The 109,452-nt window shown below is 62.5% G+C and carries 118 protein-coding genes and 1 riboswitch (2 of these 119 running past the window's edge); of the genes, 71 read left to right on the forward strand and 47 right to left on the reverse strand.

The features are described from left to right. The 6 genes from KJJ24_RS03485 to KJJ24_RS03510 all read right to left on the reverse strand — a co-directional run. Positions 1 to 100, reverse strand: partial view of a Rho termination factor N-terminal domain-containing protein gene (locus KJJ24_RS03485; RefSeq protein ID WP_250544893.1) — the 5' end (the start) only. Its footprint begins 233 nt before the window's first position; only the first 100 of its 333 coding nucleotides appear in the window; it begins with the start codon at positions 98 to 100; the stop codon falls past the left edge of the window. A 56-nt stretch (positions 101 to 156) separates the two neighbouring features. Next, complete coding sequence (locus tag KJJ24_RS03490; protein WP_214341135.1) at positions 157 to 345, reverse strand: hypothetical protein; 189 nt, start codon at positions 343 to 345, stop codon at positions 157 to 159. A 10-nt stretch (positions 346 to 355) separates the two neighbouring features. Next, positions 356 to 649 (reverse strand): hypothetical protein, encoded by a 294-nt coding sequence (locus tag KJJ24_RS03495; protein ID WP_250544894.1) that lies wholly within the window; start codon positions 647 to 649, stop codon positions 356 to 358. Beyond that, the gene (gene msrA, locus KJJ24_RS03500; protein WP_214343240.1) at positions 646 to 1,401 is read right to left on the reverse strand and encodes a peptide-methionine (S)-S-oxide reductase MsrA; all 756 of its coding nucleotides are present in this window, start codon (positions 1,399 to 1,401) and stop codon (positions 646 to 648) included. Before msrA ends, KJJ24_RS03495 begins: the two co-directional genes overlap by 4 nt. Before the next feature lie 29 nt (positions 1,402 to 1,430). After that, on the reverse strand, positions 1,431 to 1,694 hold the full coding sequence (locus KJJ24_RS03505) for a hypothetical protein (RefSeq protein WP_214343244.1): 264 nt from the start codon (positions 1,692 to 1,694) through the stop codon (positions 1,431 to 1,433). Between the two features lie 85 nt (positions 1,695 to 1,779). Beyond that, positions 1,780 to 3,546, reverse strand: a complete 1,767-nt coding sequence (locus KJJ24_RS03510) for an ABC transporter ATP-binding protein (protein WP_214341138.1) — start codon at positions 3,544 to 3,546, stop codon at positions 1,780 to 1,782. A gap of 52 nt (positions 3,547 to 3,598) precedes the next feature. Here KJJ24_RS03510 and KJJ24_RS03515 point away from each other — a divergent pair, with 52 nt between their 5' ends. The 9 genes from KJJ24_RS03515 (at position 3,599) to KJJ24_RS03555 (ending at position 14,027) form a co-directional block, all read left to right on the forward strand. Beyond that, complete coding sequence (locus tag KJJ24_RS03515) at positions 3,599 to 3,922, forward strand: DUF3288 family protein (protein WP_214341140.1); 324 nt, start codon at positions 3,599 to 3,601, stop codon at positions 3,920 to 3,922. Positions 3,923 to 3,963: 41 nt separating this feature from the next. Continuing rightward, a complete protein-coding gene (trpD, locus tag KJJ24_RS03520) occupies positions 3,964 to 5,004 on the forward strand; it encodes an anthranilate phosphoribosyltransferase (RefSeq protein WP_214341142.1) in 1,041 nt (346 codons plus the stop codon). A gap of 24 nt (positions 5,005 to 5,028) precedes the next feature. Further along, positions 5,029 to 6,171, forward strand: a complete 1,143-nt coding sequence (gene carA / locus KJJ24_RS03525; protein ID WP_214341144.1) for a glutamine-hydrolyzing carbamoyl-phosphate synthase small subunit — start codon at positions 5,029 to 5,031, stop codon at positions 6,169 to 6,171. Between the two features lie 104 nt (positions 6,172 to 6,275). Next, positions 6,276 to 6,623, forward strand: a complete 348-nt coding sequence (locus tag KJJ24_RS03530; protein ID WP_214341145.1) for an STAS domain-containing protein — start codon at positions 6,276 to 6,278, stop codon at positions 6,621 to 6,623. A 28-nt stretch (positions 6,624 to 6,651) separates the two neighbouring features. After that, positions 6,652 to 7,041, forward strand: coding sequence for a ribonuclease III domain-containing protein (locus KJJ24_RS03535; protein ID WP_214341147.1), 390 nt, complete (start codon positions 6,652 to 6,654; stop codon positions 7,039 to 7,041). Next, entirely contained in the window at positions 7,042 to 8,643 is a 1,602-nt protein-coding gene (gene rlmB / locus KJJ24_RS03540) for a 23S rRNA (guanosine(2251)-2'-O)-methyltransferase RlmB (RefSeq protein WP_214341149.1), read from the forward strand. 53 nt (positions 8,644 to 8,696) lie between these two features. Further along, entirely contained in the window at positions 8,697 to 8,939 is a 243-nt protein-coding gene (locus KJJ24_RS03545; RefSeq protein ID WP_214343245.1) for a DUF1816 domain-containing protein, read from the forward strand. Between the two features lie 32 nt (positions 8,940 to 8,971). Beyond that, positions 8,972 to 10,432, forward strand: a complete 1,461-nt coding sequence (gene gatA, locus KJJ24_RS03550) for an Asp-tRNA(Asn)/Glu-tRNA(Gln) amidotransferase subunit GatA (protein WP_214341151.1) — start codon at positions 8,972 to 8,974, stop codon at positions 10,430 to 10,432. A 61-nt stretch (positions 10,433 to 10,493) separates the two neighbouring features. Next, positions 10,494 to 14,027: a DNA polymerase III subunit alpha gene (locus tag KJJ24_RS03555; protein WP_214341154.1), complete on the forward strand. Its 3,534-nt coding sequence runs from the start codon at positions 10,494 to 10,496 to the stop codon at positions 14,025 to 14,027. Here KJJ24_RS03555 and KJJ24_RS03560 read toward each other — a convergent pair. The 3 genes from KJJ24_RS03560 to ruvA are packed head-to-tail and all read right to left on the reverse strand — an operon-like array spanning position 14,002 to position 15,402. Then, positions 14,002 to 14,409 (reverse strand): PAM68 family protein, encoded by a 408-nt coding sequence (locus KJJ24_RS03560; protein WP_214341157.1) that lies wholly within the window; start codon positions 14,407 to 14,409, stop codon positions 14,002 to 14,004. The two genes, KJJ24_RS03555 and KJJ24_RS03560, sit on opposite strands and share 26 nt — an antisense overlap. A gap of 2 nt (positions 14,410 to 14,411) precedes the next feature. Next, positions 14,412 to 14,681: a 30S ribosomal protein S15 gene (gene rpsO / locus KJJ24_RS03565; RefSeq protein ID WP_214341160.1), complete on the reverse strand. Its 270-nt coding sequence runs from the start codon at positions 14,679 to 14,681 to the stop codon at positions 14,412 to 14,414. A 58-nt stretch (positions 14,682 to 14,739) separates the two neighbouring features. Continuing rightward, complete coding sequence (gene ruvA / locus KJJ24_RS03570; protein WP_214341163.1) at positions 14,740 to 15,402, reverse strand: Holliday junction branch migration protein RuvA; 663 nt, start codon at positions 15,400 to 15,402, stop codon at positions 14,740 to 14,742. Between the two features lie 22 nt (positions 15,403 to 15,424). On the opposite strand from ruvA, the gene KJJ24_RS03575 reads away from it, so the two are divergent. After that, entirely contained in the window at positions 15,425 to 15,892 is a 468-nt protein-coding gene (locus tag KJJ24_RS03575; protein ID WP_250544895.1) for a hypothetical protein, read from the forward strand. Here the strand turns inward: KJJ24_RS03575 and KJJ24_RS03580 are convergent. Then, on the reverse strand, positions 15,873 to 16,736 hold the full coding sequence (locus KJJ24_RS03580; RefSeq protein WP_214341170.1) for a DMT family transporter: 864 nt from the start codon (positions 16,734 to 16,736) through the stop codon (positions 15,873 to 15,875). The genes KJJ24_RS03575 and KJJ24_RS03580 overlap by 20 nt on opposite strands. 46 nt (positions 16,737 to 16,782) lie before the next feature. Here KJJ24_RS03580 and dnaG point away from each other — a divergent pair, with 46 nt between their 5' ends. Further along, positions 16,783 to 18,891 (forward strand): DNA primase, encoded by a 2,109-nt coding sequence (gene dnaG / locus KJJ24_RS03585; RefSeq protein ID WP_214341173.1) that lies wholly within the window; start codon positions 16,783 to 16,785, stop codon positions 18,889 to 18,891. Positions 18,892 to 19,051: 160 nt separating this feature from the next. Further along, the gene (locus KJJ24_RS03590; RefSeq protein WP_250544896.1) at positions 19,052 to 19,210 is read left to right on the forward strand and encodes a hypothetical protein; all 159 of its coding nucleotides are present in this window, start codon (positions 19,052 to 19,054) and stop codon (positions 19,208 to 19,210) included. 3 nt (positions 19,211 to 19,213) lie between these two features. Here KJJ24_RS03590 and KJJ24_RS03595 read toward each other — a convergent pair whose 3' ends face one another. Next, on the reverse strand, positions 19,214 to 20,491 hold the full coding sequence (locus KJJ24_RS03595) for a Y-family DNA polymerase (protein WP_214343246.1): 1,278 nt from the start codon (positions 20,489 to 20,491) through the stop codon (positions 19,214 to 19,216). Next, positions 20,484 to 20,924, reverse strand: coding sequence for a LexA family transcriptional regulator (locus tag KJJ24_RS03600; RefSeq protein ID WP_214341177.1), 441 nt, complete (start codon positions 20,922 to 20,924; stop codon positions 20,484 to 20,486). Before KJJ24_RS03600 ends, KJJ24_RS03595 begins: the two co-directional genes overlap by 8 nt. A 106-nt stretch (positions 20,925 to 21,030) precedes the next feature. Between KJJ24_RS03600 and KJJ24_RS03605 the strand changes: the two genes are divergently transcribed. Next, positions 21,031 to 22,179 carry a choloylglycine hydrolase family protein gene (locus tag KJJ24_RS03605; RefSeq protein WP_214341178.1) on the forward strand — a complete coding sequence of 383 codons (1,149 nt, stop codon included), beginning with the start codon at positions 21,031 to 21,033 and terminating at the stop codon, positions 22,177 to 22,179. Between the two features lie 9 nt (positions 22,180 to 22,188). Here the strand turns inward: KJJ24_RS03605 and KJJ24_RS03610 are convergent, their stop codons facing one another. After that, the gene (locus tag KJJ24_RS03610) at positions 22,189 to 22,608 is read right to left on the reverse strand and encodes a hypothetical protein (RefSeq protein WP_214341180.1); all 420 of its coding nucleotides are present in this window, start codon (positions 22,606 to 22,608) and stop codon (positions 22,189 to 22,191) included. A gap of 12 nt (positions 22,609 to 22,620) precedes the next feature. Next, a complete protein-coding gene (locus KJJ24_RS03615; protein ID WP_214341182.1) occupies positions 22,621 to 23,127 on the reverse strand; it encodes a pentapeptide repeat-containing protein in 507 nt (168 codons plus the stop codon). Between the two features lie 141 nt (positions 23,128 to 23,268). Here KJJ24_RS03615 and KJJ24_RS03620 point away from each other — a divergent pair, with 141 nt between their 5' ends. Further along, positions 23,269 to 23,499: a hypothetical protein gene (locus KJJ24_RS03620; protein WP_214341183.1), complete on the forward strand. Its 231-nt coding sequence runs from the start codon at positions 23,269 to 23,271 to the stop codon at positions 23,497 to 23,499. Between the two features lie 45 nt (positions 23,500 to 23,544). Next, a complete protein-coding gene (locus tag KJJ24_RS03625) occupies positions 23,545 to 23,910 on the forward strand; it encodes a YraN family protein (protein WP_214341185.1) in 366 nt (121 codons plus the stop codon). On the opposite strand, the gene KJJ24_RS03630 is transcribed toward KJJ24_RS03625, so the two are convergent. Continuing rightward, a complete protein-coding gene (locus KJJ24_RS03630; RefSeq protein WP_214341188.1) occupies positions 23,873 to 24,133 on the reverse strand; it encodes a hypothetical protein in 261 nt (86 codons plus the stop codon). The two genes, KJJ24_RS03625 and KJJ24_RS03630, sit on opposite strands and share 38 nt — an antisense overlap. Positions 24,134 to 24,256: 123 nt before the next feature. Here KJJ24_RS03630 and rsmA point away from each other — a divergent pair, with 123 nt between their 5' ends. The 7 genes from rsmA to KJJ24_RS03665 all read left to right on the forward strand — a co-directional run bounded on the left by rsmA (position 24,257) and on the right by KJJ24_RS03665 (position 30,248). Then, complete coding sequence (rsmA, locus tag KJJ24_RS03635; protein ID WP_214341190.1) at positions 24,257 to 25,069, forward strand: 16S rRNA (adenine(1518)-N(6)/adenine(1519)-N(6))-dimethyltransferase RsmA; 813 nt, start codon at positions 24,257 to 24,259, stop codon at positions 25,067 to 25,069. A 9-nt stretch (positions 25,070 to 25,078) separates the two neighbouring features. Next, complete coding sequence (ispE, locus tag KJJ24_RS03640; protein ID WP_214341192.1) at positions 25,079 to 26,011, forward strand: 4-(cytidine 5'-diphospho)-2-C-methyl-D-erythritol kinase; 933 nt, start codon at positions 25,079 to 25,081, stop codon at positions 26,009 to 26,011. A gap of 19 nt (positions 26,012 to 26,030) precedes the next feature. Further along, positions 26,031 to 26,378: a DUF3082 domain-containing protein gene (locus tag KJJ24_RS03645; RefSeq protein WP_250544897.1), complete on the forward strand. Its 348-nt coding sequence runs from the start codon at positions 26,031 to 26,033 to the stop codon at positions 26,376 to 26,378. Between the two features lie 169 nt (positions 26,379 to 26,547). Then, on the forward strand, positions 26,548 to 27,531 hold the full coding sequence (locus KJJ24_RS03650; protein ID WP_214341195.1) for a pyruvate dehydrogenase complex E1 component subunit beta: 984 nt from the start codon (positions 26,548 to 26,550) through the stop codon (positions 27,529 to 27,531). A 40-nt stretch (positions 27,532 to 27,571) separates the two neighbouring features. Continuing rightward, a complete protein-coding gene (gene secD / locus KJJ24_RS03655; protein ID WP_214341197.1) occupies positions 27,572 to 29,053 on the forward strand; it encodes a protein translocase subunit SecD in 1,482 nt (493 codons plus the stop codon). Next, positions 29,053 to 30,045, forward strand: coding sequence for a protein translocase subunit SecF (gene secF, locus KJJ24_RS03660; protein WP_214341199.1), 993 nt, complete (start codon positions 29,053 to 29,055; stop codon positions 30,043 to 30,045). Before secD ends, secF begins: the two co-directional genes overlap by 1 nt. After that, on the forward strand, positions 30,042 to 30,248 hold the full coding sequence (locus KJJ24_RS03665; RefSeq protein ID WP_214341202.1) for a hypothetical protein: 207 nt from the start codon (positions 30,042 to 30,044) through the stop codon (positions 30,246 to 30,248). Before secF ends, KJJ24_RS03665 begins: the two co-directional genes overlap by 4 nt. Before the next feature lie 3 nt (positions 30,249 to 30,251). Here KJJ24_RS03665 and KJJ24_RS03670 read toward each other — a convergent pair whose 3' ends face one another. From KJJ24_RS03670 to mnmH, 4 genes are read right to left on the reverse strand one after another with little or no spacing between them, the layout of a single operon-like run. Continuing rightward, positions 30,252 to 31,253, reverse strand: a complete 1,002-nt coding sequence (locus KJJ24_RS03670) for an AI-2E family transporter (protein WP_214341204.1) — start codon at positions 31,251 to 31,253, stop codon at positions 30,252 to 30,254. Beyond that, positions 31,250 to 32,305, reverse strand: a complete 1,056-nt coding sequence (locus KJJ24_RS03675) for an AI-2E family transporter (protein ID WP_214341210.1) — start codon at positions 32,303 to 32,305, stop codon at positions 31,250 to 31,252. The genes KJJ24_RS03670 and KJJ24_RS03675 overlap by 4 nt, the downstream gene beginning before the upstream one ends. Continuing rightward, positions 32,302 to 32,670 (reverse strand): photosystem II reaction center protein Psb28, encoded by a 369-nt coding sequence (gene psb28, locus KJJ24_RS03680; RefSeq protein WP_214341213.1) that lies wholly within the window; start codon positions 32,668 to 32,670, stop codon positions 32,302 to 32,304. The genes KJJ24_RS03675 and psb28 overlap by 4 nt, the downstream gene beginning before the upstream one ends. A gap of 24 nt (positions 32,671 to 32,694) precedes the next feature. Beyond that, positions 32,695 to 33,708, reverse strand: a complete 1,014-nt coding sequence (mnmH, locus tag KJJ24_RS03685) for a tRNA 2-selenouridine(34) synthase MnmH (RefSeq protein ID WP_371811769.1) — start codon at positions 33,706 to 33,708, stop codon at positions 32,695 to 32,697. A gap of 138 nt (positions 33,709 to 33,846) precedes the next feature. On the opposite strand from mnmH, the gene KJJ24_RS03690 reads away from it, so the two are divergent. Further along, complete coding sequence (locus tag KJJ24_RS03690; protein WP_214341216.1) at positions 33,847 to 34,569, forward strand: GUN4 domain-containing protein; 723 nt, start codon at positions 33,847 to 33,849, stop codon at positions 34,567 to 34,569. A gap of 34 nt (positions 34,570 to 34,603) precedes the next feature. Next, positions 34,604 to 35,020, forward strand: a complete 417-nt coding sequence (locus KJJ24_RS03695) for an ATP-binding protein (protein ID WP_250544898.1) — start codon at positions 34,604 to 34,606, stop codon at positions 35,018 to 35,020. On the opposite strand, the gene KJJ24_RS03700 is transcribed toward KJJ24_RS03695, so the two are convergent. Beyond that, on the reverse strand, positions 35,017 to 35,304 hold the full coding sequence (locus tag KJJ24_RS03700) for a DUF6439 family protein (RefSeq protein WP_250544899.1): 288 nt from the start codon (positions 35,302 to 35,304) through the stop codon (positions 35,017 to 35,019). The two genes, KJJ24_RS03695 and KJJ24_RS03700, sit on opposite strands and share 4 nt — an antisense overlap. Positions 35,305 to 35,340: 36 nt before the next feature. On the opposite strand from KJJ24_RS03700, the gene KJJ24_RS03705 reads away from it, so the two are divergent. Beyond that, positions 35,341 to 35,613, forward strand: coding sequence for a hypothetical protein (locus KJJ24_RS03705; protein ID WP_214341220.1), 273 nt, complete (start codon positions 35,341 to 35,343; stop codon positions 35,611 to 35,613). Positions 35,614 to 35,620: 7 nt separating this feature from the next. On the opposite strand, the gene KJJ24_RS03710 is transcribed toward KJJ24_RS03705, so the two are convergent. Both KJJ24_RS03710 and KJJ24_RS03715 read right to left on the reverse strand, forming a co-directional pair. Beyond that, positions 35,621 to 35,929, reverse strand: coding sequence for a copper-binding protein (locus KJJ24_RS03710; protein WP_214341222.1), 309 nt, complete (start codon positions 35,927 to 35,929; stop codon positions 35,621 to 35,623). Positions 35,930 to 35,985: 56 nt separating this feature from the next. Continuing rightward, positions 35,986 to 37,041 (reverse strand): class I SAM-dependent methyltransferase, encoded by a 1,056-nt coding sequence (locus tag KJJ24_RS03715; protein ID WP_214341224.1) that lies wholly within the window; start codon positions 37,039 to 37,041, stop codon positions 35,986 to 35,988. Positions 37,042 to 37,221: 180 nt separating this feature from the next. Between KJJ24_RS03715 and KJJ24_RS03720 the strand changes: the two genes are divergently transcribed. Continuing rightward, a complete protein-coding gene (locus tag KJJ24_RS03720) occupies positions 37,222 to 37,452 on the forward strand; it encodes a hypothetical protein (protein WP_214341225.1) in 231 nt (76 codons plus the stop codon). Between the two features lie 79 nt (positions 37,453 to 37,531). On the opposite strand, the gene glnA is transcribed toward KJJ24_RS03720, so the two are convergent. Next, positions 37,532 to 38,950 carry a type I glutamate--ammonia ligase gene (gene glnA, locus KJJ24_RS03725; protein ID WP_214341227.1) on the reverse strand — a complete coding sequence of 473 codons (1,419 nt, stop codon included), beginning with the start codon at positions 38,948 to 38,950 and terminating at the stop codon, positions 37,532 to 37,534. A gap of 230 nt (positions 38,951 to 39,180) precedes the next feature. On the opposite strand from glnA, the gene KJJ24_RS03730 reads away from it, so the two are divergent. After that, positions 39,181 to 39,711 (forward strand): allophycocyanin subunit beta, encoded by a 531-nt coding sequence (locus tag KJJ24_RS03730; RefSeq protein WP_214343250.1) that lies wholly within the window; start codon positions 39,181 to 39,183, stop codon positions 39,709 to 39,711. A 50-nt stretch (positions 39,712 to 39,761) separates the two neighbouring features. Further along, on the forward strand, positions 39,762 to 40,952 hold the full coding sequence (locus KJJ24_RS03735) for an alanine--glyoxylate aminotransferase family protein (RefSeq protein WP_214341229.1): 1,191 nt from the start codon (positions 39,762 to 39,764) through the stop codon (positions 40,950 to 40,952). Here the strand turns inward: KJJ24_RS03735 and KJJ24_RS03740 are convergent. Then, positions 40,882 to 41,367, reverse strand: coding sequence for a nucleoside deaminase (locus KJJ24_RS03740; protein ID WP_214343251.1), 486 nt, complete (start codon positions 41,365 to 41,367; stop codon positions 40,882 to 40,884). The genes KJJ24_RS03735 and KJJ24_RS03740 overlap by 71 nt on opposite strands. An 87-nt stretch (positions 41,368 to 41,454) precedes the next feature. Here KJJ24_RS03740 and KJJ24_RS03745 point away from each other — a divergent pair, with 87 nt between their 5' ends. Then, positions 41,455 to 42,894 carry an aminotransferase class V-fold PLP-dependent enzyme gene (locus KJJ24_RS03745; RefSeq protein WP_214341231.1) on the forward strand — a complete coding sequence of 480 codons (1,440 nt, stop codon included), beginning with the start codon at positions 41,455 to 41,457 and terminating at the stop codon, positions 42,892 to 42,894. 164 nt (positions 42,895 to 43,058) lie between these two features. On the opposite strand, the gene KJJ24_RS03750 is transcribed toward KJJ24_RS03745, so the two are convergent. From KJJ24_RS03750 to KJJ24_RS03765, 4 genes are read right to left on the reverse strand one after another with little or no spacing between them, the layout of a single operon-like run. Further along, entirely contained in the window at positions 43,059 to 44,636 is a 1,578-nt protein-coding gene (locus KJJ24_RS03750) for a YcjF family protein (protein WP_371811770.1), read from the reverse strand. 11 nt (positions 44,637 to 44,647) lie between these two features. Next, positions 44,648 to 46,768: a transglycosylase domain-containing protein gene (locus KJJ24_RS03755; protein ID WP_214341233.1), complete on the reverse strand. Its 2,121-nt coding sequence runs from the start codon at positions 46,766 to 46,768 to the stop codon at positions 44,648 to 44,650. Further along, positions 46,765 to 47,214, reverse strand: a complete 450-nt coding sequence (lspA, locus tag KJJ24_RS03760; RefSeq protein WP_214341236.1) for a signal peptidase II — start codon at positions 47,212 to 47,214, stop codon at positions 46,765 to 46,767. Before lspA ends, KJJ24_RS03755 begins: the two co-directional genes overlap by 4 nt. Continuing rightward, positions 47,211 to 47,807, reverse strand: coding sequence for a biotin transporter BioY (locus KJJ24_RS03765; RefSeq protein WP_250544901.1), 597 nt, complete (start codon positions 47,805 to 47,807; stop codon positions 47,211 to 47,213). Before KJJ24_RS03765 ends, lspA begins: the two co-directional genes overlap by 4 nt. A 41-nt stretch (positions 47,808 to 47,848) precedes the next feature. Between KJJ24_RS03765 and KJJ24_RS03770 the strand changes: the two genes are divergently transcribed. Next, complete coding sequence (locus tag KJJ24_RS03770; RefSeq protein ID WP_214341239.1) at positions 47,849 to 48,100, forward strand: NAD(P)H dehydrogenase assembly family protein; 252 nt, start codon at positions 47,849 to 47,851, stop codon at positions 48,098 to 48,100. On the opposite strand, the gene KJJ24_RS03775 is transcribed toward KJJ24_RS03770, so the two are convergent. After that, positions 48,090 to 49,373, reverse strand: a complete 1,284-nt coding sequence (locus KJJ24_RS03775; protein WP_214341242.1) for a pitrilysin family protein — start codon at positions 49,371 to 49,373, stop codon at positions 48,090 to 48,092. The genes KJJ24_RS03770 and KJJ24_RS03775 overlap by 11 nt on opposite strands. After that, positions 49,370 to 50,704 carry a pitrilysin family protein gene (locus KJJ24_RS03780; protein WP_214341245.1) on the reverse strand — a complete coding sequence of 445 codons (1,335 nt, stop codon included), beginning with the start codon at positions 50,702 to 50,704 and terminating at the stop codon, positions 49,370 to 49,372. Before KJJ24_RS03780 ends, KJJ24_RS03775 begins: the two co-directional genes overlap by 4 nt. Between KJJ24_RS03780 and KJJ24_RS03785 the strand changes: the two genes are divergently transcribed. The 11 genes from KJJ24_RS03785 to KJJ24_RS03835 all read left to right on the forward strand — a co-directional run bounded on the left by KJJ24_RS03785 (position 50,703) and on the right by KJJ24_RS03835 (position 61,436). Beyond that, positions 50,703 to 51,434, forward strand: coding sequence for a phycocyanobilin:ferredoxin oxidoreductase (locus KJJ24_RS03785; protein WP_214341248.1), 732 nt, complete (start codon positions 50,703 to 50,705; stop codon positions 51,432 to 51,434). The genes KJJ24_RS03780 and KJJ24_RS03785 overlap by 2 nt on opposite strands. Further along, positions 51,434 to 52,333 (forward strand): HlyD family efflux transporter periplasmic adaptor subunit, encoded by a 900-nt coding sequence (locus KJJ24_RS03790; RefSeq protein ID WP_250544903.1) that lies wholly within the window; start codon positions 51,434 to 51,436, stop codon positions 52,331 to 52,333. The genes KJJ24_RS03785 and KJJ24_RS03790 overlap by 1 nt, the downstream gene beginning before the upstream one ends. Then, the gene (gene devC / locus KJJ24_RS03795; protein ID WP_214341251.1) at positions 52,333 to 53,517 is read left to right on the forward strand and encodes an ABC transporter permease DevC; all 1,185 of its coding nucleotides are present in this window, start codon (positions 52,333 to 52,335) and stop codon (positions 53,515 to 53,517) included. The genes KJJ24_RS03790 and devC overlap by 1 nt, the downstream gene beginning before the upstream one ends. 5 nt (positions 53,518 to 53,522) lie before the next feature. Then, positions 53,523 to 54,230, forward strand: a complete 708-nt coding sequence (locus KJJ24_RS03800) for a DevA family ABC transporter ATP-binding protein (protein ID WP_214341254.1) — start codon at positions 53,523 to 53,525, stop codon at positions 54,228 to 54,230. 47 nt (positions 54,231 to 54,277) lie between these two features. Beyond that, entirely contained in the window at positions 54,278 to 54,433 is a 156-nt protein-coding gene (locus KJJ24_RS03805) for a hypothetical protein (RefSeq protein WP_006171625.1), read from the forward strand. A gap of 81 nt (positions 54,434 to 54,514) precedes the next feature. Beyond that, entirely contained in the window at positions 54,515 to 55,447 is a 933-nt protein-coding gene (locus tag KJJ24_RS03810) for a glycosyltransferase family 2 protein (RefSeq protein WP_214341257.1), read from the forward strand. A gap of 136 nt (positions 55,448 to 55,583) precedes the next feature. Continuing rightward, entirely contained in the window at positions 55,584 to 56,306 is a 723-nt protein-coding gene (gene rpsB, locus KJJ24_RS03815) for a 30S ribosomal protein S2 (RefSeq protein WP_214341259.1), read from the forward strand. A gap of 135 nt (positions 56,307 to 56,441) precedes the next feature. Beyond that, complete coding sequence (gene tsf / locus KJJ24_RS03820) at positions 56,442 to 57,098, forward strand: translation elongation factor Ts (RefSeq protein ID WP_214341261.1); 657 nt, start codon at positions 56,442 to 56,444, stop codon at positions 57,096 to 57,098. Further along, positions 57,098 to 58,270, forward strand: coding sequence for a hypothetical protein (locus KJJ24_RS03825; protein WP_214341263.1), 1,173 nt, complete (start codon positions 57,098 to 57,100; stop codon positions 58,268 to 58,270). Before tsf ends, KJJ24_RS03825 begins: the two co-directional genes overlap by 1 nt. A gap of 14 nt (positions 58,271 to 58,284) precedes the next feature. After that, positions 58,285 to 60,717 carry an ATP-dependent DNA helicase RecG gene (recG, locus tag KJJ24_RS03830; protein WP_214343257.1) on the forward strand — a complete coding sequence of 811 codons (2,433 nt, stop codon included), beginning with the start codon at positions 58,285 to 58,287 and terminating at the stop codon, positions 60,715 to 60,717. A 5-nt stretch (positions 60,718 to 60,722) separates the two neighbouring features. Beyond that, on the forward strand, positions 60,723 to 61,436 hold the full coding sequence (locus KJJ24_RS03835; protein WP_214341265.1) for a M15 family metallopeptidase: 714 nt from the start codon (positions 60,723 to 60,725) through the stop codon (positions 61,434 to 61,436). Here KJJ24_RS03835 and sir read toward each other — a convergent pair. Beyond that, entirely contained in the window at positions 61,425 to 63,155 is a 1,731-nt protein-coding gene (sir, locus tag KJJ24_RS03840; protein ID WP_214343259.1) for a sulfite reductase, ferredoxin dependent, read from the reverse strand. The genes KJJ24_RS03835 and sir overlap by 12 nt on opposite strands. 171 nt (positions 63,156 to 63,326) lie before the next feature. Between sir and glyS the strand changes: the two genes are divergently transcribed. Both glyS and KJJ24_RS03850 read left to right on the forward strand, forming a co-directional pair. Continuing rightward, positions 63,327 to 65,492 carry a glycine--tRNA ligase subunit beta gene (gene glyS / locus KJJ24_RS03845; protein ID WP_214341275.1) on the forward strand — a complete coding sequence of 722 codons (2,166 nt, stop codon included), beginning with the start codon at positions 63,327 to 63,329 and terminating at the stop codon, positions 65,490 to 65,492. Positions 65,493 to 65,553: 61 nt separating this feature from the next. Next, positions 65,554 to 66,675: a fatty acid desaturase gene (locus KJJ24_RS03850; RefSeq protein ID WP_250544904.1), complete on the forward strand. Its 1,122-nt coding sequence runs from the start codon at positions 65,554 to 65,556 to the stop codon at positions 66,673 to 66,675. A 90-nt stretch (positions 66,676 to 66,765) separates the two neighbouring features. Here the strand turns inward: KJJ24_RS03850 and chlP are convergent, their stop codons facing one another. Further along, the gene (gene chlP, locus KJJ24_RS03855) at positions 66,766 to 68,148 is read right to left on the reverse strand and encodes a geranylgeranyl reductase (RefSeq protein WP_214341278.1); all 1,383 of its coding nucleotides are present in this window, start codon (positions 68,146 to 68,148) and stop codon (positions 66,766 to 66,768) included. A gap of 122 nt (positions 68,149 to 68,270) precedes the next feature. Here chlP and KJJ24_RS03860 point away from each other — a divergent pair, with 122 nt between their 5' ends. The 8 genes from KJJ24_RS03860 (at position 68,271) to ccsB (ending at position 77,536) form a co-directional block, all read left to right on the forward strand. After that, on the forward strand, positions 68,271 to 69,029 hold the full coding sequence (locus KJJ24_RS03860) for a D-alanyl-D-alanine carboxypeptidase family protein (RefSeq protein WP_214341281.1): 759 nt from the start codon (positions 68,271 to 68,273) through the stop codon (positions 69,027 to 69,029). Further along, on the forward strand, positions 69,029 to 71,560 hold the full coding sequence (locus KJJ24_RS03865; protein ID WP_214341283.1) for a U32 family peptidase: 2,532 nt from the start codon (positions 69,029 to 69,031) through the stop codon (positions 71,558 to 71,560). Before KJJ24_RS03860 ends, KJJ24_RS03865 begins: the two co-directional genes overlap by 1 nt. A gap of 210 nt (positions 71,561 to 71,770) precedes the next feature. Further along, positions 71,771 to 73,579, forward strand: a complete 1,809-nt coding sequence (gene typA / locus KJJ24_RS03870) for a translational GTPase TypA (RefSeq protein ID WP_214341285.1) — start codon at positions 71,771 to 71,773, stop codon at positions 73,577 to 73,579. Between the two features lie 42 nt (positions 73,580 to 73,621). After that, positions 73,622 to 73,981 (forward strand): DUF309 domain-containing protein, encoded by a 360-nt coding sequence (locus tag KJJ24_RS03875; protein ID WP_214341288.1) that lies wholly within the window; start codon positions 73,622 to 73,624, stop codon positions 73,979 to 73,981. 298 nt (positions 73,982 to 74,279) lie between these two features. Beyond that, positions 74,280 to 74,621: a hypothetical protein gene (locus tag KJJ24_RS03880; protein WP_371811771.1), complete on the forward strand. Its 342-nt coding sequence runs from the start codon at positions 74,280 to 74,282 to the stop codon at positions 74,619 to 74,621. Further along, positions 74,618 to 75,346: an LPS export ABC transporter ATP-binding protein gene (gene lptB / locus KJJ24_RS03885; protein WP_214341295.1), complete on the forward strand. Its 729-nt coding sequence runs from the start codon at positions 74,618 to 74,620 to the stop codon at positions 75,344 to 75,346. Before KJJ24_RS03880 ends, lptB begins: the two co-directional genes overlap by 4 nt. 77 nt (positions 75,347 to 75,423) lie before the next feature. Further along, a complete protein-coding gene (locus KJJ24_RS03890; protein ID WP_214343269.1) occupies positions 75,424 to 76,551 on the forward strand; it encodes an LptF/LptG family permease in 1,128 nt (375 codons plus the stop codon). Positions 76,552 to 76,615: 64 nt separating this feature from the next. After that, positions 76,616 to 77,536, forward strand: a complete 921-nt coding sequence (ccsB, locus tag KJJ24_RS03895) for a c-type cytochrome biogenesis protein CcsB (protein ID WP_214343271.1) — start codon at positions 76,616 to 76,618, stop codon at positions 77,534 to 77,536. Positions 77,537 to 77,636: 100 nt separating this feature from the next. Here ccsB and rpe read toward each other — a convergent pair whose 3' ends face one another. Continuing rightward, positions 77,637 to 78,320, reverse strand: a complete 684-nt coding sequence (gene rpe, locus KJJ24_RS03900) for a ribulose-phosphate 3-epimerase (RefSeq protein WP_214341298.1) — start codon at positions 78,318 to 78,320, stop codon at positions 77,637 to 77,639. Positions 78,321 to 78,549: 229 nt separating this feature from the next. On the opposite strand from rpe, the gene glpX reads away from it, so the two are divergent. The 7 genes from glpX to KJJ24_RS03935 all read left to right on the forward strand — a co-directional run bounded on the left by glpX (position 78,550) and on the right by KJJ24_RS03935 (position 85,605). Then, complete coding sequence (gene glpX, locus KJJ24_RS03905) at positions 78,550 to 79,554, forward strand: class II fructose-bisphosphatase (RefSeq protein ID WP_214341313.1); 1,005 nt, start codon at positions 78,550 to 78,552, stop codon at positions 79,552 to 79,554. A gap of 81 nt (positions 79,555 to 79,635) precedes the next feature. After that, positions 79,636 to 80,940, forward strand: coding sequence for a glutamyl-tRNA reductase (locus tag KJJ24_RS03910; RefSeq protein WP_214341316.1), 1,305 nt, complete (start codon positions 79,636 to 79,638; stop codon positions 80,938 to 80,940). A 118-nt stretch (positions 80,941 to 81,058) separates the two neighbouring features. Beyond that, positions 81,059 to 82,354, forward strand: a complete 1,296-nt coding sequence (locus KJJ24_RS03915; protein WP_214341320.1) for a glucose-1-phosphate adenylyltransferase — start codon at positions 81,059 to 81,061, stop codon at positions 82,352 to 82,354. A gap of 90 nt (positions 82,355 to 82,444) precedes the next feature. Further along, entirely contained in the window at positions 82,445 to 83,860 is a 1,416-nt protein-coding gene (gene gndA / locus KJJ24_RS03920) for an NADP-dependent phosphogluconate dehydrogenase (RefSeq protein ID WP_214341323.1), read from the forward strand. A gap of 14 nt (positions 83,861 to 83,874) precedes the next feature. Then, complete coding sequence (gene pgl, locus KJJ24_RS03925; protein WP_214341326.1) at positions 83,875 to 84,600, forward strand: 6-phosphogluconolactonase; 726 nt, start codon at positions 83,875 to 83,877, stop codon at positions 84,598 to 84,600. Then, positions 84,600 to 85,151 carry a CIA30 family protein gene (locus KJJ24_RS03930; protein ID WP_214341327.1) on the forward strand — a complete coding sequence of 184 codons (552 nt, stop codon included), beginning with the start codon at positions 84,600 to 84,602 and terminating at the stop codon, positions 85,149 to 85,151. Before pgl ends, KJJ24_RS03930 begins: the two co-directional genes overlap by 1 nt. Positions 85,152 to 85,164: 13 nt before the next feature. Continuing rightward, positions 85,165 to 85,605 carry a hypothetical protein gene (locus KJJ24_RS03935; RefSeq protein WP_214341330.1) on the forward strand — a complete coding sequence of 147 codons (441 nt, stop codon included), beginning with the start codon at positions 85,165 to 85,167 and terminating at the stop codon, positions 85,603 to 85,605. On the opposite strand, the gene ilvD is transcribed toward KJJ24_RS03935, so the two are convergent. Genes ilvD through upp form a run of 3 tightly spaced genes read right to left on the reverse strand, consistent with a single transcriptional unit; the run spans position 85,589 to position 88,293 of the window. Beyond that, entirely contained in the window at positions 85,589 to 87,277 is a 1,689-nt protein-coding gene (gene ilvD, locus KJJ24_RS03940; RefSeq protein WP_214341333.1) for a dihydroxy-acid dehydratase, read from the reverse strand. The two genes, KJJ24_RS03935 and ilvD, sit on opposite strands and share 17 nt — an antisense overlap. 42 nt (positions 87,278 to 87,319) lie before the next feature. After that, entirely contained in the window at positions 87,320 to 87,616 is a 297-nt protein-coding gene (locus KJJ24_RS03945; RefSeq protein WP_214341336.1) for a hypothetical protein, read from the reverse strand. Between the two features lie 23 nt (positions 87,617 to 87,639). Further along, positions 87,640 to 88,293, reverse strand: a complete 654-nt coding sequence (gene upp / locus KJJ24_RS03950) for a uracil phosphoribosyltransferase (RefSeq protein ID WP_214341338.1) — start codon at positions 88,291 to 88,293, stop codon at positions 87,640 to 87,642. A gap of 101 nt (positions 88,294 to 88,394) precedes the next feature. On the opposite strand from upp, the gene KJJ24_RS03955 reads away from it, so the two are divergent. The 3 genes from KJJ24_RS03955 to cobW all read left to right on the forward strand — a co-directional run bounded on the left by KJJ24_RS03955 (position 88,395) and on the right by cobW (position 90,733). After that, positions 88,395 to 88,874 (forward strand): pentapeptide repeat-containing protein, encoded by a 480-nt coding sequence (locus KJJ24_RS03955; RefSeq protein ID WP_214343273.1) that lies wholly within the window; start codon positions 88,395 to 88,397, stop codon positions 88,872 to 88,874. 18 nt (positions 88,875 to 88,892) lie between these two features. Then, positions 88,893 to 89,047: riboswitch (cobalamin riboswitch) on the forward strand. Positions 89,048 to 89,070: 23 nt separating this feature from the next. Further along, positions 89,071 to 89,661, forward strand: coding sequence for a HupE/UreJ family protein (locus tag KJJ24_RS03960; RefSeq protein WP_214341341.1), 591 nt, complete (start codon positions 89,071 to 89,073; stop codon positions 89,659 to 89,661). Position 89,662: 1 nt separating this feature from the next. Beyond that, complete coding sequence (cobW, locus tag KJJ24_RS03965; RefSeq protein WP_214341355.1) at positions 89,663 to 90,733, forward strand: cobalamin biosynthesis protein CobW; 1,071 nt, start codon at positions 89,663 to 89,665, stop codon at positions 90,731 to 90,733. Between the two features lie 3 nt (positions 90,734 to 90,736). On the opposite strand, the gene KJJ24_RS03970 is transcribed toward cobW, so the two are convergent. Continuing rightward, a complete protein-coding gene (locus KJJ24_RS03970) occupies positions 90,737 to 91,072 on the reverse strand; it encodes a hypothetical protein (protein WP_214341358.1) in 336 nt (111 codons plus the stop codon). 94 nt (positions 91,073 to 91,166) lie between these two features. Between KJJ24_RS03970 and purS the strand changes: the two genes are divergently transcribed. Genes purS through KJJ24_RS03985 form a run of 3 tightly spaced genes read left to right on the forward strand, consistent with a single transcriptional unit; the run spans position 91,167 to position 93,059 of the window. Further along, entirely contained in the window at positions 91,167 to 91,436 is a 270-nt protein-coding gene (gene purS, locus KJJ24_RS03975; protein WP_214341361.1) for a phosphoribosylformylglycinamidine synthase subunit PurS, read from the forward strand. Between the two features lie 2 nt (positions 91,437 to 91,438). Further along, positions 91,439 to 92,092 carry a phosphoribosylformylglycinamidine synthase subunit PurQ gene (gene purQ, locus KJJ24_RS03980; protein WP_214341363.1) on the forward strand — a complete coding sequence of 218 codons (654 nt, stop codon included), beginning with the start codon at positions 91,439 to 91,441 and terminating at the stop codon, positions 92,090 to 92,092. Positions 92,093 to 92,117: 25 nt separating this feature from the next. Then, positions 92,118 to 93,059, forward strand: a complete 942-nt coding sequence (locus KJJ24_RS03985) for an LD-carboxypeptidase (RefSeq protein WP_371811772.1) — start codon at positions 92,118 to 92,120, stop codon at positions 93,057 to 93,059. Between the two features lie 62 nt (positions 93,060 to 93,121). Here the strand turns inward: KJJ24_RS03985 and KJJ24_RS03990 are convergent, their stop codons facing one another. Continuing rightward, positions 93,122 to 93,712, reverse strand: coding sequence for a peroxiredoxin (locus KJJ24_RS03990; RefSeq protein WP_214341367.1), 591 nt, complete (start codon positions 93,710 to 93,712; stop codon positions 93,122 to 93,124). A 154-nt stretch (positions 93,713 to 93,866) separates the two neighbouring features. Between KJJ24_RS03990 and KJJ24_RS03995 the strand changes: the two genes are divergently transcribed. Beyond that, positions 93,867 to 94,124: a hypothetical protein gene (locus KJJ24_RS03995; protein ID WP_214341369.1), complete on the forward strand. Its 258-nt coding sequence runs from the start codon at positions 93,867 to 93,869 to the stop codon at positions 94,122 to 94,124. Positions 94,125 to 94,129: 5 nt separating this feature from the next. Here KJJ24_RS03995 and KJJ24_RS04000 read toward each other — a convergent pair whose 3' ends face one another. Together KJJ24_RS04000 and KJJ24_RS04005 are read right to left on the reverse strand one after the other, a co-directional pair. Next, complete coding sequence (locus tag KJJ24_RS04000) at positions 94,130 to 94,408, reverse strand: DUF427 domain-containing protein (protein WP_214341371.1); 279 nt, start codon at positions 94,406 to 94,408, stop codon at positions 94,130 to 94,132. Between the two features lie 34 nt (positions 94,409 to 94,442). Continuing rightward, positions 94,443 to 94,874, reverse strand: coding sequence for a hypothetical protein (locus KJJ24_RS04005; protein ID WP_214341374.1), 432 nt, complete (start codon positions 94,872 to 94,874; stop codon positions 94,443 to 94,445). Between the two features lie 347 nt (positions 94,875 to 95,221). Between KJJ24_RS04005 and KJJ24_RS04010 the strand changes: the two genes are divergently transcribed. Further along, complete coding sequence (locus tag KJJ24_RS04010) at positions 95,222 to 95,425, forward strand: hypothetical protein (RefSeq protein ID WP_214341377.1); 204 nt, start codon at positions 95,222 to 95,224, stop codon at positions 95,423 to 95,425. Positions 95,426 to 95,441: 16 nt separating this feature from the next. Here the strand turns inward: KJJ24_RS04010 and KJJ24_RS04015 are convergent, their stop codons facing one another. The 4 genes from KJJ24_RS04015 to KJJ24_RS04030 form a co-directional block, all read right to left on the reverse strand. Next, complete coding sequence (locus KJJ24_RS04015) at positions 95,442 to 97,610, reverse strand: glutamine synthetase III (protein ID WP_214341379.1); 2,169 nt, start codon at positions 97,608 to 97,610, stop codon at positions 95,442 to 95,444. A gap of 347 nt (positions 97,611 to 97,957) precedes the next feature. After that, positions 97,958 to 98,569: a DoxX family protein gene (locus KJJ24_RS04020; protein ID WP_214341381.1), complete on the reverse strand. Its 612-nt coding sequence runs from the start codon at positions 98,567 to 98,569 to the stop codon at positions 97,958 to 97,960. Between the two features lie 81 nt (positions 98,570 to 98,650). Continuing rightward, positions 98,651 to 99,811, reverse strand: coding sequence for a fatty acid desaturase (locus tag KJJ24_RS04025; protein WP_214341382.1), 1,161 nt, complete (start codon positions 99,809 to 99,811; stop codon positions 98,651 to 98,653). 723 nt (positions 99,812 to 100,534) lie between these two features. Beyond that, positions 100,535 to 100,783: a hypothetical protein gene (locus KJJ24_RS04030; protein WP_214341384.1), complete on the reverse strand. Its 249-nt coding sequence runs from the start codon at positions 100,781 to 100,783 to the stop codon at positions 100,535 to 100,537. A gap of 304 nt (positions 100,784 to 101,087) precedes the next feature. Here KJJ24_RS04030 and KJJ24_RS04035 point away from each other — a divergent pair, with 304 nt between their 5' ends. Both KJJ24_RS04035 and KJJ24_RS14895 read left to right on the forward strand, forming a co-directional pair. Further along, positions 101,088 to 101,429 (forward strand): hypothetical protein, encoded by a 342-nt coding sequence (locus KJJ24_RS04035; protein ID WP_214341386.1) that lies wholly within the window; start codon positions 101,088 to 101,090, stop codon positions 101,427 to 101,429. A gap of 416 nt (positions 101,430 to 101,845) precedes the next feature. Further along, complete coding sequence (locus tag KJJ24_RS14895) at positions 101,846 to 102,046, forward strand: DUF2811 domain-containing protein (protein WP_371811794.1); 201 nt, start codon at positions 101,846 to 101,848, stop codon at positions 102,044 to 102,046. A gap of 101 nt (positions 102,047 to 102,147) precedes the next feature. Here the strand turns inward: KJJ24_RS14895 and KJJ24_RS04045 are convergent, their stop codons facing one another. Then, a complete protein-coding gene (locus KJJ24_RS04045) occupies positions 102,148 to 102,432 on the reverse strand; it encodes a hypothetical protein (RefSeq protein WP_250544905.1) in 285 nt (94 codons plus the stop codon). Between the two features lie 1,107 nt (positions 102,433 to 103,539). On the opposite strand from KJJ24_RS04045, the gene KJJ24_RS04050 reads away from it, so the two are divergent. Further along, complete coding sequence (locus KJJ24_RS04050) at positions 103,540 to 105,114, forward strand: iron uptake porin (RefSeq protein WP_214341388.1); 1,575 nt, start codon at positions 103,540 to 103,542, stop codon at positions 105,112 to 105,114. 55 nt (positions 105,115 to 105,169) lie between these two features. Next, positions 105,170 to 106,483: an aromatic ring-hydroxylating dioxygenase subunit alpha gene (locus KJJ24_RS04055; protein ID WP_214341390.1), complete on the forward strand. Its 1,314-nt coding sequence runs from the start codon at positions 105,170 to 105,172 to the stop codon at positions 106,481 to 106,483. On the opposite strand, the gene KJJ24_RS04060 is transcribed toward KJJ24_RS04055, so the two are convergent. Both KJJ24_RS04060 and KJJ24_RS04065 read right to left on the reverse strand, forming a co-directional pair. Further along, positions 106,463 to 106,816, reverse strand: coding sequence for a multidrug efflux SMR transporter (locus KJJ24_RS04060; RefSeq protein WP_214341392.1), 354 nt, complete (start codon positions 106,814 to 106,816; stop codon positions 106,463 to 106,465). The genes KJJ24_RS04055 and KJJ24_RS04060 overlap by 21 nt on opposite strands. Continuing rightward, positions 106,816 to 107,187, reverse strand: coding sequence for a multidrug efflux SMR transporter (locus tag KJJ24_RS04065; RefSeq protein ID WP_214341394.1), 372 nt, complete (start codon positions 107,185 to 107,187; stop codon positions 106,816 to 106,818). Before KJJ24_RS04065 ends, KJJ24_RS04060 begins: the two co-directional genes overlap by 1 nt. 568 nt (positions 107,188 to 107,755) lie before the next feature. Here KJJ24_RS04065 and KJJ24_RS04070 point away from each other — a divergent pair. Further along, positions 107,756 to 109,452: the 5' portion of a glycosyl hydrolase family 18 protein gene (locus KJJ24_RS04070; protein ID WP_214343279.1), read on the forward strand. The gene runs 1,354 nt beyond the window's last position; the window shows 1,697 of its 3,051 coding nt (coding positions 1-1,697); it begins with the start codon at positions 107,756 to 107,758; the stop codon falls past the right edge of the window.

The following is a 109,452-nucleotide window of genomic DNA, read 5'->3' on the forward strand; positions in this document are numbered from 1 at the left end:
TCCACTCGGGCACGAGCACAAACAGCACCGCCAGCAGGCCATAGAGCTCCACCAGCCCCCGAGGCAGCGGATGCAGCTGGCGCTGGGGCTTGGGATTCACGCTGAACGAGAAAGGAGGCGAAGGCCGATCGGCCGAGTGGGCATTGTCCCCCAGATTCAGATCAGAGGACTGCCGCTCTGGTTGCTTGGGGCGGATTGGATAGGAGTGGTCGGGGCTGAGTCGCGCCACTGGAGGGCTGGCGCGGTGTCGGGCGCTAACCGCACAAACCAAAACACCAGCGCAAACACCAGGCCCAGGGTGATGAGCATCCCGAGGATCATGGTGCGGTCGGGGAGTGGATTCATGGCTGGGTGATCACGCTTGATCGGTGCGGGTGCACTGCAGTTTGCGGCGACCCTGCTCGAGGGTGAGGTTGTCGCCCCAAAGGATCAGCTCCATCCCGTCGGTCGCGAAGCGCAGGCCAGGTTGGCTGCTGGCAACGCGGAAGAGGGTGAAACGGCTGCGCCCACTGATCAGCGATGCCTGGGCGTCGTTGCGTTCCACCACCACGCTCCCTTGATCACCGCAGAGGAATCGATCACGGGTGTCGTAGTCCTCCCACCAGGGGCTGCTAACAGCGAGGAGCGATAGCAGCAGATGGCCAATCACAAGCGAATCGGGGTGTTGTCACCCCGCAGCACGCAGTGGTCGATCGACCAGTCGAAGTGGCTCCACACCGAGGCGGGCAGCTTGTAGTGGGAGCCTTCGAAGCCATCGAGCAGCACGCCACTGGGACGAGCTGAGCAGTAAGGGCGGCTGCCGGGGCGGGCCAAATACTGCTGGTGGTAGGTCTCTGCAAAGAAGAACGGCTTGTTGGTAGCGATCTCGGTGGTGATGGTGCTCTTGCCAGAGGCGTTGAGGAGTTGCTGGTAGCGATCACGGGAGGCCTGGGCAACCATCAGCAGCCCAGGCTCGTTCACATAGATCGCGGAGCGGTATTGGGTGCCGGTGTCGTTGCCCTGGCCCATGCCCTGGGTGGGGTCGTGGCATTCCCAGAACAGCTTGAGCAGATCACTGAAATCAATCGCGTTCACGTCCCACACCACGCGCACTGCTTCGGTGTGGCCGGTGCGGCCGGAGCACACCTCTTCGTAGGTGGGGTTGGGGGTGAAGCCGCCGGCGTAGCCGACGGCTGTGCTGATCACGCCGGGCAGGCGCCAAAAACCCTTCTCAGCACCCCAGAAGCAACCGCAGCCAAACAGAGTTTCCTGTTGGCTCGTGCTCAGCGGGGCCTTCAGCGCGGTCCCGAGCACCACGTGCCTCTCGGCCGTGGCGATGGGATCGGGGCGGCCGGCTAGGGCGGCGTCTGGTGCAACGAGCTGGCTCTTTGATCCGCCCAGTCCTTCAAACAGTCCAAACACTGTTGCCGCAGCCTTAGTCAAGCTTCAGCCTACGGCGCTGAACCTTGCGTTGTGCCTGGATCCAACGCGATGTGGTTCAGGAGTGTGGTGGTGAACGCGAACAGCAGGAACGGCAGCGAGAGCACCAGAATCAGCCCAACACCCACCAGGGCGAATAAGGGTTTGCTGGCACCCATCAGGGCCAGTCCTGCCGCCAGGCTCACGACCATCACCAGCATCCAAATCAAGATCTGGCCGTAGATGTCTCCGAAGGTGAGCGTGCAGCGGAGGCGGTAGGGCACACCGGTGGTCATGGCAGCGGCGCGGAGCGTCAGCACCAGCTAAGCCACGCCGGAGTGGCTTGTCTGCCGCCAGGTACAGAACTTGACGAGCGTGGCGCTATGCCGCCTGGCTTAGCTGTTGTTCGGCCTGCTCTCGCTCCCAAAGGCGGCGGTAGGTGCCGCTCTGCTGCACCAGTTCGTTGTGGTGGCCTTCCTGCACGAGGCGGCCACTGTCCATCACCAGGATCCGGTCGCAGGCGGCTGCGGCGGAAAGCTGGTGGCTGATCATCAAGATGGTGCGGTCCTGTTGGCTGCGCACCGACTGCAGGATGTCGGCAGCGGTGTTGTTGTCCACGCTGGCCAGGGCATCGTCGAGCACCAGCAGAGGCGCCTGCACCAGCAGGGCCCTGCCCAGGGCCGTTCGTTGGCGCTGGCCGCCGCTGAGCGTGATGCCGCGCTCACCCACGAGGGTGCCATAGCCATCGGGGAAGCCGCGAATGTCGCCTTCAAGCCGTGCCTGAACGGCCGCCTGCTCCACCTCCTCCAGCGCTGCGCTGGGTTCGCCGTAGCGCAGGTTGTCCGCCAGGCTGGCCGTGAACAGATAGCCCTCCTGCGGCACCAGCGCTACCTGGCGGCGCAGGTCCTCAAGATCCACCGCGGTGATGTCGGTGCCATTGAGATAGAGGGCATCGCTGGGAACCTCCACCATGCGGCCAAGGGCGCGCGCCAGGGTGGTTTTGCCACAGCCAACCGGCCCCACCACGGCCACCAGTTCACCGGGCTCAAGCCGGAAGCTCACATGCTCAAGGGCCAACCGTTCGGCATCGGGGTAGCGAACGCTGAGGTTGCGTGCTTCCACCGCTGCGGCACGGCGGCCAGGTCGCAGCGGTGCGGCGATGGGTTGGGGTTTGGCCGGTGAGGTGACCCTGGGCTTACGGCGCAGGAGCTCCTCCACCCGCTCCAGGCTCACCTGACCGGTCTGGAATGTGTTGAGCGTGAACCCCAGCAGAGCTGTGGGGAAGACCAGACGCTCCACATAAAGGATCAGGGCCACCAGATCACCGATGCTCAGCCTGCCCGTTGCCAGTTGGCCGCTTCCCAGCGCCAGCAGCAGCAGCAGGCTCACTGAGGAGATGCCCTCGAGCAGAGGGAACAGGGTGCTGCGGGTGCGGGCCAGCTGCAGAGCGTCGTCGCGGTAGCGGCGATTGCGTTCGGCGAAGGCCTGACGTTCTGTGGCCTCCTGGCCGTAAATCTTGATGGCGTTGATGCCGGAGAGGTCTTCTTGGATCAGGTCGCTGAGCTGGGCCAGGGCCTCTTGTTGCCGCCGCTGCTGGCGCATCATTCGACCACCAAATAGGCGAACGGTGACCAACATCAACGGGTACAGCCCCACAGCCGCCAGGCTCAGCAGCGGATCGATCGCCAGCATTGCTGGCAGGGTGAGCGTGTAGGCCAGCAGCGTGTTGGTGAGGCTGAGCACGGCGAAGCCCAGCAGGCGTCGCACGTTTTCCACGTCACTGGTGGCGCGGCTGATCACTTCCCCGCTGCCAGTGCTCTGCACCCAGCCCGGTTCCTGGCGCAGCGTTTGATCAAAGATCTGCTGCTTGAGGGAGGCCTCGACTTGACGGCCCACACCGAACACCAGCATCCGGGACCACAGCCGCATTCCCCCCATCAGCGTGGCTAGGACAATGATCAGCGCGGCCTGCTGCAGCACGTCGCTGAACGTGAATCCGTCTTGCAGGTCGTCGATCACGCGCCGCACCAGCAACGGAAGCGTGACGCTCAGCAGGTTCACCACGACCAGAGCGGCCATGCCCACCAGCACCGTGCGGCGATAGGGCCGCAGGTAGCGCCCGATCAACCCGAACCGGATGGCTGCCATGACGCTCCACAAGAAGCTGCCAACCTAAGGAGCCAAACCCCTAGCGAGTGTTGTGCCCACGAGCGACCAGCCTGAGCAGCAGCATCCTCTTTATGGCTCCGATCGCGAGCTCGTGGATGCGCTGCTGGCCACCCAACAGCCCCAAGACGCGCAGCTGGTGGACCTCGGCCGCCTGTTGATGCGCTACGCCGGCTTTCCCGGTGCTCTTGATCTTCAAGATGACCTGGAGAAAACCTTGCGTCTGTGGGGCCTAAGCCACCAGGAGCTCAATCAGCGCTGCCGCGCTATCTGGTCTGGCGGTTATCGCCCAGGCGCTGAAGCCCAGGAGCAAGCCGTGGGCTCCGGCTTCGATACCGCTGATCAAGACAGCCCCTGATCCGCTTTTTCTGCTACATCAGGCCCAATTGACCTGCTCCCATGGCTGCAGCCCCGTCCTGGCCCGCCCTGCTGGAGCAGTTGCTGCAGGGACGATCCCTCCAGAACGAGCAGGCCACTGCTCTGATGCAGGCCTGGCTGGCTGAAGAGTTGGAGCCGGTGCTGACGGGAGCCCTACTGGCGGCCTTGCGGGCCAAGGGCGTGAACGGTGAGGAATTGGCTGGCATGGCCCATGTGCTTCGCCAGGCCTGCCCGCTGCCCGGCCCCAGGCCGGCTCTGCGCCTGGTGGATACCTGTGGCACCGGCGGCGATGGTGCCAACACCTTCAACATCTCTACAGCTGTGGCATTTGTGGCTGCCGCCTGCGGCGCCCATGTGGCCAAGCACGGAAACCGCAGCGCCAGCGGCAAGGTGGGCTCGGCTGATGTGCTCGAAGCGGCCGGCCTCAACCTCAAAGCGCCTGCGGCCCAAGTGGTGGCTGCGCTGGAGCCGACTGGTGTCAGCTTTTTGTTTGCGCCGGCCTGGCATCCAGCTCTGGTGGGCCTCGCACCTTTGCGCCGTGCCCTCGGCGTGCGCACTGTGTTCAACCTGTTGGGCCCCTTGGTGAATCCTCTCCGACCCGATGCGCAGGTGCTGGGGGTAGGGGCGGCTGATCTTCTCGATCCGATGGCTGATGCCCTTGTTCGCCTCGGATTGCAGCGCGCCGTGGTGGTGCATGGCCATGGGGGCTTGGATGAAGCTTCCCTGTCGGGCCCGAGCCAACTGCGGTTGATCGAAGGGGGGCAGGTGCGCTCCGAAACGTTGATCCCTGAGGCGGTAGGCCTCGCGGCGGCACCGATGCAAGCGCTGGTGGGCGGCGACCTCGCCGACAACCAAGCGATCCTTGAGGCGGTGCTACAGGGTCGTGCCACCGTCCCCCAGCGGCATGTGGTGGCCCTCAACACCGCGCTGGTGCTCTGGGCTTCGGGTCTAGCGGAATCCGTGCAGGTTGCTGTGCCGAGAGCGCTGGAGGCCATGGGCAGCGGAGCGGCCTGGCAGCGGTTTGAGCAACTGCGTTCGGCCTTGGATGTGACAGCCAGCTGAACCGCTGAAGGGGATGATGGGCTGATGACCACAGCTCCTTCCTCCTCCCCCGCTTTGCTGGTGCTGGCCGATGGCCTGGTGCTGCGCGGTGAAGCGTTTGGTGCCACCGGGACAGCGGTTGGCGAGGTGGTGTTCAACACCGGCATGAGCGGTTATCAGGAGGTGATGACCGACCCCAGCTATTCCGGCCAGTTGGTGACCTTCACCTATCCGGAGCTGGGCAACACCGGGGTGAATAGCGCTGATCAGGAGGCTGATGCCCCCCACGTGCGTGGGGTGATCGCCAGGGAACTGGCACCCGTTCCCAGCAACTGGCGCAGTGAATCCAGCCTGGATTCCTGGCTCAACCGCCATCAAGTGGTGGGTATCCGTGGCATCGACACCCGCGCCTTGGTGCGTCACCTCCGCGAAGGCGGTGCGATGAATGGCGCGATCAGCACCGATGGCACCACACCCCAGGTGCTGCTGGAACAGGTTCGCTCTGCTCCTTCGATGGCTGGCCTCAACCTGGCGCAGCGGGTGACGACCGACCGTGTTTACAACTGGGATGCGCTCTGTTCCGCCCGCTTCGATCAGCGCCTGCAGAGCATCCCGGCTGAGCCCTACCGGGTGGTGGCGATTGATTTCGGCATCAAACGGGCAATCCTGGAGCGCCTGGCAGCGCACGGCTGCGCCGTGACGGTGCTGCCGGCGGATACCACGCTCGATCAGGTGCTAGCCCACAACCCCGAGGGTGTGTTCCTCTCCAACGGTCCTGGTGATCCTGCCGCCGTGACCAGCGGCATTGAGCTGGCTCGTGCATTGCTGCAACAGAGCGATCTGCCACTGTTTGGCATCTGCCTCGGTCACCAGATCTTGGGGCTGGCGATGGGCGGGAGCACCTACAAGCTCGGCTACGGCCACCGCGGCCTCAACCATCCCTGCGGCAGTCCCGGTGTGGTGGAGATCACCAGCCAAAACCACGGCTTTGCCATCGACGCCACATCGCTGCCATCCGATGCGGTGGAGGTCACCCACTTCAACCTCAATGACCGCACCGTGGCGGCCCTGGCGCACCGCCAAAAGCCTGTGTTCGGGGTGCAATACCACCCAGAAGCGAGCCCAGGTCCCCACGACGCCGACCACCACTTCGGACGCTTTGCTGTGCTCATGGCCGAACGCCGCTAGTCATCCATTCCGGTTTGTTTCGGTCCTGTCGGTTCCGAAAACCGTCACTACACTGCAAGCGCCCCAAACGTCAGAGGTCAGGAGCCATCACTGATCTGCAGCGATTGACCGTGTCTCTGCGCGGTGGCTATCAGCAGCAGGACGGCTGTCTGCTGTTCAGCTTCACCGGCCAGCTGGATGCCTATTCCGAGAAGCAGTTTCTCGCCTTCATCACCGATCACCTCACCAGCACACCTCAGCCGCTGGTGGTTGATCTCAGCAAGATCGATTTCATCGACTCCTCCGGCCTCGGAGCTTTGGTGCATATGGCCAAGCTCTGCAACGACCAGGCCATGCAATTTGTGGTTGTGGGGAATGCCCGCGTTGTTCAGACGGTGAAACTGGTGAGGCTTGAGCAGTTTCTCCATCTCCAGCCCGACCTCGATACAGCCCTCGGAGCCATCGCCGCCTGAGTGGCTTCTGGCCGTTCCGGCCAGCCCCATGCACGCTGAGCTAGGTCCCCTGCAGTTGGCCTGGCTTGGCGACGCTGTGTGGGAGCTCCATCAGCGCCTACGCCACTGCCGCAGCCCTGGCCGCAGCGCTGATCTGCACCGGGCTGTGGTGGCTGCGGTGCGCGCTGATGCACAGGCGGCGGCCCTGGCTGTGCTGCAACGTGATGGCCTGCTCACGCAGGAGGAGCTAGAGCTGGTACGGAAAGGCCGCAACCGTGCCGGCCGTGGACCCCGCAAAGGCGAGGCCGGCATTTATGGCCGGGCAACGGGGTTTGAGACAATGGTTGGCTGGCTCTTTCTTCAAGACCCCAGCCGCCTTGCCCAGCTGCTGGCACACCTCGAGAACGCCGACCCGATAACCCCTTTGCCCGCTGACTGAATGAGCCCCCGTTTTGATCGCCGCAGGGACCAGGGCCAGGGCTCGGGGCCGGCGGGATCGCGCCCCGGTCGCCCTGGTCGACCCGATTCACGCGGCGGCTCCCGTCGTCCATTTGCCCCTCGCGGCGAATGGCGGCCCGACCGTACGGCAGGTGGTGAGCGCAGCGAGCGTGCCGATCGTCCCTCCTTCAGCCGGCGGCCGGAGCGTGGAGATCGCCCTCGCCCGGAGCGTTACGGCGAGCGCTCCCGCCCCGAACGCCGTTTCGATACACCCCGCTACGGCGGTGATGAGACAGTCCGCTCGGATCGTCCTCCCTCGGATCGTCCCCGCTTCGATCGTCCTCGCTTTGATAGCCCCCGCGGCAGTGGTAGCCGCAGCGGTAGTGAGCGGCGTCCGGGCCGTCCTAATGGCCAGGGCCGTCCCACTGGCCGCCCCAATGGCCGGTCCTCCTTCCAGGACCGCCGCTTTGATCGCCGCCCCCTGAGCGGTGATCGCGATCAGGCCCCGCCCAGCCGGCCGCTGATCGTTGACGCCCCCAGTGGCGAATCAGACCGCTTCAACGCTGGCCCTGCTGATGATCTGATCTGGGGGCGCCATGCCGCTCAGGCTGCCTTGGAGAGCGATCGGCCCATCCATCGGATCTGGTGCACGCCCGAGATGCGCTTCCAGCCCCGCTTCATGCAGCTGCTGCGCGAAGCCAAGGCCGGCGGCGTTTTGGTGGAAGAAGTCACCTGGTCGCGTCTCGGCCAGCTCACCGATGGTGCGGTGCACCAGGGCATCGTGCTTCAGGCCGCCGCAGCCGATACGCTCGACCTCGGCAGCCTGATCGACGGCTGCCGCAGCCTCGGCGAACCGCCGCTGCTGATGGCCCTCGATGGCATCACCGATCCCCATAACCTCGGCGCCATCGTGCGCAGTGCGGAAGCCCTCGGTGCACACGGTTTGGTCTTGCCGCAGCGCCGTAGTGCCGGGCTAACCGGTTCGGTGGCCAAGGTGGCCGCCGGAGCCCTTGAACATCTGCCTGTGGCCCGGGTGGTGAACCTCAATCGCTCCCTGGAAACCTTGAAGGAGGAGGGGTACCGCGTGGTCGGCCTGGCTGGTGAGGCCGGCGTGGCTCTGAGCGAGGCCGATCTAGACGGCCCGCTGGTGATTGTCACCGGCTCCGAAGGCTCCGGCCTCTCGATGCTCACCCGCAAACATTGCGATCAGCTCGTGCGCATTCCCCTGCGCGGTGCCACCCCCAGCCTCAATGCCTCTGTAGCTACCGCGATGGTGCTCTACGAGGTGGCCCGTCGCGGCTGGATGAAGCAGATCACCGGCTCAGCTCCCGCCCCACGCATCGTGCGGCCCCAGATCGCTTCAGCGCCGATTGCCGCACCGGAGGCTGTCAACCCGGTACCGGAACCGGAAACAGAAGCGAATCCGGTACCCAACCCGGAACAAGAACAGCAACCTGAGCTTGAGCCCATGCTCCAGCTTCATCAGGAGGCACCAGCCTTCACCGCTGAGCAGAGCGCAGCGGCCCAGCAGCTGGTGGATGAGGTGGTGCTCAGCCTGGCCCCCAAGGGTCCGGAGAGCTTCTCGGGCGACATCAAGCTCTGAATGCTGCGTCTGGCGGTTTCCCCGCCACAATGAGTCCACTGTTCACCACACCGATGACCACCCTGTTCCAGCCCCTGCGCAGCGTTGCCAACGGGCTTGGTCTGGCCTGGTGGGCCCGGGTGGAGTCCCGCCAGCCGGATGTCACCTACTGGTTTGGCCCTTACGTCCGTCGCAGCAGCCTGGAGGAGGCCCTCCCTCCTTTCCTGGCAGATCTTCGCAGTGAAGGTGCCGCTGAGGTGAACCACAGCCTGCTGCGCACGCGCCGGGGTGAACCTCTCACCATCAGTGCCGACTGATAGCGTCGACCCCTGGATCTGCAAGTGGGTTGATGGGTATCGCCGAGTGGCGCGAGCAGCTCAAGCGCGGTGACGTGTCCGCCCGCGAGCTCACCGACCACCACCTCAGCCGCATCGAGGCGGTTGAGCCCATCATCAATGCCTACACGGAGGTCACCGCCGAGCGGGCCCGGGCAGACGCCGATCGTATCGATGCGGCCCGTTCTGCCGGCGAGGCTCTGCCGCCCCTTGCCGGTGTCCCCCTGGCGATCAAGGACAACCTCTGCACCCGGGGTGTTCGCACCAGCTGCTCCAGCCGCATGCTGGAGACCTTTGTTCCCCCCTACGAATCCACCGTGACCTCCCGCCTCTGGGGCGCCGGTGCTGTGCTCTTGGGTAAGACCAATCTCGATGAGTTCGCCATGGGCAGCTCCACCGAGACGTCTGTGTTCGGCCCCAGCCGTAATCCCTGGAATACAGACAAGGTCCCTGGAGGAAGTTCCGGGGGGAGCGCCGCCGCTGTGGCTGCTGGTGAATGCGTGGGATCGCTCGGCTCGGATACCGGCGGTTCCATTCGCCAGCCTGCTGCTTTCTGCGGCGTGGTGGGACTGAAGCCCACCTACGGCCGGGTGAGCCGCTACGGCCTGGTGGCCTTCGCCAGCTCCCTCGATCAAGTGGGCCCGATTGCCACCAATGTGGCTGATGCCGCCGAACTGCTCCAGGTGATTGCAGGTGAAGATCCTCGTGATTCCACCTGCCTCAAGGCCCCTGTCCCCAATTACACAGCTGCGCTGCAGCAGCCGGTGGCAGGTCTGAAGGTGGGGATCGTGCGCGAATGCTTTGAAGCCGAAGGCCTCGACCCTGAGGTCAAGTCCTCGGTGATGGCGGCTGCCAATCAGCTCGAGGCTCTCGGTTGCGAGCTGGTGGATCTGAGTTGCCCGCGCTTTAACGACGGCATCGCCACTTATTACGTGATCGCCCCTTCGGAGGCCTCAGCCAATCTGGCTCGCTACGACGGTGTGAAATACGGCTATCGCGCCCAAGACGCCGCCAGTCTTGCGGAGATGACCGCCAGCAGCCGCGCCGAAGGTTTTGGTGATGAGGTGAAGCGCCGCATCTTGATCGGCACCTATGCACTCTCGGCGGGCTATGTCGACGCCTACTACAAGAAGGCTCAGCAGGTGCGCACCCTGATTCGCCGTGATTTCGATCGCGCCTTCCAATCAGTGGATGTGCTGCTCACCCCCACATCTCCCACCACGGCCTTCGGTTTCGGGGCTCACAGCGAAGATCCGCTGGCGATGTACCTCGCCGACTTGCTCACCATCCCTGCCAACATGGCCGGGATGCCTGCCATCAGCTTGCCCTGCGGTTTCGATGGTGCCGGCTTGCCGATCGGGTTGCAGTTGATCACTGGTGTGCTGCAGGAGGAGCGTCTGCTGCAGGTGGCCTGGCATTACGAGCAGGCAGCTCGGGTGATGCAACAGCGTCCTACTGCTGCTCTGGTGCCCTGAAAGCACTACATCTGGTGGTCTGCCCTTAGCCTGGAACCAGCACCACCCCGCGCTGCCGCCGTTGGCCTTCGTTCCGCTTCATAACCACAGCGACTACAGCCTCCTGGATGGAGCCAGTCAGCTGCCGTCGATGGTGAAGCGGGCCGAAGAGCTGGGGATGCCGGCCCTGGCGCTCACCGACCACGGTGTGATGTACGGCGCCATCGAGCTGCTCAAGCTCTGCAAGGGCACCTCGGTGAAGCCGATCATCGGCAATGAGATGTATGTCATCAATGGCTCCCTTGATGACCCCAATCCACCGAAGAAAGAGCGCCGCTACCACCTGGTGGTGTTGGCCAAGAATGCGGTGGGCTACCGCAACCTGGTGAAGCTCACCAGCATCAGCCATCTGCGCGGCATGCGCGGGCGCGGCATCTTCTCTCGCGCCTGCATCGACAAGCCCACGCTCGAGCAATACAGCGAAGGCCTGATCGTGGCAACCGCCTGCCTGGGCGGCGAGCTTTCACAGGCGATTCTGCGCAACCGTCCCGACGTGGCCCGCGAGGTCGCTGCTTGGTACAAGAGCGTGTTCGGTGACGACTTCTACCTCGAGATCCAGGACCACGGCTCGCCGGAAGACCGAATTGTGAATGTGGAGATGGTGCGCATCTCCCGTGAGCTGGGCATTCCTCTGGTCGCCACCAACGACGCCCACTACCTCACCAGCAACGACGCCGAAGCGCACGACGCGCTGCTCTGCATCCTCACTGGCAAGCTTGTCTCCGACGAGAAACGCCTGCGCTATACCGGCACCGAATACATCAAGGGTGAGCAGGAGATGCTCGCTCTGTTCTCCGATCATCTCGAGCCGGATGTTGTGGCGGAAGCCGTTGCCAATACGGCCCGGGTGGCGGAGAAGGTTGAGGACTACGACATCCTTGGCCGCTATCAGATGCCCCGCTTCCCGATTCCGGAGGGGCACACGCCGGTGAGCTACTTGCGCGAGGTCAGCGAACAGGGCCTGCGTGCCCGGCTCAACCTGCCCGAGGCAGAAGCCTTCACCCCTGACTACGGCGAACGGCTCACCTTTGAGCTGCAGGTGATGGAGCAGATGGGCTTTCCTACCTACTTCCTGGTGGTGTGGGACTACATCCGCTTCGCCCGCGATCACGGCATTCCGGTGGGCCCCGGCCGTGGTTCAGCCGCCGGCTCGTTGGTGGCCTACGCCCTGGGGATCACCAACATCGATCCGGTCACCAACGGGCTGCTGTTTGAGCGTTTCCTCAATCCCGAGCGCAAGTCGATGCCTGATATCGACACCGACTTCTGCATCGAGCGCCGCGGCGAGGTGATCGACTACGTGACCCGCCGCTATGGCGAAGAGAAAGTTGCGCAGATCATCACCTTCAACCGGATGACGTCCAAGGCGGTGCTCAAAGACGTGGCTCGTGTGCTCGACATCCCCTATGGCGATGCTGATCGCCTGGCCAAGCTGATTCCAGTGGTGCGGGGTAAGCCCGCCAAGCTCAAGGAGATGATCGGCGACGAATCACCGGCGCCCGAATTCCGCGAGAAATATCAGAACGATCCCCAGGTGAAACGCTGGGTGGATATGGCGATGCGGATCGAAGGCACCAACAAAACCTTCGGTGTACACGCCGCTGGTGTGGTGATTGCCGCTGATCCCCTCGATGAAGTGGTGCCATTGCAGCGCAACAACGACGGCCAGGTGATCACCCAGTACTTCATGGAAGACGTGGAGTCGATGGGGCTGCTGAAGATGGATTTCCTTGGCCTCAAGAACCTCACCATGATCGACAAGACCATCGATCTGGTTGAGCAGAGCACCGGCGAGAAGCTCGATCCCGATGCCCTCCCCCTGAATGATCCAGGCACCTACGGCCTGCTGGCGCGCGGTGACCTCGAAGGCATCTTCCAGCTGGAATCGAGCGGCATGCGTCAGATCGTGCGTGACCTCAAACCCTCATCACTGGAAGATATTTCCTCGATTCTTGCTCTCTATCGACCCGGACCACTTGATGCCGGACTGATTCCCAAGTTCATCAACCGCAAGCACGGCCGCGAGGCGATTGATTTCGCTCACGCCAAACTGGAGCCGATCCTGCAGGAGACCTACGGGATCATGGTGTATCAGGAGCAGATCATGCGCATCGCGCAGGATCTAGCTGGCTACTCGCTTGGTGAGGCTGACCTGCTGCGCCGAGCGATGGGTAAGAAGAAGAAGAGCGAGATGGAGAAGCATCAGAGCCTCTTTGTCAACGGTGCGACCGAGCGCGGCGTGGATCCCAAGATCGCGGAGGCGCTGTTTGAGCAGATGGTGCTCTTCGCTGAATACTGCTTCAACAAGAGCCACTCCACCGCCTATGGCGCGGTGACGTATCAAACCGCCTACCTCAAAGCCCACTACCCAGTGGCTTACATGGCGGCGCTGCTCACGGTGAATGCCGGCACCACCGACAAGGTGCAGCGCTACATCTCCAATTGCAACGCCATGGGCATCGAGGTGATGCCGCCGGATGTGAATGCCTCAGGGATCGACTTCACCCCCGTTGGCGATCGCATCCTGTTTGGCCTCTCGGCCGTGCGCAACCTGGGCGACGGCGCCATCCGCGCTCTGCTGGAAGCTCGCAGCGGCGATGGCCCCTTCCGTTCGCTGGCGGATCTATGCGATCGCATCCCCGGCACCACGCTCAACCGCCGTTCCTTGGAGTCACTGATCCACTGCGGTGCTCTCGACGCTCTGGAGCCCGAGGCCAATCGTGCCCAGCTGATGGCCGATCTCGATCTGATGGTCGATTGGGCTGCTTCGCGTGCTCGCGACCGTGCCAGCGGCCAGGGCAACCTGTTCGACCTCCTGGGTGGTGGTAGCGATGCTGCTGCGTCAGCCGACGGCGGTGGTGATCTCAGCACGGCCCCGAAGGCGGCGCCGGTACCCGACTACCCGCCCACTGAAAAGCTGCGGCTGGAGAAAGAGCTGGTGGGCTTCTACCTCTCCGATCATCCGCTCAAGCAGCTCACTCGGCCTGTCCAGCTGCTCTCACCAGTGGGTCTTGGCAGCCTTGAGGAGCAAGCCGATAAAACGCGCGTGAGTGTGGTGGGGATGGTGGCTGCGTTGCGCCCGGTGACCACCCGCAAGGGTGACCGGATGGCTGTGCTGCAGGTGGAGGATCTCAGCGGCAGCTGCGAGGCGGTGGTCTTTCCCAAGACCTATGCCCGTCTGGCGGATCACCTGATGGTGGACGCTCGCCTGCTGATCTGGGCGTCAGTGGATCGCCGCGATGAGCAAGTGCAGCTGATCGTGGATGACTGCCGGGTGATCGATGAGCTCAAGGTGCTGCTGGTGGAGCTGGAGGGCAGTGAGGCCAGCGATATCGCTGTGCAGCACAAGCTGCGCGAGTGCCTCACTCTGCACCGCACTGAGAAGGATGAATCTGGTGTGAGGGTGCCGGTGGTGGCGATGGTGCATCACCACGACCAGACGCGTTTTGTGCGCCTAGGTCACCAGTTCTGCGTGCGCGACGGTGAGGCTGCTCTGAACAGCCTCGCTGCCCAGGCCTTCCGTGCCCGGCTCAGCTCGCCGCTGGTGGCCGCTTGATCGAGCTGCGCAGGCGGCTGATGTTCACACCGATTTGCTCCATGCCCAGCAGGCTGCCGGCACCCGGCTCCCAGCTGGCGGAGAGCACGCCATAGCTCAGCCCCACCAGTCCCAACAGAAAAAACCCTCCAGAGGTCACCAGGGTGACGCCGGGAGGGATGTCGAGGATGCCTTTGCTGACCAGCAGGTAGCTGCCCACAAAAGACGACATCCCAAGCACGCTGGGAATGCCGGTGGCGATGGCCACGCGACGGGCCATGCGATTGGCCACATAGTCGGGTATGCCCTGCTGTGGCCTGGCTTTGTTGAGGCTGGCAGGGGGTTGCGGTCCTAGACCGCCGCCGCCCATTGAGCGGGTGCGTTTGTTCCCCTTGGCTGCCATTGTCAGCCGCGGATGCCGAGCTTCTGAATCAGAGCGATGTAGCGCTGCTCGCTATTGCTCCGCAGGTAGCTGAGCAGGCGCTTGCGGCGGCCGATCATCTTCAGCAGCCCCTGGCGCGACGAGAAATCGTGGATGTTGTTCTGCAGGTGTCCGCTCAGCTTGCTGATGCGCTCGCTCAGCATGGCCACCTGAACCTCAACAGAACCGGTGTCGGTGCCGTGGGTCTGATGAGCGTTGATCAGTTCCTGCTTCTGTGTTGTGTCGAGCGACATGCGCGGCGTCTGGCCCTGACGGTGCAAACAACCAACTTACCGCCTCGTGGTCACCCCCTCAGGCCGCCTGGCCCCGCGATAGCCAGCGCAAACTTTCCCGCAGCCAGGCATCCGCATCGCCACCTTCCAAACTCTGCAAGCTCGCTACGGCTCTGAGGGCCCTGTTGACCTCCAGCGCTTCATAGCCAAGTGCTGTGAGGGTGAGACTGACCTCACTGCGCACATCGTCTTGCAGATCGGCCTGATCAGTGCGGGCCGCGAGCTCTAAATCGGCTTGATCTGCCATTCCCAGGGCACCGGAGTAGCGCTCCTGCAGGCGGGTACGCAGCTCCACCGCTAGCCGCTCCGCTGTGCGTTTGCCCACACCGGGGGCCTGGGACAACAACCTCAGATCGGCCTGGACGATCGCTCTGACCAGCTCCTCGCAGCTGAGCTGGCCGAGTAGCCCTAGCGCCATCTGCGGGCCCACCCCGCTCACCGCCACCAGCTCCCGGAATAGATCCCGCTCTGCTCGGCCGGCGAAGCCATAGAGCGTCCAGGCGTCGTCGCGGATCACCTGGTGGATGTGCAGCCTCAGATCGCTGCCGCTCTCCCCCAGTTGCTCCCATTGGCGACGCGGCAGCTGCACCTCATAGCCCACACCACCGCACACCAGCAGGGCACCACAGCGGCTGCTCTGCTGCCAGCGATCAGCGAGTTGCCCTTGCAGCCAGCCGATCATGGGAGCACTTCCAATGCCACCCATGCTGCCCGGTCCGACAACCCTGTTCCCGCCGCTGCAAGCTCTGCGCCGGGTTGTGGCCCTGCTGCTCAGTCTTGTGCTCAGTTTCAGCCTGAGTGCCTGTGGCGGAGGCCAGCCCTCTCAGAAGGTGTTGCTCTCAGCCCTATCGCTGCAGATCGATCTCACCCAGCGCTCCATCGCCGATGCCCTGCAGCTCACCAGTGCCGATGGCAAGCCCCAAGTGAGCCGAGTGCGTGTGGAGTCGCAACAGGCGATGGCGATCGGCGGCAGCAAAGGCCTGCATCTCACCGGTCGTTTCGATTGGCGCCTGCCCGGCGATCCGATCCGGGTGGACAGCGCCTTTGATCTCTATTTGCAGCGTGGGGAGCGTGGCCAGAGCTGGCGGTTGGCACGACCCACCGGCAGCAGCAATGGCACCACCCAGGACTGGCTGATTGATCCGCTGCCGCTCAAGGGCGAGAGCGCCTGAGGCTCAGCAGTGTGGCGGCCAGCACCAGTCCCGCCGCCATGGCTGTATCGGGATCAAGGGCTTCGCCGAAGAACAGCCAGCCCCATAGGGCCGCCATCGGCACCTGTCCATAGCTGAGAGCTGTGGCCCGCGCCGCTGGCATCCCGAGCAGACCGTTCGTCACCCCCAGTTGCCCCAGCTGCGTGAACAGGCCGACCCCCACCAGAGCCAGCGCCTCCCAGGCGGTCGGCCACACCGGCTGCAGCATCACCAGGGGGGCTGTCAGCAGCAGCCCCACCAGCGGGAAATAAAACACGATCACCAGCGGGTGCTCCGTGCGTCCCAGGGCGCGCACGCTCACATAGGCGCAGGCCGACAGCACCGCTCCGGCAATGGCCAGCAGCACCCCTGCCACGGGTAGTGGCGTTGCTGTGGCCCCCAGCAGTGCCGCTAGCGGCCCCAGCATTCCCGCCAGTTCCGTGGGGTTGCTGAGCACCACCACCGCCATCCAACCCAGCAGGGCCGCCAGCAGGATGCGCGGCCCCACCCTCTCGCGCAGCAGCAGCCAGGCCAGCAGTGCGGTGAACGTGGGCTGTAAATACTGCAACACCGTGGCAGCCGCCAGCGGCAGCTGCGCCAGTGCTGCGAACACACACAAGAGAGCGCCGGTGCCGATCACCCCGCGCAGCACCAGGAGCCCGCGCCGCTTGCCCCAGGGGTTGAGCCTGGCCTGACGCAGCATGACGACGCTCAGCAGCAGGCTCACGGCTGAGCGAGCCAGAACCACCTCCGCCACCGGGATGCGGTCTCCCACCGCCTTCACACACACGCCCATCAGGCTGAAACTGATGGCGCTGGACAGCATCCATAGGGCAGGCCTGCCATCCTGAAGCCGCACCCGTGCGCGCAGCGTGTCAGCTCCTCGCCTCCACCCCCGCACGATCGAGGCCGTTAAGGAACGCGCTGACATCGTTGATGTGGTGGGCGAGCACGTGGTGCTCAAGAAGAAGGGACGCGAGTTCGTCGGCGTCTGTCCGTTCCACGACGACAAATCGCCGTCGATGACGGTGTCGCCGGCCAAGCAGTTCTACTACTGCTTCTCCTGTGGTGTCGGCGGGAATGCCATCAAATTCCTGATGGAGCTGCAGCGCCAGAGTTTCAGCGATGTTGTGCTGGAGCTGGCCCGCAAATACCAGCTGCCGGTGGAAACCCTGGAGGGGCCGCAGCAGGAGCGGTTGCGGCAGCAACTCTCGCGTCGCGACCAGCTCCATAAGGTGCTGGCGCTGGCGGCGGGATGGTTTCGCAGCCAGCTGCGCAGCCCTGAAGGCGCTTCGGCCTTGGCTTATTTGCGTGAGCAGCGGGGGTTGAGCGAAACCACCCTGGAGAGCTTTGGCCTTGGCTATGCGCCTGAGCGCTGGGATGGGCTGCTCAGCCACCTGCAGCAGGTGGAGGGCTTTGCCCCTGAATTGCTGGAGGCAGCAGGCCTGGTGGTGCCGCGGCGCGGTGGCGACGGCTTCTACGACCGCTTCCGCCACCGGGTGATGGTGCCCATCTGCGACCGGCAGGGCCGGATCATCGGCTTCGGTGGCCGCAGCCTCGATGGCGGTGAACCCAAATATCTGAACTCTCCGGAAACGGAGGTGTTTGAGAAGGGCAAGCACCTCTTCGGTCTCGATAAGGCGGTCAATGCCATCCGTAAGGACGATCGTGCGGTGGTGGTGGAGGGCTATTTCGATGTGATTGCCCTGCATGCCGCCGGCATCCCCAATGCGGTGGCGGCCCTGGGCACCGCCCTGAGCAGCCAACAGATCACCCAGCTCTGCCGCTGCTGCGATGGCAAGCGCCTGATCCTCAATTTCGACACCGACCGCGCTGGGGTGCGCGCCGCCCAGCGGGCCATCGGTGAGGTGGAGCAGCTGGCGCTGCAGGGTCAGCTGGAACTGCGGGTGCTGCACCTACCGGCCGGTAAAGACCCCGATGAGTTTTTGAAGGAGCATGGGGCTGGGGAGTACCGCTCCCTGCTGGATCAGGCGCCCCTGTGGCTCGACTGGCAGATCGATCAGGTGCTCGAGGGCCGTGATCTGGCCCGATCCGATCAGTTCCAGCAATCGGTGAGCGAGCTGGTGGTGCTGCTGGGCAAGCTGCCCGCCAGTGCCGTGCGCTCCCGCTACCTGCAGCAGGTGGCCGAGCGGCTCAGCGGCGGCCAGGCCCGCCTGGCTCTGCAGCTGGAAGACGACCTACGCCAGCAGGTGAAAGGCCAGCGCTGGCATGGCCGCTCCCAGCGTTGGGAACAACCCGGTGAGGCGGGCCTGCGGGAGCGGGCTGAAGCGGAGTTGCTGCGGCTGTACTTGCATTGCCCCAGCCACCGCGGCGCGATTCGCGCCGAGCTGCGCCGCCGTGAACTCGACGATTTCGCCATCGCCCATCACCGCCAGCTCTGGGCCGCGATCAGCGCCCTGGAGGAGGACAACCTCGGTGTGGGCCGGCTTGAGGCGATTAATCGCGGCGTTGATTCCGGCTCGGATCTGGCCAATCTTGAGCTGCCGCGGCTGCTCTCTGATCAACTCCTACTCAGCGACGCCGAAGCACCTTCCGACCTGCCAACCCGGCTGACACCGCTCCTGGAGCCGAGCGACGTTCAGCGCCTTGCCCTGGCCAACCCTCTGCTGCAATTACGCGGCGCCACGGCATCACTGGAGCGGCAGCGCAGTCTCAAGCGCTGCCGCCACCTCCTGAACGCCTGGAGTGCCCAGCGGCTGGAAACGCTGGAGCGCTGTATTGCCCGTCTTCTGGAGGAGGGCCATGCCACCGCCGAGCCAGCCCCCAGTAGCGCCCTGCAACCCATAGCCCTCGACATGGAAGCGCGCATCGAGGCGATGTTTGCTGACCTCAACGTTGATGCCCTGCGCTTTCAGGAGCTCTATTACAACGAGCGTCAGCACATCGCCCATCTCGATCAGCAGCGCCGCGCTGGCTTTGAAGATGTGCTGCAGGAGCACGCGGATTCGCTCACAGTTTGAGCTTCGGTCGTCCCAGCTCTGTTAAGACATAGCTATGCCTTTTTCCCCCATCCGCCGCGTGATCGGCGTTTGCCTGGTTGCCACTGCTGCCTCTGCCTTTTCCCCTCCTGCCCAGGCCAGCATGATCAATCAGATCATTTTCAAAAAGTGCTCTGAGGCCATGGCCGACGACTTCAAGAAGGCCGGCAAGACACCACCTGAAGGCATGGTGACCGACACCTGCAATTGCGTGGTGGAGCAGATGGGCAAGCGCCAGACCATCGAACAGGCCAAAACCTTCTGCAGTCAGCAGAGCATTCAGAAATACGGCCAGTCCTGATCGTTAGCGGGCCCAGGCCGTCGGCAGATCACTGAGCCGGGTGGTGGCTGCGCGCGACAGCTGCTCGCGCCGCATCATCCAGCCAGGTGAGAGGCCACAGGCGGCCCATTGCACTGCACCGCGGCCATAGCGGCGGTTGAGCCCATCGATGCTCTGCATCAGGGCTGCCCGCCTCTGCTGCTCCTGCTCGGGTAGCGGTGCCAGCAGATGGTGTTGCAGCTGTTCCTGGCTCTGCAGCTCCTGCAGCAGCACCCCCGCCTTGGCAAAGCGTTTGTGGGGCTGGTAGATCACCGCCACCAGAGGCAGGGCGGCCTGTAGCAGCACGGCTGTGTCATTGCTGGCCACCGCCAGGGCGGTGCTGGCGGCCTGGCTGTAGAAGCCGGCGCTAAAGGGGCTGGTGCGGGCAAAGATCGTGAGCCGGCCGCTGCACTGCTGCTGGCGACGTAGTTTCTCGGCCGCCCGCACCACGTAGGTGGCTACGGCCTGGCGCAGTTCTTCTTCGCTCAGGATCGTCCGGCTGAAGCTGCGGCTCACGCAGGTTTCCCGCTTGGCGCTGGGCCCCTGCTCGAGGGGCAGGCAGCTCACTCCCTGTAGTTCCAGCTGTAGCCGTAAGCCCACCACCCCGGCCTTGGCCCGCAGCTCGCCACTCGCCATGTCGCGCAGCTGGCGGGCATTAGCGATGCCCCGCAGACGGCACCAACGGCTCAGTTGGCGACCCACCCCCCAGATCTCCTCCACGGGGGTGAGCTCCAGCCAGGGATCGGGGTTGGCTTCGCGGCCCAGATCAAACACGCCGGCGTGGCGCCGATCCCCCTTGGCGATGCGGTTGGCCAGTTTGGCCAGCACCTTGCTGGAGGCCAGGCCGATGGCGATCGGCAGGCCCAGGTTGTGGCGGATGCGGCTGCGCAGCTCTGCGGCCCAGGCGCTGAGGTCGCCGTGGCGCGGGCGCGGTAGCCGCGCGAAGGCTTCATCGATCGAATACACCTCCAGCTCCGCCACAAACGGCTCGAGGCTGCTCATCAGCCGCTGGCTCATGTCGCCGTAGAGGGCGTAGTTGGAGCTGCGCACCACCACGCCGTGTTGGGCCAGCTGCGCTGCGATCTGGAAATAGGGCTTGCCCATGCCGATGCCCAGCTGCCGCGCTTCGCTGCTGCGCGACACCACGCAGCCGTCGTTGTTGGAGAGCACCACCACCGGCCGGCCGATCAGGGCCGGATCGAAGGCCTGCTCGCAGGAGGCGTAGAAGTTGTTGGCGTCGATCAGCGCCAGCACATCAGCCATGGCGCGTGAGGGCATGGATCACGTGGATCGCCACGCCCCAGATCTGCACGTCGCCGCATTGATGGAGCTCCAGGGGCGGATAGGCGCTGTTGGCCGCCTCCAGCCGCAGTCGGCCGTGGTAGCGCACTAGGCGTTTGAGGGTGAAGGCGCCATCGAGCACCGCCACCACGATCAGGCCGGGCCGGGGCTCCAGGCTGCGGTCCACCACCAGCAGATCGCCGTGCTGAATGCCGGCGTCGATCATCGAATCGCCGCTCACCCGCAGAAAAAAGGTGCTGCTCGGGTGCCGGATCAGGGCCTCGTTGAGGTCGATGCCCACATCGATGTAGTCGTCGGCCGGGCTGGGAAAGCCTGCGGCCACGGTGCTGCTGGCCAGGGGTAGCCGCAGCGGTATGCACTGGTTCTGCAGGGCGCCGATTAGCAGGAGCGACACAGATAGAACTCAGCGACACATCGAACACGATAGTTCAGATGTACTGCTTGGGGCTGTGGTCGCTTCGGGGTGTGCTGGTCAGAATCGGTGCATTCTTGGGTTTTCGGTGGTGCGCGTGGTGAAGGTGAAGGTGCAGGTAGCGGTGTGGCGCCGGCGTGCTCTTGGTGTGATCAGTGCTCTGGGGGTGCTGGCTGGTTCATCCCTGCCGGCGCAGGCCTGCACCAGTTTTGTGCTCAAGGGCTCCGATGGCGGCCGCGTCTACGGGCGCACCATGGAGTTTGGGCAGCCGCTGGGCAGCCAGGCCGTGCTGATTCAGCGCGGCACGCCCCTACGTGGCAACGGACCCGATGGAGGTGTCGGAAACGGTCTGCAGTGGACCAGCCGCTATGCCGTGGTTGGCCTCAATGCTCTGGGTCTCAACGATGTGGTCCCCGATGGCATGAATGAAAAGGGTCTGGCGGGTGGCTTGCTCTACTTCGCCGGCTATGCCCAATTTCAGAGCGTTCCCTCTGGCGAGACCAAGCGATCGATCAATAGCGCTCAGTTGCTCACCTATGTGCTCACTAACTTCGCCACGATCGATGAGGTGAAGCGCGGTTTGCCGCAGGTGCTTGTCAATGGTGCTGCGGTCAAGGTGTTCGGTGGACCGTTGCCGATCCATATGACCTTGCACGACCGCAGTGGCAAGAGTCTTTCGGTGGAATACATCAAGGGTGAGCTCACCATGATGGATAACCCCACCGGCACTTATACCAACGATCCGCCCTTCCCGTATCACCTGGCTGCAGCAGGCAACTACGCCAATCTCAGCGCCATGCCACCGGCTGAACTCACGGTGAATGGCCTGAAGCTTCCGCCGGCCAGCACCGGTGGCGGCTTGCATGGCCTGCCTGGTGATTTTCTCTCGACATCTCGCTTCATTCGCGCGCTGATGCTGAGCCATTTCGCCCCTCGTAATCTCACTACACAACAGCAAGTGGGCACTGCTTTCCGCCTGCTGGGTCAGTTTGATCTGCCGCCAGGAAGCATTTTGCTGCCTCCCGGTGGTTCCTTCGGAGGTGCGGGCTCAGCAACCACGTATGAGATCACCGAATGGTCGGTGGTGGCGGATCAGAAAAATCTCGTCTACTACGTCCAGACTTACGAGAATCCGGCCCTGCGCACGCTCAACTTTGATCAGCTGCCCCTCGATGGTGGTGCGATCAAGGTGATGCCGTTGGATCAGCCGGTTGAGGTCACGGTGCTCAAACCCTGAGTGCTGAGCTCAGTCTTCGTCGTCGCCTTCCAGCAAAAGTTGTTGGAAGGCGGTGTAGAGCTCAAGCTCCTCGCTGTTGGTGGGTGGGCGGCGCTGGCGGTTGGGGCGCAGTTCGTGACTGGTGCCGCGAGGCTGTAGCCCGGGTGTCGCGCTGGGTCGCTCGGTGTTCTGCCGCTGCATCGCCTGGCGCTGGCGTTGCTGATCGGCCTCCGCTTGACGCAGCCGATCCATCAGATGCGGTGGCACGCTGCCATCAGGGCTAACCTGCATCAGCTCGCGGAACAGGGCCTGGGGGTCGGTCTCCGTTTCCACCCGGTGGCGTTTCTGGCTGGCCGGGGCCTCGCGGGTCGTTTCTGGCTTTGGTAGGGGTTTGGGCAGGCTGCGGCCCAGCTGCTGCAGGCGCTCAAGGCTGCGGGCGTCAAAACTCATGGCGTAGGGGCGTTAGCCGCACTCGAGTGTGTCGCGGGTGTTGCGGCCAGTGCTGGGGTTGGTGCCGCTGGCGCTAGCGCAGAGGGTTTTCAGCACGTCGCCGCGGAAGGGCACATTGGTGAAATCGGCCCCTGCGATCTGCACGTTGTTGAAGCGGGTGTTGAAGGCAAAGGCGTTCTCGAGCACGGCGTTGCGCAGATCCGTGCCCTCGAGCACGGCCGAGTCGAGGGTTGCGTCGGTGAGGTCGGTGTCGGAAAGGTTGGCATCCTGCAATTTGGCACCGAACAGGCTGGCGCCGCGCAAATCTGCGCCATGAAAGTCGGCCTCCCTCAGGTTGGTGAGATTGAAGGTGGCCCCGCGCAGGTCAACGCCGGCGAAGTCGTGCCCGATCAACACCTGCTTGGCGTAATCCATCGCGGCCTCCACAGCCGGTGGCGTCAGCAGCAGTGCCGCTGGGAGCCAGAGCGCGAGCACGGGCATCAGCAGGCGCTTCAACAGAGGTTGCAGCAGGCGGCCCATCACAACGGGATCAGGTTGAGCAACCCTAAGCAGGCTGTCGCGATCACCACCGCGACTCCATGAGCGCTCCCCTAATCTCCAGCTCAATGCATCGCTGGGTGCAGCTCCTCAGGTCGCCGGATCGAACAGCGAGCGTTCGCGATGGGCAATCCGATCGACATCGACACCTTTCTGGCCCGAGCCCGGGCCCGTTTCGGCGATCGCTACGACTACGGCGAGATCGTTTACAAGAGCTTCAAAACGCCGATCAAGATTCGCTGTCGCGAGCATCCGGTGCGACTGATCTCGATCACACCGGAGCGCCATCTGGTGACGACCGGCGGCTGCAAATACTGCCTGCGGGCCTTGCGAGGTCAGTTGCCGGGCGAGTGAGCGTGAGCAGGGGAATCCTCAGCTCAGCAGTTCACTGCCGCAGATATGGCCATCACGGTGAGGCAGCGGCGCGGCAACTGGGCTGAACAGCGGGCCCTGAGGCTGCTGCAGGCCGCTGGCTGGCAACTGCTGGAGCGGCAGTGGCACTGCCGCTGGGGGGAGCTCGATCTGCTGCTCTACAAACCCCAGCGCCTGCTGCTGGTGGAGGTGAAGAGCCGCCGCCGTTGCGGGCTGGATGGCTGGGGCATCGCCAGCTTCACGGTGGCTAAGCGATCGCGCTTGGCGGCCGCTTATCGCTGCTGGTTGGCTGCTCATCCGGGCTACCACCGCTGCGGCGTGGAGCTGGTGTTAGCCCTGGTGCCCCTGCCGCCGGCTAGGGAGCGGGTGCGCTGGATTCGCTGCTGGGGGTAGTGCCGCTCGGAGCGGTGGTGTATTCGACCGTGCAGATGTAGCGGTAGTTGCCGATATGCACGTTCACCACGGTGCATTTGGTATTGGTGACCGTTGCATTGGCTGGCATCTGGGCCTCAGCGCGTTCGATCGCGCTTTTCTTATCCCAGATCGATTCCGCGGTGATCGAGCCGGCTCGTACGGCAGGGCTCAGAGCCAGGAACAGGGCTCCGGCAAGCGGCATTGCCTTCAGCCAGGGGGGGAGGGAATGCGGTCGCACGGGATCTGCGCAGCTGCTGTTCTGTCTAACCACGCCGGTGCCTCGCGGCCAGGGAGCAATCTGGAAGCAGGCCTGTCGCTTGTTTCGATGACCTTCGCGGCCCATCGCACCCGCAAACGCTTCGGGCAGCACTGGCTTAAGGATGAGCGGGTGCTGCAGGAGATCCTGGCGGCAGCCGAGCTCAGCGAGCGCGACACCGTGCTGGAGGTTGGGCCGGGCCGCGGTGCTCTCACCGAACGGCTGCTGGCCTCGCCAGCCATGGCGGTGCGGGCGGTGGAGTTGGATCGTGATCTGGTCGAGGGCTTGCAGCAGCGCTTCGGCCCAGATCCCCGCTTTGGGCTCATCCAGGGTGATGTGCTGGCGGTGCCGCTGCCAGAGGCCGGCATCGTGGTGGCGAATATTCCTTACAACATCACCGGCCCGCTGTTGGAGCGGCTGGTGGGTCGGCTCGATCGGCCGGTGACGCAGCCTTACAGGCGGCTGGTGCTGCTGATGCAGCAGGAGGTGGCTGGGCGCATTCGAGCTCTGCCTGGCAGCAGTGCCTATTCCGCCTTGAGCGTGCGCATGCAGCTGCTGGCTCAATGCCGCTCGATCTGTCTGGTGCCGCCCCGCTGTTTTCAGCCCCCCCCAAAGGTGATGAGTGAGGTTGTGGCCATCGATCCGTTGCCAGCCGAGCAGCAGCTGGATCCGGCCCTGGCGCGCACGGTGGAGGTGCTGCTGCGCCGCTGTTTTGCCGCCCGTCGCAAAATGCTGCGCAACACTCTGGCGGGGCTGCAACCCCCGGAGCAGCTGGGGGCTCTCACGGCGGCGGCGGGGATTGACCTGGCACAGCGGCCTCAGGAGGTGGCGCCGGCGGCCTGGGTCGATCTGGCGGCGGGCTTGAATCGCCTCAACGCCTGAACCCATCGCATGGCTGAGCTGCTGGTCAGCGCCCCCGCCAAGATCAACCTGCATCTGGAGGTGCTTGGGCTGCGGCCCGATGGCTTCCATGAGTTGGCGATGGTGATGCAAACGCTCGATCTGGCCGATCAGCTGCGGCTCAAACCCAGCGCCGATGGCCGCATCAGCCTGCGCTGCAGCCGCAGCGATCTGCCCACCGACGGCAGCAACCTGATCGTGAAGGCGGCGGAGCTGCTGAAGTCGCGAGTTGGTCTGCCCGAGCTGGGGGCCAGCATCGAGCTTGAGAAGCGCATCCCCATCGGTGCGGGCCTGGCGGGTGGGTCCAGCGATGGGGCGGCTGCCCTGCTGGGGCTCAACGCGCTTTGGGGCTGCGGCTTCAATCAAGTCCAACTGCTGGAGATGGCTGCCCAGCTGGGCTCCGACATGCCCTTCTGTCTCGGTGGCGGCACCCAGCTCTGTTTTGGTCGCGGGGAGGTGCTTGAGCCTTTGGAGCTGAAGGATCCGCACGATTTCAGCGTGCTGTTGATTAAGCATCCCGAATCCAGCGTGTCGACCCCATGGGCCTACGGCCGCTGCCGGGAGCAGCGCGGCGACTTCTATCTGACTCGTGAGGAAGAGTTTGAGCAGCGCCGGCAGTCGCTACGCACAGGACCGCTTCTATCTGCCCTGCGGGGTGAGGGTCCCATGCCACCGCTGCGCAACGACCTGCAGGCGGTGGTGGAGCCGGATGTAGCCAGTGTGCGCGAGGGTCTGGCCCTGCTGCGGCAGGCCAGTGATGCTCTGGTGGTCGCGATGAGCGGCTCGGGGCCGAGCCTGTTTGCCCTGTTCCCAGACGCGGCGGCAGCAGAGCGGGCTCAGCAGCAGCTGCAGCCGGCCTTGCATCAAGGGGGCTTCGAGGCCTGGCTCTGCCGCTGCATCGGCTCTGGTGCCACGCTGGGCTGATGCCGCATGGAGTCAGCCCGTGAGCGAGAGGCCAGCCTCTGAATCAAACAGCTCCTCATCCGCTAGCTCAGCATCCACCAGCCGGCCCCGCAAGGGGCCGCTCAGCTTCCTGAGCGGTTCACTCACCAGTTTTGGCCTGGGCTGGCTGGCACTGCAACTGGCCCAGCGGATCGTGGGCTACTACGCCGAACATCCACCCCACTACGACGTGCGCTTTGCCCAGAGCATCGCGGTGTTCATGAAGACCCTGTTTGTGGGGATGAGCTTTCTGGCCACGTTCACCTTCGCTTTTGTGGGCATCGGCCTTTTTCTCACCTTTGTGCGCAGCCTCCTACCGGGCTGGAGCGAAGCGGAACAAACTCCCTAGCCTTGGAGCTCGCCGCTGCGTTGTTGATGACAGCCCACGACCTGCAGCTGCTGGTGCTGCTGCTCTCACCCGGGATGCTGCTCTCGGTCCTGCTCCTCGTCACCTTCGCTGCAGGCGGCTGAGATAAGTTGGCGCAGCGACCGGCCTGAGCCGGACTGAGTGCTCCGCCGTGGCTGAGACCCTGTTGTTCAACGCCCTGCGCGAGGCCATCGATGAAGAGATGGCTCGCGATCCTCACGTGTGTGTGATGGGGGAGGACGTTGGTCAGTACGGCGGGTCCTACAAAGTCACCAAAGACCTCTACGACAAATACGGCGAACTGCGGGTGCTCGACACCCCGATCGCTGAAAACGCTTTCACCGGCATGGCGGTGGGTGCGGCGATGACGGGCCTACGCCCGATCGTCGAAGGCATGAACATGGGCTTCTTGCTGCTCGCCTTCAACCAGATCTCCAACAACATGGGAATGCTCCGCTACACCAGTGGCGGCAACTTCACCATTCCTGCCGTGGTGCGGGGGCCTGGCGGTGTGGGCCGTCAGCTCGGCGCCGAGCACAGCCAGCGCCTCGAGGCCTATTTCCATGCCGTGCCCGGCATCAAGATCGTGGCGGTGAGCACTCCCACGAACGCTAAGGGCCTGATGAAGGCCGCCATTCGCGACAACAACCCCGTGCTGTTCTTTGAGCACGTGTTGCTCTACAACCTCAGCGAGGAGATCCCAGGCGGCGATTACATCTGCGCTCTCGACCAGGCCGATCTGGTGCAGCAGGGCAGTGATGTGACGATCCTCACCTACTCCCGCATGCGCCACCACTGCCTCAAGGCGGTGGAGCAGCTGGAGAAAGAGGGCGTGAGCGTGGAATTGATCGATCTGATCAGCCTCAAGCCCTTCGACATGGAGACCATCGCCCGCTCGATCCGCAAGACCCACAAGGTGCTGATCGTGGAGGAGTGCATGAAGACCGGCGGCATCGGCGCTGAGCTGATGGCGTTGATCACCGAGCAGTGTTTCGATGATCTCGATTGCCGTCCGGTGCGTTTGTCGTCGCAAGACATCCCCACCCCCTACAACGGCACGCTCGAGAACCTCACGATCATTCAGCCCCACCAGATCGTGGAAGCCGCCAAGGCCCTCAAGAGCGGCCAGGTCTGATCACGATCGCTTTTTTCTACCCCTCGCAACACCGGTTCTGATGGCGCGTCAACAGGGGTGGTTTGCCCTAATCCTGGCTTTGGCGATTGCGGCGGGAGCCGTGCTGGCCAGCTTCCCCTTGCAGCTCGGCCTTGATCTCAAGGGCGGCAGCCAGCTCACCTTGCAGGTGTTGCCGGCCGGTGCGATCAAACAGGTGAAGAGCGAACAGCTTGAGGCCGTGAAGGATGTGCTCGACCGCCGCATCAATGGCCTCGGGGTGGCTGAATCCACCCTGCAGAGCGTTGGCGATGATCAGCTGGTGCTGCAGCTCCCCGGTGAGCAAGACCCCAGCCGTGCCGCCAAGGTGCTCGGGACGACCGCTCTGCTTGAGTTTCGCGCTCAGAAGGCCGGCACTGAACAGGAGATGAGTGGGCTGCTCAAGCTCAAACGCCAGGCCGTGGCGGTGCTCAATCAGAGTCGGCAGCAGCAAGCAGCAGGGCAGGAGAAGCCAGAGATCAAAACCGATGAGCTCGCCCAGGCGCTTGACCAGCTTGGGCTGACGGTGCCTGACGGCAGCGGAGAAGCCGAACAACTTGAGCTGCTGTTGGCTGAGGTCAACCGCCGCATCGTGGATCTCTACGAGCCCGCCCAGCTCACCGGCAAAGACCTCACCAGCGCTGGTCGCCAGCAGCAGCAAACCGGCAGCGGCTGGGATGTGACCCTCGGCTTCAATGCCGAGGGCGGCCGTAAGTTTGCGGAGCTCACCCAGGGCATTGCCGGCAGTGGCCGTCTCCTGGGAATCGTGCTTGATGGCCGCTCCATCAGCGAAGCGAGTGTGGGCCCGGAGTTCAAGCCTGCGGGCATCAGCGGCGGTGCTGCCAGCATCACCGGCAATTTCACTGCTGAGGAAGCACGCGATCTCGAAGTGCAGCTGCGCGGCGGCTCCTTGCCACTGCCGGTGAAGGTGATCGAGCAGCGCACCATCGGCGCCACCCTTGGGGCTGAAAACGTGCAACGCAGCCTCGCCGCTGGCCTGTTTGGCCTGGCCCTTGTGGCGTTGTTCATGGTGGTGATGTATCGGCTTCCTGGCTTCGTAGCGGTGCTGGCGCTGGCGCTCTATTCCCTGTTCAACCTCGCGCTCTACGCGCTGATTCCCGTCACCCTCACTCTGCCGGGCATTGCGGGTTTTATCCTCTCCATCGGCATCGCAGTGGATGCCAATGTCTTGATCTTTGAGCGGGTCAAGGAAGAGTTGCGGCGCGGCAACACCCTGATTCGCTCCATTGATGCTGGCTTCTCCCTGGCCTTTTCCTCGATCTTGGATGGCCATGTCACCGGCCTGATCAGCTGTGCCGCCCTGTTTGCACTGGGCACGGGCCTGGTCAAGGGATTTGCCCTCACCCTTGGGATTGGTTTGGTGCTGAGCCTGTTCACAGCCCTGAGCTGCACCCGCACGCTCTTGCGCTTGCTGATGGGCTATCCAGCACTGCGCCGTGCCACCTTCTTCCTCCCTGCTGCCCAGTTGCCCGGGAGCGTCGCCTGATGACTGCCAGTTCTCCCGCGCCTCAGATCGGCAATTCCGCCATGGTCGAGCCTCGCTTCCGCATCACACGCATCCGTCGCCAGGGCTGGCTGGTCTCAGGGCTGGCCGTGCTGCTCAGCTTTGTCGGTATGGCCCTGTGCTGGAGCAACCCGCGCATCGGAGCGCCGCTCCGCCCTGGCCTCGATTTCACCGGGGGCACGCAGCTTCAGATTGAGCGCAGCTGCAGCGTTGCCGATTGCGCCAGCTTGCGTGCGGCTGCCGTGCAGCAACGGTTAGCCGAGATCACCCTGCCGGCCAGTGGCGCCGTTGAGGCCCCTCGCCTCACGAGTGCTGGCGTGCAAGTGCTGGATGGCGGCCGCTCTCTGGAGCTGCGGCTCCCTGATCTCGAGCCTGAGCAAACCCAGGCCTTGATCGATCAGCTGATACCGCTCACTGGACCTGTCAATCCACAGCAGCTCTCGGTCAACACCATCGGTCCCACCCTCGGCAGTCAGCTGCTGCGCAGCAGTGCCGTATCGCTGCTGGTCAGTTTTGCTTTGATCGCCGCCTATATCAGCTTTCGCTACGACGGCATTTATGCCGCCTTGGCCTTGCTCTGCCTAGCCCATGACGTGCTGATTACCTGCGGAGTGTTCGCCTGGCTGGGTCTGATCAGCGGTGTGGAGGTGGACTCTCTGTTTGCAGTGGCCTTGATCACGGTGGCTGGCTATTCGGTGAATGACACCGTGGTGGTCTTCGATCGCATTCGCGAACAGCGACGTGAACAGCGCGATTTAAGCCTGAGTGACCAGGTGGATCTGGCTGTGGATGCCACCTTTACTCGCTCGCTCTACACCTCCTTCACCACCCTGCTTCCCCTGATCGCCTTGTTGCTCTTTGGCGGCGGCAGCCTGTTTTGGTTTGCTGTAGCCCTCACCGTGGGCATCGGTGTGGGCAGCTGGTCGAGTATCGGCATCGCACCAACCCTCCTGCCACTGCTCACGCGGCGATGAGCGGTCCTGGGCGCCGACGCCCCCTGCAGTTGCCGTTGATTCCGCTTGTTTTAGGGCTGCTTGCCCTACTCGATCTGCGCACTGAATTACTGCTGCTGCTCGATCACTTCACCTTCTCTAGCTTGATTGAGATTCCCCGCCATCACCCCTTGGCAATCGCCGTGCTGGCGTGCATCCCCTGGATGATCCAGCGGCCCCAGTAGCCCTTAGAGCCACCGATCCATCACCTGCTCCACCACAACACGCTGTGACAGCACTTGGAGCACCACCACCAGCGGCAGGGCCAGCAGCACGCCCGGCAACCCCAGGAGCGCCCCAAGGCTGAGCTGTGCCATGAGTGCCACCGTAGGTAGCAGATTTACGGTGCGGCTCAGCAGGATCGGAGTGAGCAGGAAGGCTTCACCGTTCTGAAGGATCAGTCTCAGGATCAACACCTGCAGGGCTAGTGCAGGCGATACCAGCAGGGCGACGGCCAGGGGCAGCGCGGTCGCCACTGTTGGGCCGATAGTCGGCACAAAAGTCAGCAGACCGCACACCAGTCCACTGAGTAGCGCCAAAGGCACCTTCAGCAGGGCCAGCCCTGCCCAGGTGAGCAGAAACACACTGCTGGCGGAGATGGTCATGCCGGCCAGCCAGCCACCTAGGGCCTGGCGGCATTCACCGAGCAAGGTGGTGACCAGAGGCCGGTAGTGGGCTGGCGTGGCCGCCAACACCAGCCGCTGGTGACTACGCGGATCGAGCACCAGCAGCAGCGCCAGCAGCCCCATCAGCAGCAGCTGGATCGTGCCATTGGCGGCACCACCGGCAAAGCCCAGAAGCTGCCCCCCCAGTGGTTGCAGTTTGTCGAACGTGGCGAACTCCGCCAGACGACCCTCGAGGCTCTCCAGCATCGCCACGCCACCCATGAGCTCGCCGATCCGATTGATCACCGCCGGCACAAGCTGCGTGAGTTGCTGCACCTGTTCGATCAGCTCCGGCAGCAGCAGTTCCCCCAGCTGCCAGCCGCCCAGTAGAAGCATCGCGACGACCACCAACAGCGATTGCGGGCGGTTGAGCGGGGTGTAGCGCCGCAACCAGGTCACAGGGACATCCAGGGCCACCGCCAGCACCACCGCCCCGAACAGCACCAGCAGCACCCAGCGCAGTTCCCAGGCCAGTAGTCCGAGCACTACCAGGGCGAGCAACCCGATTAACCCGCGGCCGGTCATGTCAGTGGGCGCTGCCGGCGCCAGGGATCCAGCACATCGTGGATCAGTACCTCACGGATGACCACCTGGAGGCACACCGCCAGAGGCAGGGCCAGCAACAATCCCAGCGGCCCGAACAGCACGGTGAACACGAACTGGGCTGCGAGGGTGAGACCGGGAAGCAGCTTCACCTGGTGGTGCATCACCGATGGAGTGATCACATAGCTCTCCAGGTTCTGGACCAGCACGTAGAGCCCGAGCACTGCCAAAGCCTTCCAAGGGGACACCAGCAGCGCCACCGACATTGGAAACACGGTGCTCAAGGTGGGCCCCACATTGGGAATGATGTTGAGTAGCCCCGCCAGCAATGCGTTGGCCACCACCAGCTTCACTCCCAGCAGAGAGAGGCCTATGCCTGCCAGCAGAGCCACGCAGAGCGAGCTGATCAGCACGCCGCCCATCCAGCTGCTGAGGGCTTCACCGCACTGAGACAGAACCTGGCGCATCCGCCGCCGGTAGAACGAGGGCGCCAGCAGCACTGCCACCTCCTTGTAGGCGTTGGGTTGCACGGCCACCATCAGGGCCACCGCCACCACAAACAGCAGCTGGATCAAGCCGCTGCCCAGATTGCCGGCTAGGCCCAAGAGCCCCTGCAGGCTCTGGCCCACAGCCTCGCTACCGCTTGCGCCAGATCCCCAGCTCTGGCGCAGCCAATCCAGTGCTTCTTGGCCGTAAAGCATCTGGCTGCTCTGGTCCATCGCTTGGCGCAGCAGAGCCAACGCCTTGCTGGCTGCCTCCGGCAACTGCAGCAGCAGTTGCTGGAACTGTTGCATGAAGGGTGGAACCACCGCGGCTAAGGCGATAGCCAGAAGCACGAGCAGACCAAGCAGGCTAAGGAGCAATGCCAGCGGTCGAGCACATCCCAGCCGTGCGCGCACCACCCCCACCAGGGTGCAGAGGGCCATGGCTAGGACCACTGCCGCAAAGAGATGAATCACCACATCCCGCAGCGACCACAGCAACACCAGAGCGGCTGCTGCAGCAATCAGCCCGAGCCATTGGCCGAATTTCACGCGTCTTCGCTGCTGGCCTCGTCGTTTTTCTCGTTCTGGGAGAAGCCGAGGTCGTGGCTATCGGCGTACCGCTGGGCGAAGCGCATAAACCGCTCGAAATCCTCGGGGGTTTTCCAGGTGTAGGTGGCTTCCAGCGCAGCTGGTTTCCCGTTCACGAATTTGGCATTCACTTCGCGGGTCACCAGCTGGCCCTCCTCATCCACCAAGTACATGCCGCCGATGTCACCCATGCTCTCGGGAGCAAGCGCATCGGGTTGATCAAACACAAAGATCGCCTGACCGGTGCGCCCATCGCGGGAACGGGTCATGCGGATATCGGGAACAACCGGCTCGTCGACACCGCGGAAAAACTGAATGGCGGCCATCGATGTTGCCTGCAAAACTCGATCCTAGGCAGCACTCCGGCCATGGGCTCTGATTGCGCCGCTGTCGATCAGTTGTTTGGCGGCCGCCTCAGCTGAGAGCCCTTCTAGATCGTGATGGCCCAGCAGCCTGTGTCCGCCATGTTGGCCGTGGCGTTCCAGCTCGTGGTCGTAGCAGCGGTCGTAGTAGTCCAGCATTTGCAGGGCAGCCTTGCCCCACTGCTGCTGCGCAATCGCCTCTAGTGCAGTCGCTGTGCGTTGGGGGCCGAGGCGCCGGGCAATGCGTTCGGTGGCCTCTTTGAGCGCGTGCTGATCCTGCACGCCATACACCGCCACCAGTTGTTCAACGCGCTCTGCGAGGGGCCTGCGAATCTCCAGCAGTGGCGCCTGTTGCATCTGCTTCCAAAGCCCAGCTGGGATGCGGCAGCGGCCCACCTGGGCGCTCTCGGCCTCCAACCAGATCTGGCCGGCCCCCTGCAGCTGATGCAGCGCCATCGCGATGCGGTTTTCGTAATGCTCGCTGCTGGGCTGGGGTGGCATGCCGAGGCTTCCAAAGCTGCTCCCCCGGTGGTGAGCTAGCCCTTCCAAATCGATCACGGCGCCGCCCTGTGCAGCTAAAGCCAGCAGTAGATCGGTTTTGCCACAGCCGGTGCGCCCCCCCAGCAGGTGAATCGGCCATGGCGTTTCAAACGAGTCGAGCACCCAGCGCCGGAAGGCCTTGTAGCCACCCAGCAGCAGATTCACTTCCAAATCCAGCTGCCGAGCGAGCCACGCAACGCTTTCGGAGCGCATGCCTCCGCGCCAGCAATGCAACCGCAACGGCTGGCCGGGGCTCTGCTTCGCGAAACCCTTCAGCCGCCCGCCCAGCTCACCCAGCCGTGGGCCCACCAGCTCCAACCCCAGCTGCACGGCCGCCTGGCGTCCTTCCTGCTTGTAGGTGGTTCCCACCGCGGCTCGTTGCTCATCGCTGAACAGGGGAAGGTTGTGGGCTCCTGGGATGTGACCCTGCGCGTATTCAGCCGGTGCCCGCACGTCCACCACTGGTCCGCATGGCTGCAGAAACCGCTCGATCGGTTCCCGGATGAGCTGCGCCCCTTCGATCACTGATCCCGCCTTGCCCCGGCCATGCCTGACATAGTGGGCCAGCGCTGGCTGACTGGCAGGTCTGATCCCTTCTTCATGCTTTCCGGACCCCCTGTAACCACAACAGTTAATGCTGAACAGCTGCTCGAGCGTTTTCTGGCTGCCAATCCACGCCAGCGCCGCAGCCTGCTCAGCCAGGTGCTGCAACGCTCCGCTGAGCTCCGCCCCCTGATTCCTGGACAGCTCGATCGCCTCGATGCCACCAGCGACGACTGGGCTGCGGGTCTGCTGATTCAGCTGTTGGTCGCAGACGACGACGGCCTCACGCAGACCTTCCGTGAGCGTTACAGCGAAGGCTGGTTAGCGGTGACCAGCGCCAGCGGAATCGATTACGCCCCGCTGCAGCGGGCTCTAGTGGATCAGCAGTTTGAAGAGGCGGACCGCCTCACCAGCGAGCACCTGCGCCAACTCGCCGGAGAGGCCGCTGTGCAACGCGGCTACGTGTATTACTCGGAAGTGCCTCCGATCGCTTCGGTCGATCTGGAGAGTATCGACCGCCTCTGGGTGATGTATTCACAGGGTCGCTTTGGCTTCTCCGTGCAGATCAGGTTGTTGCGCTCACTCAATGGACGTTGGGACCAGCTTTGGCCTCGGCTCGGCTGGAAACAGGGTGGCGTGTGGACCCGTTACCCCCGTTCGTTCACCTGGTCGCTTGAGGCGCCCGAGGGTCACCTGCCCCTGGTTAATCAGTTGCGTGGTGTGAGGTTGATGGATGCCCTCCTCTCCCACCCCGGCCTGCAACAGCGCGTATCGGCCTGAGCCTGCCTTGCCGCCGCAGAGGTAGCTTCAAGCAATGCGCGGCGCTTCCGCCGGCTGGGCTTCGATGGCACATCGCTGGGCCGATTTCATCACCCCCTCCACCCTGCAGCTCGCACCGCTGCTGGAGGTGTTGCTTGAGCCGATCAGCTGCGTGGAGCAGCTCTCAGCTCTACAGCTGGGCCTGCAGGAAGTGTTGGTGAATGCGGTTCGCCATGGCAATGCCAACGATCCCGCAAAGTGCCTGCGTATTCGCCGGATCGTGACGCCCCGTTGGTGGGTGTTTCAGGTGCAGGACCAGGGCTGTGGTCTTCCGCTGGAGGCCCGCAGCGTGCATCTCCCCGATCAGGCCGACGCGCTCTGCGGTAGGGGCTTGTTTCTGATTGATGCCTGTTTTGATGACGTGCGCTGGAGTGCCCGGGGCAACCGCGTGCAGGTGGCCCTGCGCCGTTAGTGACCGTGGCTCGGACAGCCCGGGTCTTTCAGCTCCCCGCGCAGCCAACCAAGAGCGCTCTCGAGTAAGGCGATTGCGTCTTGGCGTTGCTGGGTGCTGAGGGGCGCATTGGGTGGGTTTGATGGATCGAGCAGCTGCACCAGGGCGGCAGCGAGCTGTTCGGCGGCGCGCCGCTGCGGTTGGCTTTTCTGGGCATGCCAGTTGCGGTTATCGATGGTGAGCAACCGATGCAGGCTCTCCGCGCTGGCACGGCTTGCCTCAGGCCACTGTTGAAGCGTTGACACTGGACGAAACCTCGCTCTGGCCGCCATCCTGACGGGATGCAGCACCGTTCGCGCTCTCCGCATACGCCCATTCGCTGGCTGCATCAGCTAGGCAACCTGATGGCTCAGGTGTCGCGGGCTGAGCGCCTCCCCAGCGTTGATGACAGCCTTCAAGCCCGACGTCTGAGGCAGCGCATGGCTCTGGCTCAGCGCGTGCTGGATCCTTTACCGCAGCCCTTGCGCACAGGCACTTGGCATGACACGGCCCTGTGGAATGCCTTGCGCTGGGGTGGCTTGGGGCTGCTACTGGCCCTGTGGTTGAAGCGCTGATCGGGTCTCAGGCCGCCAGATTGATCAATGGTTCAACCGGGCTTGGCTCCACCTCAGCACTGGCACCACTGAGCGGTGGTGCCTCAGGCGGTGCTGGCAGTCGCTGACCCCGCAGCCATGCGTTATGGAGAGCCCGCCTCCTGCGGTCTTCCGCTAGCACGAGTCGATCGGCCGCCACCACCGGGCTCTCACCAGTGAGCAGAGGCGTTCGCAGGCAGATGCCGAAACCGTGGGCTTCCACCTGCACACAGCCCTCCATGAACACGGTCTGGAAGGTCCAGCCTGCTAACCAGCGCACGCTGAACGGATTGCTCATGCCTTCATCCCTTTGGCCGGACCCTATGGCGTTCCTGCCGTCGTCAAGGCCCTTTGTCAGGGCTTGGTGGCACTCCACACTCGGGTCATCAGGTGAGACCTGGCTCGGATGCCCGTGAATCCGGCGGTGCTTAAGCGGGCATCGATGTCGTCGGCGATGTAATCGCGGTAATACGGCTCATGAAACATGCGACGGAAGTTATCCATGGCGGGTTCGAACTGCGGCGAATCCGCCAGTTGCACCGAATCGGCCATCACCAGTACGCCACCGGGCTCGAGCAGCCGGAAACAATCGTTGATCACGTTTTGGCGTGCTTCGCCCGGCAGCTCATGCAGCAGGAACACACACGTGATGCCCTGCATGCTTCCGCTGGCAAACGGCATGGTTTCGCCGTTGCCCTGCACCAGCTGGGGCAGTTCGTTGGGCAGCTGGCTCAACCAACGGTTGGCCTGGCGTAGATAGGCCGAAGACAAATCCAGACCCACCAGCTGTGTTTCAGGCAGCGCAGCCCGCACCTGTCGGAGCGTCCGGCCTGTGCCTGTGGCCACATCCAGCACCCTCAGCTGGCTGGCCGGCCGATCGGTAAAGGCGCGAAGGCCTTGGATCAGAGGCTTGATCACGCGGCGCCGCATCGGGTCGGCGGTGCCATTGAACAGGATTTCAACCTGCAGGTCATACAGCGAAGCGGAGTGATCGCTCAGGTAGCCATCGGTCTGGTGGTGAAAGTTCTGCAGGTAGTAGTCGGGATAGTTCTCGCTCTCGATCTCTTGGGGTAGATCGTTCACATTCCGCTCACTGCGCCGATTCCAGGTGCTCGGCATATCCAGCCACACCATCGGGTAACGGGTGGCCCAGTCGAGCCATGGGGCATCGAACAGCAGGCTGGTGGGGTAAAGACCCTCTTCCGCTTCCTGCCAGTCCAACTCCATCAAGGCGTTGTTGGCGGCCTGAAGGTCCCCAAGCATCTGCGGTGGGATTGGCCGGGTTTTCGGAGCACCCTCGGGGGCTACCAACTCCATCAGCTTTGTGCTCACCTCTTTGTGGGCCACACCCGCCAGGCTCTTGCCCTGCTGCAGGGCCTTGTAGGCGAGCTTGGTGAGTTGATCAGCCATGGAGTGGCGCAGGGATGCAGCAGTCCACCATTCCAGCGGATCCCGAGTGACATCGCGATGGCCAGGGGCCAGCGGTGGGTCTGTGTGCCCAGCTGAACCCAGATCACGTTTCTTGGAGCAATCGTCTGAACTGTATTGATTGCTACAGAATGAACCCATGAATCGATTCCGGAGGAAGTCATGAGCAACGCACCTGTCGGTCGCGCTCAAAGCGAGCCCCTGTTTGTGGAATGGATGCGCCATCGCCAGCAGGAGCAGCGTCGTCATCAGCCGGTCGTGGCTCAGCGCCATGCCACGGCCGACCAATCCGAGGCTTCGGATGTGCACTCCCAGGAGGTGGCTTGGGCCGAAAGGCATGCCCATGAGCGTCGCCTGCACGACAGCGCCATCGCTCAGTTGCGCCACGACTGATCCGCTCGCGGCGTTCACCCTCACAAAAAAACCCCGGCTGTCAGCCGGGGCAAAGGGGTGCACTGACTCGGAATCTGAATCAGGCGTCGTAGTACATGGTGAATTCGTGGGGGTGGGGCCGTTGACGCAGCTGCTGCACCTCCTCGTATTTCAGGGCGATCCAGTTGTCGATGAAGTCTGCGGTGAAGACGTCACCGGCCAGCAGGTACTCGTGGTCGGCCTTGAGGGCTTCCAGAGAGCCGTTCAACGAGGCGGGAACGGTTGAGATCTTGGCCAGTTCTTCGGCCGATAGCTCAAACAGGTCAACGTCGGTGCCGTCGCCCGGGTCGATCTGGTTCTTGATGCCGTCGATGCCAGCCATCAGCATCGCTGCGAAGCCCAGATAGGGGTTGGAGAGCGCGTCGCCGGAGCGGAACTCGAGGCGCTTGGCCTTGGGGTTCGTGCCGGTGAGGGGGATGCGCACGGCGGCGGAGCGGTTGCCCTGGGAGTACACCAGGTTCACCGGTGCCTCGAAGCCCGGCACCAGACGCTTATAGCTGTTGGTGGTGGGGTTGGTGAAGGCCAGGAAGCTGGGGGCGTGCTTCAGCAGGCCGCCGATGTACCAACGGGCGGTTTGCGAGAGGTTGGCGTAGGTGCCTTCACCCCAGAACAGAGGCTGGCCGGCCTTCCAAAGGCTTTGGTGCACGTGCATGCCGCTGCCGTTGTCGGCAAACACGGGCTTGGGCATGAATGTGGCGGTTTTGCCGTACTTTTTGGCAATGTTGCGCACCACATATTTGTAGATCATCACGTTGTCGGCCGCGCTGATCAGCTCCGCAAACTTCATGCCCAGTTCGTGCTGGGCGGTCGCAACCTCGTGATGCTGTTTCTCGATCGGAACACCCAGTGCTCCCATGGTCAGCAACATCTCGCTGCGCATGTCCTGCAGCGTGTCGTTGGGCGATACCGGGAAGTAGCCCTCCTTGAGCTGGATCTTGTTGGCAAGGTTGCCGCCCTCTTCAACGCGATCGGTGTTCCAAGGGGCTTCGATCGAATCAACGCTGTAGAAGCTCGAGCCGTTGGCGCTCTTGTAGCGCACGTCGTCGAACACAAAAAACTCGGGCTCAGGGCCGAAGTAGGCGGTGTCAGCCAGGCCAGTGCTACCGAGATAGTCAAGGGCCTTCTGGGCTAGGGCACGGGGACAGCGGGCATAGGGCTTGCCGCTGCGGGGCTCCTGGATCGAGCAGATCAGGCTGAGTGTTTTGTGGCTGTAAAAGGGATCGATCCACGCAGTGTTGGGGTCGGGCACCATCGCCATGTCCGACTCGTTGATCGCTTTCCAGCCGCGGATCGACGACCCATCGAAAGCCACCCCTTCAGTGAAGGCAGCTTCGTCGATCAGGTCCTGGCAAACGGTGAGGTGCTGCCATTTGCCGTGAAGATCAACGAACTTCAGATCGATCAGTTCGATGCCCTCGTCCTTGATCTGACGGAGGACGTCCTGGGCGGTTTTGGCCATGACGTGAGCGCTTGAAGGCTGAGAGGAAGCCCGCCTGGAACCGGGCTCGCGGGACCGTACGGAGCAGCCCCGTCACCCCTGTGTATCAGGTGTAACCAAAATCTCGACTGATGCCAGAGCACCCACTTGCGTAACCGTTTCTGTCATCTTGACCAGATCCATGCAACAGCAAGGGTTTTGAGGGTTTGCAGGTGCTACCTTCCGGCACAGGTGCGTCGATCCTTCACGCCATGCGCGATGCCATCACTGGTTTGATCGGTCGTTATGACCAGCTAGGCCGCTATTTCGATCGCGACGCTGTCGACCGCATCGCTGCTTACTTCTCTGAATCTCAACTGCGCCTTGCCGCTGTTGAGCTGATCAACCGCGAGGCTGCCGAGATTGTGCGCGAGGCTAGTCAGCGCCTCTGGCAGGCCGATCCCGAGCTGCTCTTGCCAGGGGGTAACGCCTACACCACCCGTCGCTGGGCAGCCTGCCTGCGCGATATGGATTACTTCCTTCGCTACGCCAGCTACGCCCTGGTGGCTGACGACAGCACGATCCTCAACGAGCGGGTCCTCAACGGTCTCGACGACACCTATAAAAGTCTTGGTGTGCCCACCGGACCCACCGTGCGCAGCATCGCTCTGATGGCTGATGTGCTGTGCGAGCAGCTGCTCGATGCTGGTGTTGCCAGCCTTGATCAACTCAACGCGGTTGTGCGCCCGCCTTTTGATCACCTCTGCCGCGGCCTCGCTGACAACAACGTCCGCGCCCGCTGAGCAGCGCGTCACCTCGTTTGTAGGCTCCCACACACAGACCCAACCAGGCCTTGGCAACCTCCTCTTCTCCTGTGTCCGATCGGCATCGTCTCCAGCTCGGCCCGATCGCTACGCCGGATCGGCTGCTGCTGGGCCCTGGCCCCTCCAATGCCCATCCCACGGTGCTGCAGGCCCTCAGCCGCACACCGATTGGGCACCTGGATCCCCTCTACGTTGCCTTGATGGGCGAGGTTCAGGAGCTGCTCCGTTACGTGTGGCAGACCGACAACCGCCTCACCCTGCCCATGAGCGGCACTGGATCGGCCGCGATGGAAGCCACCATCGCCAACATGGTGGAGCCCGGCGACACCATGTTGGTGGCCGTGAAGGGTTACTTCGGTCTTCGCCTGCAAGACATGGCAGGGCGTTATCGGGCCGACGTGCGCACGATCGAAAAGCCTTGGGGTGAAGCGTTCAGTCTCGAGGAGATCGAGGCTGGCCTCAAGGAGCACCGCCCCAAGATCCTTGCCATGGTGCACGCCGAAACCTCCACTGGTGTGCGTCAGCCCATGGATGGCATTGGCGATCTCTGCCGCCAGTACGACTGCCTTCTGCTGCTCGACACCGTCACCTCGCTCGGAGCGGTCCCGCTGTATCTCGACGCGTGGAAGGTTGACCTTGCCTACAGCTGCAGCCAGAAGGGCCTGAGTTGCCCTCCTGGCCTTGGGCCCTTCACCATGGGCCCCCGCGCTGAAGAGAAGCTGGCCGCACGCAGCGGCAAGGTTCCCAACTGGTACCTGGATGTGAGCCTGCTCAACCAGTACTGGGGCAGCGATCGGGTGTATCACCACACGGCGCCGGTGAATATGAATTTCGGCATGCGTGAGGCCCTCCGTCTGATCGCGGAAGAGGGCCTCGAGAACGTATGGGAGCGCCACCGCCGCAACGCTGAGAAGCTCTGGGCTGGCCTTGAATCCCTCGGCTTGCAATGCCACGTGCCGGTTGATCTGCGCTTGCCCACTCTCACGACCGTGCGCATTCCCGACGGTGTGGACGGCAAGGCCTTCAGCCTGCATTTACTGAATAAGCACGGTATCGAGGTTGGAGGTGGCCTCGGCGCTCTCGCCGGCAAGGTGTGGCGTATTGGTCTGATGGGCTACAACAGCCGAGAGGAGAACGTGGATCGTCTGCTCAACCTTCTTGAGCAAGAGCTGCCTGCTTTCCGAAACGCTGTTCCCGTTGCTGCTGCCGCCGCAGCTTGAACCAGGTCCCCAGCTGGAGGGCACAAGCCTCAGCTTCCACCCCCGCGTGCACCTGCATGTGGTGATGGGCGCTGGGGTCTTGGCTCAGGTCGAGCACTCCCCCGAGGGCACCGCGTTTGGCATCCGCTGCTCCGAACACCACCCGGCCTACCCGTGCTTGGACCAAGGCCCCGGCGCACATTGGACACGGTTCGAGGGTGACGAGCAGCGTGCAGTCGTTCAAGCGCCAGTCGCTGCGCAACCGAGCTGCCTGCTGCAGGGCTATCAGTTCTGCGTGGCCCAGGGGCTGTTGATCTTGCTCCCGCCGGTTGCTGCCCCAGCCCACTGCCCGGCCTTGACCATCGAGCACCACAGCGGCCACTGGAATCTCACCCTCGGCCCCCACCGCTGCGGCCCGCCGCAGTAGGCGTTGCATCCACAGGATCTCCAGCGCCTGTTCCAGAACCCAGTCCACGCTGCAGTCACAATGCCAGCGTCTGATCCCACCACGTGATTGGGGAGAATGAGCCAACCCTGCGGCGCCGCCTTGGCTCCAGCCCCTCAGCCCGAGTCCGCGGCTTCTGCGCCCCTGCCGTTGTTTCCGCACCCCGGCCAGCTCGACCCTGAGCTGGCTTCATTCCTGCACAGCGCCAGTGATCAGCTCTGCCGCTGGTGGGCCGATGCCGACCAGCGCTCTCCCCTGCCACTGCTGAGTGTTCTGCCGGACGTGTCACCCGCGGTCAACGGGCTATCGGCTGCAGGGTTGCTGGAGGATCTGCAGCTGGTGATGGATGGAGCCTTCAATCCGTTGCACCCCGGCTCGATGGCTCACCTCGATCCGCCACCGCTCACGGCATCTGTGGTGGCTGATCTGATCTGTGCCGGCCTCAACAACAATTTGCTGGCGGAGGAGCTCTCCCCCAGCTTGTCGCGGTTGGAGCGCAGCCTTTGCGCTTGGATCGCTAAGCAACTTGGTTTGGGCGAGCAAGCCGGTGGGGTGGCCGCAAGCGGCGGCAGCCTCAGCAACTTGATGGCGCTTGTGGTGGCGCGCCAGCAGCGGGGGTTGGTGGGCGTGCAAGACGCCGTTGTGTTCTGCAGCGCTGATGCCCATGTGTCCACGGCGAAGGCTCTGGCGGTGATGGGCCTACCGCCGGCGGCACTGCGGCCGGTGGCGGTCGATGCCCACGGGCGTTTGCAGGTGGATCAGTTGTCGGTTGATCTCGATGCTGCCCGGTCTGCCGGACTGCCGGTGTTGGCCGTTGTGGCCACCGCCGGCACCACCGTGCGCGGCGCCATCGATCCTCTTTCCGAGATGGCGGCGTTGTGTCGCCGCCATCAGATCTGGTTGCACGTGGATGGGGCCATCGGTGCGGTCTTCGGTCTCAGCGCCAGCCATGCCAGCCTCGTTTCAGGTCTGGGCTTGGCCGATTCGCTCACGGTGAACCCCCAGAAGCTGCTCGGCATCACCAAAACCTCCTCGCTGCTGTTGCTTCGCCAGCCGGATCTTCTGGCCAGCTGCTTTGCCACAGGCCTGCCCTATATGGAGCCCAGCTGGGCGGATGCCCACGGCGGGGAATGCGGTTTGCAGGGCACGCGGCCAGCTGAAGTGCTCAAGCTCTGGCTCGGCCTGCGCCAACTTGGAATGAACGGCATCCACCACTTGCTCAGCGCTGCCATCGAGCGCCGCAGCCAGCTCCAGGCGCTGCTCAGTGCCCTGCCTCTCGAGCTGCGCGGTGGTCCACTGCATCTGTTGGCCTTCACCCCCCAAGACCTCGATGCATCCGAGGCGGAGGTTTGGTCACAGCAGACTCGCCACCGCCTGCTCGAGTCGCAGCTGATGTTGTCACGCCCGCTCTACCAAGGCCGCCATCACCTCAAGGCCGTGCTGGGCAACCCTCATACCGGTGCCGAGCAGCTCCAGGCCGTGGCTGACGTGCTAGCGGCTTCCCTTCCATCCCATTGAGTTGCCGCTGATGACTGCACCGCAACCCCGAGGCCGCTGGGTGGCCATCGTGACGGGTGCCATCTCCATCGCGATCGCCGCCGCCTATCTGGTGTTGATCACTGTGCTTGATGCACGCGGACCTTTGCTGCCCCCTCCTCCTGAGGCATTGGGCTTGGCTTCTGCTAGCGCGACTTCGGCTGCGGCGGCAGTCGATCCTGCTTTTGCTGCCGCTGCAACGGCTCCACCACACGATTGAAGGCAGCGGTCAGGAAGGCCTGCAGGGCTGAGTCGCGGCGGTTGAGGTCGTACTGCCGCTGCACCACCTCTTGGATGCCACCATCGCCCCAGTCCTGATCCTGCTGGAAGTAGGTGATGAAGCTGCGTCCCGCCACTCGCGTGAGCCAGCCGGCCCCAACCGCTTGAACGGCTCGGCTGAGCACCAAGGCCGGCAGATTCAGGCTCAGTGCTGCGCTGATCAGGCCCATTCCGCCTTTGATCACGCCGAGGCTGGCCAGGGTGCGCCCCACTGAAACCGCCAACTCTTGGGCGGCCGCTCGGCTGAGGCTGACCCCATAGATCCTGCCGATCTCCACCACCATCTGGGCATTCACAGCTGCGGCCCCGAGCAGATCAACCCCGGGCAGCGGCGTGGCGGCAATCACACCGGCGCTGATCCAGCTGTAACGATCCACCACGCTTTCGGCATCCTGCTGGCGTTGTTCGCTGAGGAGCCTGCGACCTGCATCGCTGAGGCGTCGGCTCTGAAGAAGGATGTTGTCGGCGATCAGCTCTTCGCCATCACTGTGCAAGACCTGAGCGATGCGGCGCAGCAGGGCATCGATTTCGGGCTCGGGTTGCAACGGTTTGCCCCCTGGCATCGGCACTGATTGCGGTGCCGAGCTGGTGGCGATCACATCCTCGGCCGCGATTCGGCCTTGGCATCGGCGCCGCAGCAGTGCCAACAGCCGTCGCTCCTCCTCCTGCCCGCGCAGGTCGCATTTGTTGAGCACGAGCAGCAGCCGTTTACCCAGCTGAGAGAGGGCTGAAAACACCTCCTGCTCCGCTGCCCGCAGATCGCCATCCACCACCAGCACCAGGAGGTCAGCGTTGGCGGCTTCGCTGCGGGCCAACTGTTCGCGCCGCTGCCCTTCGCTGCCTGCTTCCAAGATGCCCGGTGTGTCCACCAGCTTCAGGCCCCGGCTGAGGTTCTGCAGCCGCAGCCGATAGCTCACGCAGGCCCCGGTGGATCCCATGGCGGCTCCTACCTGTCCCACAACGTCGTTCAGCAGCGCTCGGATCAACGACGTCTTCCCTGCTGATCCGGTGCCGAAGACCACCACCACCAGGTCACCGCGTTCCAGTTCAGCGGCCACCCGCTGGCGCTCCTGCTGGAGTGCTTCCTTTTGCACTGCATCACGGATGCGTTCCAGCAGTTGATCCACCGCTTGCAGTTGCTGTTGAGCCGCTTCTTGTCGGTTGCCGGGCGGGGGTGGCAAGGCGGCCGCGCTGCGATCCCCATGGCGCGCTGGCAGTCGCCAGCCATGTTTTCGCAGTGTGTCGAGCCACGGCCAGGCGAACCGAGCAGCCAACAAAGCGCCGCCTCCGAATAGCAGCAGAGTGAAGGGCCCCACCAGCCAGGCCGGCAGCAGATAGCTCAGTTGCCAGATCAGGTTGTTGATGGCCTGCAGCACCGCCGTCATCACCACCAGCACCAGCAGACCGCCACCGAGCCAGAGCCAAAGCCGGGCAGGAGCTTTCAAGGGTTCAGACCTCAGCGCAGGGTGGATTGACGATCGAGATGGCCTCGACCGGCTGATCGGATGATCTCGCCCCAGAGCTCAGCAGCCAAGGCGCTGCCGGCCCCGGTCGCGCGGTTGTCGTCATGGCCAAGCCAGACGCCGGCCACCCAGTGCCGGCTGGGCTCATAGCCAACGAAGAGCAAATCTCGCCCGTCGTTGGTGGTGCCTGTTTTGCCCCCTTCCTCTCCGCCCAGCCGTGCCGCTCGGCCGGTGCCCGAACGCACCACGGCCCGGAGCATCATCTGCATCTGCTGAGCCTGGGCTTCGGTGAGTACGCGCCGCTGTTGATGCCAGCGCAGCCCACTAGCTGCTGCGCTGCGTTTGCGTTCGGCATCGGTGAGTAGGCGGATCGTGCTGGGCGCATGCCACGTGCCGTTGTTGGCTACGGCGGCGTAGGCCGCTGTGAGCTCGACCAGGCGCACTTCCGCCTGGCCGAGGGCCAGCCCCGGCACAGGCTCCAACGGGCTGCTGATGCCAAGGCGGCGCGCCAGATCCACCACGCGATCCAGCCCGACCCGGCGCGCCAGGCGTAAGGCTGCGGTGTTGCTGGAACTGGCGAACGCGGCTTGCAAGCTGAGGTTGCCGGCACACCCGCTCCGAAAGACCTGGCCTCCCCACTCCAGCGGGCCGCAGGGCACCGAATCCGTGGGTTTCAGGCCGAGCTCTAGGGCCGCCAGATAGGGGAACAGCTTGAACGTGCTGCCCGGCTGGCGCAGCGCCATGCTGGCCCTGTTGTATTGGCTCTGGTTGTAGTCGCGCCCACCAGCGATCGCCAGGATGCCCCCGTGACGGCTATCCAGCACCACCACAGCCCCCTGGCTGGGTCCAGTGCCAGCGTTGAGCCGCTTCTGTAGGCGCCGCTCCACCACCTGTTGCAGCAACGGATCGAGGTAGGTGCTGACGAGGAAATTACCTTCGGCGGCCACATCTGCCCCCAGCAGACCCTCCAGATCCCGTTTCACTTGATCGGTGTAAAAGGGCATGGGCCGGGCGCTGCCGCTCGTGCCGCAGGCCTGCGCGGCCATTCGCAAGGGTTGCCGCCTGGCCTGGCGGACCCGCTCTGCGCTGATGCGCCCCGCTTCCGCCATCTTCACCAACACCCGGTTGCGGGAATTGAGGGCCGCCTGGGGATTGCTGCAGGGATCGAAACCATTGGGGGATGGCAGCAGCCCCACCAGCAACGCCGCCTCTTCGAGGCTGAGCTGGCTGGCGGGTTTGCCGAAGTATTGACGGGCGGCATCCTCAAAGCCCCACCCCACGCCGAGATACACCCGGTTGAGATAGTTGAGCAGCAGGCTGCGCTTGCTGCTGCTCGCCTCCAGTTGGAGGGCCACCAACAGCTCTCGCCACTTACGCGCCAGGGTTTCGCCACGGCCCACCTGTTCGGGATACAGGCTGCGGGCCAGCTGCTGTGTGATCGTGCTGCCCCCTTCCAGCACCCGGCCGCCACTGAGATTGGTGATCAGTGCCCGGGCTGTTCCGATCGGATCAAGGCCGGGATGCCACCAGAAGCGGTTGTCTTCGCTGGCCAGCAGGGCATCGATGAGCAGGCTGGGAAAGCCGCTGAGGGAGCGTTGCTCTCGATGCTGGGAGGAGTCGGCCGACGCCAGAGGTCGATCGGCACCGTCGTAAAGCACCAGCGGCCCACGGTTCAGGGCCATCCCAGGGCGCACTGGCACCTGCAGGCGCCCTAGCCCAAGCAGGGCCAGCCCGCTCATGGCCATCGCCGCCAACGCAACACTGCTCAAACGGCGCAGCAGCCTGAGGGGGCGCTCGCTGGGGTGGCTGAACTGCAGCTCGGCGGCAGTGTTCGCATGGTCGGGCGCCAGACAGACGCGATCCCCATCGCTGAGCAAGAGCTGGTGAATGCGCCGACCTCGCCACCACAATCCGTTGGTGGAGTTGAGATCACTCAGCAGCCATGCACCACCCACCTGCTCCAGCAGCGCGTGTTGCAGGCTCACGCCCGGTGCCTGAATGCAGATTTCCGCGTTGGCGTCACGACCCAGGCGATAGGCACCTGGGGTGAGCTGCAGCCGCTGTTCCCTGCCGCCTGGGCTCCACCAGCGCAGCTCCGCGGCGCCGCCGCTCATGGCTTGCGGCGGCGTACTAGATCGATCAGCAGGCACAGCACCGCGAGGTTGATCGCTGTATCCGCCAGGTTGAACACCGGGAAATGGATGGGCACGACTTCAAGGAAGTCCACCACCATCCCGATCCGCAAGCGATCCAGTCCATTGCCGATCGCCCCTCCCAGAAGAAGCCCCAACCCAAGGCTTTGCCAGCGGCTGAGGGGACCGCTGGTTTGGATCCAGAACACCAGTCCCACCGCAACAGCGGCGCTCACCACCCCTAGGCCGATGGCATTGCCTTCCAACACGCTGAAGGCGGCTCCAGTGTTGAACACCAGTCGCTGTTGCAGCAGGCCCGGTAGCAGCGGCATCACCGATCCACTATTGAGCTGTTGCAGGGCCCAGAGCTTGCTCAGCTGATCACTCACCACCACGACCAGGGCGGTGAGATAAGCAGACCTCTTCATGACTCCAATAGCAGGAGCCTGCGCAGGGGCAGGGCCAGCACTGCTACGGCGCAGCAGAGCAAGAGCTGGGGGAGCAAGGGCCCAAAGCTGTAGCTGAGCAGGAGCTGGGGTAGAGCGCCGTTCCAGCGGCCCACCAAACCTCCGAGCAGCAGGTTGGCCAAGCCGCAGACCTGCAGCACCAGCAGCCCGAGCAGGGCGGCGCCGGTCAGGCTGAGCAGGTTGTCCATGCCCGGTTGTCGCGCCAAGCGTCCACTCAGCCAGGCCGCCGGCAGAAATCCCGCGATGTAGCCGAAGCCTGGATCCAGCAGGTAATTCAAGCCGCCGCCGGCCTGGAACACCGGCAGCTGAAACAGCCCCAGGCTGATGTAAGCCACACCGGCCAGCATCGCCGAGCGGGCCCCGCAGATGAGCGCCGTGAGCAGCAGCGCTGGCACCTGCAGTGTCATCGGCAGGGGGATGAAGCTGAGCCCATTGGGTCCATAGCTGGGCAGAGCAGCCTGCACCAAACCGCCACACACGATCAGCAACAGCCCGGCCAGAGCGCCGCTCCAATTGGTGAGGGCTCGCAAGGCAGGCCAGGCAGAGGCCCCCATCCTGCAGGAGAGTGGCGGTGACGCAAGCGTTTGCTGCCGCCATGACGGATTCAGTTGCGCCAGAGCTTCCCTTCAAGCTGGGCACCAACGTTCGCCTGCGTGAGACGCCCGCCTTTCTGAAAACGGCCGATCCCATGCCGATGCTGCGCCCGCCGGATCTGGTGGATGGGTCGGAGGTCGGGGAGATTGTCGGTCTGCGAGCTCTCGAGCAGTACGCGGTGCGTTTCCGCCGCGGCACCTTTCTCCTGGAGGCCCGTCAGCTGGAGCGGGTGATCGATGCGCTCACTGGCTGAAACCCTGCTGTTTCCAGATCACTTCGGCCTGGCTCAAGGCTGAGGCAGGTCCGCACAGGCTCAGGCTCGGTGCGTCAAGCAGCGTCTGCGCGGCGTTCAGTAGGTGTTCGGGCGTGAGATCTGCTGCTTCGATCAGGCACTGGTCGGCAAAATCAAATGGCAGGCCGTGGCCAAGCACTAGGGCATGGCGGTCAGCGATTTGGCTACTGGTTTGGCGCCCGAGCGCCTCTTGGCCGCGGAACTTGGCTAACGCCAGGTCCAGATCGCTGCGGCTGATCGGTTGATCGAGCAGCCGTTTCCACTCCACGAGCAGCTGTTCGGTGGCCTCGGCTGCCCGATCGCTGCTGGTGGATAGATGAAACACAAACGGTGCATCGCCAAGGCGCGCTGGGTAGTGCACGCCCACGTCGTAGGCGAGACCGTGCTCTTCCCGTAGAGCCACGAACAGCCGGCTCGACATGCCGACTCCCAGATGGCAGTGCAGCAGGCGCAGCGCCAGGGCCTGGGGTGCGCCCAACGGTGTGGTGGTAGCCCCGAGCATCAGCACCAACTGCTCGGTGTCGTCTTCGCTGGTGGCCAGGGCTGGGTGGCACAGGCCTTCTGGACCCGTTTGGCGCTGCGGTTGACAGCTGATCCAACTCTGGGCTGCTGTGCCAGCCAACAGCAATGCAGCGGCCGAATCCGGGATCTCGCCAGCCAGCACCAGCACTGCACCAGCCTGGCCGAAGCTGGCGGCTCGTTCTTCAAGCTGTTCGCGGCTGATGGATTTGAGGTCTGAATCCACGCCTAGTGGGTCGTGGCCGTAGGGACCGTCGCCGTAGAGGAGGTGGCGCAGCTGGTCGTGGGCTACTTGGAAGGGATCTTCCTTCTGGCGCTGCAGCGTTTGCAGGTTGAGCTGCCTCTCCAGATCGATCTGATCGTTCACCAGCCATGGCTGCTGCACCATCTGCAGCAGCAGTGGCAGCAGAGCCGCTGCATCCTGACTGGCGCATTTCAGACTCAGCAACGTGCCATCCTCGGCTGCCTCGCAGCGCAGACCAGCTCCGCAACCCTCCACCAGATCCGCCAGGGCATCACCGCTGAGTTCACCGCAACCGCGGCTCAGCACACCGGCCAGCAGCTGCGCCGCACCGCGTTGGCCGGGCCGATCCTCGCTGCTGCCCCCTCGCATCCAGAGTTTCGCGGAGAGGATGCCGGCCCCTGGCCGGTGAAGGAGCCAGAGGGGGCAGCCCCCCGCCAGGGTGAGCTGCTCCACGGCGGTTGTGGTGGTCATGCGGGCAACGCTTGCAGGCTGAAGGCCCGATCGGGATGAAGCAGCGGGATCATGTCGTTGCCAAGGCGCTCAGCACTCCAGCCGTTCAGCCATTCCAGCGGACGCTGCAGGTTGTGATGGCGGCCCCAGAGCTGACTGTTGCCCACCATGGCGGCCACGGATCCCGCCACCTCAAGGCTGAAGCGGTAGCCGTTGCTCACCAGCCGCTTGGCCCGATCCAGCTCTGCTGCAGTGGGCGGCTGTTTGAGTAGCTCCAGCAACACCCGCTGGATCTCCTGTTCCACTGCTGGCAGTTGGTCTGGCTCACACACGGCCTCCAGCAGCACCAGACAGCCCGACTCGAGCACATTCAGATCCAAATCAATGCTCTCCACCAGGCGCAGCCGCTCGCGCAGCTGCTCCACCAGACGGCTGCGGCGTCCCTCCGCCAGCAGGGTGGTAAGCAGATCGCCGCCCATCACGCTGTCTTGATCGGCGGCCCCTGGCAGCTGCCAAGCCATCAGCAGACGTGCCGCCTCCAGCCTGGGCAGGGTGATGGAGCTGCGGCCCGGCTTGAGGCTGAGGGGCGCTACGGGATCGAGAGGCCCTGACCGACGCAGTCCGGCCAGGGCTGAATCCTCAAGCCTGTGTTGCAGATCAAGGCCGGCCAGGGGGCCCGCCATCGCCAGGCAGAGGCGATCGGCGCGGTAGTGGCGTTGGTGAAAGGCTGCCATGGCCTCTGGGGTGTGGGCTTCCAGGGCCTGGCGTCGTCCCAGGATGGGCTTGCCGTAGGCGTGCTCACCGCAGGCCTGCAGCAGCAGCTCTTGGAAGGCCACGTCTTCGGGTTGATCCTCGCTCTGGGCCAGCTCTTCAAGCACCACCTGGCGCTCCATGGCGAAATCGCTCGGATCGAGCCGCGGTTGCAGCACCAGATCCAGCAGTAGATCCAGAGCCTGGGGTGCGGCCTGGGGCGGCATCAGCACGTGGTAGTGCACATCGTCAAAGCCCGTGGCTGCATTGCTGTTGCCCCCGAGCGCTTCCACCTTCAGGTCAAATTGACCAGCTTCAAGCTGCTCACTGCCTTTGAACACCATGTGTTCGAGAAAGTGGGCCAGTCCCGATTCCTCGGCCTTTTCTCCCGCGCTGCCGGCCCTGCACCAAAGATCCAGGCACACCACCGGTGCCTGGGGTAGATCGATCTGGACCAGGTTCGCACCGTTGTTGAGTTCGTGCCGCTGCGGTTCCGGCAGGGACGATGTCGAGAGACCGGGCAACGCGGGCAACGGATTGAGCGCTGGGCTGAACATGCATTCTGCTGGCAGGATCAACGGCTTGTCGGCCGGGATGCCCATGAGTTCAGCTGCCCTGGGGATTCATCCACTGATGGATGCTCTGGCGGAGCAGATCCGCAGCAGCTGGGAGCAGCTGCCTGATCTGCAGCCGCTGGATGTCGACCCTGAGCTGGAGGCGATCAGCGGCAGCCTGGATGGCGAGGCGCTGTTCATCCGTAATGAGCTGCGCCAGTGCAGCGGGCTGCGCAAACTCCACTTGGAGACAGCACGGCTGGGAGCTGGTCTACAGATCCTGCACTGCGTGTTCTTTCCCGATCCCCGCTACGACCTGCCGGTGTTTGGTGCTGACATCGTGGCCGGGCGTGGTGTGGTGTCGGCCGCAATTGTGGATCTTTCTCCCGTGAGCGGCGGTCTGCCGGCAGCTGTGGCCACCCGGCTCGGGGCCCTGCCGGAGCGCCGCTTTAGCCAGGAGCGGGAACTGCCTGAGTGGGGATCCATTTTCTCGCCGTTCGTGCGCTTCGTGCGGCCTGCCGATGCCGAGGAGGAACAGCGCTTCGTTGGTGTTGTGGGCGACTTTCTCACGGTTCTTGGCGCTGCCTGCCGCGAAGCACAGCCGCAACCGATCCACCACCCAGATACGGTGAAACGTCACAAGGGGCAACTCTCCTATTGCCGGCAACAGAAACGCAACGACAAAACACGCCGGGTTCTGGAGAAGGCCTTCAATCCGGCCTGGGCGGACCGCTACATCGAGGAGCTGCTCTTCGACGATCCGGCGCCGCTCGCCTGATGCAGCGCCCCTGGATGCTTGCTGGCGCCGGCGTTGGTCTGTTGCTGATCGCTGTGGCGGTTGGTCGCAGGCTGAGCCAGCCGGGGCCCTCTGCGATACAACCCGCTCCCCTCAGCACTCCAAGGCTTGAGGCGGTTTCGGCTTTGGGCACCTTGCAGCCCGCCGGGGATGTGCGTCGCCTGGCTGCTCCCTCCAGCGCCATGGGCGGTAGTCCGCGCCTGCTCACGCTTCAGGTGGAAGAAGGCCAGCGGGTCAAGCAAGGCGAGCTCCTGGCCACATTTGATAACCGCCCTCGGCTGATGGCCGATCTGGCCGCCGTGACCGCCCGTATCGACAGCCTCCGGGTTCAGATCGGGATGCAGCGCCGCGAGGTGGAGCGCTACCAGAGTGCCGCCAGTTCCGGTGCGGCCGCCCTGGTGCTGCTTGAAGAGAAAAAAGACGAGCTGGTGAAACTCGATGGCCAATTGCGCGAGGCTCAGGCCCAGCGCAAGGGCATCCAAGTTGACCTTGCAGACAGCGAATTGCGTGCCCCTTTGAGCGGCACGGTGCTCAAGGTGCACAGCCGAGTGGGTGAACGTCCCGGCGCTGACGGTGTGCTGGAGCTCGGGGCCGGCGATCAGATGGAGGCCGTGGCCGAGGTGTACGAGAGCGATATCAACCGCGTGAAACTCGGCCAGACCGTGAAGTTGGTGAGCGAAAACGGCGGTTTCAGCGGCAGCCTCCAGGCCCGGGTCATCCGTATCTCACCCCAAGTACGCCAGCGGGCTGTGCTCTCCACCGATCCCACTGGTGATGCTGATGCCCGTGTGGTTGAGGTGCGCCTAGCCCTGGATTCGGCCGATGCCAGCAAGGTGCGTGATCTGGCCGGGCTCAAGGTGATCGCCCGCTTCAACCCGTGATGCTCCAGCGCTGGTTGGTCGGCCTGTGGCAAAGCCGACGCATCCCTCTTTCGCTGATGCTGCTCACGCGTCAACCGGTGCGCTTGGCGGTGGCCCTGGCCGGCATCAGCTTCGCCGGGATCTTGATGTTCATGCAGCTGGGTTTCCGGGATGGATTGTTTGATGCCAGCGTCACCATTCACCGCCTGTTTGATGCGGATTTGGTGCTGATCAGTCCTCGTTCCACCAGTTCGGTGAGCATGGCGGGTTTCCCAAAGCGGAGGCTGGTACAAGCGATGGCGGCTCCCGAGGTGGAGGGCATTACCCCGGTCCACTGGAACCTGCTGCTGTGGCGCAATCCGGAAACCCGAGGCACTCGTTCGATCCTCACCCTGGGCTTTGAGCCCAATGACCCGCTGTTCACCGATCCAAGCCTGGCGCCCAAGGCCCGTCTGCTCACCCAAAAGGGCCGTGTGCTGTTTGATGAGCAATCACGACCTGAATTCGGCCCTGTAGCGGAGTGGTTCAAGGCCGGGCGCACTGTGGAGAGTGAGATCGCGGGCAAGCGGGTACGTGTGGCCGGTTTGGTGGGGTTGGGCACCTCCTTTGGTGCCGACGGCAACCTGCTCACCAGCAGTGAAACCTTTCTCGATCTGTTGCCGAATACCCCCCCCGGCAGTATTGAGGTGGGCCTGATTCGTTTGAAACCTGGGAGTGATGCCGCCGCAGTGGCGCAACGCCTGCAGGCTCAACTCCCCAGTGATGTGACCGTGCTCACCAAGCAAGGCTTCATCGATTTCGAGCAGAACTACTGGCGCACCAGCACCTCCATCGGCTTCATTTTCACCCTGGGCGCTGCCATGGGCTTTGTGGTGGGCTGCGTCATTGTGTATCAGGTGCTCTATTCGGATGTGAGTGATCACCTCCCCGAATACGCCACGTTGATGGCCATGGGCTACAAGCTGATCAGCCTGCTGGGGGTGGTGGGTCGTGAAGGCCTTCTGCTTGCGGCCTTCGGCTACTTGCCGGCCTATGCCGCAGGCCAGGGGCTCTATCTCTTGGTTCGCAATGCCACCCAGCTGCCGGTGTTTATGGACACCACCCGTGCCGTCACCGTGTTCAGCATGATTCTGGTGATGTGCATGGCCTCGGCCGCCCTGGCCATGCGGCGTCTGGCCGATGCCGATCCCGCCGAGATTTTCTGAGCGCTATGGCTGTTGCGGCGATCGAGTTGACCAATCTCTGCCATTGGTATGGCACTGGCTCTATGCGCCGTCAGGTGCTCCAGGGGGTGAACCTTGCGGTGGCCCCTGGCGAGGTGGTGTTGCTCACCGGCCCCTCCGGCTGCGGTAAAACCACCCTGCTCACCTTGGTGGGTGCGCTGCGCCAGGTGCAGCAGGGTTCGGTGCGGGTGTTGGGACAGCAGCTCGATGGTGCCAGCCGCCGGGAGCGTCAGCAGCTGCGGCGCTCGATCGGCATGATTTTTCAGGGGCACAATCTGCTGCGCTGCCTCACCGCTGAACAGAACGTTCAGATGGGATCTGACCTGCTGCCCGGGGTGAGCTATCGCGCCCGTCGCGATCAGGCCCGCGAGTGGCTGCGGGCCGTGGGGCTCGGGGATGAACTGCACAAACTGCCCCACGATCTCTCCGGCGGGCAGAAACAGCGGGTGGCCATTGCCAGGGCCCTGGCGGCCCATCCCCGTCTGCTGTTGGCCGATGAACCCACCGCCGCCCTGGATTCCAGAACCGGCCGCGAGGTGGTGGAGCTGTTGCAACGCCTCGCTCGTGATCAGGGTTGCGCGGTGCTGATGGTGACCCACGATCCCCGCATCCTCGATGTCGCTGATCGACTGGTGCGCATGGAAGACGGATTGCTGTTGGAGGCGGAACGACCGGATTTAGTGCCCACCAGCTGAAGCCCATTCAGTAGTGTGGTGTTTATCCAAAAACAACTGCCGCCTCGATGGCCAAACGCCGCAACCTCAAGAAAGAAAAGCAAGAGCGCAACCGCGCCTACGCCCGCAAGTTCAAGAAGCGCAAGCTGCGCAATGACGGCCGCGGTGAGGGTGCAGGCAATGGCGTGACCGGTACGGCCAACAACGGCGGCGCCGCCGACTGATCCTTCACCATCAGATGGTGAGTCGGGGATCCTGCGGGGTCCCCTTTTTTTGACCCTTGCCCCGCGCCACCTGATCGCGCCATGTTCCTCAGCGTCGTCATCCCCACCTACAACAGGCTGCCGATCCTGGAGAAGTGCCTGCGCGCTCTGGAGCAGCAGCAGCTTGCGGCACCGATCAGCGCGTACGAGGTGGTGGTGGTGGATGACGGGTCCACCGATGACACGGTGACCTGGTTGCTGGCCAACAGTGCCAGCTTTCCCCATGTGCGGCTGGTGCAGCAGGACCATGGCGGTCCGGCCGAGGGGCGCAACCGCGGTGTAGATCACGCCCGCGGCGACGTGATCGTGTTCATCGATAGCGATCTCGTGGTCACCGAGACCTTTTTGATCAGCCATGCCCACCGTTTGGAGCAGACCTGGCGCGATCGAGGCGATCGGCTCTGCTTTACCTATGGCGCGGTGATCAACACCGCCAATTTCGAAGACCCCACCAGCGAACCCCACAAGCTCAGCGACTTGTCCTGGGCTTACTTCGCCACCGGCAATGTGGCCATTGATCGCGAGGTGCTGGAGCGAAGCGGGTTGTTTGATACGCGCTTCCGCCTCTATGGCTGGGAAGACCTGGAGCTTGGAGAGCGCTTGCGACGCATGGGCGTGGTGCTGGTTCGCTGTCCCGAAGCGGTGGGCTACCACTGGCATCCGCCCCTGAGCCTGGAGCAGGTTCCCCGTTTGATCGCTGTGGAGGGGGAGCGGGCCAAGATGGGCCTGGTGTTCTTCCGCAAGCACCCCACGCGCCGTGTGCGCTTCATCATTCAGTTCACGCACTTGCACCGGCTGCTGTGGGAGCTGCTCACCCTCGGCGGCGTCCTGAATGAGCGCAGCCTCAGGCCACTGCTGGCCTGGTTGATCCGCATCGGTCGGCCCGGTTTGGCGATGGAGCTGCTGCGTCTGCCTCTCAACCGCATTGGTGTGAGGGCCCTCTACCGCGAGGCTCGGGCCGAAGGTCTGGCCTGAGCAGAGCGCAACAGCTGAGTGCTGCACAGCGATTTGATAGGGTTGGTGGGTTCATTCACACCGCACACCTGCACGTTTCGGGTGACCCGTTCGCGGAGTCCCTGGCAGGTGGAGGCAAACCCGAAACCCTCAACTCATGGCTGTTGTTACCCTCGCCGAAATGATGGAGGCGGGTGCTCACTTTGGGCACCAAACTCGCCGCTGGAACCCCAAGATGTCGCGCTACATCTATTGCGCGCGCAACGGTGTTCACATCATCGACCTTGTGCAGACTGCCGTCTGCATGAATAACGCCTACAAATGGGTGCGTAGTGCTGCGCGTAGCGGCAAGCGCTTCCTGTTTGTCGGTACCAAGAAGCAGGCCTCCGAAGTCATCGCCCTCGAAGCAGCCCGCTGTGGTGCTTCTTACGTGAACCAGCGTTGGCTGGGCGGCATGCTCACCAACTGGACCACCATGCGGGCCCGCATCGACCGCCTTAAGGATCTGGAGCGCATGGAGTCGTCCGGCGCGATTGCGATGCGTCCGAAGAAAGAGGCTGCTGTGCTCCGCCGTGAGCTGGAGCGCCTGCAGAAGTATCTGGGTGGCTTGAAGAACATGCGTCGCCTGCCAGACGTTGTGGTGCTGGTGGATCAGCGCCGTGAATCCAACGCCGTGCTGGAGGCTCGCAAGCTCGATATCCCGCTGGTGTCGATGCTCGACACCAATTGCGATCCCGACCTCTGCGACGTGCCCATCCCTTGCAACGACGATGCCGTGCGTTCCGTGCAGCTCGTGCTGGGTCGCCTTGCCGACGCGATCAATGAGGGCCGCCATGGCGCCAATGACCAGCGTGGCGGCTACGAAGACGAGGAGGGCTGAGTGACAGCCCATTTGGGCTGAGGTCTGCAAGTCTCACTCGAACCAACCCCGCAATGGCTCTGGAGCTTCCCTGAGGGGGAGCTTCTGCCTGTTTGAGCCACTTCAACGTTCCCCCTTTCATTTTTTCCCAGATTCATGGCTGAGATCTCCGCCAAGCTCGTTAAGGAACTTCGCGACGTCACCGGCGCCGGCATGATGGACTGCAAGAAAGCTCTTGCAGAAACCAACGGCGATAAGGACAAGGCCGTTGAGTGGCTGCGTCAGAAGGGCATCGCGTCCGCCGAGAAGAAGTCGGGCCGCACCGCCGCCGAAGGCGCCATCGGTAGCTACATCCACACCGGCGCCCGCGTGGGTGTGCTCGTGGAAGTGAACTGCGAAACCGACTTCGTGGCCCGCGGCGAGATCTTCCAGGAGCTGATCCGCAACGTTGCGATGCAGATCGCTGCCTGTCCCAGCGTTGACTACGTCAAGGTTGACGACATCCCAGCTGAGGTGTCTGAGCGCGAGAAGCAGATCGAGATGGGTCGCGATGACCTGGCCGGCAAGAAGGATGAGATGAAGGAGAAGATCGTGGCCGGTCGCATCGGCAAGCGCCTCAAGGAAATGGCTCTGCTCGATCAGGCCTACATCAAAGACAGCGGTATGACCGTTGAGGAGATGGTGAAGCAGGTGGCCGGCAAGGTCGGCGAGAACATTCAGGTGCGTCGTTTCGTGCGCTTCAACCTGGGCGAAGGTATTGAAATCGACAAGATGGACTTCGCTGCTGAAGTGGCTGCGATGCAGGCTGCCTGATGCGCGAGGAGGCTCAGCGCCAGATTGAACTCCTCCTGCAACAGCAGGAGGAGTTGGCTCCTGAGCTTTATCGCGACCTGGCTCTTTACCTTCAGGTCTTACGCGAAGGCTTGCTGCAGTCCGTGCAGCAAGCCTGTTTTCATTTGGCTACCCAGGTGGTGCCTGAGCGTTACAACCAATTACCGCCGGAGCGTCGTCAGGCCTTTCAGCAGCGGCTGCAGGAGCTCGTGAAACGTACGGCTTCGCTGCTCACGGTGGAGCAGCTGATGGGGCTGGCCGCCCAGCAACAACGCCGAGACCATCGCCGTCAGCGCGTGCAGCAACAGCGCATGCTCGATGCACTGCTGCAAGGAGATGAGGCTGAACGCCCGGAGCCACAGCCGGTGGGCTCGGTCAACCTGAGCATGGATCTACCCATCTCGGCCGATCTCTTGGATCGTGGTCTGCCTGTGCTGGCCCAGCCCGAGCATCAGGGTTCAGCCAACCCAGTGGAGCAGGCTCCGTTGGATGGCACTGAAGGCCAAGAGCAGGCCAACGCCGAGCAACAGCTGTTGCAGTCGCTCTTTCAGATGGCTTCCGAAGGGCTCCAGCAGGGGTCGCTTGATGCCATAGACCAGGGCTCTGAACCGGAACCACCCGCTGACGCCACAGCCACCTTCAGCCTGACCCCATCCGCTGAGCTTGATTCCAGGGTGACGGCTGCCAGCCTGCCTCGCGATCCTCTGCTGCAGCTTCGCTGGTGGAGCCACTTCGATCGGTCACTCCGCCGGCGTCTGCGCAACCTCTCCCATGCTGTGAATGTGGAAATGTTGCGGCTGGGCCTGGCCCAGGGGCTGCTGCCGATGAATCTGCTTGATGCCGTGCTGGATGGTCAGGTGGAGGCGCTGCCTGCACCGGCCAATCTGCTCAGAGTCCCCCTTCCGCTCGGACAGATTCTTGGCCCTGCGGCCCCTACGGAGGTGCTCACCCTGCTGCTGCGCAACACGGATCTGGAATACGAGCAGCCGCGCTTGCGCACCTGTCGAAAACGCCTTGAGCAGCGGCGGCGTGGATTGCGCACAATGGCCAAGCGCTACCGCAGTTGGCAGCGCCGGCTGAGCGCCTTCGAGGCTGAGGATCTGTGGTTTCAGGACCATGCCCACAACCAGAGACCGGCGGTGGATCAAGCCTGAGCCTTCAGGACTGGCTGCGCCCCCTCCAGCAGGGGCTTCAGCTCGAGGCCGATCGGGGCTTCGGCAATCTCCAAGGCAGGCGTGAACCGTTTCAAGCGTTCCTGTGGCGCAGTCTGAGTCAGCCCCCTGCGGGGCTTGCGCCCCACCAGCTGCAGCTGCTTGAGCAACTCGCTTCGCAGTACGGGCACTACGCAGAGTTGTCGCAATCCCAGCGCCAGACCCTTGTGCGCCGCACCCGCCAGGCCCTGCATGAGTTGCAACGGGCCCATGAACCGCAGCGCCCGATGGGGCCGCCGCGTCTACGCTTGGTGCCGGATGTGGCGGCGACCGGCACCAGCGGCACACTTCATCCGGATACGCCCCTGGCGGAGATCAAGGGCGTGGGGCCCAAAAGTGCTGCGCGCTTGGCCGCCCTGGATCTCTGGGTGGCGCGGGATCTGGTGCGCTACTACCCGCGCGATTACCTCGACTATTCCAATTTGGTGCGGATCGCGGCACTCGAGCCAGGGCGTACCGCCACGATCGTGGCCAGCGTGCGCCGCAGCCACAGCTTCACCAGTCCGCGCAATCCCAATCTCTCGATCTTGGAGCTGCAGCTGGTGGACCCCACCGGTCGCATTCGCATCTCGAAGTTTTTTGCCGGCAAGCGCTTCAGCTCACCCGCCTGGCTGAAAGCTCAGCAACGCCAATACCCCACCGGTGCCACCGTGGCCGTGAGTGGTCTGGTGAAAGAAACCCCTTACGGCCCTGCGTTTCAGGACCCGCTGATGGAGGTGCTCGCCAGCCCGAATGCGCCGGTGCAAAGCGAGCAGATCGGGCGCCTGCTGCCGGTGTACGGCCTCACCGAGGGTCTCAGCGCGGATCGTTTGCGTGCCCTCGTGCGTCCGGTGCTGGTGGCGGCACGTTCTTGGCCCGATCCGCTACCGCCCGCGCTCCAGGTTCAGGAGGCGTTGGTGGATTTGGGCACTGCCCTCACCCAGATCCATGCCCCCACCAATCAGCCATCCCTCACCCGCGCCCGGCGCCGGCTGGTGTTCGATGAATTCCTACTCCTCCAACTGGGGATGCTCCAACGCCGCCGTCAGCTCACAAGCCGTCCGGCACCGGCACTGAGCAGTCCTACGGGCACGTTATTGGCCGGATTCCTCGATCTGCTGCCCTTTCCGCTCACCGGTGCGCAACAACGAGTCCTGGCAGAGATTCGCGCTGATCTGGTGCGGGAGCAGCCGATGGCACGGTTGGTTCAAGGTGATGTTGGCAGTGGCAAAACCGTTGTGGCCATCGCTGCGCTGCTCACCGCCATCGAAGCAGGCTGTCAGGGTGCCTTGATGGCGCCCACTGAGGTGCTGGCGCAGCAGCATTACCGCAAGCTCTGTGAGTGGCTGCCCCAGCTGCATGTGAGCTGTGCCCTGCTCACGGGCTCCACACCCGCGCGCCGGCGCCGTGAACTGTTGGCCGATCTGGACAACGGCACGCTCAAGATGCTGGTGGGCACCCACGCTTTGCTCGAAGACCCTGTGCAGTTTGCACGTTTGGGTTTAGTGGTGGTGGATGAGCAACATCGTTTCGGTGTGCATCAGCGCAACCGATTGCTCGATAAGGGTTTGCAGCCTCACCTGCTCACGATGACGGCCACCCCGATCCCGCGCACCCTGGCGCTCTCCCTGCATGGCGATTTGGACGTGAGCCAGATCGATGAGCTGCCGCCAGGCCGCACCCCCATTCGCACCACCCTCTTGGCTGGATCTGAGCGTGAAGAGGCCTATGCGTTGATCCGTGAGCAGGTGGCTTTGGGGCAGAGGGCCTACGTGGTGTTGCCCCTGGTGGAGGAATCGGAAAAGCTCGACCTGCGCTCGGCGGTGGAGGTGCACCAGCAACTGAGCGAGCAGATTTTTCCTGAGCTCCAGGTGGGGTTGTTACACGGCCGCATGCCCAGCGCCGATAAGCAGGCGGCGATTGGCGCGTTCGCTGCTGGTCACACTCAAGTTCTGGTGAGCACCACGGTGGTGGAGGTGGGGGTGGATGTTCCTGAGGCCAGCGTGATGGTGATCGAGCATGCCGATCGCTTTGGTCTGGCTCAGCTGCACCAACTGCGCGGCCGGGTGGGCCGCGGTGCAGCTGCCTCCTACTGCCAGCTGATCAACGACAGTCGCAATGCATTGGCTCGCCAACGGTTGGAGGTGCTGGTGCACTCCACCGATGGCTTTGAGATTGCGGAGATGGATCTGCGGCTGCGGGGTCCCGGTCAAGTGCTGGGCACGCGCCAGAGCGGGCTGCCGGATCTTGCCCTGGCCAGCCTCACCGATGACGGCGACGTGCTGGAACAGGCTCGGCGAGTGGCACAGCAGATCATGAGTCAGGATCCCTCACTTGAGGCCCACGTTGGACTGGCCAGGGCTTTGGCCGAGCAGCGGCAACGCACAGCCTCACCCGCGTGTCTTAATTGATCGCCATGCGTCCTTGGAGCCCGATTCCAATTCGCGATTGTGCGGAGCCCTTGCTCCCCCTGCCTGCGGAGCTGCATCGGATCGAGCCCCATCCCTACGCCGCGGTGGGCGCTCCCTACGGCCCAGATGCGTGTCCATTTCGCCTCCGCCAGGGCGTGATCGAACGGTTGCTCGCCGCGCAATACCAGCTTCAGATCGAGCAGCCTGGCTGGCGGCTGGCGGTGTTTGATGCCTGGCGGCCGCTTGCGGTGCAACGCTTCATGGTGGCCTTCGCCATTGAGCAAGAATGCGCTGCCCGTGGAATTGATCCCGCTGACTCTGGAGAAGCCCGTGCTGCAGTGGAGCAGGCGGTGGGTCGTTTCTGGGCCCCCCCCAGCTCCAACCCCGCTACACCACCGCCCCACAGCACAGGCGCCGCCGTGGATCTCACCCTTGCGGATCAGGCAGGGGAACCGCTCGATCTGGGCTCTCCCATCGACGCGATCGGCTCAGTGTCAGAGCCGGATTATTTCCGTGCTGTGGCCTCAAGCAGCTCCGATCCGGCTCTGTGCGAGCAAGCCCTCGTGTGGCAGGGGCGGCGCGACCAGCTCGCTGCCGCGATGCAGGCCGCCGGTTTTGCGCAGCATCCCAATGAGTGGTGGCATTTCAGTTACGGGGATCAGCTCTGGGCCTGGCGTACAGGTCAAACCAGGGCGATCTACGGCCGCTCAGGCTGCTGAAGCCAGCAAGCTCTTCACTTGATCGCGTCCGAGCTTGGCCACGTAGTCACCAAAGGATCGGCGCCCACCCGCAGCTTTCCAGCCTTGGAGCAGCGGCTCGAGCGTGCTCTCGAGCTTCTCCAACGGCATTTTTTCGAGATAAGGCTCAGCCAGCCGGGTGAGGTTCGGGGCGCCCCCCAACCACACTTGGTATTGGTTCACCCCATCGCCCACCAGGCCCAGCTCGGCCATATACGGGCGTGCGCAGCCGTTGGGGCAACCCGTCATCCGCACCAGCATCGACTTCTCGATCTCAAGACGCCGCAGCTGCGCATCCAGGCGATCGAGCACCTCAGGAAGAATGCGTTCAGCTTCGGTAACCGCCAAGCCGCAAAGTGGCAGGGCCGGGCAAGCGATGGCATGGCGTGCCAATAAAGGCGGTGCATCGGGGGCATCAACCCCCATCGCTTCAAGCGCGGCGCGCACGCTGCCGCGTTGAGCGGTTCCGATATTGCAAAGCAACAGATCTTGGTTGGGAGTGAGGCGGGTCTCGAGCTGGTAGGTCTCCACCAGCTGCCGTAAGCCGCGCTTGAGATCGCCGCTGAGGCGTCCACACAGCAGTGGGATGCCCACAAACCATTTGCCAGCGCTTTGACGGTGCCAGCCCAGGTAGTCAGCAAGCTTGTTTTTAGGCTCGAGGCGCATCCCTTTGATCGGGTGCTTGAAATATGTGCTCTTTAACTCCTGTTTGAACCAGGCAATGCCCTGGTCGTGGATCAGATATTTCATGCGCGAATGGCGCCGGTTGTTGCGATCGCCGTAATCACGTTGCAACGCGAGAATCGCCTGCACGAGATCGAGCACATGCTCTGCATCCACATAGCCGAGAGGGTCGGCTGTGCGGGCAAAGGTTTCCTCTTTGTTGTGGGTTCGGCCCATGCCGCCTCCCACATACACGTTGCAACCGCGCAGTTCACCGCTGGCATCAGCAAACGCCACCAAGCCGATGTCTTGGGTGAGTAGATCCACCGAGTTGTCGCCCGGCACGGTAACGGCGCACTTGAATTTGCGCGGCAGGTACGTGGTGCCGTAGAGGGGCTCATCACCGTCGCCGCTGAATACCCCCCCCTCGTGTTGACGCTCCCGCACCTTCTTCACTGCCCGGCTGGGTTTGATGCGGTAGCTCAGTTCGCCATCGACCCAGAGATCGAGATAAGCCCCTTCCGCTGCCACAGGGCTCAAGGTGTCGGCAATGTCATTGGCGAGCTGGCGCGCTGCCGGATAGGCACCCTTTTCAAACGGTGCCGCTGGCGCCATCACATTGCGGTTGATGTCACCGCAGGCCGCCAGTGTTGAACCCATGCCGCGCACGATTGTGCCGATCACCTCCCGCAAATTGTGCTTGCGGATGCCGTGCATCTGAAACGCCTGGCGGGTGGTGACCCGCAGGGTTCCATTGCCCAGGCGATCGGCAAGATCGTCGAGGGCTAAATACAGTGAAGCGGGAATGCGGCCAGCGGGGCTGCGCAGCCGCAGCATCATTTGCCAATCTTTGTCCTGGCCTTTCTGGCGGTTGTCGCGGTTGTCTTGCTGATAGCTGCCATGAAACTTGAGCAGCTGAACCGCACCATCGGTGAAATTAGGTAGCTCGTTTTCGAGCTCGGTGGCGAGAGGTTCGCGCAGGTAACCGCTGTCAGCCTTCAGCTGCTCAAACTTGCTCCGCTCAGCGCCGTTGGCAATGCAAGGCGAGAAGCTGCGGCCGCTCTGATCATCAGAGCTGCGCTCATCGGGCCCTGCCGTCACGGTCACACGCTGCTTGGGATTGCCTCTGACGGTAGCGAAACGGCTGTTGCTACTGGTTCACCTGACCATTGCTTCCATACAGTGGGCGGCTGATCTGGGCTGAACCTCGTGTCGACCTTTCTGTTGGAGATCGGGACCGAGGAACTGCCCGCTGACTTCGCCCGTCTCGCTTTACCGCAGCTCGAGCAGATGGTGGGTCGCGATTTCAGCGAGGCCCGTCTTGGTCATGGCGCCATCCGTTGCACCAGCACCCCGAGGCGTCTGGCGGTGCTGGTGGAGGCGGTCGAGCACGCCACCCCTGACCTCGAGGATGAACGTAAGGGGCCCCCAGCCGCTCAAGCCTTCAAGGATGGAGCGCCAACACCAGCTGCACTGGGTTTTGCCAAGCGCTGTGGCATTGCAGCGGAGGCCCTGGACGTGCGCGACACGCCCAAAGGCCCGTTTGTGTTTGCCACGGTGCTGGAGCGGGGCCGCCCGGCTGCGGAGCTGCTCTCGGAATGGATCCCCCTGTGGCTCGCCAACCTGCAGGGCCGGCGCTTCATGCGTTGGGGCTCAGGTGAGAGCCGCTTCTCGAGGCCGGTGCGATGGCTCGTGGCCTTGCTCGATGATCAAGTTGTTCCCGTCCATCTCGACGGCAGCGACCCTGACGTGAGCAGCGGTCACACCAGCCGAGGCCATCGTTTGCGCTGCGACACCGTGGTGATTCCCACGGCATCTCACTACGAGCAAGCCATGGCGGCCGCGGGTGTGCAGGTGGATCGCGCTGATCGGGCCCATTGGATCCGTGAGCAGGTGCAGGCAGCGGCCCAGCGTCTAAAAGCCGTCCCCGATCTGCCCAATGCTCTGTTTGAGGAGCTCACCGATTTGGTGGAGTCGCCACTGCTCATTGAGGGAAGCGTGGCCGACCACTACCTCGATTTGCCGGCTGAGGTTCTCAGCACCGTGATGCGTGCCCACCAGCGCTATGTGCCGCTGTATCGCCAGGGTGCAGTCACCGACCCGCTGGCGCTGGATGCGCGCTCCAGCCTCTTGCCGCGGTTTTTGTGCATTGGTAATGGCCTGCCTGAAGCCAGCGATCTCGTGCGTCGTGGCAACGAGAGAGTTCTGAAGGCCCGTCTGGCGGATGCGGAATTTTTCGTGAATGCCGATCGTGCCGTGGCGAGTATCGATCGCCGTGATCAGCTGGCCCGCGTCACCTTCGCGGCCGGCCTGGGTTCGTTGCTCGACCGGGTGGAGCGCCTGGAGTGGTGCACCGATGTGCTGTTGGAGCAGCTCTCCCTGCCTGAGTCCACCGCTGTCCACGCTCGCCGAGCCGCTCATCTGTGCAAGCACGATTTGGTCACCCAGATGGTGGGCGAATTCCCGGAGCTGCAGGGCGTGATGGGAGGCAAATATCTGCTCGCTGAGGGGGAACCGCGGGAGGTGGCACTGGCAGTGCTTGAGCATTACCTCCCGCGTGGTGCCGGTGATGATCTGCCGGCTTCCGATGCCGGGGCCGTCGTGGCCCTCGCCGAGCGCCTGGAACTGTTGCTGAGCATCTATGCCAAGGGTGAGCGGCCCAGCGGGTCCTCCGATCCCTACGCCCTTCGCCGGGCTGGCAATGGTGTGTTGCAGATCCTTCTGGCGAAGGGCTGGAGCTTCGATCTTCTGGCGTTCCTGGAGAGGGCAACGCTGCATTGGGCGCAGCTGCTTCCGGCGTTCAAGGTGGAGGCGCCGGCATTAGCCGGCGAGCTGGCCGAGTTGATGCGTCAGCGGCTGCAAAGCCTGCTGGAGGAATCCGGCACCGACGCAGATCTGGTGCAGGCCGTTGCCGGCGAAGGCGTGTCCATTGAACGGCTCATCCGTGATCCCGCCGATGCCCACCATCGCGCAGGTTTATTGATGGAATTGCGCAAGAGCGGAGAGCTGGCGGCGGTTCAGGCGGTGGTTACCCGCGCGGCACGCCTGGCTGAGAAGGGTGATCTCGGCGGGTCTGTGATGTCGGCTGCCGGTGTTGTGGATGCTGGCTTGTTCGAAAAGAGCAGTGAGGCCGGCATGTTGGCGGTGATCGAGCTGTTGGAGCCCATTGCCATCGGTGAAGCCATCGATCGCTATGCCCAGCTGGCTAAGGGGCTGATCGGTGGCGCTGCAGCCCTGGCTGCGTTCTTCGACGGTGAGCAGAGTGTGATGGTGATGGCCGATCAACCAGCGGTTCGCACCAATCGCCTCAACCTGCTGAGTGTGCTGCGCAACCAAGCCTCGGTGTTGGCGGATTTCAGCCGAATTAACGGCTGAGCAGCTGGCATTCGTCGCTGGCCTCTAGGGTGAGGGCTGAGCAGGTGATGCATCGCACCTGGTGATCAGGTTTGCCATTAGCTTGCAACATCCAAAACTTAAAAACCGCGGCGATTTTTCGCTAGCACCCTTTCGGCGCTCCAGCAACGCACTGGCGTTATGGCAGCTGCTGTCAACCCTGCTTCCCATGGCACTTCTTTGGGCAAGCCTTCCATGGATTTGTGGATCATGGGGGCCGCGGAGTGTGTTGCTTTTACCCGTGGTGGCACTGCTCGTGTTGTTTTCGGCCCGCAGTTTTTCATTGATGCATGACTGCGGGCATGGCTCGCTCTTTCGCAGCAAGCCCTTGAACCGACTGTTCGGCTTCCTTCTGGGTGTGGTGAATGCCATCCCGCAGCACCCCTGGTCGCGAGGCCACGCCTTTCACCATTTGCACAACGGCAATTGGGAGCGCTATCGCGGCCCCTCCGCCTTGCTCACCCTGGAACAATTCCAGCAGCTCTCACCCCAACAGCAGCAAAGATACGGCTGGTCGAGGCATCCGCTGATGCTTTTCCCCGGTGGCTTTTCCTATTTGGTAATCCGCCCGCGTCTGCAACTGCTTTTGGGCGTGGGGGAATGGCTTCAGGCGATGTTGGCTCACATTCGGCAGGAAGGATGGCGTGGGCTACTGAGCCTGAAAGAGCGCACCCATCACTTTCAATCAAGCCACTGGTATACGGGAAGTGAATTCATTGATCTGTTGGCCAATAATCTCTGTGTTCTGGCGAGCTGGTGGTGGATGAGCCATTGGCTTGGCATGGGTTTGTTTTGGAGTGTCTATGCCCTGGTGATGACCTGCTCAGCGGCTATCTTCATCTGCATCTTCTTCGTGCAGCACAACTTCCCGGGTTCCTATGCGAAAGCTACGGAGGGATGGAGTTACTTCAAAGGGGCGATGGAGGGCAGTAGCAATCTTATTCTTCCAGGCGTTCTTAACTGGTTTTCGGCGGATATTGCATTTCACAGTATCCATCACCTGTGTGAGCGCATACCCAATTACCACTTGAGGGCCTGCCATCAGGCGAATCAGCATCTTCTTGGCGATTGTGTGTATCTCCGCCTCCGTGATCTGCCTCGCTGCTTCAAGTTGATTCTCTGGGATAGCAGCCAGCAAGAACTTGTTGCTCTCCCCCAGGCCTAGATAGCATGGGGTACTGAACAACCAACAAAAAAGCCGCCCTAGGGCGGCTTTTAGCGTTTCACCGTGGTTGGGCCTAGCGTCCCCTCACCATCAGCTCTTGCCAGCCAGTGCCGGTTCACGTTCTTCGCTGCTGCCATCGCCAGCTTTGGGCGACTTGCCTTTGCCCACACGAATGCCACCCTTGATGGTGCTCACGGCCAACATGGCGTTCACCTCGGCTTCATCGCGAACAGCGCTGGACACGGGCTTGTAGCCCTGGGGTGCCAGAGCGTTGCCACGCAGCACCGAGCCGAGGGTCAGCAGGGTGAGTTTGAGCTGCTGCCAGGGGTTCATCATCACCACCCGCTTGTACAGATAGCTGTCGAAGGTGAGGCGCTGCACATCCTTGTCATCGCACATTTCCACAAACGCTTCGCGCGCGGCATCGTTGCGATAGAAGATGTTTTGCAGAATCTCCAGCACTTTGTAGGTGGCGCCGTACTGGCGGTCCCACTTCTTCAGATACTTTTTGAGATCAGCTTCGCTGGGCACTTTGCTGCCGCCCTGGCTGGATTCAACGATCTGTTCAGCGCACATGCGGCCGCTCTTAGCAGCAAAGTAGATGCCTTCGCCTGAGCTCTTGGTCACGTAGCCGGCAGCATCACCCACGAGAGCCATGCGACCCACCACCCGGCGCGGACGTGGGTGCTCGGGGATGGGATGAGCTTCAACCTTGATCACTTCACCATTCACGAGCCTCTTCTTGGCCCGCTCGCGGATCCCCTCCTGCAGGCTCTTGATCAGTGCTTGATTCTCCTGCATGGTGCCGGTGCCCACGGCTACGTGGTCATATTTCGGGAACACCCAGGCATAGAAATCGGGCGACACATCGGTGCCCACATACATTTCGGCCAGGCTTTCGTAGTACTTCATCTCCTCCGGCGGAAGCTTGATGCGCTCCTGGAAGGCGATCGCTACGTTGTAGTCGCCGGCATCCATGGCCTTGGCCACTCGGCTGTTGGCACCATCGGCGCCAATGATCAGATCCACTTCCAGGGTTTGACTGGTGCCGGTGGCCTCACCTTCGCTGTAGTCGGAGTAGGTGAGGGTGTAAGGACCCTGGCGGTTGGCGCCGGTGTCAATTTTGGTCACCAGACCATTCACCAAATGGGCGCCGAGATCGGCTGCGCGATTGCGCATGAAGGCATCCATCACCTCACGCCGGCACATGCCGATGTATTCGTCGGCGTTCTCGAGATTGATGTCCACCTCTCGGTTGGAGGGGGAAATCATCTTCATGTTGCGCACCTTGCGGTCGATGATCGACTCAGGCAGGTCGAACTCTTCCACCATGCACAGGGGAATGGCGCCACCGCAGGGCTTGGCGTTATCCAGCTTGCGCTCAAAGATCCAAGTTTGGATGCCGGCCTTGGCCAACACTTCCGCAGCACAGGATCCGCTCGGGCCGCCGCCCACCACCGCGACTCGCAACATCTTGAAACCCGCTCCGCCAGAAGGATGTTGGGCCGAAGCTAACACCGTTGCACCGGCAGCTGCTGACCTGCACTGGCCATCGCCTTACCATCGGTCCAACCCGACGCCTTGGGAGTCGTTGCTTGCCCAGCGCCAGTCGGCTGCCCACAGCACCACGCAACACCCGGCGCTCTGGCGCTGATGACATCCCGCTCGCCCAGCGCACCATCTCGCCGGCGCTCAAACGAAAGCCTCGTTGGCGCCTTGCTTTCACGGCGGCTGGATCTGTTGCTTTAGCAAGCGCAGCGCTTGTTGTGGTCTTCCCTCAGCCTTTGCGACGCCTCTTGGCGCCGCCGCCTGTGAAGGGGCTGTCGGCCCGGGTTGGCATGGATGGCCGCCTGCTGGGCCACTTTCCTTATCGCGAGGCCCAAACGGCTGCTCTGGTGAGCATCGCCCCCGGTGTTCAGCTCCATCGCGACGCAGCTTTGGCCCTCGACCGCCTGCTGGCTGCTGCTGCGGCTGACGGCATTGATTTACGCGTGCTGAGCGCGTATCGATCGATTGATTTGCAGAAGCAGATTTTCTTTGAGGTGAAATCGGAGCGCAATCAAAGTGCTCTCGAGCGTGCACAGGTGAGTGCGCCACCCGGCTTCTCTGAGCACAGCACCGGTTATGCCGTTGATCTCGGTGATGGACGTGCCCCTGGAACCAATCTCTCTGAGCGATTTGAGTCCACACCAGCCTTTGCCTGGCTGCAGGCCAATGCCAATCGCTATCACTACACACTTTCGTTTCCGGCTGGTAACCCCCAGGGGGTGAGTTACGAGCCTTGGCATTGGCGTTTTGAAGGCACTGCTGAGGCGCTTCAAACGTTCGAAGCCGCGCAGCGGCTCGGCCGCTGATGGCTTCCTTACCTGAATTGCTCGCCCCGGCTGGCTGCTGGGATTCACTCAAGGCCGCTGTCGCCAACGGGGCTGATGCCGTTTATTTCGGTGTGGAGCACTTCAATGCCCGCTTGCGGGCCGAAAACTTCCGCATAGACGATCTGCCAGAGGTGATGCAGTGGCTGCACAGCCGCGGCGTGAAGGGGTTTCTCGCCGTGAATGTGTTGATCTTTCCCTCTGAGCTGCAGCAGGCCACGGCGCTTTTGCTGGCGGCCCATGCCGCTGGGGTGGATGCCCTGATCGTGCAGGACATCGGCCTCGCCTGGATGGCACAGGAGCTCACACCATCTCTGGCTGTGCATGGCTCCACGCAGATGTCGATCAGCAGTGCCGCCGGGGTGGCGATGGCTGCAGACCTGGGTTGCAGCCGTGTGGTGCTGGCACGTGAGCTGAGCCTGCGCGATCTGCAGCGCATCCAAGCGCAGTTGCGTCGCCGCGGTCTTGAGATGCCGTTGGAGGTATTCGTTCACGGCGCCTTGTGTGTGGCTTATTCCGGTCAATGCCTCACCAGCGAAGCTCTTGGGCAGCGCAGCGCCAATCGGGGTGAGTGCGCTCAGGCGTGCCGCCTTCCGTATCAGTTGATCGTGGATGGCGAGGAGCGCGACCTGGGCGAGCAGCGGTATCTGATGTCGCCGCAAGACCTCGCCGCCTGGGATCTGTTGCCTCAATTGGCAGAGTGCGGCATCGCCAGCCTCAAGATCGAAGGGCGCTTGAAGGACGCCACCTATGTGGCCGCCGTAACCGACGCCTATCGCCAAGGCTTGGATCGGCTGGCCGGCAGCGGCGATGGCGTGATTGATGCTGATCACCTTCGCCGTCAGTTGGAGCTCAGCTTTTCGCGTGGTCTGAGCCATGGCTGGCTGGATGGGGTGAACCACCGGCAGCTGGTGCATGGCCGCTGGAGCAAAAAGCGGGGTCCCTGGCTCGGTCGTGTGGAGGCCGTTGAGCAGGGTGGCCTCCTTGTTCTGCAGACCACACAGGCCTTGAAGCGCGGCGATGGCGTGGTGTTTGAGGTGGCCAGCGCGGATCCGTTGCTGCCCCCACGCGAAGTGGGTGGCCGTTTGATGCAGGTGGATCGTCTTCACCGCGGCAGGGTCGCTGTGAAGCTCGGGCCAGGCCGCGTGGACCTTCGCGGCTTGAAGCCCGGCAGCCCCTGCTGGCTCACCAGTGATCCACAGCTGGAGCGGCAGCTGGAGCGGCTGGCCCAGTCTGAGGCGCCGGAGCTGCGCCGGCCGCTGCGGCTGCGGCTGACGGGGCAGCTCGGCCAACCCCTGATTCTCGAAGCAGCACCGATGCCCCACCTGGTGGGTGGTCCCTGGCGAGTTGCCTCCGATCAGGTGTTGGAGCCGGCCCGCGGCTCTTCTTTGGATCGAGACCGGCTGCTTCAACAGCTCGGGCGCCTAGGTGGAACGCCTTGGCGACTGGAGGAGCTGGAGCTTGAGCTGGAGGGCGCGTTGTTTCTGCCGGTCGCCCAGCTCAATCAAATGCGCCGTGCCCTGGTGGAGCTGTTGGCCGAGGCCGCTGGTTCCCCACCCACGGCGGATACGCCAGCCCCCGCTGCCCCCTCAGCCGAGATGGCCGTTGCGCAGCTGAACTCGATGCTGGCCGCAGCGGCCCAGCCTGACCGCAGCTGTGCTCCAGAACCGGTTCAGCTCAACGTGTTGGTGCGCAGCCTTGAGCAACTCGAGGCTCTGCGGGAGCTGCGGGTGCACCGCGTGATCGTGGACCTAGAGCACCCTGCCCAACTCCGGCAGGCGGTGCAGCTTGGGCGGGGAATCTGGCCCGGTGGCCTCTGGGCCGCGGGTCCTCGCATCACGCGACCGGATGAATCGTGGACCATCGAGCCGCTTCTGCGCGCTCAACCGGATGGCTTTCTGGTGCGTAACGCTGATCAACTGGAGCGACTCACGCCGGAGGCCCCATGCAGCGGTGATTTCTCCCTCAATGTTGCCAATCCGCTGAGCGCCCGCTGGTTGCTCCAGCGCTGGGGGTTGGAGTGGATTACAGCCAGCTATGACCTGGCTCTTGATCAGTTGCTGGCCCTGGTTCGGGGCTGCCCGCCCGGCGCTGTGGACATCACCCTGCACCAGCACATGCCTCTGTTCCACATGGAGCATTGCCTGTTCTGCGCCTTTCTCTCAGACGGTCATGACCACACCGACTGTGGCCGCCCCTGTGAACAGCACACCGTGACCTTGCGTGATCGCAGCGGCGCTGAGCATCCCCTGCGGGCTGACCTGGGCTGCCGCAACACGCTGTTTAACGGCCGTGCGCAAACGGCTGCTGAAGCCCTGCCTCAGTTTCTGGCTGCTGGTGTGCAGCGCCTAAGGCTCGAACTTCTCGACGACAGCCCCGCCGATACCGTGCGCCGTGTGGAGCTCTACCAGCGCGCGATCTGTGGAGAGATCAGTGGCCGAGCCGTATGGCAGCGCGAACAGCTCGAAAGCAAACTGGGAGTGACGCGGGGCACCTTGGCGGAGCGGCGCTGAGCCCTAACTCTCCTCGTAGGCACTGCGATAGATTTGCTTCACGCACCGTAGGGATTCTCCGGGTCACGCTGCAAGGCCGACCTACTGAAAAAGAGTCCAGCTCCGATCGCAGTGGTTCATGCCCTGCGGTCAGGCTCAGGGGTTCCAGACACCGTTCCACGCCAACGCCTGCGGCGTGCGCTTTTGAGATCAACCAGCACCACCCAATTTATGAGCGGCGAGCATCCGGGAACCCCGATTCGCAATATTGCAATCATTGCCCACGTTGACCATGGCAAAACCACACTTGTGGATGCCTTGTTGGCGCAGTCAGGCATTTTCCGAGACAACGAGGCGGTGCCCACCTGCGTGATGGACTCCAACGACCTGGAGCGTGAACGCGGCATCACCATCCTTTCCAAGAACACCGCGGTGGACTTTGAGGGGATCCGAATCAACATCGTGGATACACCTGGTCACGCTGACTTCGGTGGCGAAGTGGAGCGCGTGCTTGGCATGGTGGATGGCTGCCTGCTCATCGTTGATGCCAACGAGGGCCCGATGCCTCAGACCCGTTTTGTGCTGAAGAAGGCACTCGAGAAGGGTCTGCGTCCAATCGTGTTTGTGAACAAGATCGACCGTGCTCGCGTTGATCCCGAGCAAGCAGTGGACAAAGTGCTCGATCTCTTCCTCGAGCTCGGTGCTGACGACGATCAGTGCGACTTCCCGTATCTGTTCGGCAGCGGCATGGGTGGCTATGCCAAGCCCGATATGGCCACCGACAGCGACAACATGCGTCCGCTGTTCGATGCGATCCTGCGCCATGTTCCGCCCCCGGTGGGCGATCCCGAGAAGCCTCTCCAGCTTCAAGTCACCACGCTCGATTACAGCGATTTCCTTGGCCGGATCATGATCGGCCGCATCCACAACGGCACGATCAAGGCCGGTCAGCCCGTAGCTCTGCTGCGTGATGACGGCAGTGTGAAGCGTGGCCGGATTAGCAAGCTGCTCGGCTTCCAGGGTCTCCAGCGCGTGGAGATTGAGCAGGCCCGCGCCGGCGACCTCGTGGCTGTGGCTGGTTTCGACGAAGTGAATATCGGCGAAACCATCGCCTGCCCGGATGAGCCCAAGGCTCTTCCCTTGATCAAGGTGGATGAGCCCACGTTGCAGATGACCTTTGTGGTCAACGACTCACCCTTCGCCGGCAAAGAAGGCAAGTTCGTGACCAGCCGCCAAGTGCGTGATCGCCTCAATAAAGAGCTGCTCACCAACGTGGCGCTTCGGGTTGAAGACACCGACTCTCCAGATCGCTGGTCAGTGAGTGGCCGTGGCGAACTCCATTTGGGCATCCTGATCGAAACCATGCGCCGCGAAGGCTATGAGTTTCAGGTGAGCCAGCCTCAGGTGATTTTCCGCACCATCGATGGCACTCCCTCTGAGCCCTTCGAAACCCTCGTGCTCGATGTGCCCGAAGAAGCCGTAGGCGCCTGCATCGAAAAACTCGGCATCCGCAAGGCTGAGATGCAGAACATGGAGAACACCAACGATGGCCGTACGCAGCTGGAGTTTGTCGTTCCCTCCCGCGGCCTGATCGGCTTCCGCGGAGAGTTCATCCGTGCCACCCGCGGTGAGGGGATCATGAGCCATTCCTTCCTCGATTACCGCCCGATGCAGGGCGAGTTCGAGACACGCCGCAACGGCGTGCTGATCGCCTTCGAGGAAGGCACCGCCACCTTCTATGCCCTCAAGAACGCTGAAGATCGCGGCCAGTTCTTCATTACCCCTGGAACCAAGGTGTACAAGGGCATGCTGGTGGGTGAAAACAACCGCCCGCAGGATCTTGAGCTCAACGTCTGCAAGACCAAGCAGCTCACCAACATGCGCTCAGCCGGTGCTGAAGAGCTCGACACCCTTCAGGCCCCGATGCAGATGACCCTGGAGAGGGCCCTTGAGTACATCGGCCCCGATGAGATGCTCGAGGTGACACCCGAATCGATCCGGCTGCGGAAGCTCCCTGTGAAAAAGCCGGCCCGCCGCTGAGTTCCGTTGTCGCACGAGCCTCTCTCTGAGGAAGCCAGCCTGATGGTCGATCCCCGCTTCGGGGAGGCCGTCAGGCTTTTCAATGCCGGCGAGTGGTACGCCTGCCACGATGGCTTCGAAGAGCTTTGGCATGAAACCCAATCCCCCTGCAGGCGTGTGCTCCAGGGAATCCTGCAGATCGCTGTGGCCCATCTCCATCTCGAGCGCGGTAATCGCCGCGGAGCCACGGTGCTCCTCGGGGAGGGGCTTGGTCGTTTGCACAGCGCCGGCCCTGAGGCCCTGGGACTTGATTTAGAGATCCTGCGTGACGCAGCCCGCTCCCGCTTGCAGGCGCTGCAGCAGGAGCTGGATCCTGAGGAGCTGCCGTTACCCCGGCTTCAGGCGATTTGCGCAGATGCCTGATGGGCCGGTCGAACTGAGCGATACGATGGCGTCATCCAGTTCAACCGGGGCGGGGGTCGCCGCAGCGCGCAGCATGCCCAAATACGCCTCTCTGGTTGCCGCAGTCCTGTTGATCTCTGCCCCATTGGTGCAGCGGCCAGTCTTGGGGCAATCGGATCCAGATCTAGCCCCAGCTCCAGTTGCCGCACCTTCTGATGGGCCGGTCCCTCAGCCAGCGGCTGAGCTTGCGCTCCCAGCTGATGCAGAGCCTGAATCGCCGCAGCCTGAACCCGAGCAACCGGCGCGCATCAGCACCGGCTTGGTCACGATCGAATCTGACCAACAGCGCGCTGATCAGCTCACCGGTGTGGTGACTGCCACGGGCAATGTGCGCATTGTTTATCCCGATGAGCGGGTGGTGGCCACGGCGCGTCAGGCCCAATACTTCAGCAAGGAGAACCGGGTGGTTCTTAGTGGTGATGTCGACATCGTGCAGGAGGGCGGCAACCTCATCCGCGCTGAGCGGGTGGTCTACCTGGTGGATGGCGAGCGGCTGATTGCGATCCCTCCCAGCGGCCAGCAGGTGTTCAGCCGCCTGAAGATTCAGCAGAAACCAGCTCCGCAGCCTCTGCCTAGCCAGCCAGCGGCGGTTCAGCCATGAGCCTGGTGCTTGATCAGGTGGCCCTCACCATCGCAGGGCGGCCGCTGGTGAAACAGGTGAGCCTCAACCTCAATCCCGGCGAGGTTGTTGGTTTGCTCGGTCCAAATGGAGCCGGCAAAACCACCACCTTCAACCTGGTGACAGGCCTGCTCCGGCCTGATTCCGGTGCTGTGGTGATGGATGAGCAGTCGGTCGCGGCCCTGTCGATGCCTGAACGTGCGCGACTGGGGATCGGCTATCTACCTCAGGAAGCGAGTGTGTTTCGCAATCTCAGCGTTCACGACAACTTGATGCTGGCGTTGCAGGAAAGCGGTGCACCTCAGAACCAACGTCGTCAGCGCGTGCAGCAGTTGGTCGATGATTTCCACCTAAGGCCTTTTGTACAACGCCGGGGTTTTCAATTATCGGGAGGTGAGCGCCGGCGCTGCGAGGTGGCCCGCGCCCTCGCTGTTGGCGTCCATGGCCCGCGTTATCTGCTGCTTGATGAACCCTTTGCAGGCGTTGATCCCTTGGCGGTCGCTGATCTGCAGGGGCTAATCGCCCGGTTGCGCGATCGCGGCATGGGCATCCTGATCACCGATCACAACGTGCGCGAAACCCTGGCGATTACCGATCGCGCTTACATCCTCACGGAGGGCAGCATTCTCGCCAGTGGCCCCTCACGCGAGATGGCCAATGATGCGTTGGTGCGTCGTCACTACCTCGGGGAGGATTTCCGCCTGTGAGCGACGGCCTGTTCTCGATTCAGCCCCTGCAGCGCCTTGGCCAGCGGCTGCTGCGTCAGTGGCAGCGCCTGCCCTTGATGGATCGGTGGCTCTCCTCTGAGTTGCTCGGTCCGCTGTTGTTTGGTGTCGCTGCCTTCACGGCAGTGTCGCTGTCGGTGGGGGTGGTGTTCGAGTTGGTACGCAAGGTGGCCGAGGCTGGACTGCCTCCACTGGTGGCCATGCAGGTGCTCGGTTTACGCCTGCCGGGCTTCTTGGTGCTGTCGTTCCCGATGGCCACGCTGATGGCCACCTTGCTGGCGTTCAGCCGTCTCTCCAGTTCCAGTGAACTCACGGCTTTGCGCAGCATCGGTGTACCCACCTGGCGCATGGTGGTGCCAGCCCTGGTGGTGGCCACATTGATGACGCTGCTCACGTTCGTGTTCAACGATGTGATTGTTCCAAGCGCCAATGTGGCCGCAGCCGACACGCTGGATTCGGCACTCGGTCGCTCGATTGCGGCGGAGCGCGGCGACAACGTGGTGTATTCCCGTTATGCCCAGATCACCACCGTTGATGAAGACGGCAAGGAGCGCACGAACAACGATCTGGCTCAGCTGTTTTATTCCCGCCGCTTCCGCGAGGGCAAGATGTATGAGGTCACGCTGGTGGACTTCACCAAGGCAGGTCACCAGCAGCTACTGATTGCCAAAACCGGCGTATGGAACGACGCCCGCAGCATGTGGGAGTTCCGCGATGGCCGCATCGTGGATATCGACAGCGCCAACAATCGCACCACGTCAGCCGATTTTGATCGCTACTACTACCCCTTTACCAAGGCCCCCCTCGATGTCGGCAAGTTGCCCAGTGACGCAGCTCAAATGACCGTTGCCCAGGCTTGGCGTGCCGAGCGTTTGCTGGAGCAGGCCGGCGATCGCAAAGAGGCCAGGCGTCTGCGTGTGCGGATTCAGGAGAAATTTGCGTTCCCTGCGATCTGCCTGGTCTTCGGTTTGATCGGCAGCAGCCTTGGGGTGCGTCCCAACGCCCGCACGAGCCGTAGTCAGGGCTTCGGAATCAGTGTGTTGCTGATTTTCGGCTACTACCTGATGTCGTTCATCTTCAGCTCACTGGGGATCAAGGGCACTCTGCTTCCCTTCTTTGCTGCCTGGATGCCGGTGCTGATCGGCTTGAGCGGTGGTTTGGTTCTGTTGCGCCAGGCCAGTCGCTGACGCAATCCTCGCGGCAGACTGGCCCCACGGTTCTGCCTTTCCCTTGCCCCCCTCCGCAGCGTTCGTGACCGATCCGGTTCTTGCCCTTGGCCTTGGCGCCTTCGCCTTGCTGTTGATCGCTTTACCTCTGGCGTTCTGGAGCGTGAGTGGCTCCGGCCAGGGGAGCCAGGCTGTGCGTTGGATGGTGGCCGCTGCCAACCTGGCGCTGACGGCTCAACTGGTGTTGCGTTGGTGGCAGTCGGGCCACTTCCCGATCAGCAACCTTTACGAATCCCTTTGCTTCCTGGCCTGGGCCTGCACCCTCACCCAGCTCTTGGTGGAGCGCAGCTTTCCCTCGCCCATCGTTGCAGCGGCGGCCACTCCCATGGGCTTGGGTTGTGTGGCCTTTGCCAGCTTCGCCCTGCCGGATCAGCTGCAACAAGCCGCTCCTCTGGTGCCGGCTCTGCGTTCCAGCTGGCTGGTGATGCATGTGAGCGTGATCATGGTGAGCTATGCGGCCCTGTTGGTGGGCTCGCTGGTGTCGCTCGCGGTGCTGTTCACCGATCGCGGCCAACAGCTTGAGCTGCGCAGCAGTTCGATCGGTAGCGGCGCCTTTCGCCAAGCCAGCCTGGCCACCAATGCGGGCTCCGCTGGCAGTTTGCAACTCAGCAGCGCCAGCCTTTCGCTCAGCGAGCAACTGGACAGCCTCAGCTACCGCACGATCACCGTGGGCTTCTTGCTCCTTTCAATCGGCATCGTGAGCGGTGCTGTGTGGGCGAATGAAGCCTGGGGTAGCTGGTGGAGTTGGGATCCCAAAGAAACCTGGGCGTTGATCTGCTGGCTCGTCTACGCCGCCTACTTGCACACCCGTCTCAGCCGTGGCTGGCAGGGTCGTAAACCGGCTCTCGTGGCGGTGGCTGGCTTGGTTGTGATTTGCGTCTGCTACATCGGCGTGAATCTGCTCGGCATCGGCTTGCATAGCTACGGCTGGTTTCTGAGCGCTTGATGTCCATAACAACGAAAAACCCCGAATCGATGCAAGCAGCATGGATTCGGGGTTTTGTTGCTGTGGCCTGCGGCGCAGGCCTGTCCACGAGCGAGATCGATCAGGCGGCGACAGCCACCGGGCGCTTGCTATTGCGGATGCCGGTGATTGCATCGGCGTAACTGGGCTGGTTGAACACACCAGAGCCGCTCACGATCGCGTTGGCGCCGGCTTCAATCACCTGCCAGGCGTTCGCGGCCTTGATGCCGCCATCCACCTCGATCCACGGGTCGAGGCCGCGCTCGTCACACATGCGGCGCAGGTCGCGGATCTTCTGAACTTGGCTCTCGATGAAGCTCTGACCGCCGAAGCCGGGGTTCACGCTCATCACCAACACCAGGTCGCACAGCTCAAGGCAGTACTCGAGCGTGTCGATCGGGGTGCCAGGGTTCAGCACGGCGCCGGCCTTCTTGCCCAGATCTTTGATCTGACCAAGGTTGCGGTGCAGGTGGGTGCAGGCTTCCACTTGCACAGAAATGATGTCGGCTCCGGCCTTGGCGAAATCGGCCACGTATTTCTCGGGCTCCACGATCATCAGGTGCACATCCAGAGGCTTCTGGGTCACCGGGCGCAGGGCCTCAACGATCAGGGGGCCGATGGTGATGTTGGGCACGAACCGGCCATCCATCACGTCCACGTGAATCCAGTCGGCACCGGCCTGGTCAACCGCACGCACGTCATCACCGAGGCGTGAGAAGTCAGCCGACAGGATCGACGGTGAGATCACCAGGGGTTTGGTGCTCATGGCAAGGCGTGAGGCGTGGGGAGCACGATTGTAGGAATGCACCTTCCAACAGCCTTTCAAGGCCCGATCGATTCGCGAGGGATCACCGGGGAAGCACTGATACAGTTGGCGGCGCTTCGAGCCTGAGAGGCCTTGGTGGTGCTGGCCGAACCGGCTTTCAGGCGGTTCTAACGGCAGCGCTCTTCAGTTCCTCTGGGCCCTGACCGTCCTTTCCCTTCGCCGCACCGCCGTGGATCGCACCCTGATTCAAGAAATTCTCGAGGTTGTTGAGCAGGCTGGGATCGCTTCCGCCAAGCTCACCGGCATGGGCCTCAAGAATGAGGCTGACGCCGCCGCTGTTGAAGCGATGCGCGAGCGGATGTACAAGATCCAGATGCAGGGCCGCATCGTGATCGGTGAGGGCGAGCGCGATGAAGCGCCGATGCTTTACATCGGTGAAGAAGTGGGTAGCGGCACTGGTCCGGGCGTTGATTTCGCTGTGGACCCCTGCGAAGGCACCAACCTCTGCGCCAACAGCCAGCCCGGCTCGATGGCGGTGCTCGCTGCTTCCGATCGTGGCGGTCTGTTCAACGCCCCCGACTTCTATATGAAGAAGCTGGCCGCCCCCCCGGCAGCCAAGGGCAAGGTGGACATTCGCAAGTCGGCCACTGAGAACATCGAAATCCTCAGCCAGTGCCTTGGCATCCCCAAGGATGAGCTGGTGATCGTGGTGATGGACCGCGCCCGCCACAAGGATCTGATCAAGGAGATCCGTTCCACCGGTGCCCGTGTTCAGCCCATTTCTGATGGTGACGTGCAGGCTGCCATTGCCTGTGGTTTTGCCGGTACCGGCACCCACTGCCTGATGGGCATCGGCGCTGCTCCTGAAGGCGTGATCTCCGCTGCCGCTCTGCGCGCCCTGGGTGGTCACTTCCAGGGTCAGCTGGTGTATGACCCGGCGGTGGCTCAGACCTCTGAGTGGGAAGGTTTGACCAAGGAAGGCAACCTGGCTCGCCTGGCCGAGATGGGCATCAGCGATCCCGACCGCATCTACGAGGCCGAGGAGCTGGCCTGCGGCGAAAACGTGGTGTTCGCAGCCACGGGCATCACCGACGGTCTGCTGTTTGACGGCGTGAAGTTCGAGAAGGACTGCACCCGCACCAGCTCCCTGGTGATCAGCACCCTCGACAACACCGCCCGCTTCACCACCACCGTGCACATCAAGGACGGCGCCCAGAGCATCGCTCTGCGCTGATCGTTCAGGCTCAGGCCGGGTCGCCTTTCAGGCTTCTCGGCCCTTCCCGAGTTCCGTTCTCTCCAGATCAGTTCCGCCTCCATGCACATTGCCGTCGTCGGCCTCAGTCACCGCACGGCCCCGGTTGAGATCCGGGAGCGGCTCAGCATCGCGGAGCAGTCGATGGAGGAATCGCTGCAACGCCTGCGTGCCAGCGACGATGTGCTGGAGGCATCGATCCTCAGCACCTGTAATCGGCTGGAGATCTACACCCTGTTGCGCCACCCCGAACAAGGGGTGAGTGCCGTGGGCAGTTTTTTGAGCGATCACTCCGGTCTTGAGGTTGAGCAGCTCACGCCACACCTCTTCACTTATCACCATGAGGCCGCGGTTGAGCACTTGATGCGGGTGGCTGCAGGCCTTGATTCGCTAGTGCTCGGCGAAGGACAGATCCTGTCTCAGGTGAAGAAGATGGTGCGCCTGGGCCAGGAACACCGCTCGATCGGTCCGATTCTCAACCGCCTGCTTTCCCAGGCTGTAAGCACTGGAAAACGGGTGCGCAGCGAAACAAATCTCGGCACTGGTGCTGTGTCGATCAGTTCCGCTGCCGTGGAGTTGGCACAGCTCAAGGTTGGTCAGGCTCGTGGTGTCGACGATCTGGTGCCCTTAGACCAGGAGCAGATTGCTGTGGTGGGTGCGGGGCGCATGGCACGCCTGTTGCTGCAACACCTCCAGGCCAAGGGCGCCCGCGGCGTTGTGTTGCTCAATCGCACGGTGCAGCGCGCTGAACTGATGGCCGCTGATTTCCCTGGCTTGCCGGTGCAGTGCAGGCCGCTTACCGACTTGGACCATTGCCTCAGCACGTGTTCGCTGGTGTTCACCAGCACTGGCGCTGACGATCCGATCATCACTCCAGATCGATTGGGCCGGCTTAACCGTCGTTCCTCGCTGATGCTGGTTGATATCGGTGTGCCCCGCAACATCGCCGCCGGTGTGGCTGATCTGAGCGGTGTGGATTCCTACGACGTTGATGACCTCCAGGAAGTGGTGGCTCGCAACCAGGAAGCCCGCCGCGAGATCGCCGCTGAAGCCGAAGGGATGCTGCGCCAAGAGGGGCGCGATTTCCTGGACTGGTGGGATGGCCTGGAGGCGGTGCCCGTGGCTAATCGCTTGCGCACCCAGCTGGAGGAGATTCGCGAGCAGGAGCTGCAGAAGGCGCTCAGCCGCATGGGGCCCGATCTCTCAGCCCGTGAGCGCAAGGTGGTAGAGGCCCTCAGCAAGGGCATCATCAACAAGATCCTGCACACGCCCGTTACCAATTTGCGCTCGCCTCAGCCGCGCCAGCAGCGCCACCAGGCGATGAAAGTGCTCCAAGACCTGTTCGAGCTTCACGACAGCCAGGAGTGATGGTTTGGGGTGGCCCTGCGTCGCGGCCTTTCCGTTTACAGCCAATCTGCTCAGAAGGCTTTCGGAGAAGCGCCAGGTTCGCCTACCGTCTTGGCGCCCAAGGCACTAGGGATCAGGCATGAAGCGCGTTCTGGCGATCATTCTCGGAGGCGGAGCCGGCACACGCCTGTATCCCCTCACCAAGATGCGCGCCAAGCCTGCTGTGCCTCTGGCTGGCAAGTACCGCCTCATCGATATTCCGATCAGCAATTGCATCAACTCCGGCATCAACAAGATGTACGTGTTGACGCAGTTCAACAGCGCGTCGCTGAATCGTCACCTCACCCAGAGCTACAACCTCTCTGCAGGTTTCGGACAGGGCTTCGTGGAGGTGCTCGCTGCCCAGCAGACCCCGGAGAGCCCCAGTTGGTTTGAGGGCACGGCTGATGCGGTGCGCAAATACCAGTGGCTCTTTCAGGAGTGGGACGTGGACCACTACCTGATTCTCTCCGGTGACCAGCTCTACCGGATGGACTACAGCACCTTCGTGGATCACCACATCAACAGCGGTGCTGATGTGAGCATTGGGGCCCTGCCCGTCGACGCCCCTCAGGCGGAGGCCTTCGGCCTGATGCACACCAATGAGCACGGCCGTATCCGGGAGTTCCGCGAGAAGCCCAAGGGTGAGGCTCTCAAGGATATGTGGGTGGACACCTCACGCCTGGGCCTTTCTGCCGAGGAGGCCCTGAAGCGCCCCTACCTGGCCTCGATGGGGATCTATGTGTTCAGCCGTGAGACGCTGTTTGACCTCCTGGCCAAGAACCCCACCGCCACAGACTTTGGCAAGGAATTGATCCCAGAGTCGCTGAAGCGCGGCGACCACCTGCAGAGCTTCCTCTTCGACGACTACTGGGAAGATATCGGCACGATCGGCGCCTTCTATGAAGCCAATTTGGCACTCACCGATCAACCCAACCCGGCATTCTCGTTTTACGACGAACAGTTTCCGATCTACACACGCCCCCGCTACTTGCCCCCCAGCAAGCTGCTCGATGCTCAGGTCACCCAATCGATCATCGGCGAGGGTTCGATGCTTAAGGCCTGCAGCATTCACCACTGTGTGCTTGGCGTACGAACCCGCGTCGAAGACGAGGCTGTGCTCCAAGACACCCTGGTGATGGGCAGCGATTTCTTCGAATCCAGCGAAGAGAGGGCTGTGCTGCGGGAGCGTGGTGGCATTCCTCTCGGCGTTGGCCGAGGTACCACGGTGAAGCGTGCCATCCTCGACAAAAACGTGCGCATCGGGCGCGACGTAACGATCGTGAATAAGGACCGCGTCGAGGAATCCGATCGGCCTGAGCTCGGGTTCTATATCCGCAACGGCATCGTGGTGGTTGTCAAGAACGCCACCATCGCCGATGGCTCGGTGATCTAACCAACACCCACGTTTCCAGTTGGCAACGATGGGGCTGCAACCTTTGGCCAGCCTCGCCACACTGGGGCCACCAGCAACGGCAGCGGCGTCATGGACAAGGCCCACTTTGGCCTGATCGGCCTCGGTGTGATGGGCGAGAACCTTGTGCTCAATGCTGAGCGCAACGGCTTCTCCAGCGTGGTGTACAACCGCACCTACGCCAAAACCGAGGATTTCCTCAAGGGGCGTGGCGCCGGCAAACAGATCATCGGCGCCACCACACTGGACGACTTCATCAGCAAGCTGCAGCGTCCGCGCCGCATCCTGATGATGATCAAGGCGGGCGACCCGATCGACGCCATGATCGAGCAGATTTCGCCCCTGCTCGAAGAGGGCGATCTGCTGATCGACGGCGGCAACTCCCTCTACACCGACACAGAACGCCGCGTCGCTCAGCTGGAGAGCAAGAGCTTCGGCTACATCGGTATGGGGGTTTCAGGCGGTGCTAAGGGCGCCTTGGAGGGCCCGAGCATGATGCCGGGGGGCACCAAGGCCGCCTACGACGCCATCGAAAGCCTGGTGCGCAAGATGGCCGCCCAGGTCGACGATGGCCCCTGCGTGACCTACATCGGCCCTGGCGGTGCCGGTCACTTTGTGAAGACCGTGCACAACGGCATTGAATACGGGATCGAGCAGATCCTGGCCGAGGCCTATGACCTGATGAAGCGCAGCGCCGGCATGAACGGTGAAGCGATGGCCGATGTGCTGAAGCAGTGGAACGACACCGAGGAGCTGTCGTCGTTCCTGGTGGAGATCACCGAGATCTGTTTGCGCACCAAGGATCCAGCCGATGGTTCTGATCTGGTGGAGAAGATCGTGGATGCGGCGGGCCAGAAGGGCACCGGCCTGTGGACCGTGGTCAGCGCGCTGGAGATGGGAGTGTCCGTGCCCACGATCTACGCGGCCCTGAATGCCCGGGTGGTGAGCTCGATGCGGGCTGAACGCTTGGCCTCCGAAGCGTTGTTGCCGCCGCCCGCCTCGCGTGCCATCGACCTGGGGAGCCCATCCGACGCGATGGCACCGCTGATGGATGCCTGCGTGCTTGCCTGCATCGCCAGCTATGCCCAGGGCATGGCGCTGTTGCAGGAGGCCTCCAAGCTGCACAACTACAACCTCGACATGTCGGCCATTGGCCAGATCTGGAAAGGGGGCTGCATCATTCGCGCCCGCCTGTTGCAGCGCATCCAGAACGCCTACACGGCTAAGTCTGATCTTGCCAATCTGATGGTGGACCCCTGGTTCGCCGATCAGATCCAACGCCGCATCGCCGGGTTGCGCCAAGTGGTGGCCGGTGCCGCTCAGGCGGGCATTCCCGTGCCGTGTCTGAGCAGCTCCCTCGATTACATCGACAGCTACTTCACCGGTCGGTTGCCCCAGAATCTGGTGCAGGCGATGCGCGATTGCTTCGGCTCCCACACTTATGAGCGCGTGGATCAGCCCGGCGGTTTCCACACCGAGTGGATGTGAGTGGGGGCATTCGGATGACCCCATCTCCAACCAGCTACACGCTCGAGGTGGCCAGCGATGCCAGCCAGCTGGCACGGGTGTGCGCCGAGCGCATCGCCTCATTGCTTGACCTGGCACTCGATCAGCGGGATCGAGCCCATTTGGCCCTTTCAGGCGGCACCACTCCGGCAGCTGCCTATCGGGTGCTCAACCAGGAGCATCTTCCCTGGAACCGGGTGGATGTTGTGCTCGGTGATGAGCGCTGGGTGCCTCCCACCGACCCCGCCAGCAATGCCCGGATGCTGCGGGACACACTCATGGCCCCCGGTGGCCCTGGCGCGGATGCGTGTTTTCACCCTGTGCCAACCGAGTTGGAGAACCCAGCGGCGTCGGTGGATGCGTTTGAGCGGTACGTGCGCGGGCTCTGCCCCGGCGATCCACCCATGTTCGATGTGATGTTGCTCGGTCTCGGTGACGATGGCCATACGGCCTCGTTATTCCCGGGCACCCCCGCCACCGAAGAGCGCACTCGCCTGGTCACGATTGGTGCTGGCAAGGGTCTGGAGCGCATCAGCCTCACAGCACCGGTGTTGAGCGCCGCCCGGCAGGTGATTTTCCTGGTGAGTGGGGCTGCCAAGCGACAGGCGCTGCAGCGCCTACTGGATCCAGGGGAGCAACCGCAGCGCACACCCGCCAAGCTGGTGCAACCGCAGGCACCCGTGTTGGTGCTAGCGGACACCGAAGCAGCCCAAGGACTCTGATGCTCGCTCCACTGCTCATCGCCAGTGGCGATGGCTTCGCCGGCTGGCAGGCCCTCAATGACACGATCATGGGAGGCCGTAGCCAGGGGTCGGTGCAAGCCGGCTCTGGCGGACTGCTGATGCAGGCGTTCGTAGAGCCGGAAGGCGGAGGCTTTGTGAGCTGCCGTTCGCCTGTGTTTGATCCACCCCTGGATCTGTCGGCCTATGGCGCTCTGGAATTGGAGCTCGATGGCGATGGTCGGCGCTACAAACTGGCGTTGGCGTGCCGCGATGGCGTGGCTGGGCTAACGGAGTTGATTCCTGGTGGTCTTCGCTGGGTGGCTGAGTTCTCAACGCGGCCGGGTGGCACCTCCACCGTGGTGATCCCGTTCAATCGGCTCACGCCCAGCGTTCGTGCCACACCGGTGGGGCTGCCGGTGCGCTTTGATCCATCTGGTGTAATCCGGCTGCAGATCCTGCATTCCAAATTCGGCGACATGGGTGGCCGCAACCCTGGCTTCCGGCCAGGCGAGCTCGAGCTGCTGATCCGATCGATTCACGCGGTGGTTTGAGAGCACTCGGTTGATGGATGTCTCCGTGATGAGAGCCGGTGAACCCTGTGATCCCTTGGATGCGTTTCTGGTGGATCTCGCCAAAGCTGCCGATCTCTGCATGAAGCCCCATCTCCATGCACTGCGCTTCAGCGGAGAGACCCCCGCCACTCTCAGCGAGGGCAGCGATTGCGTGGTATTGATTGAGGCCCGCGACAGCTCAGGTCAGCGCGTTGTGGAGAGCGATCTAGAACTGGAGATCTACCGCAGTGGAGACGATCTCAACTTGATGCTCAGTCGATTGAGCGATGAACAAGCTCCGATGTTGTGGCACGGCAGCCATGCGGTTTGGATGGATCCAGCCAGTGGAGAGCGCTGCGATCGTCCAGCCGATGGCGCACCACTGGAAGCCTTCTGCCGACGGATTCGAGCCTCGCTGGCTGGTGGTTCTGGAGAAGTTAGCGGTTGGCCGTGAGCTCAACCTGATCGGTCACCGCACCCTTGCTGCTGGAGCTCACCAGGCGGGCGTATTTACCGAGCACACCGGTGCGGTAGCGGGGTTCGGGCTTGGTCCAGGCTGCGCGGCGTTGGGAAAGCTCCTCCTTGCTCACGTTGAGCTGGATTAGCAGCTGATTGGCATCCACCGTGATGCTGTCGCCCTCCTGCACCAAACCGATGGTGCCGCCCACGGCGGCCTCCGGTGCCACATGACCCACCACCAGGCCGAAGGAACCACCGGAGAAGCGGCCATCGGTGATCAGCGCCACGGAATCCAGTAGGCCCTGGCCCACGATGGCGGCGGTGGGGCTGAGCATTTCACGCATACCGGGGCCGCCAACGGGCCCCTCCTGGCGCACCACCACCACATCGCCAGGGTTGATTTGCTTGTCGAGGATGGCGGCCAGGCAGGTTTCCTCGCTCTCGAACACGCGCGCCGGGCCGGTGATCACGGGGTTTTTCACACCGCTGATCTTGGCCACAGCGCCCTCTTCAGCCAGGTTGCCCTTGAGGATCGCCAGGTGGCCTTTGGCATAGAGCGGATTGCTCAGGGGGCGGATTACGTCCTGCCCAGCGGGCGGAACAGAGGGCACATCGGCGAGCACCTGCTTGAGGGTCTTGCCTTCGATGGTTTTGCACTCGCCGTGGAGCAGGCCGGCATCGAGGAGGAGTTTCATCACCTGGGGGATGCCACCGGCCTGGTGGAGATCCACGGTCACGTAGCGGCCACTGGGCTTGAGGTCGCAGATCACGGGCACCCGCTGGCGGATCTCTTCGAAGTCGTCAATCGAGAGAGCCACGTTGGCGGTGCGGGCCACGGCGAGGAGGTGCAGCACCGAGTTGGTGGAGCCGCCCACGGCCATGATCACGCTGATGGCGTTTTCAAACGCCTCGCGCGTCATCAGGTCGCGAGGAAGAATGTTGGCCTTGATCGCCTCAGCCAGCACCTCCGCACTGCGGGCGGCACTATCAGCCTTCTCGGGATCTTCAGCCGCCATGGTGGAGCTGTAGGGCAGGCTCAGGCCCATGGTTTCGAACGCCGCACTCATCGTGTTGGCGGTGAACATGCCACCGCAGCTGCCAGCACCCGGGCAGGCATTCTTTTCGATCGCAGTGAGCTCCTGCTCATCGATGCGGCCGCCGCTGTACTGACCCACCGCCTCAAAGGCGCTCACCACGGTGAGATCGCAGGCGCCGAGCTTGCCTGGCTTGATCGTGCCCCCGTACACAAAGATCGAGGGGATGTTCATGCGGGCCATGGCGAGCATGGCGCCGGGCATGTTCTTGTCGCAGCCGCCGATGGCCAGCAGCGCATCCATGCTCTGGCCGTTTACGGCGGTTTCGATGGAGTCGGCGATCACCTCACGGCTCACCAGGGAGTACTTCATCCCCTCGGTGCCCATCGAGATGCCATCGCTCACCGTGATGGTGCCGAACATCTGCGGCATCGCGCCCGCCGTATGGGCGGCCTCCTCGGCGCGGCGGGCCAGATCGTTCAGGCCCAGGTTGCAGGGTGTGATCGTGCTGTAGCCGTTGGCGATGCCGATGATTGGCTTGCTGAAGTCGCCATCGCCGAAGCCCACCGCCCGAAGCATGGCGCGGTTGGGGGAGCGCTGGATGCCCTGGGTGATCGCGGCGGAGCGGAGCATGGCTGCTGCACAGTGATAGCAGCAACTTACCGAGCAGCCGGTTTAGCTCTGGGTGCTCAGGCTCTCGAGTTGCCGGCGCACCTCCTCGATGGCCTGGTTCAGCTCATGCACCTTGTCTTGGAGCTCGGTGTCGGGCACCGACCGAGCCGAGGCGCCTGAGCCGATCGGATCGTCTTCGTTCCAGGAGAGGCGATTAATGCGCAGGCTGCGGTTGGTGCGGTGCTGCTCCCGCCGCCGCTCGGCCTCTGACAAGAGCCACCAGCCCAGGCCAGCCGCACCGATCAGAGCCCCGGCCAGCAGGGTTCCCAGGGAGCTGGAACCACCGTCTCGGTTGGCCATCGCGCTGCTGCTTCGTGATGCTCTCAGCCTACGAAGTTCATCTGGCCAAGGCCATAGAGCCGTTGTTCGGCGTCACCAAACCCCGGCAAGATCCGCTGCTCCGTATCGAGCTCGGCATCGATGCATCCGGTGTAGAGCGTGAGGTCGTCGTAACGCTCGCCGAGGCGCTTGAGCCCCGGGCTGGCGGCGAGGGCCGTGATCACCCGCAGCCGCATGCCACTCACGCCCAGCTGCTCCAGCTGCTCGAGTAGTTGAAGCAAGTTCGTGCCGCTTGCCACTTGCGGCGTGAACACAAGCACACCGGCCCGCTCCGGAATCTCGTCCGGCAGGCCGTTGAACCAACAACTGCCCTGGTTGAGGCCGATATGGGCCACGGCGGCACTGGGAACCACTGGTCTGGCTCCCTCCCAAAGGGCCAGGCCGGAGCGCAGATGCGGAATGGCGAGCATTGGTACAGACCCATCCACAACCGTGCCTTCCGTGGCCGCCAACGGTGTCTGCACCTGCACCCTTTGATACGGAATCCAGTCGCGCAGGGCTTCGTAGGTGAGCCAGCGCCCCAGTTCCGCCATGGCGGTGTTGAACAGAGCCTGGGGTGTTTCCCGGTCTCGCAGCAGGGTGAGCCAGTGGCCGATCAGGGGATGTGGCGGTACCACCACGCGCAGGGACTTGCTCATCGGTCGCGCAGCGGCAGCTGCCTGCAATAACTTGAGCGCCCCAACGTAGTGCTGTCGTGTTGCCGTTCCTCCGCACCCTGGCTGCCGCTCTGCGGCCGTTGATGCGGGTGGCACTGGCCTTGGTGCTGCCCTTGGTGCTGTGGAGTCAAAGCGCTGCAGCGATCACAGCGCCTGAACTGCGCGGGCAGCGCAGCGTTCAGGATCTGCAGCCCGACATGCACGGCCGCAACCTGCAGCAGCAAGAATTTCTCAAGGCCAACCTTGAAGGGTTCGACCTCAGCGACACGGATCTACGCGGTGCAGTGTTCAACACGACCAACCTTGAGGGAGCCAACTTGCACGCGGCCAACCTCGAAGATGCCGTGGCCTTCGCAACGCGTTTTGATCAGGCTGATCTCACCGATGCGGTGCTGCGCAACGCCATGTTGATGAACAGCAAGTTCACCGGTGCCGCCATCGATGGGGCCGATTTCACTGACGCTGTGCTCGACCTCCCCCAGCAGAAGGCCCTCTGCGGCCGTGCCAGTGGCACCAACGCGAGCACCGGAGTGGCAACGCGCGACAGCCTCAATTGCCGTTGATCCCAGCGCGTCGACACCCACTACATTGAGCGCATCGGTTCTTCGGGGGGTCAGCCCGAAGAGGTAACGGGGAAAGTTCGGTGTGAATCCGGCGCTGTCCCGCAGCTGTGAACGGTTCGAACCTTCTGGTTTCGTCCGCAGTCAGAACGCCCGCCGCTTGATCACCTTCACAATCTGGCGCGGACCAGTACAACCCATGTTTCAACGCCTCATCCCGGCCGGTGCCGGTTTGGCTCTCCTGCTGGCCTCTCCCGCCCTGGCGCACCATCCGATGCAGATCATGCATCTCGAGCCAAGTGCCCTTACCGGATTGATGAGCGGGTTAGCCCACCCACTGCTGGGCCCGGATCATCTGATTTTTCTGATCGCCCTCGCCCTAGTGGGAGTGCAGCGCTCCGGCCGATGGATGATCAGCCTGTTGGCGGTGGGCTTGGCGGGTACGGCCCTCGGGCTTGCGTTGCCAGGGCTGCCTGGGGCGGAACTGCTGGTATCACTCACGCTGGTGGTCGAAGGTCTTGTGGTGGCCGGGCGACTACCCACCATGTTTCTGGTGCCAGCCTTTGCGCTGCATGGCTATGTGCTCAGCAGTACTGTCATCGGCTGGGAAAGCACCCCGGTTGCCACGTATTTGCTCGGGCTGCTGCTAAGCCAAGGCGCACTGCTGCTGTTGGCGCTTTGGGGCCTGCGGCAATCCGTTGACCGCATCACGGCAAGCACTCGCACGTTGTTGGCCGGTGGTCTGATTGGCCTTGGCGCCGCCTTCAGCTGGACCGCGTTGGTCGGCTGAGATGAACGCATCCACTCAACGCCTGCCGGTCACCGTGGTGACCGGTTTTCTTGGTGCTGGTAAATCCACCCTGTTGCGTGAGCTGTTGCGCAACAGCGGGCTGCGCCTGGCGGTGCTTGTTAACGAGTTCGGCGAGGTCGGCATCGATGGCGACCTAATTCGCAGCTGCGGGTTCTGTCCCGAGGAGGAGCTTGAGGGCCGCGTCGTGGAACTGGCCAACGGCTGCCTCTGCTGCACCGTGCAGGATGAATTTCTGCCCACCATGCAAACCCTGCTGGAGCGGGCTGATCAACTTGACGGCATCGTGGTGGAAACCAGCGGACTTGCTCTGCCGGTTCCTTTGGTGCAGGCCTTTGGCTGGCCCGAGATTCGCACCCGTACCCGCGTGAGCGGGGTGGTGACCGTGGTGGATGGCGAAGCCCTGGCCGCTGGCAGCGTGGTGGGTGATCCGGCAGCCCTGGAGGCCCAGCGCCAGGCTGATCCCAATCTTGATCACCTCAGCGACATCGAAGAGCTCTTTAAGGATCAGCTGGAGGCGGCGGATCTGGTGTTGCTCAGCCGCGCTGATGTGCTTGAGCCGGTGCAGATCGATGGGCTTCGCGAGCGCCTCAGCTCCCTGGTCCGCTCGGGGGTTTCGGTGATTCCGATGCAACGCGGTGAGGTGCCAGCGGCTCTGCTGCTGGGCCTTGAGCGCAGCGAGCCGGCGGAGCTTGACCACCATCATCACGACCACGACCACGACCACGACCACGACCACGACCACGACCACCACGACCACAGCCATGTGGCGATGCAATCGGCAGTCGTGCGTTGGCAGGGAGATGTGGAGCGTGGTCGCCTCGAAACCCAACTGCTCAACCAGATCCAGGCTCAGGGTTTGCTTCGCTTGAAGGGGCGTGCCTGGTTGCCCGGTAAACGCCACCCGCTGCAGATTCAGGCGGTGGGTCCAAGGCTGGAGTGTTGGTTTGATTCCCAGGCCCCCGCTGAACGGCCCGAGCACAACGGCGTGGAACTGGTGGCCCTTGGCCTGGCCGTCGACGGCCCCGCTTTGGAGCAAGCGCTGCGGAGCTGAGGGCTAATCGAGGGGTAGGTCGCCCTTGGTGCAGACGCCGTCCCAGCAGAGGGCTCGTTGGGCGGTCCACATCGGCTGCACAGCTCTGGGGCTTGCGCCGCCTTCGATCAGCGTGATGCTGCCGCGACCATCACTGCGAAAGTCGAGCCGCTGGGCACCGATCTGCAGCCACCAGTGCTCTCCCAGCTGCTCAATGGTGAGGGTGCAGGGCTGCCAGCTGCCCTGATCGAGCTGGCATTCAAGGGGCACTTTTAGGCCTTCATTGGCCCGCACCCCTTCCACCGGCAACAGAGGCGTGCACAACAACGCTGTGAGCCAGGCCAGGCGGCAGCGGAACACGGACCGGACCCTCAGTGACTACCTCCACCGTGACCATGCACAAGGGGAGTGGGCAGCCGGCCTGCCAAGATTTAACAATCCTCGTGGAGCCCAGGTGCCGCTCTTCTCCGCTCGCGTGTTGGTTTCTCTCCGGCCGTCGGTGCTCGACCCTGCCGGGGAGGCCACCCGAGCTGCGGCAGCACGGCTGGGTGTTGGGGGCGTGAGCAAGCTCCGTATCGGCAAGGCGGTGGAGGTGGAGCTGGAAGCCGCCGATGCCAAGAGCGCCCGTGAGCAGCTCGAACTGTTGAGCGACCGGTTGCTGGCCAACCCCGTGATCGAGAACTGGACCCTCGAACTCAAGGACGACACCAGCGCAGGAGCCTGACGATGACCCTTGGTGTTGTGGTGTTTCCCGGTTCCAATTGCGACCGGGACGTGCAGTGGGCGGCTGAGGGCTGCCTGGGGATCAAAACCCGCTTCCTGTGGCATGAGGAGAGGGATCTCAGCGGTTTGGATGCCGTTGTGATTCCCGGGGGCTTCAGCTACGGCGACTATCTCCGTTGTGGCGCGATTGCCCGCTTTGCACCGGTGCTGCAGGAAGTAGCCGCCTTCGCACAGCAGGGAGGCAAGGTTCTCGGTATCTGTAATGGCTTCCAGGTGCTCACGGAGATGGGATTGCTTCCTGGTGCCCTCACCCGTAATCAGAAGCTGCACTTCATCTGCGAGCCCACTGATCTGCGCGTAGAGCCTGGAACCTGCTCTTGGCTGCAGGGCTATAGCGGCGGTGAGGTGGTGAATTTCCCAGTTGCCCACGGTGAAGGGCGCTATCAGGCGGATCCTCAGCTGCTAAAGCAGCTCGAGGATGGCGGTCAGGTTGTGCTGCGCTACTGCCAAAACCCCAATGGCTCCGTGGGAGATGTGGCTGGTCTCAGCAACGCCCAGGGCAATGTGCTGGGACTGATGCCCCACCCTGAGCGCGCCTGCGATCCCGCCACCGGTGGCGTGGATGGCCGTCGTTTGTTGTCCAGTTTGATCGGTTGACCCAGCGGTGAAGCGGCGAGAGCTGTTGCACGCGGGCCTCGGTTTCAGCGCTGCGACCGCTGGAATCGCCTGGGCTGCGCAGCCCACCGGGCCGCAGCCCCCGCCACTTCGGCCCGGCAGTCGCATCGCTGCCTTAGCGCCTGGTACGTGGCTTGATCCTGAAGATCCACTGCTCGAACAGCTGAGCCGTCGTTGTGCTGCCCAGGGGTGGCAGCTGATTCAGCCCCCCCAGCTCAGGCAACGCTGGCGTTGGTTTGCCGGCACGGATCAGGCACGCGGCGCTGCCCTACGCGACGCCTGGCGTGATCCTGCGGTCGACGCGTTGTTTTATGTGGGAGCGGGTTGGGGCAGTGCCCGCGTGTTGGAGATGGGGTGGCGTTTCCCTGATCGCCCCCGCTGGTGTGTGGGATTTTCCGACTGCTCCACCTTGCTGTTAGCGCAATGGGCAGCGGGCAGCCTGGGTGGTGTGCACGCCTGGTTTGGCGGCAACGAGCTGCAGTGGCAGCGCCTCGTTGCCCTGTTGCAGCAGCAAACTGTGGCCCCACTACAAGGCGAGCCAGCGGTGACGGGCAGCGCGGAGGGCCCGTTGGTGGTGAGCAATCTCACCATTGCCACCAGCCTGATCGGCAGCCGCTGGCTACCCGATCTCAAAGGCGTGATTTTGGTATTGGAAGACACCGGAGAGGCGCCGTACCGGATTGATCGGCAGCTCACCCAGTGGCGCAGCTCCGGTTTGCTCCACGGGGTGGCAGGCATCGGCCTCGGCCGCTTCAGCTGGGCAGAAGATGACGTGCTGCCCGGGGACTTCGCGATGGAGGAGATCCTGCTGGAGCGGCTGGCACCGCTTGGTGTGCCATTGGTGCGGGATTTGCCTGTGGGCCATGGCCGGCCAAATCTGGCTTTGCCCTTAGGCCGCCGGGCGAGGCTTGATGGGGGCACGGGGCGGCTCACCCTGCTTGATCTCTGAGTAACGCCCAAAAAAAGGGCCCCATTGGGGCCCTGATCGCCGGTTGAGGAGAGATCCCCAGCTCAGTTGACGGCAGCGAAGAACTCTTTGCTCTTCACGGGGTCGGGGTTCATGGTCTTCTCGCCCGGGGTCCAGTTGGCGGGGCACACCTCGTCGGGGTTGTTGCGGATGTGCTGGAAGGCCTGGAGCAATCGCAGGGTCTCGTCGACGCTGCGGCCCACGGGGAGGTTGTTGATGGTGCTCTGCATGATCACACCATCGGGATCGATGATGAACAGGCCGCGCAGCGCCACGCCGGCGTCCTCATCGAGCACCTCATAGGCGCGGGCGATGTCCTTCTTCAGGTCGGCCACCAGCGGGTAGGCGATGTCGCCGATGCCGCCGTTTTTGCGGTCGGTCTGGATCCAGGCCAGGTGAGAGAACTGGCTGTCCACGGACACACCCAGCACTTCGCAGTTACGGCTGGAGAACTCGCTGTAGCGATCGGAGAACGCGGTGATCTCCGTCGGGCAGACGAAGGTGAAGTCGAGGGGATAGAAGAACAGCACCACGTACTTGCCGCGGTACGAGGAAAGGGTCACCTCCTTGAATTCCTGATCCACCACAGCGGTGGCGGTGAAATCAGGAGCCTGCAGACCGACGAGCCTGGACATAGGTACGCGAAAGTGTTTGTTGGGACGCTGGGGGGGGAGCCGCTCGAGAAAACCCGTAAGCGGACCGACTTCCAGTTGTCGCTGTGACAAGTTATCACGCTTTCTGGTCTGGCTGGGCCCGTTTAGGCTCAGTTCAACGAAGCCTCAACCCTTGATGAGCTGGGATCCCGGTCTGTTGCGCAAGTACAGCACCACGAACCATTTCAAGTTGCTGAACCAGGTGCGCAACGACCTGAAGGAGCAGCCCATTCAACGCGGTACAGCTGCATCTCCTCGCCGTGGCGGCGGTGGAACCCGCCGTCGACAGCCCGCGCCCACGCCCGTGGCCCAGGTGGTGGTGTCGGAGGCCACCCCCTCCAACAGCTATGACGCGTTTGTGGCTGTGCCGGTGTTGATCGAATCGTTTGAGTGAGGCCTTCAGGCCACGCTCACCCCGCGCCAGAACGCCACTCGCCCCTTGATCGATTCGGCCGCTTCTTTGGGTTCGGGATAGAACCAGGCTGCGTTGTTGTTCACCTGACCATCCACGACAACGTTGTAGTAGTGCGCAACCCCTTTCCACCCGCAGGTGGTGCGGTGATCAGAAGGGGTGAAGTGGTCCATCACAAGGCTGCTCACCGGGAAGTAAGCGTTGCCGTCCACCGTCACGATGTCGTCGCTACTGGCGATCACCGTTCCGTTCCAGCTGGCTTGCATGGGGCGTCTCTAACGAAGCCTCATCATGCAGGCCTCAAGGCCGCAGCTGGTTGTCGAGGTGATACGTGCCGCCCCACAGACCGGCAGGGCCGCCATCGGTAAAGCGGAGGCGCACCTCGCTCAGGCTTGTGATGCCTGGGCCGCTGGCGGGTCGACCCAGGATCACGTTGGCCGGATAGGTCATGGTTTGACCCTCCACGCAGGAGGGCCCTCCTTTGTAGATGCAGCTGTTCACCACCAGATCGCCCTGGCCCATCGCTGTATTGGCATCCCAACGGCTCCAGCGCAGATTGGCGAGCATCACGCTGCCGGTGGCGCATCCGAACTGAATGCTGCTCGGGCGGCGTTCCTGCTTGCCTGCGCAGTTGATCACCACTGGGTCAGCTGCGTGCACTTGGGGAGCCTGCAAGGCCGCCGCGACGGGGATCAGGGCTAAGGGCACCAGCAGCGAAGGCCTGAAGGTCATCCGGATCGCGTAACGCAAACTCAGGATGACAAGGCTGTGTTTTCGGTGCATTTTCCACAGCTTTTCCACAGGTTGTGAGGGTCGCTAAGTGGCCGGATCTCCTCCCCTGATTGAGCTGGTCTTGACAAGCTGTCATTTTCGTGAGGATTGGGTTGTTTGCCGAAATCGTCTCTTTCAATCCATTGCGGCGCAGGCACGTCTCGCATTGCCGCCTGCGAGACGCATGTTGGACTGATGCTCTTGACGTACGGCAACCTGTTGTGAGCTGATGGAGCAGGGTTTGTCTTGACAGCTGCTCGGCTGCCTGAGATGAGACCTGTTCCCTCGTTGTGTGTGGAAAAACGCGCGTGCACGCACCGGCCCCCGCCAAACCCCTCAATCAAGCGGAGTGGACGGTGGTTCGTCTGCCTTCAGCGCTGGATTTGGCGCGATCCGGTGAACGCCGCAGGCCCTGGTTGAGCCGCAGCGAAGAGCAGCTGAAGCACGAGGAGAGGATCGCACGGGTTCGCCGCGAAAACGGGATCCCCTCCCCTGATGAGTGGATGTGGTGAAACGTGCGGTTTGGCGTCAGCGCATAAACAGCATTTCCTGGTAGGTGGGCAAAGGCCAGAGGTTGTCGTCAACCATTCCCTCCAGCCCATCCGCCGCAGCGCGCACAGCATTCATGAGAGGCAGCAGTGTGCCGGCGCAGTGCGCGAGGTGCGGTTGAAGGTCGTGCGGCGTTGCTGCAAGCGCCGACTCCAGGGCGTCGCACTGCTGCAGAAGCGCCTGATTGAGCGAAGCCATGGTGCGAGCAACGCTTTGATCAGCAGTGAGACCCAAAGCTTCTTGAGCCTTGAGGGAGCTTGCCAGATGCTTCAGTGCTGCGGTTACCACCGGATAGATCTGGGTGCGGGCGATCCGGAGCACGAGCTTGGCCTCCACCTCAATCGCCAGGGTGTACTGCTCCGCATACACCTCATAACGGCTTTCCAGCTCTACTGGGCTGAGGACACCGGTGCGTTCAAACAGGTCGCGTATGTCCGCCCGCTGCAACACCGGTAGGGCATCGGCTGTGGTGCGTAGGTTTTCGAGACCACGCTCCTTCACGGCCATCTCGTGCCACTCCGTGGAGTAGCCATCACCGCCGAACACCACAGCCCCGTGATCATCCATCGTGCGCTTCAGCACCGCGAACGCTGCTTCTTCCAGCGGTGCGCCGCTATTGAGCTGATCTTCTAGTTGGTCGGAGATCCACTGAATGGAATCCGCCATGATCGTGTTCAGCACCACAAGCGGACCGGCCACCGACTGGCCGGATCCCACAGCACGAAATTCGAAGCGGTTGCCGGTAAAGGCGAACGGCGAGGTGCGGTTGCGATCGCCAGGATCTTTGTTGAGATCCGGCAACGTATCCACACCAAGCGACATTAACGCTGCTTTGGCAGATCCTTCCAACGTGCCGCTGCTGATCTGGCTGAACACATCCTCGAGCTGGCTGCCGAGGTAAACAGAGATGATGGCTGGAGGCGCCTCGTTGGCACCAAGGCGGTGATCATTGCTGGCTGTAGCGATGGCTGCACGCATCAGCGGGCCGAAGCGATGCACGCCGCGGATCACCGCTCCGCAGAACAAGAGGAACTGCAGATTGTCGTGGGGTGTGCTTCCAGGGTCGAGCAGATTGCCCTGGCTGCTGTTACCGATCGACCAATTCACATGCTTGCCGCTGCCATTCACGCCAGCGAACGGTTTCTCGTGTAGTAGGCACGTCAAACCATGCTTCTTGGCCGTGGCCTTCAACACGGTCATGATCAATTGCTGGTGATCGGTGGCCACGTTGGCGGCCTCGTGAAACGGCGCGATTTCAAACTGACCGGGTGCCACCTCGTTGTGGCGGGTTTTGGCCGGAATACCAAGGCGATAGAGCTGCTCCTCCACGTCTTGCATGAACACCTGCACCCGTTCGGGGATCGCGCCGAAGTAGTGATCGTCAAACTGCTGCCCCTTGGCGGGGGCAGCACCGAACAGGGTGCGGCCTGCCAGCTGCAGATCAGGCCGAAGGGCCGTGAAGGCGGCATCCACCAGGAAATATTCCTGCTCAGCGCCGCAGCTGGAATTCACAGGGGCGATCTCCGTTTCGCCAAGCAGCTGGAGCAACCGCCGGGCCTGCTGATCCATCGCGGCGTTGGAGCGCAGCAGCGGTGTTTTCTTGTCGAGCGCTTCCCCGGTCCATGACACGAACACCGTCGGGATGCAAAGGGTGATCCCGTTAGGGGTCTGCATCAGGTAGGCCGGGCTGGTCACATCCCAGGCCGTGTAGCCGCGAGCCTCAAAGGTGGAACGGATTCCGCCATTGGGGAACGATGAGCCGTCTGGCTCGCCCTGCACCAATAATTTGCCGGTGAACTCACTGATCACCGTGCCATCACCCTGAGGGGCGATGAAGCCGTCATGCTTTTCCGCCGTGAGGTTGGTGAGCGGATAAAACACGTGGGCGTAATAAAGTGCCCCACGACTTGTAGCCCATGCCTTCATGGCCTGGGCCACTACATCGGCTACCGAGGTATCAAGCTTGCCGCCGCGGGTGATCGTGCGCTGGAGTGACTTGAACACGGCCTTGGGCAAGGCCGATTTCATCGCTGCCAGGCTGAAAACATCGCTGGCCCACAGCTCTTCGAGTCCCAGCGGCTCTTTGCCGTCGACGGGAGGGCGATCGAGAATGGTTTGGATGGCTTGAAAGCGCTGGCTAGAGGGCACGGTTGCAAGGAGAAGTTGGTATCCAACTAACCCAATGCCGATGACCTTCTTTTGCTGCTATTGCTACCGAATCACAATGTGATCACCTCTGCCTACAACTTTAGAGGAGGCGAATCCGCTGCAGTCCCTTCGCTCCTAGTAGATCAGACCTAGGACATCATCACAGAAGAGGTGGTGATGTCAAACACAAAGCAGGAGCCTTCCCATGATGTGTTCACAACGCAAGAAATTGCGCTGCACATGATTGCCAGTGCAGCGCGGGTGTTGCTAATGATTGGAGCAGCCGTGTTGGTGGGAGAGGTCGCGGCAGGTCCGGCGCGGCGGCTGATGGCGGCCCGCCGGCAGAATCACGCTTCCGGGGCCAGTGCAGACACAGCCGAGAGCTGATCAGGCTGCTCCTCGGACGTGACCCATAAATCGCTCGCCAGGCCCGCGTCGAAGGAGAAGCGCCCTGGGCCGGCGAGAAGAATGGCGAGGCTTCCGCCCAGATACAGAACCACTAACTCCAGCACATAAATGTTGAAGCCAGCGGTGAGAATGTGCTGGAACGCAGCAACGGCCATCGTGCTGGTTAAGGCCAGCGCTCCGAGCGGTGTGAACAAGCCCAGGACCACGAGCCAGCTGCCAATCAGCTCAGAGAATCCAGCTACATAGGCAAAGAAGAGCGGAAATGGCAGATGCAAAGACGCCACGTAGGTGGAGGCGAACTGCTGAGGATCCGCCAACTTCTCCTGGCCGTGGTGCAGCATCATCAGCCCGATGCTCAGGCGCAAGATCAGGAGGCCCAGTGAAGCCGCCAGGCCAGGACGCTGTAGGTACGCGAGCATCGGCGTGCGCAATGCCGCCAGTGGTGCGTTCAACCCGGGCCCGACTGCCGGGAGGCTTCGGGTGAGAGCGATCAAAGCCAACAGCGCAGCCAGAAAGGCCGTCATCAGCTCGACAGGGTTGTCGAAGGGCATACGGAACTCATGCTTCACCAATGCTGGCAGGAAACTTGAAGAAACGTGAAGCCCCTCTCATCTGGCTTGGTCGAGCGCCGCCTAGATGCCCTTCGCTTGCTCGTAGTAGTAGGCCTTGTCGACAGGGCTTTGATGCACGGCTCCACAGCGTGTGGCGATACGCCACAGAGCTTTGTGGATCGGTGTGGGGTCGTAGCGGACAAGATCCGGGAAGGCGCGCTTCAGCAACTCACGGCCGCGCCAGGCGTTGTAGTGAGGAATACGCGCATTCACGTGGTGACAGACATGGGTGGAGCCAATGCCGTGGTGGAGAAGATTAAGCAGTGGGCCGTAGGGCCGATCAACGGTTTGCAGCGCTCCCTTTTCCCAAGACCATTGTTCGGTTGAGAAGTGGGGGATCCTGAGATCGGTGTGTTGCAACCAGGTGTAGGTCACCAGCCACCCGTTCACCACCAGGTACGGCAGGCCGTACACACATAGAACCCTTGCGGGTGATGACAGCACAGCTGCTAGTCCCAGCAAGACCAGAACGAGAACAATTCCAAAGTTGGAAGCGACCATCCTGCCTCTAAAGGAGCGAGGGAACAGTGCCCGCTCCCCGCGTGAGAAGTGTGCGCCGTTCCAGAAATGAGAGGTGGGTCGTCCATAGTCTTCCCCGCCCGTTGCCCCTAAAAAGAGATAGAGAGGCCAACCCAGGCCTAGGTGGGTGATCAGCGAAATACAGCCATAGAGCCGTTGCCCAAGCCGCTGTTTGAGGTTTTCGGTGGCTTGGCCAGACAGGCTGTTGGTGCGAGGGGGAACATGTGTTTCCCCACCCTCTAAATGGTTGCAGTGGGCGTGATGCACTGCATGGCTACGTGCCCAGCTGTAGTAAGGCACGAGCAGCAGGCTGTGCAGGCTGAAACCCAGCCAACGTTCAACCGTGCGATTGGGATGGAAGGCGTTGTGGCCGCATTCGTGGGCAATCACCCAGCAACCCATGGCGATGGTTCCTGTGACCACCGCGTAAACCAACCACAACGGCGTGGCGATGAGGTTGAGGGGAATTTGGGTCCCAACCCCGTAAGCAATGAGCGATAAACCAAGCGACAGCACCAGGCTTCCCCATGCCTTCAGAGGATCAAACCGTGTGAGTTCAGGTGGCAATGCCTGCAACAGCTCGGCTTTGCTCGGGTAAAGGCTTTGGGAGATCGGGAGGCTGGGGCCCTTTGGGCGTGACAACAACGAGGCGGGAGGGGTCAATAGCTGCACCGCATCAAAGGGAGGTCCTTGTTCATTGAGAAATCCTTAAGACCCTATGCGAGCGCAGCCGTCCGATGCAGGCCAGCGCCATCGCAACAACGAGCAGCTGGGGGCCAGCACGCGATCTCCCCATGTGGCTGATGATGCCGCGCATCGGCTTAAACCCACTGGTGCAGCGGGAGTTCCGTCCAGATCGTGCTTAAGCAGAATCAGTCTACGAACGCTTGCCAGACGGTTTTTTTGTGCACCACACACGCCGAGCTGAACCATCCGCCGAGCTGAACCACGCCTGGATGACGCCGTGAGTGCCGCTTGTTGCGTTTCTAGGCGGTCGCGAACGACAAGCCCTGGGGCTGTCTCTGGTTCCTTGGCTCCTCCTGCTCGCGAGGGCTCACAGCGCTCTCAAGCTCAGAATCCAGAGCTCTGAATGAGGGGATCTTCCATCCCACACAGCAGGCGAGTGCAGGAGAGCATCCATAGACTGCGACTCCATCCAGCCGTGCACAAACCTTCTTTGGGCGATGGGTTTGGCAGGTCAAGGCGGGGAGTCATGCATGGCGCCCGCCAATGCACCAAACCACTGCGGCCACTAGCCACAGGAATGGTCTGCGTTCACGCCTAATCCAAAGCCCAGCCTGCGCGACCACGAAGCTGCAGGAGGCGAGATCAAGACAAGGGAGAGCGCTGCCGTTTGCGCTAGGGATGCACGATCCGCGCAAACCATTAGTCGATCATGTCCAAGCGGTCTTCAATGCGCTGTAGACGGCTTAACACCTCATCTAAAAGGTCGACACGTTCATCAAGCCTGGCCAAGCGCCTGTTAATACTACCCCAATCTGCACGCTCTTCTAAATAAGACTGCAATGCCACGACAATCCAATCAATCGGGCTCAGGCCGGCGGATTGGGCCGCCGCTTCAACCCGTTGATAGATATCCACCCGCATTGATAAGCGAATAATGATTTCATCCATCGTGTTTCATCAGCAAAGAATGGATGCCTAGCCCTAGCGTGACGTGCATCCAGCTTCGACGATGAATCAAACAAGTGTGGCGGCCGATCTGCTGCATCACAGCTCCTAGATCAGGAAGATCTCTGTGGCACAGCTCAGTGTGCTGGCTGCCGCTGCGGTGAGCTGTGGGTGTTCTTGTTCACGAGCCGGCACGCACTGAACGCAGCACGCACAAAGCACAACAACCGCGTTTGTGACCTTCCGTTGCAGGAGCACTGTTTTTCGGCAAGCTGCGGCTGCAAGGTGGGGTAGTTGCCTTCGCACCATGCAGCAGCAGTGTTCCGCTCATCGCCTACAAGCGGCTCTGGAGCAGATCGGTGCCTGGGTCCTGGATCAACCGTTGCAACCTGAGCTCAGAGGTCAGTGCTGTGATCGGCTGCGGCCCGCGCAAGTGCACCGCGACTTACAGGCGGCGCTCGCGCGCTGCACCATTGATGCCTACACCCTCGTGGAGTGGCGCTGGGACGCACGTCAGGGGCGCGTACAGGGCTGGCTTTGGCAGAACGGCCAGTTGCAGCGTTTCCACTGGTGTCGCTCGTCCGGCCGGCTAACACTGCATGAGCAGCTGCGCTGCACCACAACCGCGGCCCTGACGGCCCTGGCTTAAGGGCCGGACGTCAAGGGGGGCTGTGCAGCAGAGCTGGCGCTGATCGCGATTCCTTGATCCAAGGCTGCGATTGATCAGCACCCCTGAAGATCCCTCCTACCCCCAAGTCACTGCGTCTTTTCCACAGCTTTTCCACATGCGTTCAACGCTAGATGCAAGCTGTCAACGGCATCTTCACGACTGCTTCCGGAAAAGCGTTCTCCCCTTGACAGCCTGCATCTGCAAGGTCGTACCCAGCCAGGACAGCGGGACCATGGCCCTCACAAGCGTTGCAGCGCAGTCTTTCCTGCCATAAGACAACCGCGATCCTGTCTGTGCAGTGGGTTTTGACCTCTGGCCGTGACGTGTGCGCTGATGGTCTAGTGAACGCGATGAGGTGTTGGTTGGCTGAGGTTCCTGATGCATTGGCACCGCATGTGAGTGTGGAAAACCAATTCCCGGCTGATTTATTCGACGCGATGGTGGGATTCATCGAACAACACCCCCAGTGGGACCAATACCGGCTGATGCAGTCAGCCCTGGCAGGATTCCTGTTTCAGCAGGGCTGTCAAGACAAACCGGTGGTGCGCCACTACCTCGATGGCCTGTTCCGCAAACCCGAAATCGCGGCGCATTGAGCCCGTGTTGGCCATGCTCCCGGGGTGAAAAGGCTGCCTCTGGTGGCGCGCCGATCGCTCTTTGCTCTCCTGCAGCACCAGAAGCGGTGAACCCCTAGGCCTCAGGCCGCCTGATGGCGGCTGCTCACCAGCTCTCCGGTGCATTGCACCGGAAGCAACGCAGAGCGGCCAGAGCTGTACCACGCCTCAACCAGTGCACTGCTGGAGCTGGGGTATAGCTGGCCAGCGAGCAACCAGAGCTCGTCATGCAACACCTGGGTCTGATCCGGCGTGCCCACATACCAAGGAGCCTCTGGATCGACCGATAGCTCCTCATGCAACAGCAGCAGCCCTTCCAGGACACAGGCAGCGAGCTCTGGTGTCATCTCAACGAGAAGAACAACCATCTACGCACGGCGAGGGGCCTCTGATCAACCAAGATTCGCCTGGGCTGCCCTCCGAAGGGTCGCTGCGCTGTTGCGGTCGCCGCTGTGACGATGGCTAGTCGCGCTCCTCAGAACGCTTCTGGCTCTTGAGCTGAGCAGCATGGAACACGATCGACTGCTGCCAGTCACTGCGCTTTTGGGCGCTCGAGGTCGGCAAAGAATGGTTTGGGATTGCGGCTGTTGTTCACAGCAATGCCGAGGCTCACAGCTATCACAAGTGCCACCAGGGACACCACTAGCTGGTAGAGGGTAAGGCCACGTTCAGATGCTTTCTCAGCCCGCATCGTTGAGCCGCAGGTGCCTCATCAAACGCCAGCCACTCGATCGAGGTCAAGCTGTATGCAAAACACGCATTAACGCAGCGCCGCTGTTGTGGCTGGAATGACGTCAGCTGCCTGTCCAAGCGGTTTGCTGCGCGTCATGGCGTGATCTAATCAGGATTCTTGGACAAACGGATCAGGCAGAGAGGGCTGTTACAGGCTGGCCACGGATCTCGACGTGACGACGGGACGCCTCTCCGGCTTCAGCAGACCCAGCTGAATCAGAACACTCGCTTGATCCCAATCGATGTGCTCGTCGCTCACAGCGTCATCCTCGCTGCCAACGATGACCAACAACAACAGGCTCCACCGGCCGGAGCGTTGGTGCTACTCCCAGCAACATCCAATCGACGGTGTGGGTGTGCGTGTCGCGACTGATCAGTTCAAGCACCATTCACTCTAGTTGTGAGTTGTAAATAGTGGCGTGAAGATGACATTAGGCAGGTCAGCAAATGCGGCTCAAAGATGGCATCAATGCGCAGCGAGCTCCTGGGCAACTATGGAGGGGAGCGCACTATGGCTATGCAGTGCTTTAGGTTCTCGAGTTGATCTCACTTTGCGCCGGGTTACTCGTGTTGATCAACGGTTTTCTGTTGGTGAACGATCTCACGAGCTGAATGCAGATCAATGACTGGCATGGCCCATGCCACGCGAAGGCGACACGATGGGGAGTGGGGCGTGAAAACCATTATTATTTGCAGTTAATGGTGGTGGCCTTTCGCCTGTTTTGTTGTTTGGTGTGAGGACCATGAACCTGTTCCAGAAGCTTCACTTGGCGCCTGCTGCCCTGGGCCTGATGGCTCCTGTGGCTGCATCCGCCGCTGATCTCAACATCTCTGGCGTTAGCCAGTACGGCACCACTGCGTCACGCGACAGCCTGGAGCACGTGACTTCGATCACCCAGTTCTCCGACGTGCAGCCCACCGACTGGGCTTATCAGGCTCTGAGCAACCTGATCGTGCGCTACGGCTGTGTGGCCGGCTACCCCAACGGCACCTACCGCGGCAGCCGTGCGATGACCCGCTTTGAAGCGGCCGCCCTGCTGAACGCTTGCCTCGACCGGATCACTGACGTGACCGACGAGCTGAAGCGCCTGATGAAGGAGTTCGAAAAGGAACTCGCCGTGCTGAAGGGCCGCGTGGATGGCTTGGAAGCCAAGGTTGCTGTGCTGCAAGCCACTCAGTTTTCCACCACCACCAAGGTCACGGGTCTCGCCACATTTGTGCTCGGCGCCAACACCTTCGGGGGCAGCGCCAGCAACTTGGTGAATGCCAATCAGTCAAGGTTTGGCGCGACCACGTTCAACTACGACGTGCAGCTGAATTTCGACACCAGCTTCACCGGCAACGATCTGCTGCGAACCACACTGCGTAGTGGCAACTTTGATGCGGATAGCAATAGCTTCGGTGGTGCAGGTCCGAGTAGCCTTTCGCAGCTGGAAGTGGCGTTTCAGGATGAAGCAGGGCCCAATATTCTGAGCATTGATCGCCTCTTCTACCAATTGCCCCTGGGTGACTTCACCTTTACCGTGGGTGGGCGCGTCGGCCAGGAAGACATGCTTGCCATCTGGCCGAGCGTGTACCCGGCCGAAACTGTGTTGGATGTGCTGACCCTCGGGGGTGCGCCCGGGGCCTACAACAAGAATCTTGGTGCCGGCGCCGGCGTCTGGTGGCAAAAAAACGGTTTCGCCATCAGTGCCAACTATGTGGCGGCCAATGGCAATAACGGCAATCCTAACGACGGTGGTATCGCTACAGATGGGGCTGGTGGCACCGGCACTGCGCAGATCGGCTACACCACTGAGCAATGGGGTCTCGTCGCCACTTACTCCTACATCCAGAATGCCAACGATCTATTTGTTTACGCCACCAACTTCACCCTTGACAGCTTCCAGAACCCTGGCAACACCTCAGCTTTTGGCCTGAGCGCCTACTGGCAACCTGCGGCAAGCGGCTGGATCCCCTCGATCAGTGCCGGCTGGGGCATCAACTCCACCAACTACAACAACACTCATAGAGACCAGGGCCTGGTAAGCACGACTCAGTCCTGGAGTGTTGGTTTGCAATGGGAGGATGCATTCATGAAGGGCAACACCCTCGGCATGGCCATGGGCCAGGCGCCCTTTGCCACCAGCCTCAAGGGCGGCGAGACAGCCAATGACGGCAACTATGTGTGGGAGTGGTGGTACAAGGTCCAGGTTACTGACAACATTGCGGTGTCACCGGCACTGTTCTATCTGAGCCGGCCTTTTGGAGGGGCCATCCCTGCTGGAGAAAGCTTCAATCAGCTGGGTGGCCTGATCAAGACAAGTTTCAGCTTCTGATCCATCCCTACCGTGCGTTCTACGGAGAGTGGTTTGCACACCATCAAACCGATCGATGCCGAAGGGCCAAGCTGCTGCGATCTTTTTGAATCTTAATCAGCTGCCCACAGCTCGCTGCAGTTGCTACGAGCAAGGGAGAAAGAGAGTTTGGCTGCACATTGCAACAAGGGTGCTGCGCAACCACTGTTTCGTTGCTAGAGCAAGTGCAGTGGACCGACGAAGCATGCCTTCAGAGACAACGTGGGATCGGGATGGTCTGCCGGCTTGGAGTTATCGCAGTTCCACATTGTTGGAGCTTGAGAAGGAGAGAGTGTTCCTCAACCATTGGCATGTTGTCGGCCATGTGAACGATCTCAAGCAGCCAGGCGATTGGCTGAGCTTTGACCTTCTTGGGGAGCGGGCCCTTGTTATTCGGGGTCGGGATGGGGCCGTCCGTGCCTTCCACAACACCTGCCGTCATCGGGGGTCACGGCTTGTGGAAGGAGATCAGGGCCATTGCAGAGGCGCCCTGATGTGCCCCTTCCATGCGTGGGTTTACACCCTTGAAGGAGAACTGAAAACACCATCCCAACCTGAGAAGTTTCCTGCCTTGGACCCACAGGCCTGGGGGCTGGTGCCATTGGAACTGGAGTCATGGAGGGGGTTCCTATTCCTGCGTTTTGAGCCCGGTCCTCAAGACTCGATTGCTCAGATGATGAAACGACACGAGTCGGAACTCAGCCCATACCCACTCGAGGAGCTCCAGCCCACGGATGGTTTGTACACCAGCCCCATTACACCTGTTAATTGGAAGGCGATGGTTGATGTTGATAATGAGTGCTATCACTGTCCGACTGCGCATCCTGGATTGACAGATCTCTATGGCCGCCGCTACGAGGAAGGCCCCTGGATTGATGGAACGCATCGGATACGAGGCCCTTTTAATGAAAACCCTTCTCGCAAAGATCTGAATCAGCGCTATAGAGAGCTAGTGGCACAACATCCAGATGAATTCCGGTTACTCCCTCAGGCCTGGCTTTATATCGGCCTATTTCCTGTGTCTGTGCTTGTCTTTTATCCAGAGTCAGCTGGCTTCTATCGCACAATTCCAATCGACGCAACAACATCCGTGATGACGGGTGCAACCTATAGCTATAATGGCGAAAGTAAGAGTATGGCGCTCGCTAGAGCTACGTCTGCAGAAATCGACACCGAGGTAATGCTGGAGGACAAGCATATCTGCGAGCTTCACTTTCAAGCCAGTGCATCTAAATACTGGAATAAAGCAATTCTTGGAGATTCCGAAAAGGCGCTCAGAGAGCACCACGACATGCTTAGAGCACTGCTGCCAGAGATTGATGGCGATAGACTACCTGGCAACACCCGGTAAAGGTAGGCTGATCAAATCCGCAAAGTTGGAGACTAATACGCCCGCAAATATTAAGGCAAGACCCAAAGAAACCCTTCTGTTGAATTGTTCGTTGTAGATCAGAATACCAGTCAAGGTCACCACTGACATACCCAGGCCAGACCATATCGAGTACGCAATCGCAAGGGGCAACCTGGCAAGGGCTTGCCCCATTAGCGAGAACGACACGATATAACCAAAAACTGCGACCGCTCCTGGCAGCAGCTTCCGAAGTCCATTCGATCCCTTCAGGGCAGCTGTGCCCAGGTTTTCAAAGAGAACAGCGGCAACCAGAAATAGATACCCGAATAGCATCAGACTGCCTCCTTTTGGCTAGAGTTGAGAACTAGGATGCCCACAAAAACCATCAATATCCCGATCAATACGGCCGGTGTCAATAGTTCGGAAAACAGGAAGATGCCAATCAGGCTGGAAATCATCATGCCAGCGCCGACCCATAAAGCATAGGCAAATCCCATTGGCAGAATCCTCATGCTTCGCCCAAACCAGACCATTGATAAGGCGTAGCCCACGATTGCCAGAACAGTCAGCGGCAAGCTCGTAAATCCGCTAGAAGCCTTCATCGCAGATGTTCCGATCTGCTCAGCGCCAATCGCCAGTAACAACTCAAAAAGCGCTTGCCGGCGGCGCCCCGAATCGCAAGCCGCACTGGAATCGACATCCATTAACTCAAGAGGCATCAATCTGTTAACCTACCATCAATGGATCAAATGAGCCAGTTTCTCGGCAATAACTTGATACCACTTAGGAATGTAATCCTATATTGTTTCTTTAAACTAGCCTGTCTCGCGCGATGCCGAGAGATGCTATCAACCATCCACAGTATTCAAACGGTTGTATCTGGGTGAGCTGCTCGCTTGAACCTGTGGTGAAGCACACGGAGTGTCGAAGGTACAAACCCACACCGCAATGTCCGAACTGACGACCTGCCCGCGGTTGGGTGAAGACTATTGGAGCAGGGGCCATGCGGGAACCGTCTTTGCCCTGCTCCATGGGTGCGAGCAAAAGTCCCGTGGATTGTGCAGGTTGAAGCACTCCGACTTGAGGCTAAGCCAGGTTAAACGAGAAGACGATTGTAGGTTCCACTTCAAGTCTGAGAACAAGCTGAGAAGATCCTGAGTGCGTCATGTCCCTTAGCTGAGAAACATGCCCGTCATGCAGCAACCCGACACTTGACGGGTTGTGCGTCGATCCGCATCTCCCTGAGGATTGGCTGGAACTTATTTGCACATCATGGTCTTGCTCAGTGGTGGACTCGACTACGCCGTGAATCCATCAGGACCGGACATCATTGATTTTGACCCAGCACGTGACAGGCTTGATTTTGGAGACACGTCAGTTCACGGCCTGATTCTCGGAAAACTGGCTGACGGCTCCGCCGTGATCGTGAATCCTTGGCAAGAGAGCGACTACCAACGCATCTTCAGGTCGGACGGAACGGCGTTGCGCTGGGATCAGCTCACTCTGGACAACATCGCGCCAGTTGGCAATGAACACCTGCGCGCTGATATCGGGGCTGTGCTGTCGTGGGAGACCAGCGTTGGCCCGATTGGTGCGGCCGGAACCGTTTACGTTCGCTCGCATGAGTATGCAGTTCAAGAACGGGTTGAGGGCTTTGATCCGCAGATGGACAAGCTGAGTTTTCTCTATCTGGGCACCCGTGAACGACTATCCACAGAGGACACTGATGAAGGTCTCTTAATCACAGTTCAGCCCAGTCAGCAGAGTGTGTTGCTGGTTGGTGTGAACAGCAGCGAATTGGTGGGCCGCAACCTGGAATTTCACTTCGATCAGATCGAAGAGGACAATCTTGAAGCGGTGTTCGGGTTCCAAGCCTCTGATCTCAGCTTGGTGGATCGCACAGTGCTGCTGACACCCGAGGCCCCTGACGGTGCCATCACCGATGGCTATCAGACAAGAACTGGCAGCGATGCGACATCCAGTGGTCTGCTGAATTCCACCGAATCGGCATCCATGCACGCCAGCATGCATGAGCATGCCATGACGGCAATGAGTGGCCCGCTCAGCCTCTCGGCCAGCGGCAACCTCTATTGGGGTGGCATGAGCGGCCAGCTCACCATCACCAATACCGGCACCACCGCGGTGGAGGACTGGCAGGTCAGCTTCGAAACACCCCATGCCGATTTCAAAAGTTGGGCCGGTGATGCGCAGGTGGAACAGCTTGCTAATGGTCAGTATCGAGTCACCCTCACACCAGCTGACTGGAACGGCAGCATTGGCGCAGGCTCGAGCGTCACTGTTGACTTCAACGCCGCGAGCAATGGTCTAGCCAACAGCGGCGAACTCACAAGCGCCTTGTTCTTCACGGACAACTCCACCCAGCTGACTGAGGCGATCAGCACTCCAGCCCTTAACCCACCAACGGCAACCATTCCAGAACCGGATCGAGACACTCCGGTGGTTGAAGGGCCGATTGGCCCGCTCAGCCTCTCCGCCAGCGGCAACCTCTATTGGGGCGGCATGAGCGGCCAGCTCACCATCACCAATACCGGCACCACCGCAGTGGAGGACTGGCAGGTCAGCTTCGTAACACCCCATGCCGATTTCCAAAGTTGGGCGGGTGATGCGCAGGTGGAACAGCTTGCTAATGGTCAGTATCGAGTCACCCTCACACCAGCCGACTGGAACGGCAGCATTGGCGCAGGCTCGAGCATCACTGTTGACTTCAACGCCGTGAGCAATGGTCTAGCCAACAGCGGCGAACTCACAAGCGCCTTGTTCTTTACGGACGACTCCACCCAGCTGACTGAATCGATCAGCACTCCAGCCCTGAACCCACCAACGGACATCACTCCAGAACCGGATCTAGACAGTCCGGTTGGTGACGAGTTAATACCCGAGGAACTGGCCGCAGACCCAGTCGTAGTCCAGGACCCCGGCAACAGCTTTGGCAATGGTAAGCGCATGGT

It is taken from the genome of Synechococcus sp. LA31 (assembly GCF_018502385.1).
GTDB lineage: Bacteria > Cyanobacteriota > Cyanobacteriia > PCC-6307 > Cyanobiaceae > Vulcanococcus.

Excerpts from the sequence above, each read along its gene's own strand:
- KJJ24_RS03705 (WP_214341220.1), top strand. The coding sequence starts at position 35,341 with ATGCAGCACCGTTCGCGCTCTCCGCATACGCCCATTCGCTGGCTGCAT.
- ilvD (WP_214341333.1), bottom strand. The coding sequence starts at position 87,277 with ATGCTCCGCTCCGCCGCGATCACCCAGGGCATCCAGCGCTCCCCCAAC.
- KJJ24_RS03755 (WP_214341233.1), bottom strand. The coding sequence starts at position 46,768 with ATGAGCGGCGGCGCCGCGGAGCTGCGCTGGTGGAGCCCAGGCGGCAGG.
- KJJ24_RS03625 (WP_214341185.1), top strand. The coding sequence starts at position 23,545 with ATGGCCATCACGGTGAGGCAGCGGCGCGGCAACTGGGCTGAACAGCGG.
- glnA (WP_214341227.1), bottom strand. The coding sequence starts at position 38,950 with ATGGCCAAAACCGCCCAGGACGTCCTCCGTCAGATCAAGGACGAGGGC.
- KJJ24_RS03690 (WP_214341216.1), top strand. The coding sequence starts at position 33,847 with ATGCTTTCCGGACCCCCTGTAACCACAACAGTTAATGCTGAACAGCTG.
- KJJ24_RS03670 (WP_214341204.1), bottom strand. The coding sequence starts at position 31,253 with ATGACCGGCCGCGGGTTAATCGGGTTGCTCGCCCTGGTAGTGCTCGGA.
- gatA (WP_214341151.1), top strand. The coding sequence starts at position 8,972 with ATGGGTATCGCCGAGTGGCGCGAGCAGCTCAAGCGCGGTGACGTGTCC.
- trpD (WP_214341142.1), top strand. The coding sequence starts at position 3,964 with ATGGCTGCAGCCCCGTCCTGGCCCGCCCTGCTGGAGCAGTTGCTGCAG.
- chlP (WP_214341278.1), bottom strand. The coding sequence starts at position 68,148 with ATGTTGCGAGTCGCGGTGGTGGGCGGCGGCCCGAGCGGATCCTGTGCT.
- KJJ24_RS03745 (WP_214341231.1), top strand. The coding sequence starts at position 41,455 with ATGAGCCAACCCTGCGGCGCCGCCTTGGCTCCAGCCCCTCAGCCCGAG.
- KJJ24_RS03890 (WP_214343269.1), top strand. The coding sequence starts at position 75,424 with ATGGATCGGTGGCTCTCCTCTGAGTTGCTCGGTCCGCTGTTGTTTGGT.
- ruvA (WP_214341163.1), bottom strand. The coding sequence starts at position 15,402 with ATGATCGGCTGGCTGCAAGGGCAACTCGCTGATCGCTGGCAGCAGAGC.
- KJJ24_RS03560 (WP_214341157.1), bottom strand. The coding sequence starts at position 14,409 with ATGGCAGCCAAGGGGAACAAACGCACCCGCTCAATGGGCGGCGGCGGT.
- rpsO (WP_214341160.1), bottom strand. The coding sequence starts at position 14,681 with ATGTCGCTCGACACAACACAGAAGCAGGAACTGATCAACGCTCATCAG.
- KJJ24_RS04050 (WP_214341388.1), top strand. The coding sequence starts at position 103,540 with ATGAACCTGTTCCAGAAGCTTCACTTGGCGCCTGCTGCCCTGGGCCTG.
- KJJ24_RS03730 (WP_214343250.1), top strand. The coding sequence starts at position 39,181 with ATGCGCGATGCCATCACTGGTTTGATCGGTCGTTATGACCAGCTAGGC.
- lspA (WP_214341236.1), bottom strand. The coding sequence starts at position 47,214 with ATGAAGAGGTCTGCTTATCTCACCGCCCTGGTCGTGGTGGTGAGTGAT.
- KJJ24_RS03780 (WP_214341245.1), bottom strand. The coding sequence starts at position 50,704 with ATGGGCATCCCGGCCGACAAGCCGTTGATCCTGCCAGCAGAATGCATG.
- KJJ24_RS03825 (WP_214341263.1), top strand. The coding sequence starts at position 57,098 with ATGCGCGAGGAGGCTCAGCGCCAGATTGAACTCCTCCTGCAACAGCAG.
- KJJ24_RS03995 (WP_214341369.1), top strand. The coding sequence starts at position 93,867 with ATGAGCTGGGATCCCGGTCTGTTGCGCAAGTACAGCACCACGAACCAT.
- KJJ24_RS03710 (WP_214341222.1), bottom strand. The coding sequence starts at position 35,929 with ATGAGCAATCCGTTCAGCGTGCGCTGGTTAGCAGGCTGGACCTTCCAG.
- KJJ24_RS03805 (WP_006171625.1), top strand. The coding sequence starts at position 54,278 with ATGGCCAAACGCCGCAACCTCAAGAAAGAAAAGCAAGAGCGCAACCGC.
- KJJ24_RS03770 (WP_214341239.1), top strand. The coding sequence starts at position 47,849 with ATGACGGATTCAGTTGCGCCAGAGCTTCCCTTCAAGCTGGGCACCAAC.
- KJJ24_RS03785 (WP_214341248.1), top strand. The coding sequence starts at position 50,703 with ATGAGTTCAGCTGCCCTGGGGATTCATCCACTGATGGATGCTCTGGCG.
- KJJ24_RS03990 (WP_214341367.1), bottom strand. The coding sequence starts at position 93,712 with ATGTCCAGGCTCGTCGGTCTGCAGGCTCCTGATTTCACCGCCACCGCT.
- KJJ24_RS04060 (WP_214341392.1), bottom strand. The coding sequence starts at position 106,816 with ATGCTATTCGGGTATCTATTTCTGGTTGCCGCTGTTCTCTTTGAAAAC.
- KJJ24_RS03610 (WP_214341180.1), bottom strand. The coding sequence starts at position 22,608 with ATGAGTTTTGACGCCCGCAGCCTTGAGCGCCTGCAGCAGCTGGGCCGC.
- KJJ24_RS03510 (WP_214341138.1), bottom strand. The coding sequence starts at position 3,546 with ATGGCAGCCATCCGGTTCGGGTTGATCGGGCGCTACCTGCGGCCCTAT.
- secF (WP_214341199.1), top strand. The coding sequence starts at position 29,053 with ATGACTGCCAGTTCTCCCGCGCCTCAGATCGGCAATTCCGCCATGGTC.
- KJJ24_RS03720 (WP_214341225.1), top strand. The coding sequence starts at position 37,222 with ATGAGCAACGCACCTGTCGGTCGCGCTCAAAGCGAGCCCCTGTTTGTG.
- KJJ24_RS03875 (WP_214341288.1), top strand. The coding sequence starts at position 73,622 with ATGGTCGATCCCCGCTTCGGGGAGGCCGTCAGGCTTTTCAATGCCGGC.
- KJJ24_RS03695 (WP_250544898.1), top strand. The coding sequence starts at position 34,604 with ATGCGCGGCGCTTCCGCCGGCTGGGCTTCGATGGCACATCGCTGGGCC.
- KJJ24_RS03590 (WP_250544896.1), top strand. The coding sequence starts at position 19,052 with ATGGCCGACGACTTCAAGAAGGCCGGCAAGACACCACCTGAAGGCATG.
- KJJ24_RS03790 (WP_250544903.1), top strand. The coding sequence starts at position 51,434 with ATGCAGCGCCCCTGGATGCTTGCTGGCGCCGGCGTTGGTCTGTTGCTG.
- KJJ24_RS03740 (WP_214343251.1), bottom strand. The coding sequence starts at position 41,367 with ATGCAACGCCTACTGCGGCGGGCCGCAGCGGTGGGGGCCGAGGGTGAG.
- rlmB (WP_214341149.1), top strand. The coding sequence starts at position 7,042 with ATGAGCCCCCGTTTTGATCGCCGCAGGGACCAGGGCCAGGGCTCGGGG.
- KJJ24_RS03665 (WP_214341202.1), top strand. The coding sequence starts at position 30,042 with ATGAGCGGTCCTGGGCGCCGACGCCCCCTGCAGTTGCCGTTGATTCCG.
- KJJ24_RS04005 (WP_214341374.1), bottom strand. The coding sequence starts at position 94,874 with ATGACCTTCAGGCCTTCGCTGCTGGTGCCCTTAGCCCTGATCCCCGTC.
- KJJ24_RS03765 (WP_250544901.1), bottom strand. The coding sequence starts at position 47,807 with ATGGGGGCCTCTGCCTGGCCTGCCTTGCGAGCCCTCACCAATTGGAGC.
- psb28 (WP_214341213.1), bottom strand. The coding sequence starts at position 32,670 with ATGGCCGCCATTCAGTTTTTCCGCGGTGTCGACGAGCCGGTTGTTCCC.
- upp (WP_214341338.1), bottom strand. The coding sequence starts at position 88,293 with ATGAGCAAGTCCCTGCGCGTGGTGGTACCGCCACATCCCCTGATCGGC.
- KJJ24_RS03595 (WP_214343246.1), bottom strand. The coding sequence starts at position 20,491 with ATGGCTGATGTGCTGGCGCTGATCGACGCCAACAACTTCTACGCCTCC.
- KJJ24_RS03835 (WP_214341265.1), top strand. The coding sequence starts at position 60,723 with ATGCGTCCTTGGAGCCCGATTCCAATTCGCGATTGTGCGGAGCCCTTG.
- KJJ24_RS04030 (WP_214341384.1), bottom strand. The coding sequence starts at position 100,783 with ATGGATGAAATCATTATTCGCTTATCAATGCGGGTGGATATCTATCAA.
- KJJ24_RS03620 (WP_214341183.1), top strand. The coding sequence starts at position 23,269 with ATGGGCAATCCGATCGACATCGACACCTTTCTGGCCCGAGCCCGGGCC.
- KJJ24_RS04065 (WP_214341394.1), bottom strand. The coding sequence starts at position 107,187 with ATGGATGTCGATTCCAGTGCGGCTTGCGATTCGGGGCGCCGCCGGCAA.
- KJJ24_RS03945 (WP_214341336.1), bottom strand. The coding sequence starts at position 87,616 with ATGGCCAACCGAGACGGTGGTTCCAGCTCCCTGGGAACCCTGCTGGCC.
- KJJ24_RS03505 (WP_214343244.1), bottom strand. The coding sequence starts at position 1,694 with ATGACCACCGGTGTGCCCTACCGCCTCCGCTGCACGCTCACCTTCGGA.
- KJJ24_RS03810 (WP_214341257.1), top strand. The coding sequence starts at position 54,515 with ATGTTCCTCAGCGTCGTCATCCCCACCTACAACAGGCTGCCGATCCTG.
- KJJ24_RS03535 (WP_214341147.1), top strand. The coding sequence starts at position 6,652 with ATGCACGCTGAGCTAGGTCCCCTGCAGTTGGCCTGGCTTGGCGACGCT.
- cobW (WP_214341355.1), top strand. The coding sequence starts at position 89,663 with ATGAACGCATCCACTCAACGCCTGCCGGTCACCGTGGTGACCGGTTTT.
- KJJ24_RS03865 (WP_214341283.1), top strand. The coding sequence starts at position 69,029 with ATGGCTTCCTTACCTGAATTGCTCGCCCCGGCTGGCTGCTGGGATTCA.
- gndA (WP_214341323.1), top strand. The coding sequence starts at position 82,445 with ATGGACAAGGCCCACTTTGGCCTGATCGGCCTCGGTGTGATGGGCGAG.
- rpe (WP_214341298.1), bottom strand. The coding sequence starts at position 78,320 with ATGAGCACCAAACCCCTGGTGATCTCACCGTCGATCCTGTCGGCTGAC.
- KJJ24_RS03775 (WP_214341242.1), bottom strand. The coding sequence starts at position 49,373 with ATGACCACCACAACCGCCGTGGAGCAGCTCACCCTGGCGGGGGGCTGC.
- KJJ24_RS03490 (WP_214341135.1), bottom strand. The coding sequence starts at position 345 with ATGAATCCACTCCCCGACCGCACCATGATCCTCGGGATGCTCATCACC.
- KJJ24_RS03910 (WP_214341316.1), top strand. The coding sequence starts at position 79,636 with ATGCACATTGCCGTCGTCGGCCTCAGTCACCGCACGGCCCCGGTTGAG.
- devC (WP_214341251.1), top strand. The coding sequence starts at position 52,333 with ATGCTCCAGCGCTGGTTGGTCGGCCTGTGGCAAAGCCGACGCATCCCT.
- KJJ24_RS03930 (WP_214341327.1), top strand. The coding sequence starts at position 84,600 with ATGCTCGCTCCACTGCTCATCGCCAGTGGCGATGGCTTCGCCGGCTGG.
- KJJ24_RS03575 (WP_250544895.1), top strand. The coding sequence starts at position 15,425 with ATGCTGCCCGGTCCGACAACCCTGTTCCCGCCGCTGCAAGCTCTGCGC.
- KJJ24_RS03915 (WP_214341320.1), top strand. The coding sequence starts at position 81,059 with ATGAAGCGCGTTCTGGCGATCATTCTCGGAGGCGGAGCCGGCACACGC.
- KJJ24_RS03955 (WP_214343273.1), top strand. The coding sequence starts at position 88,395 with ATGCGGGTGGCACTGGCCTTGGTGCTGCCCTTGGTGCTGTGGAGTCAA.
- rsmA (WP_214341190.1), top strand. The coding sequence starts at position 24,257 with ATGACCTTCGCGGCCCATCGCACCCGCAAACGCTTCGGGCAGCACTGG.
- KJJ24_RS03580 (WP_214341170.1), bottom strand. The coding sequence starts at position 16,736 with ATGCTGTCCAGCGCCATCAGTTTCAGCCTGATGGGCGTGTGTGTGAAG.
- typA (WP_214341285.1), top strand. The coding sequence starts at position 71,771 with ATGAGCGGCGAGCATCCGGGAACCCCGATTCGCAATATTGCAATCATT.
- lptB (WP_214341295.1), top strand. The coding sequence starts at position 74,618 with ATGAGCCTGGTGCTTGATCAGGTGGCCCTCACCATCGCAGGGCGGCCG.
- KJJ24_RS03960 (WP_214341341.1), top strand. The coding sequence starts at position 89,071 with ATGTTTCAACGCCTCATCCCGGCCGGTGCCGGTTTGGCTCTCCTGCTG.
- KJJ24_RS03615 (WP_214341182.1), bottom strand. The coding sequence starts at position 23,127 with ATGGGCCGCCTGCTGCAACCTCTGTTGAAGCGCCTGCTGATGCCCGTG.
- KJJ24_RS04045 (WP_250544905.1), bottom strand. The coding sequence starts at position 102,432 with ATGGTTGTTCTTCTCGTTGAGATGACACCAGAGCTCGCTGCCTGTGTC.
- rpsB (WP_214341259.1), top strand. The coding sequence starts at position 55,584 with ATGGCTGTTGTTACCCTCGCCGAAATGATGGAGGCGGGTGCTCACTTT.
- KJJ24_RS04035 (WP_214341386.1), top strand. The coding sequence starts at position 101,088 with ATGCAGCAGCAGTGTTCCGCTCATCGCCTACAAGCGGCTCTGGAGCAG.
- ispE (WP_214341192.1), top strand. The coding sequence starts at position 25,079 with ATGGCTGAGCTGCTGGTCAGCGCCCCCGCCAAGATCAACCTGCATCTG.
- KJJ24_RS04055 (WP_214341390.1), top strand. The coding sequence starts at position 105,170 with ATGCCGAAGGGCCAAGCTGCTGCGATCTTTTTGAATCTTAATCAGCTG.
- tsf (WP_214341261.1), top strand. The coding sequence starts at position 56,442 with ATGGCTGAGATCTCCGCCAAGCTCGTTAAGGAACTTCGCGACGTCACC.
- KJJ24_RS04000 (WP_214341371.1), bottom strand. The coding sequence starts at position 94,408 with ATGCAAGCCAGCTGGAACGGAACGGTGATCGCCAGTAGCGACGACATC.
- KJJ24_RS03800 (WP_214341254.1), top strand. The coding sequence starts at position 53,523 with ATGGCTGTTGCGGCGATCGAGTTGACCAATCTCTGCCATTGGTATGGC.
- pgl (WP_214341326.1), top strand. The coding sequence starts at position 83,875 with ATGACCCCATCTCCAACCAGCTACACGCTCGAGGTGGCCAGCGATGCC.
- carA (WP_214341144.1), top strand. The coding sequence starts at position 5,029 with ATGACCACAGCTCCTTCCTCCTCCCCCGCTTTGCTGGTGCTGGCCGAT.
- KJJ24_RS03545 (WP_214343245.1), top strand. The coding sequence starts at position 8,697 with ATGACCACCCTGTTCCAGCCCCTGCGCAGCGTTGCCAACGGGCTTGGT.
- secD (WP_214341197.1), top strand. The coding sequence starts at position 27,572 with ATGGCGCGTCAACAGGGGTGGTTTGCCCTAATCCTGGCTTTGGCGATT.
- KJJ24_RS04020 (WP_214341381.1), bottom strand. The coding sequence starts at position 98,569 with ATGCCCTTCGACAACCCTGTCGAGCTGATGACGGCCTTTCTGGCTGCG.
- KJJ24_RS03630 (WP_214341188.1), bottom strand. The coding sequence starts at position 24,133 with ATGCCGCTTGCCGGAGCCCTGTTCCTGGCTCTGAGCCCTGCCGTACGA.
- KJJ24_RS03715 (WP_214341224.1), bottom strand. The coding sequence starts at position 37,041 with ATGGCTGATCAACTCACCAAGCTCGCCTACAAGGCCCTGCAGCAGGGC.
- KJJ24_RS03935 (WP_214341330.1), top strand. The coding sequence starts at position 85,165 with ATGGATGTCTCCGTGATGAGAGCCGGTGAACCCTGTGATCCCTTGGAT.
- purQ (WP_214341363.1), top strand. The coding sequence starts at position 91,439 with ATGACCCTTGGTGTTGTGGTGTTTCCCGGTTCCAATTGCGACCGGGAC.